We start from the raw sequence: 115,343 nt of genomic DNA, 5'->3' as shown, positions 1-115,343 counted from the left end.
GAGCTAAGCTTCTCAAAAACTTATCTTACAGACTAATAGTAGAATGAAATATAATTTAAATTATGAGGTTAGAACATCTTTATTCTTTACGCAGTAATTTTATGGTAATTGGTTTAACTGGACGCACTGGATCTGGTTGTTCAACAATCGCAAAGCTTCTGTCTGGACCATATTCTGATCTGAAAGAAGAAGGTTTAAGAGAATTTAGTTCAGAAGAGGATTTAAATTCAACTTTTTCAAGGAAGTATAACATTATTAATAAATTTATGGAAGCTGGTGAAAATTGGATTCCATTTGATGTTATTAGCTATAAAGACGTCCTTCTTCTTTATTTGATAAAAAGGTATGGAACAGAAAATTTTGAACCACTGAAAATTCTTAATGATTATTATAGAGAATCTAAAGAAGAAGATAATAAAGAGATTGTTCAAAAAATATTTAATGAATTAAAGCAAATAGTATCTCGACATAAAGTTATTGTAGATAGTATATTATCATTAAAAGAATTCAATGAGATTAAGTCTCCAGATGAACTAGTAAAATTGAATAAGATTTTTTTTGATAAACCATTTAGAGAGTTAAGTGATGAGGTGTTTAAAGTTCTTAAACTTAATGGATATTACAGAAGAGCATATTTACTTCATAATATATCTCGTAATATAAGACAATCGGGAAACCCTAAAGGCGGAGAAACAAAAAATATTTCAAACCTCTTTGAAATTGCCAGTATAATAAATCGAATTATAAAAGCTAAAAAGCATGTTAATAATAGTGTTCCAACAAGAATAGTAATCGATTCGTTGCGTAACTCATTAGAGATAATGTTTTTTAAGGAACGTTATTCGGGGTTTTATATGTTGTCGACTAAAGATGTACTTGGGAATTCAAGAGATAGGATTGAAAAAAGATTACCAGAGTCTATAGGTGATAAATCTGAGCGTGCAACGATAGCACAAAAAATATTAAATTTAGATAATACTGAGTATAAGACAAAAGATTTCTCAAAAGGGATTTTTTCATCACCAGACGTTGAAAATTGTATTCAGAAAAGTGACTATCATATTTTAAACCTCAATAAAGAAAATGTTGATAAGTATCTTGATATTTACAACCCACCTTACGGTAAATTAAATTTTTTAACTCGTGAAGAACAATTACTCAAATTAATTGCTCTAATATCTCAACCTGGAATTATTACTCCAAGTTCTGTAGAAAGGTCAATGCAGGTAGCTAATTCTGCAAAACTCAACTCAGGATGTATTTCAAGAAATGTTGGAGCTACAATTACAGATTCTTCATTCCATGTTAAGTCAATTGGATGGAATGATGTTGCAAAAGGTCATACACCTTGTAATCTCAGAAACGCTGAGGATATAATTTCTCCTGTATCCAAAGTTTGGTTAGAAAAATCTCAACACTATAGTCCTTTTGAAAAAGGAGAGGTTTCTGATAATTCTTCCTATAAATATAAGAATGAAAAACCGGGTAATTTTAAAGAAGCACTTACTGATTATTTTAAAGATTCTTTAGATTCCAAAAAAAATGATTTAAATGGGAAACCGTGTGCTTTTTGCTTTAAAACAGTACATAATCATTATGAAGGAGAGGCGAATCAAGTACACACTAGATCATTACATGCGGAAGAAAATGCAATGCTTCAAATTACTAAATTAGGAGGGCAAGGTGTCGAGAATGGAATCCTTTTTACCACGGCAAGTCCTTGTGAGTTATGTTCTAAAAAAGCATATCAACTAGGTATAAACACAATATATTTCATAGATCCTTATCCAGGTATTTCGAATGATCAAATTCTTAGAGGGGGAAGAAATGAAACACAACCAAAAATGATACCTTTCTCAGGTGCTATCGGATTGGCATATCATAAATGTTATGATGCTTTTATGTCATATAAAGATGAAGTTACAATGACTCTAGAAATGGAGGTAGATAATAAAATTGGAATTCAATTTAAGGAGTTATTGAAGTCTATAAAAAAGAAGGATAATCAAATAAGTGATTTATTAGGCAAAACACTTGATTTTACAGATGATGATGTAGTTGCCTTGCTCTCTAAAGCTTTAAAGGGAAAGAAATAATATATTGAAAATTTTTAATTTGAACTAAAAAAATAATTTGGCTAAAGAAATTACAAAAATATTCCCAGCAAAAATATCTTCAGAAATATCAGGATATAATAAATTAATAAGCTTTTACCGTCAGCTTGAATATCTAGAAAATAGTAAGGTTATATTGGATATGCGAAATACTTATTGGTTTGAAGCAAACTTATGCGCGGCTCTGGGAGCTATGATTGAGTTTTTAGATAAACGTAATAATTCAGTCAAAATTGTAAACGTGAAGGCTCCTCAAGATATTTTAACGAGAAACGGTTTTCTTAAGCCTTACGGTTATGAGTATCCGAAATTCACATATAATACAGAAATTGAATATAGAACATTCAAAGAACATCAGGGGAAAGGCTTTTCTAGTTATGTAGACAGTGAAGTTTTGAATAATGAAGATTTCCCTAAAGTTTCTCCACTTTTAAATAAAAAAATAAATCAAAGTATTTGCGAACTATTTGAGAATGCAAGAACACACGGACAATGTGAAAATATGCATACCTGTGGTCAATATTTCCCAAATAAATCAACAATGGATTTTACAATTGTCGACTTGGGACAGACTATAAAAAACAACGTTAATAATTTTCTAGGAGAATCTTTAAACGGAGCTGATTGTATAGAATGGGCTATGAAAGAAAACAATACAACTAAAACTGGTAATGTAAGCGGTGGTTTAGGGTTAGCTCTTATTTTTGATTTTATTGAAAAAAATAAAGGTAAAATACAAATAGTTTCTTCTGACGGTTATTGGGAGTTTAGAAAAGGAAAAATTAAAAAGGAGACTTTAGATTCTTCATTTCCTGGTACTATTGCTAATCTTGAGTTTAATTTTTCTGATACAAAATCTTATATGTTAAAAGAAGAGGTAGATATCAACAATATTTTTTAATTTTGCGTAACTTAACAGAATGGATTCAATAATAGTTTTTGATATTATACACGGAAATTTTGCTGTTACCACAGATGATGGTAATAGTATTTTTGCTATTGTAGATAATTATCTTGAAAAAAAGGAAAAAGTTACATTAGATTTCAAAGGGATATCTATAGTGACCACTGCTTTTCTTAACGCTGCTATTGGACAATTATACCATAAATTTAGTTCTGAAGATATTAGCCCATATCTTATACTTAGCAATGTTGATGATGAGGATTTAATTCTTTTCAAAAAGGTTACTAATAGAGCTAAACAGTATTTTGCTCATAAAGAAAGTTAAAGTCTATTTTTAGAAATTAACAGTTATTACCTTGTTTCTATTTTATAAGTATAAAATCTTCAATAATTTGGGTGTTTCTGGGATTCGAACCCTGTTATCTAGATTCACAGTCTAGCAGGTTACCACATAAGCTAAAAACACCATTGTACGCTTGGAAAAGCGTTTTTTTGATAACCTAATAGGATTCGAACCTATACTACCAGAGTCAAAGTCTAGTATGCTACCGTTACATCACAGGTTAATGAATACCTAAGAAATGGTATTTGTACTCCACCTTGGATTCGAACCAAGAAATCACACGGTTTAAACATGCTGCCTTTTCCAGTTTGGCTAGCGGAGCATTTGTCTAGTACAGGAAGAGAGATTCGAACTCTCAGGAGCTTGATTCTAAATCAAGAGCGCCTGCCTGCTGGCAGGCAGGTATACCGTTCCGCCATTCCTGCAGTTTGTTGTATTCCGTAGGGGAATCGAACCCCTAATTCCACATAGAAATGAGTTTACGAATTCAACGAATCCGATGTGTCAAATCCATGGTCAATAAGTTAAAGTGTGGCGTCTTCACCATTTAACCAACGGAACAGTACGTTGAAGTATTAGAATCAATGATTGGGGCTTAGTGTGCTTTCGCGAAAGCATACTTTAAACGGTAACCACTATGATAGTAGTTATTCTCTGATGAATGAATAGATCATACTTATTAGATGGCATTTTTTACAACAAAAACACGCGCCTGAACCTTCTACCATATAGGGGTAGGGCTCAGACTTGAGCGTGTTTTTGTTATACTGTTTTAGATATCTAGAGCTTGTGTATTGCGATCACAAACTCTAGATGAAAGTCCCTTCTAGACTTTATTAGTGAAATTCTGTTTTGTTAAGTCTGAAAGACGCATACAAAATAGATAGTTGAACTAATCCCGCTAAAAAGCGGGATATGGCTGATATCATATATGAATAATATTGCAGTACCGATGGGATTCGAACCCACAACCTTCCGAGAGACAGTCGGGTGCACTAGCCGTTGTGCTACGATACTATAAGTAATTTGTGGAAGTAGTAGGACTCGAATACCGAAACAAGTTCGGCACAAGCGCTAGATGCTCCGAAGAGATCAGATTTTAACTCTTGGTTTATATTATATTTTTTGGATTCGTTGAATTCGCAAGCTCATTTCAGTCTGACAAGTCAACCAATTGCTCAATACTTCCAAGTAATAGAGACAAGAATGAGATTCGAACTCATACATAACGGATTTGCAATCCGTAGCCTTAACCATTCAGCCACCTTGTCTTTTGCGATACGGATAGGGTTTGAATATTTCGACAGGCTCAACACGGTGCCTATTTTATATGAAACAGCTCTCAGCACTGCCAATTAAGCTACCCTATCAAAAGCGGAGAACAAAGGAATCGAACCTTCCCTGCTGTAACACAGACTCGCTTAGCAGGCGAGCGCAACAAACCAGTATTTGCCTATTCTCCATAGCGGAAGGAGCAGGAGTTAGATTCCAAAATAAATTTGGAACAGGCTCCACAAGAGTCATTAGCTCCTAACAATTTTACAACTGATGGTTTAAGTACATAAGACAGTTGTGAATTCGTAGATTCAAAAAAATAAAATTATATTTTTTTTAAAAAACTCATTTCAAGATTGCGGCCACCATCCATTGGCTTGTCCTTCCTTAAGTTGACACGATGAGGATTGAACCTGCCTATGCCGGCAGGCAGGTTCATAACCTCCCGATTAAAAGTCGGGTGCTCTGCCAGTTGAGCTACGTATCTGTATACTCGTTCTTTCATAAAGAATCCTAAATACACGATAAAAATAAGAAGTGATGTTGCATGAATTATATGCTTTCGCGAAAGCGTGAAAAACCGTAATCAAAACTTATAATCATGTACTAGTACTTTACTGAGTAACTTATACACATTAGTTTTTCAATATGTCAATGATCGTTGTGCATAAAAAAAGACGCCTTGTCTGGGCGTCTTTTTTATAGTGTGAGAAATCGTATATATGCCTATATGCGTTTCTGTTTTTGTTCTATAAAAAAGACATGTCTATCCGAGTCAATACATACCCTGAGCTCTCTTTGCGCTAAGCGACTTCCTAGAGGAAGTTGAAAACTTGGGAGTATAGTATATGCTTTCATGTATTACGTTTTTGTTGTTATGTAGAAACCATGTTTGATGGTTTCTGATTGCGGTGCAAAGATCAAACTATTTTTGAATTCTCCAAATAAAATTCAATTTATTTTACTGATAATCAATTATTTATATTTTATTTTAAGCATAGGTATCCTTGTCCGTCTTATGACAGATATTGGATTTTTTTGCAGTAGACTGTCTCTCTGTTGCTTATCTTCCAAATGGTTTTTCTATTATGTAATTATACTTTTTTCAATAGATGAACTATTTTTTTTAAAAAATTGCTGTTTTTGTCTTATTCATATAGGTATTGAACATTTTAGGTATAAAAAAAGCGCCCAATTTCTCGGACGCTTGCTTTATATGTTTGATTTTTCTTAGTTACATGATCATTGTGTAAAATCATTAGTATACATACAAGCGTCCTTATTCATGAGGATAAATTCATTTATCCCACGGTAGTCACACCACTGGCTTAACAGTGATTTTGGTGCTGTATGTTGTACTCTTTGTATCATTTACAGTGCAAATATGTTATAAATTATTGGGTTATGAAAAAGATACTACTAATTTTTACCTGTAATGATTGATTATCAAATTACACATTTAATGTTTTTCCTTCTTTGATGTATTCTTTTTTGACGCCTTCAAGGATGATTTTATGAGTAATAGTGGTCGTTCCTTTTGCGATTGTTTTTAGACAGGCATATTGAATAATGTTTACAATATTTGATCCAGTGATTGCAAATTTTCTAGCAATATCTTCTAATGAAATAGCCTCTTCAAGCGTAATTTTGTGGGGTAAATTATTTTTCCATAGTTGTAAGCGTTCTTTATGTGTGGGAGTTTCAAATTCTATGATAGATTGAAATCTACGGGTAAAAGCGGTATCAATATTATTTTTAAAATTAGAGGCTAGAATGACAAGTCCTGGGTGTGCTTCAATACGCTGTAATAAATAGGATACCTCTTGATTTGCATATTTATCATGCGCGTCTCTTACATTGGTTCGTTTTCCAAAAATGGCGTCGGCTTCATCAAAAAATAAAATCCAATCTTTATTGATGGCACGATCAAATAGGCTTGATAAGTTTTTTTCTGTTTCTCCAATATATTTAGATACGACCATAGATAAGTCTATCCTGTAGACATCTTTCTCTGTATATTTTCCAAGAAGTCCAGCCGTTAATGTTTTTCCTGTACCTGGAGGTCCATAAAACATGACTCGGTAGCCAGGCTTAATTTTACTTTTCATATTCCAATCATTCAATAAAATATCATTGAACTGTAACCAGGTTTCTATTTCTTTAATTTCGTGAAGCGTTTTATCATTCAGAACGAGATCATCCCAAGATAATTCTGTTGTAATCAGGCTTGCAGGAAATTCTTGACTTAGGGTGGGTTTGATCTCTAGTCCTGTTGTTAATTTAATAAGAACCTCATCATCGATTAATAATTTTCCACTCAAAGTAGGTTCTCCTTTTGGAACTGATTCTATGTATAGTGTCTTGTTTTGAAGTAGTTTATTTGAGGTTTGTAATAAAGTAATTGCTTGTAATCGATGGTCAATATGATTACCCGCTAAGATATATATGGCGGTTTCTGCCGTAGGTAGTATGCCTCTGTGATTTTTCCCTTTTATACCTCCAAACTCTGGAAATTCTCCTCCATTAGGTAAGAAATCTGATATAATAGTATTTAAAAATTCTGGAGAAATATGCGGTATTAAGGCAAGACACAAACATATAATTTCCTCAAAAGAGAGATTTTCATCTTTAATATATTGTCCTAGGATTGAATTATTGTCGTCTAGGTGTAGTGTTGGAACAGGTGGCTCTTCTTGTGTTAATTCTAAAGAAAGTCTATACGTAATGTGCTTTTTTAAAAAGCTAAATATTGGTCCAACAGACGCAGTAGTGCTTGTGTGTGTTATTTCGAGGTCTGCCATTTTTCTTGTGTTGATTGTTCGTATTTGTATTCTTCAAAGTGTTCTATACCTCTCTCTATTTGGGTGGAGTGGATTTAGAGTTATTTACTTCGTTAATTACATTTTCTATATACTCATTGTTATCTAACATGCTCTGTAAATAACAATAGCTACTTTTTCCCATATGTCTCGATAGTGTGGGTTCATAATAGGTCCAATTTTCAAAAAAACCTACCTTATCAGTATCTGTTTCAGAGAGGATTTTGTTGTTATATGGAATTAATAGTTTATAAAGCAGCTCTTTTTCGGTATCAGAATACGTACCCGCCATAAAATCTTCAATATCATCTACCATAATTTTATGTGGTAAAAAGATAGGGTAGTATGTTATATTTCCTTCGATGGTTTCAACTTTTGAATCAGATTGCCGTCCCCAACTTGTAAATAGGTCACTCAAGTATTTAGGTATTTTATTATAGTTAAGGGCTGTCGATAAATTGACAACCACATTATCTTTTTCAGATTCATCAATCGTTCGGATATCAAAATTATCTTCAATAAATTTTTGCAGGAGGTGATCAAGGTATAAATCTTTGCTATTAATAATATCAATAAATACTACTTTTTTATTGGTAAACAAAGAATCTTTTGTTCTAGCTTTAAGGTAATTATACACATCAAGATTGCCTAATAAACCACTATTATCTATAACCCCTGCATCCATATAGTGTCCGTATCCCTTAATTTTTGCTGCAGGGCTTAACCCGGGAAACCTATTGGTCATAGAGACCGCTTGATAATAGGGGAGGGTTTTATCTTTATTTTTATATAAATCGGCTAAGTTATCTGAATTTGGAAATATAGCATCAAAAGTATTATTGTCTTTTATAGACCATAAAATCCCTCTATTGGCTCGTACACCAGCCGTATTCATAATAAGTGAAGGAAAATATCCTTTACCACTTTCTTTGTTTTTAAAAGCCTTGGCCCAATACGCTCTATATGCTAGATCGTTTAGGATATTTTTATGGGGAGTACTCTCTATATAGTTTTGATATTTAATCATGGAGTAATATGATCTGTCTTGTAATCCTATCCCATTTGTTAGAGGCCAAACCTTTCTATACAAATCTAATCCTAACGTAAATGTAAGGTCTGCAGAGGCATAATCTTCTCTTGAGATCGCATCTATTGTTTCTCTTAGTTCTTTGTCATTGGTACCATATTCTGCATATAATCCAGTATATATTGCAAGTCCAAGAGATCCTCCAGAAGCACCAGATAGCGATATAGTCTGATTTAGAAAGTTATGATTGGTTTCTTCTTGAATTTTTTGAAGTACATTAATGGTCCACGCATTTGCTTTGAGTCCACCTCCATAAGAGGATACAAAGAAAACACGGTCTTTTTCTATTTGCTGAATTGCTTTAATAAAATCTGTTTCAGTGACGATGATATTGGGGTCTGTAACATTAGCTACGGTTTCTATTTCATGTGTTTTTTGTTCTGCAAAAAAGAAAGAGTAGATAGCAAGAATAGAGAGGGTTAGAATTCCTAAATAGGCTAATTTATAGGTCTTTGTTTGATAATATTTTTTTTCAGGCTGGGTTTCTGTTTGGTTAGCTGTATCTAGGTTTTGTAGTACTGTTAAAGAGCTATTTGCTACAAAAAAGTATTTTCCAATATTGGCGATGATCCAATAATAGGCATATAAATACACCAATAAAATAGGAATTACATTTCCTCCAAGAGAAATTCCCAATAGCGCTGCAATATTCCAGTAAACAATCCATATGATGGAGATGATGAAAATAAAAACAAATACCTTTAAATAATGTAGTGGGTCTTGAAAATAGATGAGGACTTTAATAAATAATCGAAGTTTGTTTTTTTTGTCTAAATTATCATACACATCTTTTGTATTTGATCTAACTAGTCTAAAAAACACATAGCAAAACATCATACAATACGTGCATAACATCACGAGAATAAACCCGTACCTGCTAAAGATAGTATCACTTAGTAGAATATAGGTAAGAAGTAACGCAGAGAGCAATGCTGCTAGAAAATAGTAGCGTGTTATTTTAGTGTATAAAGCTGTTTTATCTGTAATGACATTTTTTACGATTCTGTATTTTAGAATCGCATAAATAATAATAGGGAACGAGAAGAAAACACCAATAATCCAGGCAATTGCTTGTAAAGAAACCCCAAGATGCTCATTAAATAATAGATTAGGGCGTACGCTTTTGTATATAAAAATTACCCAAACCGCATATATAAAAATCCCCAAAGTATATCTTAAAATATTGGCTGCGAGGCTCATTTTATAATCCTTCTTTGTAATACTATAAATAAAGTAAGGGTAGGAGAGGGTATAGCGCCTAAAGAACGAAAAACGAACCTTTTTAACCTCCCAAGATACAGCGCCTTTACTTTTATTAAACCCTTTAGAATAATAGGTGTATATAGGATAATGTGATAAAGTAAGTGCTAAAGCATTAACATATATAAAACAAAGAAATAGCGAAAATTTATCTTCCTCAAGCATATAGACCATCATCGTATAGGCTTGATCCATCTTAAAGAGAATCAATAAGATAATACCTATGACTAGCAAACTCAAAAAGGAAGAGTAGGTAAAGTCTTTGATAGATCTTCTTAATCCTCTAATAAAAGTAACTACGATTTCTGTCATGGTAATGCTTGTTATGGGTACTACGTTTGTAAGTAGCTTATAATAAATATATTAATTTTTCTTTGTACGCTTTCGCGAAAGCGTGTAAATTTATTTTTTAATTTATTTAATGATATTTTAAACTAGTTTTATTGGACGTTAAATTCTTTTAAGTCCAAATCTACATGCGGGAATATTTTGGGTAAGAAACGCTTCATCAATTCGTGGTAAAACGTTTCCTCTTTAAGAACATAAATTAACTGCCAATAATGAAATCCTTTAGCTTTATATGCTAAACGGAGATACTCTTCAATAGTAAGTTTCATGTCATGTAAAGTCTCTCCATCTGTATGTACAAGCCATATATTATCTATGATTATATCTTTTTCTTTTTTTAAACAAGCTGTTAAACTCCAATGAATATCAAATGGAAAAAAATCTTTAGGATTCTTATTTAAATTTTTTAAGGTATAATGATAGGCCTGTTCTTTACAAAAATCAGGATTAAGAATATCTTCTACTTTTGTAATATTAATATACCCACTTAAATATTCTTGAATGACTCCCCAATCATAATTATTAGAAAGGTATTTTTCTTTAATAAATGTATTTTCAACAAACTGTTTAATGTTTTCTTGTGAATTATAGATTTCCCAAGAAATTTCTAGTTTGGAAGATTGCGTATAAAATTCTAAAAAACTATCAGGTAAACTAGGTACACTTTGTTCTATTATTTTAGGAGGTAGTGACATAGTTACGGGAGTTTTTAAACTCACTCCATGTTGAAAAGCATATCCAATTTCTTCCAACATTTTTGATAAAAAAAGATCGTTTACATTAATCATATTCTAAAATATTTGTATTAACTAGATTATTAAATTTTGGGAAGGCAGCCATAAATGCATTTTGATCATCATATAATGAAGAAACAATTGTTCTTACCTGGATTATATTTTGATATCCACCAGAAGGCCTTCCTTGAACAAGTCGTCTAAAGAACCCAGAAAGCCCTGTTCCGTTAGTTCCTCCTTCGGCTATAGCCTTTGAATTTAAAGCCCCATGAGATGAACTGTTAATTGTCACACGAACCGATGTGCTTGGAGGTTCTTGTGTAAATCTTTTTGTTTTTGTCGGACTACCTGGAGTGCTCGTTTCTACATCATAAGGACCAAAACTCATAACCACGACTGTTGGTATATCTTCAAATGCACCAGTGTTCCCATAAGAAACATCTACATTGTAAAAAATAACTTGATTATTATCCCAAACAGCTTCTTTAGCAAAGTGCTCTACCTGATTTTCCATATCCCTTAGATTCATATCTCTTGTGCCTGGGAAAAGATTATCAGTAATTCCTGGACCATGTAATCTATGGTTTAATAAGTGAGCTCTTACCCATGCGCCACTACTTCTTAATGATACAGGAATAGTATCCCATCCTTGTGGATTTTGAGTAGGCGTAGAGCCTCTTGTATTTCCAGGAATTTTTGATAGAGGGGCTGCTCTTAATATATAAGACCTTCCTTTACTGTCTGTTTCAAAAGACACCTCAGAAACTGGTAACTCAGTATCATGATCTAAAACACCAATAATAACCAAGTCTGCTGCAATATTAGTCAAATTAGTACGTATAAGGTCATAGGCTTCAGTTATAGGAGAATTACCATGCCCAGAGGTATATGCATTATCTACCGCTCTTTTGTATGCACCTATGTTGGTTCCTAATAAAGTTTTTTCACTAAATAATCTTGTAATCGCACTTGATTTTGCTTCGTACTCACTATCTGTATCCTGACTGTCATGAATATCTTGTCGTTTATCATTTAAAAGCTCATTTAGTGTTTGTTTATCACTATAAACATTGACTTCTATGTTTTCTATAGTCCCTTCAATTTTTAATGTATGACCACCATCTACATTTACAGGATTAGAAAGACCTATAATATTTTCACTTCCTTCTTCTTGAGTTTCATTTCCCTCTTCCTCAGCTTCTGCCTCATCACTTCCACCCAATCCAAGTGCGCTTAAAAAAGCGGTTCCAGCGGCTAGTGCTTGCTCTATTAACCAATCAATCCCTTCATTAATCATGGCCCGGGTATTCTCGATCATTTCAGCAATTTTCTCACTGATATCTCCTAACCCTAGTTGTTTTGCTAAGAAAGATATCGCTACAGGAATCCCATCGGCAAGAGCCGTCTCTAAGAAGTTGGCAGCAGATTGTATATTCCCTCTTGCTATGTCTGCAATACCCGCTACAAATGAATTGACAATCTCTAATATTTCTCTAATCTTTTCAATAAAAGAAGTAATAGCATTAAAAGCAGTTTGAACCCCCCTTATTACAGGCATAATTCCTGTTACATCTAGGAAAGATAGTAACCACCCAATCGCTTGTTGAATGACTCTTTCCTGAATGAAACCCATAATACCATCTCTTATGACATTCCATAAATTACTTATTTGGTCTTGAATGTATTCCCAAATAGCAATAGGACCACGTTCTATCACATCCCGTACAAATGCCCAAACGCCCGTGAGTGTGTCTAGCACAGACCGTATTTGTTCTACACGCTCTGGTCCAATTCGTATCGCTAGGCGCTCTAAAATATTATCTAATGTAATTCCTAATACCTCCATTGCCATGCCTAGTAGGGATCGGATACTTAAATCAGAAGGAATTTCAACACCTGCATCAGCTAGGGTTCCAAATAACCAATTCTGTAATCCGCTTAATAAGTGAGCCCCTATGTTATTCAGAAATTGGAGGAATCCAGTTTTAAGAGCATCCAGTAAATTCATCAAGAATGCTACAGGATCATTTTTGATATCTTCAAAAGCAGACATGGCGTTTGCTATGATATTAGCAATCATATCTGGTGGAATACCCATGATTTCTAAGATCAATTCAATAAGCACTTTAACGACCTTGACTACAAAGGTGAATAATTTAGTAATGGGTTCTCCAAATTGTGCGGTGATTCGTTCAAATGCAGGTAGTGGGTCTACTAAATCGTCTATAGTAAATGAATTCCATAAGTCTGTGAAGAGTTGGATAATAGTCGCAGCAGACATTCCCAACTGCGCTATTAAGGCTTCTATCTGTCCAGCAGCTCTTGGGATTACTCCAGATTCTCTTAATTCTTGATATTTGGCTTCACCGCCAGGTACTAACCCCATAAAGCCTCTAATGATATTTTGAATCGACCTTTCAACAACTTCCCCTGTAAGCGGATTTGTTCTAATAATAACGGTAAGAAGTGTAAATCCAGGAATATCTGCCGCAACGGTACTTAACCAACCTAATAGCGCATCTTTTATGAGTTTAAGTACTTCTATAGCGATGGTGCTCGCAAAATCCCATAACCCTTCTAAGAATGTTCCTGCTTGTGTAGCGAGTGCTGTAAGACTCTCTAGAATATTGGGTAAATTCTCTGGTTGTATCGCATCCCATGCAGCATCAATTAAACTAGTGAGCTGTCCTAATAAAGAAGAAAAAGCCCCCATTTGAGTGTCTAGCCAATCTGCAGTCTCTTGCAAAGTACCTCTTTCTCTCATCTGTTCTAACTCGGTTTCTTTTCCAATGAGCATGAGGAAATCTTCAAGAATTTCTACCGTTTCAGCTTGCACCTCTTCATCACGTAAAGGGTCATAATGAAGTACTTTTTTAAGAAGTGACCACGCTTGGTTTTCTTCCAAATACGGTTCGGCAACATCAATAAGCGCTTCTTTGATCCAAGTGAGTAATTGATCCGTAAGGGACGAAATAAATCGCGTAACTCGGTTTAATAATGTATTGAATTTACGAGTTAAAATCTCTAGCGCATTGGTGTATGGAAATTCTAATTCGTCCCATGCTTCCCCTATTAAATCTAATATGGCTGTAGAGCTTAACCCTAACTCATTAAGTTGTCCACGTACCCAATCAAAGGCTCTTTCCAGAATACCATATTCTTGAAGCTTATCAAAAATGGCAGGCCCAGCTACTGGAATGAGTTCTAATAATCCTTGAACAAGATTAATAGCTGTTCTTTCTACTCTTTCATTTGTAATGGGATTGTATTCTATAACAACAGTAAATAGGGTATATCCAGGAATTCTTCTGGCAATATCTCTAATTTCATTAACGGCAAGACTCGGTAAATCACTAATAGCAAACCCTTGAACCATTACTGGTGCTGATGATATTTGTAGGGGTTTACGTTGAATACTAGCCCCGCCTTGTTGTACGGTATGCGTTAACTCATGGGCTAATAAATGCTTTCCAGAATCACTTCCAGGATTGTAATTCCCTTCATTAAAATAAATATCAGAACCATTGGTGAATGCCTGTGCACCTAACTGTTGGTTCATTTGTACAGCAGTACTATCATTATGTACACGAACACTACTAAAATCCGCTCCAAAACCAGACTCCATTTCTCCTCTCGTATTGGTGTCAAGAGGGCTTCCTCCACCTTTTGTACTTTGCAATGTGTTTTCTACAGAAGGGCTTACAGTGTTATCATCTCCAACATCTCCAACGGCTTGTTTTTGTAATGTCTGAACTTCTTCTTCCTCTTTTTCCTGAATTTCCTCTTCTTCTTTTTTCTGAAGATCTTCACTAGACATTTGTTGTACACTAGGAAGGGTAGAAGTAGTTTCTTGTGATGTTTCCTTAGACTGAATCGTATTTTCTATCGATGATTCTTGGACTTGCTCCAGATCTGTCATCATTTGAAGATCTGCTTCTTCAGATGTATTCTCTTCAGATTTTTGAACTTCTTCCTCTTCTACTTTTTGTAAGAAAGAGGTTTCTTTACGCTGTATTCCAGGGATAATAGGATCTACAACAGGTTGTTGTTGGATATCTTCTTCTGATTGTTTTTGAATGATAGGTGTTGCGGGGAAGAATGGTGTTGAGGTATCATTACTTCTCGCTACAATCTGGTCTGCTGCCTTATCTGCTTCTACTTCGTATTTGTCTCCAGGTTTTCCTACTTCTAGCTTCGGCTGAATAAAAGGAGTACTCGCTCCATGACTAAATAAGCTTGGATTTCGAGAGGGAGTACTACTTTTAGTTGCAGCTGCAAACATAGATCTATTACTTTATGTTGTGATACAGGGGGCGTTGTCAATGGTTTAAATACTTTGTTTTGTTATTGTTAGTTTTTTTTATGCTTTCGCGAAAGCGTATATGTGATGATTACTATTTTTAAAAATATCTTACTTATGGTTTCTTGCGTAATATGCTCAATAATTCTTTTGAGAAAACTACTTTATAAGGAAATGTCCCTAAGAAAGTTAATGATTGGTTTTCCCCTTTTTCCCTTTGAACTTCTTGATGTTCAAAATCAAATACAATGATAATGGTGTTACATTTTTGAATTTTTTTCTTGTTGGCTACTTCTATAGCTTTATTTGCATAGCTTTCATAGTAAGAACAATCTTTTATAAATTTTGAAAACAAAATGGGTTCTTCTGTAAATCGTATATCTTGAAAATCGTGGTCATACCATCCTGTATTATAAGTCAGCATAAACTTTGAAAATCCTTCTTCATCAAGATTTCCTGTGTTGTATTTTTCTTCCATCCACTCTTTATGAAACTGTTCATAAGTAGTATTAGGAATTGTTCCTACCCACATAGATAAGACTCCTTCTTTTTCTTCTCCCATCGTTTGTTATTTTAATAGGGATTCCCATTTTTGAACCATTTTTTCGCTGTAATCAAAATCATCAGGATCAAATTTATAGAGTATCTCATCAAAAAGGTTGAGCCCTTTTTTCTGAATCCAATGCTGTAAAAAGCTTTTAAATACATCAAAAGCATCTTCTACTGGGATTTCATCAGGAGTCAATTTTTCCCAATCCATCCAAATCTCTACATCTGCAGAAACACCTTCAATAAGTAGTTTCATTCCGTCTGTAAATTCTTTAAGGCTTGGATGCTTTAAAGATGGGTCTTCTTGTATCCAGAGAAGGAATTCTAGTATTTTTTTATATAAGTCTGCTTTTTTTATCATAATGGTTTTTTTAATTGTTCTATACGTAATTATTTATCTTCTTAATCCTGGTGGCAGATCTGATACTCCTCCCACAAGTGCGGTTTTTGCCCACGCACTAAGTCTAGTTGCAAAGTCATCTAGACCACCAGAATCATTTATGATCTTTGCTAGTTCCTTATGCATAAGTCCAGAACCGTGATCTCTAGGTGGCGGAAATCTTTTTGTAAGCCTAATATCTTTTGTAGGCGTTCTATGTAACCAGATTTCTGCTATGGTTGTTCCCCATTTTTTAACATGAGGGGTTTTAGATACCATAAGCCATTCATGTTGACCTCCTGGATGTCGTATTCTATTACCTATTGTCAATTTATTTGCTTTATTGGTCATTAACAAAGCTAGTTCTTTACTGCTCAATGCGTCAAACCAAGCTGCAAATTTACCACCTGCTACACCAGGAATATGTATTGCAGCATCAATAGCGCTTAATAGTTCTCTTAATTTTCCAGGCTTTTTTAAAACATCATTTAATTCATTTGCCGTTTTTAATACTTCTTTATCAAGTAGTTTTTGGAATTGTTTGAGATTGCTCAATTCATCGGTAGCGATTAATGTTTTTAATATTCCTACGTCAGAAATTGTTTCACTTTTTAATACCTTCACTAAATCTGCCATAGAATCTATTTTATCACTGGCTAAAAGGATATTAAGATCTTTTATATCGTCTATTTTACCAGTGGCTAGTGCATCTTCTATTTGTTTAGTACCTCCTTTAATTTTACTAAATTTAAATAGATTCTTTAAATCTTCTAGTTTTTTGACAGAAGGATGGTGTAATAATTCTGCAATACCTTTCCCTGAAAAATTCCCCTTACTTTTTACAATTCTTCCTAAGGCAGTAAGATCATCTATAGAGGTTATTAGTTTAGAATTAAGACCTCTTAATAATGTGTCTCCTGTAAATTTTGTTTGATTAAATGCTTTTATAATATTACTTGAACTAGGTACTTTTGCGCTAGCCAAAATGGTATTGAGTTGCTCTATTGATTTTATTTTTTGAGCATCTACAAGTTTCATAAGATCATCACCATTTGCAATTTTAGCCGATTTAAATAGGTCATCTATTTGATCAAGAGATGCCTTTTTAAATTTGTAGTTATTCATAAGTTTATTGAAGTTATCTCCACCTACTTTGGCGATCATCATTTCTATACGAGAAGCGTCCTTAAATTTGTCAAGAGCAGCTATCGCATCATCAACATTTTTAAACGCTAACACAAATTTTTCAATTTTAGAAATATCTCCTATTTGTTTAAAGAGTTTTTCTGCAAGAGCTACGTCTTTGGTTAGTTTTAATAATTTTTCAGCATCATCAGCACTACCCATGGCTTTAATTAATTTACTTATCCTAATTGGATCTGCATTTTTAAGCCCTTTTATACTTCGTGTTATTTTGAGAACTTTAGTGATTTTTAGATACCTAGCGGGAATTAATGTGAGTACAATTTCAAAAACAGCCCTTCCTACAAATTTACCTCGCTCATAGTCGCTAAGATCATCACGCGTTATAGCTTGGTGCACATAATAGATTACAAAAATTACTGCGACTATAATACCTATAACTAATAATACTACAGCAACAATGGCAAATTTAATAGCTAGCACGACAACCACTATAATAATAACTATAGCCAGGACTGCCATCCAAAAGCTTGAGAATATAAATGCTAGGAAGTCATAAATAGCTAAGAAAAATCCAACAAATATTCCTCCAATAAAATTTAAAGCACGTTCCCACCAGCTTTCATTTTCTATTCTCTCTGCTTCTTTGGCTATTTCTGCTTCAAGCCCTATAGACTTATCTTTAATCTTTTTAACAGCTGGTTTGACGTTTTGATCTACTTTCGCTTTAGTATCAATAATCGCTTTATCCCATCCATCACTTTGTTTTTTTATGGATTCAGCAGATTTTTCTTTAAAGGAGGTTGTGACTTTTGCGATGCTTAGTTTGCCATCTTCAGCAATCTTGTTTATCTGGTCTACAGTATTTATTCTGGTTTGGATTATATTTCCTAAAATAGTTTGTACACTACCGTCTATACCAGAATCAGCTTTGGTATTATTATTTTTAGTACTATCTAGTGTGTTGTTTTTTGTCCCCCCCATGGACTTGACTGTATCATTTCCTATGATGTTTATTTCATTGTTAAATGACTCAATCATTGTTACTAATTCGGTCTCTGCATCAGTAAACGCTTTTTTGGCTTTTTCCCCTTTAGAAGCGCTATTTTCTGTAGTCACGGTAGTAAGAAGATTGTCTACGATCTGTAAGGCTTCTAGGGTTTGATTGTCTATATGTTTTGTTGCCTCTTGAGCTTGTTTATCTAGTTCAATACTAAGTAAAGCAAGCAATTTTTTCATTTTATCTTCTTCTCCATCTGTTTTTGCTTTTAGAGCCTCTATAAAAAGTTGTCCGTTCTCTTCCAATTGTTTTACCGCATTATCCGCATGCTCTTTAATAGCTTTTGTAATGGCATCATGTTGTCTCCAGATTTCTTTTACACCTTCATCATGACCCTCATCAAATTTTTTGGCATTTTCATCGGCATCTTTTAGAATTTGGTCAGCTAAGTCGTCTAAGGGTTTTCGTACATCTTTAAGTTGTTTTACGATATCATCTATTTCCTCTATTCGAGCGCCAGCTTTTTCTTTAGCCATTGCTTTAATACGATTTGCACGGTTATAATTTTTATATTCATCTCCTTTCTTTATGGCTATAAAAATCATTTCTAAAGATTCTTTTTCGGCAGCATCTTTAATCTCTTTTATCGCAGCGTCCCCTGCTGTACGAGCAATTCCTGATTGTAACTTCCCTTTCGCCTTTAAGTCAGCTTTTTGCTGATCTCGTTCTTTTGATATTGTAATGACTTCTGCTAAAGAAACATTATATACTTCATTTACTTTTGTCCTTTCTGCCTTTCTAATTAAAAGCTTTTCTCTTGTAAGTGCAGTTTTGATCTTTTTTACTCTAGTTGCATGTCCAATTTTTAAATTGCTTTGCTGTGAAGAGAATCCAGCAATAATTGCTTGCTTTTCTTCCTTATTCCTAGCATCAATTTTTTCTTTTATAGCGTTACTATTCTCTATAATACCCTTACGATGGGTTAGTACCTTATTTTTAAAAGTAGTATACTCCTCTGACGCTTCGGTAACTTCTGGAAGTTGAGGCTCTTTATATATATCTTCAGATTGAGGGTCTTTTTTGTCTTTATCTTCGTCTCCTTCTGATTTTTTACCACCATCGTTTTCAGGATTTAAGTTGTAAATCTCATTTAGCTTTTCAGGATAACTTTGCTCTTTTTCTTTTCCGTCTTCAGTTTTGTCTTTTTCTGTTCCATCTTTTTTCTCTATCTCAGGAAGATTCTCTTTCTTTCCCTTTTCTTTCCCTTTTTCGGAGTTATACTCTTCTTGTGAACCTGTTTCTGTTTTTTTGCTTTTAATTTTTACATTAGGATCTTTTTTATCTTCGGTAGGAGGATCTTCATCTTGTTTTTGAATAACTTTTGCTTGTACTGAATTTGTAGCTCCTTGTTGTACAGTATGTGTTAACTCATGCGCAAGCAGATGCTTTCCAGAATCACTTCTAGGGTTGTATTTTCCGTCATTAAAATAAATATCATTTCCATTGGCAAATGCCTGTGATCCTAATTGCTGATTCATTTGAACAGCAGTGCTGTCATTATGAACGCGAACACCACTAAAATCAGTACCAAACCCAGATTCCATTTCACTTTTGGTGTTGCTATCTAACGGGCTTCCTCCTCCTTTAGAAGCATTTAAATCATTTTCTAAAGATGCGGTATTCCCTTCATCACCTGATGCTTGTTTTTGTAACGTTTGAACCTCTTCCTCCTCTTTTTCTTGGATTTCCTCCTCCTCCTTAGGTTGCACATCTTCGTTAGCCGTTTGTTGTGCATTAGGAAGGGCAGGAGTTATATCAGAAGTCTCTTTTGTTTGTAATGTAGGTTCAGGTATTTGCTCAACAGATGCTTCTTCTGTCATCATTTGAAGCTCTTCCTGATCTGATTCCTCTTGTTGTTGTACTTCTTTTTCCTCTGTTTTTTGAATAGCACTATCTTTTTTAAGTTGGATACCAGTAGTGATACCATCTACAACAGGTTGTTGCTGGATTTCTGCTTCTTGAGTCTCTTGTTTTTGGAGGTCTTCTTCAGATTGTTTTTGAATGCTGGGTGTTGCTGGGAAGAATGACGTAGACGTGTCTTTACTTTTTGCTACGATTTGGTCTGCGGCTTTATCTGCTTCTACTTCATACTTATCTCCTGCTTTTCCTACATTGAGTTTGGGCTGGATAAACGTATTAGCCCCTTTGTTCGTCGTAGCTGAAGGAGCGTTAGAAGTTGTTGTGTTTTTTGCGGCAAACATGTATTACGTTATCTCTTTTAAAACTTTTAAATTGTTGTGTACGCTTTCGTACTTCGGCAAGCTCAGCATAAACTTCACTTGCGTGAAAGCGTATAATAGCATGATATAAACTGTATATTATTAGTTAGCTAGTTCCAAAATCTTTGTAAAAACACTATCGATTACTTTATTTTTAAAATGCCCTATGCTAATCTTGCTCACACCTGTATTTTGAAGGGTTTTGAGTATAAGTAGGTCTTTTTGACTTTGTAAGAGCCATGCCAACTCGTCTTTGTCTATGTTCCCTTCGGCAAAAAGGAGCGTCCATTTTTTGAGCTTTTCTTTAGAGTGTGCTAGGTATTCTTCCATATCTACGATAATATCTTTGCCTTGCTCTCCAAATTTTTCTTTGGCTTCTGTAATGATCTCTTCTTTGAGATCGTTAAATAGTTCTTCAAAATTCATGATGTTCTCTTTTATAGGTTGCTTATAAAGTTTGTGACTGCATTTTCATTGGTGGTGTCTTTTTTCTCCTCATACTGAATCAGAATATTAAAGGCTTCTTCAATTTGTGGTTTTGCTTCTTGAATAAATGCAGTATTGAGACTTCCTTTTTGTTCCCATAATGAGAGATAGCTTTTGACAAGTTTGTTGTCATTATTAAGTACTTCCCACATTTTTTGGGTAATCTCATTTTTACCTTTACCTTTTTCATAAATAAGCATTTTTTCTAACTCATTTTTTAAAGCAATCACTTCGTTTTCGTGTGATGAAAAAGCATCGTCAGATTTGTCCATAAGGCTTAATGTCTTAAGCTTGATCTCTATAGTTTCAGTATACGTATAGTGATCATATAAAGAGCTTGTACTCGTGCAACTTGTTATGGTGGTAACTGTGCACAGGAGGATGAAGTAAATTTTAAGTGTTTTCATAAGTGGTATGGTTTATATGTTTTATTTCTGAATCCAATAAAATGTAACGGGTTCTGATTGAAAAAGACCTTGAACAACATTTTCAGGCCTTTTATCAAAGTAATCTTCATCAGCTTGATAAAAGGCTACTATTTCTAGTTGATGCTTCCCTTTTGGGAGGTGAATTTCTTGCCACTCGCTTAAGTCAAATGTTGTAGAGATTGATTCTTTTGGTTTTAAAACACCATATTCATTAAAATAAGTAGGTGGGCGGTCATAACTTTCTGTAGGAATTCCTATCACTTCTTTGGTATTGGCATCTATTATATTAAAATAGAGTTCTCTTGAAATCGAATTTTCATAACCAACACTCAATCGCTTGTTCACCATAAGCGTATCTTTTGAAGTATTTTCTAAGGTTACTTTTACTTGAAAAGGTTTATTAAAGTAAACCATTGAATCTTGAAGATGAATTTTTAATGTAAGTGTAGATGCATTCATAATATTAATAGTGTTTTTATTCGGGATGGTTGTTTTATTATTGTTACAAGCGATTAAGCAAAAACAGAAAAAATGAAATAAATATTTTTGTTTAAACATTTTTATCAATATTTAAGGTCTTACTTGTGCATTAAAACTGGCTAAAAGAGCAGTCCAAGTAGCTCTATTTGCTACACTAGCGGCTGCCCAATCTGCTTTGTCTTGGGTAGAAGTTCGCCAGTAAGTACCAGCAACTCGTTGTCTTATTCTATTACGAACTTGAACAAATCGAGCCCAATTAGTTCTTCGCTCTACTACTGTCATACCTGTCCAATTTACCAAAAGACGTCTAGCATCATTTTGCATACCATCAGTAGTTCTAAAATTGGTACCTGCATTATTGGTAATATTATGAGTTTGATTGAATAAGCGTTCATGCGGCATACCCACACTCATGATTTCAGTGGCTTCTCCTAAGAACTCTTTAAGATTTGAGTTTAATGCAGCGATTCCTGCTTCATTCTGTCTTACGTGTTCTAGTTCATGTCTAATCGTATGTACAGCGCCTTCAAAAGATTGATATAACCCTTTACGAACTCTCACTCTCGTTGGGCCATTAGGGTTTCTACTTGTAGAAGCGTTACTCGTAAATGTAGCACTATCTTCAAAATAAAGTGCTGTAACCATGTCTGTATGAGGCATATTATAAAAATCAACAAGCATATTAATAACAGCATTGTGATTTCCTGCATTTCTTAAAACTACAAATAAATGGCGTAGCGTTAGTGGTCCAATTTTCCCATCAACATCTGCTAATGAAGCTGTTGTGTTTTGTAATCCTGCAACTCTTTGTACAAAATCTGCGTCTACAACCCCTGTTGGTATCATACCTAAATGATGTTGAAAAGAGGATATTGATCGTGAGTCACTAAATTTCCTATTATTGTAAGCAATGGCACTTCTTATTTGTACTGGGGTAAGTACGGCAGGTGCCAAAGGAATTGGACCCATAATAGGATTTGGATCTGCAACTGCTAGTTGTGTATTCATCTCGTTTCTTAGAATAGTGGATGATCCAAAGAAATTTGTGCCTATTTCTATAACCCTTAAACCAGTTTCAAATCGCGTATTACTTACAGCATTTCTACTCGCATATACCGTAAGGGTATTTGCAGTTAAGTCTATATTATGAAAATCTGCAACCAATCGAATGGCTTCATGTCTTCGAGTTTGATTATTATTTCTTGCGGCTACAAACGAGTCCAATGTGGCAACATTTACAATTCCGTTATCTGCTACTCCCTGAGCTGTTTGCCAGTTTGATATGGCAGCTACAGTTAAGGGGCCTAAAGCTCCATCTACTCCAGTTCCCGTTATACTTTGAATAATACGTATGCTTCTTTCATCAAAAGTAGCCCTTCCATTGGTTATTGCAGCCCTTTCTTCATCAGGAGTAAGTGCTCTTCGTTGTACGTTTTTAGCGCTTTGACTAGAAACTGAAGGAGCCTGATTTTGTGCTTTTGTTGGAGTGTTATCTTTTTTTGGCGCTACAGCTCCTTGTTGTATGGTATGCGTAAGCTCATGAGCCAGTAAATGTTTTCCTTCCTTAGAATCAGTATTGTACTTCCCTTTGTTAAAATATACATCATTTCCATGAGTAAATGCCTGAGCACCTATCCCTTGACTCATTTCTGCTGCTTCACTATCATTATGAATATTTACGTTACTAAAATCGGCGCCAAAACCAGCTTCCATTTCAGATCGTGTATTGGAGTCCATTTTAGATCCGCCACTTCCGTTACGTAGCTTCTTTTCTATATTAGAATTTGCTGGAGCGTTAGTTGCTTTTTTTGTTTGCACTTCCTCTTCTTCCATGGCCTGCACAGCTTCTTCCTCTTCCTCCATCGCCTGTACGGCCTCTTCTTCTTCCATAGCTTGGACGGGTTCTTCTTCCTCCATGGCTTGAACAGGTTCTTCCTCTTCCTCCATGGCTTGGACAGGTTCTTCCTCTTCCTCCATCGCTTGTACAGCCTCTTCCTCTTCCTTCATGGCTTGGACAGGTTCTTCTTCTTCCATTTTTTGAACAGGTGCCTCTTCTTCGGCAGATCCCATTTTCTGTATTAAAGGAGTCACACTAGCGGCTAATGGTTTTTGTTGTACTTCTTCTTCGCCTTCCATCTTTTGAACAGCATCTCCATTGCCCGTTTTGGCAACGACCTGATCTGCCATACGATCTGCTTCTACTTCATATGTATCTCCAGGTTTCCCCATAGCCAGTTTTGTCTGGACTTTTGGTTTAAAAAATGAATCGCCGCCTACGACTTGATTGGGCGGAAGTTTTGATTGTCTCCTTCTCATAATCCGTATCTATTTATATTTTTAGCGTAGATATTACCAATTGGTATATACCAAATGATCCAACCATGGGAGCCTACATATACCTATTCCCCATGGAAGTTTATCTACCAAAATATCTTGTGTTTTTCGTTCGATGACAATTTTAGGATTGTCTTCTTTAAAACTTAATTTGCCTGCTCTTTGTAAAAATTCGTGACGTACTAAATCTGGAGATGCATTATTGAGTACTCCCCAGTTTTCAATCACAGATTCTAGTAATTCTTCTGCTTGTTTTTTGATAGTATCTGATAATTGAATGTGTCTCTGTATCGGTTTTTTTAAAGGGATGCCACAAAGAAATTTTTCAAATAATAGCTGACTTTCTAATTGTTGTTCTTTTTTTGTTGCCAAATAATGTAGCGTGTGTACAGCGACTTCTGGATCTATAATTGTATGGGTATCATCTATAATTCCACAGTTATAGAAAAAAGGTTTTAAATACGGATGTAAAATGATCAGTCCCGCATTTGGCACATGATAGGAACCTGTATTGGTGATAAACACTTCTTCTTGTTGTGAGGTGATTTCCTTTATATAGGTGTCTATGGTCGTATTTTCCAGAGGCTTTTCTTCGCCGAATTGATTAGTAAACGTTTCATAACGAGCTGCGATCTCTTCTTGAGAAGCTTCTTTTTGAGTCGCTTCATGTATTTCTTTGTGAGCAGGAGTTGTTTGATTGGTGTTCTCCCTTCTTTCTTGAGATCTGGTTATTTGGGTGTCTGTGCTTTTCACAACCTCTTTAGTAGGTGTTGTTTTAGCTATACTATCTCCCTTTTCTTGTGCTGTAATTTCTTGATCTTTTAATATCTTATTTTTGATATTAGATAAATTATTATGTTCTTCTTCGGTGGATTTAGAGGCTATCTCTTCAGTGGTAGCTATTTCATCTAGAATTTGATCTTGTGCTCCCTCTTTCTTTTGCTGTTCTTTTTTAAAAGTGGATGTAGTGTCGTGTAAAATTGCTGGTAAAATCGTGCTTGCTTCTTTAGAAAGTCCTACAGCATCAAATACGACAATCAGTTGTGATCCTAGTGTTTCTTCACTTTGAGGGCTATGTGTGGCTTGTTTTTGTAGGACAGCTGTGATCTCTGTTTTTGTGATGTTGAAGCCCTGTTGTATGATGAATAAGACCGCTTTCGCGAAAGCGTACTCACCCACATCCCCAATAGAGGTGCCCTTCACAAGAACCGAAGCGAGTTTTTCTATAAGAACTGTTACATTTTTTGATTGTAAATAGCTGATGACTTCACTCCAAATAAAATCTCGAGAAACCGAACTGAGAGGGCTAAGGGATTTTATGAATTCATCGTGAATAAACGCGACTTCTTTTGTATGCTTGAAAGCTGCTGTAAGAAGTATTTGTAACTCCTGATTTGTAAATTGCTGAATGCATCTTTTTTTACAAATAGGCTTTAGGAGCACATTTGCTAAATGGTTTGAAAAAGAACCTTCAGCGGTAATTTGTCTGATTTCTTGTTGTGTAAATTGATTAGCATCACTGGCTGTTTTCCACCAAGGCGTATAGCCATTTTCAATAAAAAACAATAAGGATCGCGCCTGATGCTCTTGCGTATTTATAAGCACTACCTCTTCTGTTGCTTGCGACGGTGCTTTTAAAATAGCCGCTATTTTTTGAACTAGTTTTTCTTTGGTCTCTGTTTTTAAAGCGTTAAAATGGTCTTGACTATTGACAGTAATATCCAATGTGAGCTGCGGAATCTGAACAATCTCTGCAGGCAATTGTTGTTCTATACTTTTGAAATAATTTTCTAAATAAGGAAGAATATCTTCTTTTAAGAACATGCCAAGCTGATCCTTGAGATCATGAGCCACTTTTGAGCTATGGGTCTCTACCTCAAGGAACACCTTGTTTATGATATGTTCTTGTTCTAGGATCATCCTATAGGTGCGATTAGATTTAAATACTCTTGTATACGCAGTTTGGTGTATTCTGATAGTGATTCATTTTCTAAACATTGCATTAAGAATTCTCTAAGAGTGCCTTCAAGCTTATCAGGTTCTGGATCTCCCACATCAAATTGCGTATTTTGAAGTCTTTCAAGAGCTGTTTTAATAGTATTCATAATTGGATTTAACATTTCAATGTCTTGATCATTCAGCTCTTTTTGACAATGTAGAATATGAATAATGAGTCTAATTTGAACCCTTAAGTATTTTGTGAATAACTGAATGGCATCAGGTTTACTTTCTTGAAGTAATCTATTGGCTGTCTCTTCAATAGTAGCTGATAACAAGCTGTTTAACTGCCCATTATTGTCACCTGCAATGTATTTACTTAATTCTGTACTAACAGTTTCGTAGGCTTGTTTGGTAGGACGAATTACAAAATCACCTACCTCCCCATCTGGTATTGGATCAGTTTTTATAGTATCTGCATCTGCATTGATTGCCGATCCTACTATTTCATTACAATCGCTAGGCTCAACAACTTCTTCATTTATGAGTATCACGACAGGTTTTGGTCTTGGCGCAGGATCACATAAGGTACCTGAAATAGTTAACCTTGCTGTGATAGCATAACTTCCTTGTGCCTGTGGTGGAACTGAAAAGGTTGCTGAGGTAGAACTCCCTTGTCCTTCTTGTAATGTTTGCCCTGTATTTGAATCTATGAACCTCCAGTTGAAAACAGCACTAGGAAACCTCTGTACAATAGCATTAGCACCTACTGCTGTAAATGAGATAGTTCTTGAGTTATTAGGTCTCGTAATACTTGGGTTGGCTGGCGAAAATGTAAAATCTGCTATAGGAGCTTCAAGTACATTTGCAGTTAATAATGTTTCTCCATTAATAGATAGGTTTCTAAGTCCTGCACCTGCAGCACTTGGTCTAAAGACAAATCCTCCATTGCCATTAGGTTGCACTCCTGTCCCTTCTACTTCTGTGTTAGGGATATTAGGTGTAATTGTAATAGGATATTGGAAGCCATCATTATCACAGAAATCATGATTTCCACCATTTAATTCTAATGTGAAATCTGGCGAATTTACCGTGATGACTACTTCTCCGCTAACAGGTTGGAGGGTACAAATGGTTCCTGAGACATTTAAATCTACTGAGATTGGAAATTGTCCTTCAAACCCAACAGGTACGGTGAACGTCTTGGTAATTGAAACTCCTGTAGCTATTGTCCCATCTCCAAACGTCCAATTATAAGTAGCACCTGGGATATTTGGACTTGCTGTAAGCGTGATGTCTTGTGAATTTTGTGGTCGCGTAATAGGTGGATTAGGCACCTGTACAATGACTATGTTTTGAGGTTCTTGTATCTGAACTGTAAGTAATATGTCTCCATTAATAGAAAGTGCTACATTTCCAGATGATGTTACCCCTGAATTAGCAGGCGTAAACACAAAATTTCCATCAACGGTTTGACTAACTCCGTCACCTTCTACAATAGTTCCTGGTATGCTAGGAGTAATTGTAATGGGGTAAGGAGTTTCATCGTTATTACAGTAATCAAGGACACCATCAGGTAATTCTAGACTAAAATTAATATCTCCTCTAATGGTGATATCTTCTCTAACCAAGGTGTTAGGACCACATTCTCCATTTACCGTGAGTGAGATCGTAATGACAGATTCTTCAAAGCTGAATACATCAATATCAAACCCTGTTCTATTTTGTCTAATAATCTCTTCTCCAGCTATATTCCATACATATGGTGCGGTACCTACATCGGATATATTTTCTATAATAAGCCTTCCATCTGTAATTTCTACAGTGAAGTTCGGAACAGGGCCGCTATTTAAGTTAATTGTGGTTGTTTCTGTCGTTCCTACAATCCGTAAATCAATACTCTGTGAGGTTAAGACACCCGTATTAACAGGTGTGAATGTAAATGTACCATCTGTATTTTTGGTTACACCTAATCCATCTATTTCCGTTCCTGAAAAGTTTGGAGATACAGTGATCTCGTAAGATTCTGGATCATCTGTACAATATGAATTCATTTCTAATGCAATTGAAAACAAAGGATAAGGGATATTGACTAGTGTTGTTGCCGTTGCTATACATCCATTCGTATCTGTTACAAATAGTGTTACGTTAAATTGATTATCAGTGTCTTGTTCAATAAGCGTAAATGCATGTTCGAAGAACCTATCTGTACCAACAGGAATTTCATTTATATGCCATTCGTAAGAAAGTGAATCAGCATCTACCTCATCAGGAAGCTGTGCGTTGAAAAAGTAATTTCTTTTTAGAACACCATCATCCCAAAAGAAACTCCCTGAATCTTCCGAAATGTTTATTTGTAGTATTTGAGAAATTATTATTTGTGCTGTTGTAGGAAGTGAACTTATGGTAAAAGCTATAGGTTCATCAAACCGGTTAAAAACACCTGGCGTAATGACTAAGCTTGGTGTGTCTTGATTTATAAACATGCCGTCATCATCACCCCCTACAATTTCTATTAGACCCCCTTCAGGGCTTATATTTGAGAAAGGAATTTCTACAGTGGCCTCTCCTTGGGCATCTAAACAATAGGTATTTTGTATCTCTAATGATACTTCTACTGGGTTTTGAAATACAATTCCTTCTAAAATAACTTCATTAGCGCAAAGTTCATTAGTGACCGTAAGTCTCGGGAATACGGTATTATTTGGATCAATGGGTAAGGTGTAGATATGACTTACAATACTATCTGAATTAGGTCTTTCTTGAACAATTGGGGTGCCATCTCCAAAATCCCAAGCAAATACACTATTTTCATTTAGCCCAGTTCCCGTTACTTCAAAGAAAACTTCTACTTGTGTTCTAGCCTCATTATAGTTAAAATTTTCTTCTGAAACAGTGACAACAGGTTGTGGGTTTTGATATACAGTAATGACCGCAATGGTTTCCTCGTCATTGACAGTAAATCTAATCGCTGTGCCGTATAAGCTCGGGTCAAGAAGTGTTGCGTCAAAAACATAAGCGCCTTCTTCATTTTGAGTGACACCTCCAGAGATCTCTCCTTCTACAATTGCTTTAACTTCACCGTCTATGGGAGATACTGTAAACGGAATAGGCGTCGTACTATCATCCAAACAAATAAATGGCGTAGGAAGACTTAACGAGACAGGCTCTTTAGGGACAATAAAGTTGACAGGCGCACAGTCAGAACAGCACATGTAGGGCAAAGCAAAATCAGCAATAACTGTATTTTTTGCGGTTACATTTCTTATAATAATTTCATTTTCATCAAAAAAGATCTTGTTATTGGTATTGACAATTGCTGGATTGTAGAACTGAATAAAGTTTTCCCTTTTTCTAATATTTTGATCTAGTAACTCTATCGTTAATGTAGTTTGATTTGTGGTTGCTTTACATTTATGGGATAGACCCGCAACACGCCAAATATTATTGAGAAAATCTGCTAAATTTGAAACTGTTTTTTGGAGAGAATCACCAATCATGACAATTTCATTCCTAGGATTTTGAGTTCCGTCTGTGACCTTATGAAGAAATGCAAATCGTGTGCTTATTCTTCTATCCCAAAGCTTGATAATACCTTCATCACCATCTGTACCATCATCGTCTATATTGGGCTGTTCTAGAAAATTTAATTCTAAACGAACAGGTTGATAGGCAACTTTGTCTTCAGCATTTTCTGTTAAGTATGCCATTACAAAAGTCCCACCTATGGGAACACCCGCATAATGTCTAAGCCCTGGATGTTTTTTGACATATTCAGAAAGCTGTAATTGGGTTAAGATTTCTTCTTTTCTTTTTTCAATCTCTTCAAGAAGAATTGTCAATTTTTCTCCAGAGCAGCAAACAAATGAAAGTTGATTGATTAAGAGCCCTAAAATATCCTTCAAGGTGTCTTCTAAGTCAATAGTTTGATAGGTAACTTTTAGACGCTTTACAAGTTGGCAAACTTCCTCTAGTGTTAATTCGTAGGTATCAATATTTCCTGTATCTATTTCTGAAATAGATCTTGGTATTCTTTCAGAAAGGATATAGGTAACAGATAAAAGATCAACAACATCATTGTATACAAAATCACGAATATCAGGTTGTGCAACCCATTCATCGGTAGAAAGAAATTCTTCTAATTTTGATCTTGTTGCATTTTTAATATCATTTACAGAGCCTTTTTTATTTTCTTCAATAGCCTCTTTCATGTAACGACCTATTGTTTTGTCTTCTACGGTCAGACTTTCATCTATTACGTTTTTACTATATGGAAGCTGTATTTTCTTGTTAACACTTATTTGCTTGTTCTTAACTAAAATACGCTGTGCATCAATTCTTGAGGTATCTCTAGTGACGACTTCTTCTATAGGAGTATCTACTTCAATATCAGGGTTGATTTCTTTTGTGATTTTTTTTCTACCCTGAGTATATTCGATTTCTTTTATGTTTTCGCCTACTTTGTCAGTAGTAAAGCCTGAGAAAAAATTAGCCATAGAGGCTAGAATACATTCCTGCTCTGTAGTCCACGCTTTGAGCAATACACTGAGATCTTCAAACTCACAACGATATTCTCCTAAATCAATGTCTTTTGTCGTTGGATTTAAAGACAAGACTTTTACATCAAAGCTTAATCCGTAGTCTTTTTTTAACTGTAGTACTTGGTCTAACGCATCTCTATATGATTTCCCCTGTATCCCTTCTATTCTTAAAAAATCATAGTCGTCTATGTCATAAAGAAGAGGTTCTTGTATAGATAGAGAAGGAGAAAGAAGCGTTCTATGATAACTTAAATTTGAAGTTTGGATTAAATTCTGAAACTTATCATAACTCCAATGATTTAAAAAAGCTTGGTTAAGTTCATAATAAAACGGAATAGCCTTAGTTCCCAACATCCCTTGAAGTAGGGAAGGAGTTATTTTTATGTCCTCTCCTTTTTCTAGTTTTATGTAACTCTCTACGATCTCTTCTACCCTGTTTAATAAACTATGAACTCTTTTTAAGTTCGCATCTTCATGACCTATGATAGGAGACTTGTAAAAACGATGTCTTAAGGATTTATAGTGTGGTTGACTCTCTTTTAACCTTCCCAATAATAAATGTTTAGGGAACGATCCAATAGAAGGGCAACAATGCACATTAAGGTGTAACAACAATCCTTTTATTTCTGTATAAGTATCTACTAAGTCTTTTAATACGTCATAGTGGTATTGAAAATCATCAGGAACCGCAGAAGGGCTAATATCAAACAGAGATGTAATGTTAGATGAGATTGCGACTCTCCCAAATTTTTGAAAGATCACATCTAATCCAAGACTTAGATCGGCAAGCGTTTCATTATCCTTAATGAGGTTGTAATAATTTTGTTTAAGACGTATGTAATCTTTTGTATTTTCTTCTGTAAGAATATCTCTTCGTACAGCTATCTCTGGTAATGCCAAGTAATATTCATGCCAGTCATGTTCATTATAAATAGGATCATATCCCGTAATAGTCTTTGCATCATCACTAGAAACTAACAATACGCGTAATCTAGCCACTTGCTCTATGCCTTGATTGTCGCAATCTAAAGCAGTACAGAGATCTCCTTGTTTGGGATAATTCTCTAGATATAATAAAGCTACCTTATCGTCTAGTACAGCTTGTGACAAGGTGTTTAGTTGTGTATACGTAGTATTTGTAAGATCTATGTCCTCTCTTGGAAAGATTTCTAAAAGCTCTATTTGCTCTTCACCACTAAAAAAAGGAGCATACATAGCATTACTATCATCAAAATTTCTATAGTGTGTATAGGTTTTAATAGCATCCTGTACAAGTTGGAGACCTTGACTAGTTGCTTGCCCCTCAATCGCTTTTTTTGGCTCTATAAGGGCTACTAAATCACCGTCTGTAGTTACACCATATCCTTGGGAAATATAAATTTCTTTTTTAGAACCATCATAAGTAAGATCAAAGCCACAAACAATTCCCACGCCACTTAAACCTATTCTAGATAAGTGATCTTGATCTTCAAAATATTCTAAAAATTGATTTAGCTGCCCCTTCGTCAGGACTTGATTGTCACTAAATTTACTATACTGTGTCGTTATGGTAGTTAGCTTTGTGTTCATCCTAATATTTTTTTACAGTGTTCCTATATTCGTTTGTCCTAATATTATTTTGCCTTCTAATTCATCACTTTCATCATCGCAATCTAAAAGGCGCCCTACAGGGTAAATGGTATTTAAATCTCCTATCGCTTCTATTAATTCTACAAGTTCCTCAGGTTGTTTATCCTTTAGTGATGTTTTTGCAAATAGGTAGGCTTTGTATGCTTTTTCAAATGTTACAAGATCATTAGTTTGATCTTTAATACTATTCAGGTAGGCCACTCTTCTCTCTTCAATTAGAATAGGTACCTGTATTTTTTGCGCTTCTAACGCTACTATTTGTGCTTCCATATCTGCTGCAGAAGGCGTCTCGTTTTGTAGTAATTCGATTTCATCGTCTATTTGTTGTAACGCAGCAGCTTCCTCATTTTCTAATTGCTGCAAATACTGTTCTTTGACATTCTCCAAATCATTTTCGCGATGCCCTACCCAACAGATTTTTGGTAATACATGCGCAGGTAATTCTTCTTTGATGATGTTTTCCATATAGTTTCTAAAGTCAGGATTAGAAAAACGATAGGTATACCCTGGAATCACAATACTCACACGATATGAATACGGATCAATCCCGCAATCATCTTCACAGTTATCAGTGCAAATAGGAAGAAAAGGCGCTTTAAATTCTTCTTCACTTTCTTCCGAAACTTCTTCTTCTTCTTCTTCTTCTGAAACCTCAACTTCCCCATCAATATCTTCTTCGTCATTCTCTATATCCTCTTCTGGAAAATCAGGCCGCAATAAAATATGTTCTACAAGAAAAATTCCCTCTTCTGTGAATTTGAATTTCATAAAAGAAATAATACTCAGAATAGCCTTCTTAACTTCAGTAGCAGTCGCATAATATTTAAACTGTTTTGCTACAATATGATCTTTACTACTTTTAGGCTCGTCAGGGTTGATCACATCAAAAGAATATTTACCACTCTCAGACGCGTGAATTCTAATATTTCCTACAGTAACCTCATCTAGATCATCACCTTGACAGGCAGCCTCTACTTCTTTTTCAGACGTTTGAATGATTTGTAAAACAGCAAAATACAATTCCTTATTCGCTGCCGAAATGGTAGTGTATTCTTCTGTTGCAGATAGAATAATGTTCTTATTTTCGTCTTTTATTCGCCATCTAAAAACAGTTTCTGAATCCGAATTTTTTAGCGAATACACATCCACAAATGAAGTGCTTAGTGTTCTCCTGTCGTAATTTTTGATCCCAACCAAACGAGCAATCCTTTTTTGAACTCCCGAGATATTATCGGTACCCCATAAGTTATTTTTGGGCTGTTTATAGTAATTAAAAGCACTACCTCTCTCTGAACTGATCGCGATATAATCATCTAAAAACTCTTTTTTATTGGTCAGCACAATCTCATCGGTAGCCGAGCCAAATAATGCTTTCATCAAGAATGCATAGTCTCCAAATTTTTCTGCAAAACGAGCCAAAAGATGGTCTACAATCTTATTCCTACGCGTTATGGTATCATCTTGTTGTCCAAATAAGGCGTCTGTTAATACGTCATTATTTGCATCTGTTGCTAGGGTAGGATATTCTTTTACCAGCTCGTCAAAATCTTTAATATCTTCTACCACTTGCGTGAAATATGTCTTATCCAGCTTCCCGTTTATAGAGAGCAACTGTCTTACATTGCCTAAATGCTTAAAATAACTAGCCAGCACTTTGTCAAAGAAAAGAAGGTATCCTTTTAATTGTTTTACCTGTGATTTTCTCTCCGTGGTTGCCCTCGCCGAAAGACCCGACTGACCAATACCATACGTTTCTGGAAAATCATTTTGTATCGTTGTATAACTATCTGGTGCGAGATACGTACTCTCTGGAAAAGCAAGGGTTTTTTCATCTTCAGAGACTTCATTTTCAAGCGCTGCATCTTCCTTTAATTGTGCTAAATATATCGCAACTTGTGTTTTATTAATATTTAATGGAAGCACTCCTTTATTGTAACTAAAAACACTTTTATCGCATAAAACAGGCTTTGTATCTTCAGGAATACAGATCAACCATTCATTTTCTAGTTCTTCACCCGATCCACAATTTCCTATAGAAATGTCATTAATATGCTTGACACCCTCTATATTCATGATCAATTTCATAAGATCAGACAAGCGGACTTCACTTCGTAAGTCAGCTTCTTTTAATTCTTGAATATCTATAAATCCATGATCTAATGTAAAAGGACCATCAAAAATCTCATCAGGTGTATACCCTTTATCTAGCATTTGTTTGATAGAATAAAAGCGAACCGTTGTAGAAAAATAGTCGTTGATAGCAGTTAAAATTTTTGCGTCTATCAACTCCTCATCAGCTTCTGGAAGTACCTCTACACTCGCACATACCGAAATAGGCTTTGTAGGAACTGGTTTTATATCGATAAGATCCTCACATAGGTTTCTGTTTTTATGATACTTTTCAAGAATACTATCTTTTATTTTCTGAATCTCAATCTCTTTTTCTTCATCAGTGAATGTGTTGTCAATCTCTTCAAAATCAACCAAGAGTGTGTATAACCCTTTTAAATCATAGTGTCTCTTAAACTCTTCAGCCAACTCAGAAAAGTCAGTTTCTTCATACGATAGGATATCATTTTTACAGTCGGCATACACAGTTCTTTTTGCAATGCGTAACCAACAGTTTCTCACCCCGTCTATATCTATAAATAACTTTCTATAATCATCGGTCGTTACTGCCTTGGTAGGAAAGATTTCTGAAGCGTTATAAAATTGGCTAGATAAGGACGCTGACTGATTCTCTGATGCCAATACATCCTGAATAGGAAGGTCTATGCGCATCCCTAAATCAGTGATGGCATAACATAACATTTCTAGCATGGTGATCCCAGGATCATGGGAGTTATAATCAGTCCATAGACTGCCTCCTAACTCTTCTATATACTGAATCCCTAATTTCCGCAAATAATGGAAATCTAAATCGTCATTGGTCGTGACGTTTTTTGGAATGGCGATATGTGTATTTTTTACTGGCATAGTAGTTTTTCTTGTGCTTTTTTGTCTTTACAAGGCGTTAAGACCGTGCGTATAATATGTGACTTTGCAGACACTAGAATAGATCTTGGAGTAGAGGGAGTGACCACATTTCCTGTGACCACACCATCCTTTTGGATGACTACGTTTTGTAAATAATCTACATAGGATAGTTTTTCGATGTAATCAATCAAAATACTTCTGTGTAAATCAATCCCAAAAGCAACTGTTTGTTGATTGTCAAATGCCCAAGGCGAAAGAAATTTTATAATATCTTCTTCCAATTGTTTCGTATAGAAACGCTCATCGTATCCTTTTAAAAACTCAACCTCTAAAGTGACGCTCACCTCTTCATATCTGGGATTCATTACATCAGCAGTGACATGTAAGGTGTTTTGCTGGTTGATAAAGGATTTGATTCTAGTAATCAATCCTTTACTCACACGTGGCTGATAAATATCAAAAACATTCTTATTCACACTATCTGGAATGACGACTAAGGTGACATGCCCAGCGGCTACATAGTTGTCTTTGGTGGTATCATTTTCATCTTTAATATAGGTGTGATTTAAACATTTTACTTTAAATACTTCAGGAAACTCTTGAAGGATTAAATGCTCATAATCCCATAAAGTAATCGCCCGATTTTTATGACGTAAGCGCTCACTTATTCTTCTGTAAAATCGCATGTCAGACTCTTCTGGAATACCACTAAAAGAAGAATACGGTTGACTCACTCCTTTAACCTGAGGAATCCTAGTAATTAATTTTTTAATACTTCCCGCTTCGAGTCCCTTATCAAGATGGGATAACTCATTGTCATTATCTTCAAAAGTGGCACGTACCGCTTGCGTATGAATATCAATAGCTTTACAAACTGCATCATAAGCTTTATGCATTTTGGCACGCACCCAGATGTACCCTTCTGGTAATCGGGTGTTTTGTTGTGTTGCCTGTCTAGGAATCGCAAACTTCACAATCCCAGAATTCAAGAAATTATCAGTGTTATTAGAAAGAATATCATCGGTAAGGCTCTTCCAAGCATTATCACATAAAATTGCCCACTGTATTTCTTCCCGCTCTCCAAAAGAAGGCACCTGTGGATTTTCGCTTCCCTCCAAAACTTGAATAAGAAGTGCTATATTTTGCTGTACTTGTGCGTCTTTTAAGCCAATAAACAACTCGCCGCCATCACAATATCTAGGCACGAGATACGAATGGATATTAGTCGTGTCATATACATCTTTTATTCCCTTTTGATGCTTTTTAATTTTCAGATAATTATGCTCCTCACATTGCCCAAAAGGATGTACATGAAAGAGTTTAATTCTTTCTTTTGCATAGGTATCTTTTTGATTCAATATCGTAATCGGAGTCACGGTATCTATGGGTAGTATTTGTGACTGTATCTGTCTTGTTTCTTCGGCGGTATAGCTTATCGTAATATTTTCAGCTATGGGTGTATAGGGTGGGTTAGGGATGTTCCCTTCTGTGGTTGTGGTATTAACCACAGGCACGCCATCTACTATAGTAGCTGTACTCACTGTATTTCCAATCAAAGAAGATGCATATAATCTAGGGAATAGATCGTGTAAAAATGAAGTGTCTAAACGTAAACGGATAGGTCCCGTTTTATCAATATCAAAGTTCTCATTATTGATCTCAACAGTACAATGATAGCTCGTTGAGGTCTCTGGAGTTTCCTCTGGGGTCTCTGTGGTAGGTTTAAATAGGATTTGAGTTCCGTCACCTACGGGAATCCAGTTTTCTTTGTGTAATACTTCCTTTGTCGCTGTAAAATAGGCTTCGTTTGCTACAATTGCATCATTTGAGGTTTGCCCCGGAATTGCATTTTTTTTGTAGGCATCGTACCACACAGCAAAATCGTCTGGCGTATTCTTCCATGAAAAATTTACGGTGATTTCTTTCCACGCTTTCGCGAAAGCTTCCTCATAATGAATGTAAAAATTAGACGCTTTAATCGGTTGCGGTGTAAATGGGAAGAATGGCTTGTTCTGCTTTAAGAGGCCGTTGTCATTTTCTATATGAACAGAAGATGCTTCTTGCACATCGACCTTTATCTGGATAGAGGTGAGTATTCTATTGATCGTCGCACGATGAAAAGAGACACCTTCTGGTTTTGAAGTGTCAATCGAAAAACGTGTTACAGGGAATGTGGTATTGTATTTTTCAAGTAAAAATTCATCGTTATACCCTACAAAAGCAGGAATGTCTTTAGAGAGTTGAAAGGCGAGTATGAGTTGATTATTAGAGATCACTCGCGTACTCATATTGGTCGTGGTATCAGTAACAGTTTTAAGACCTATAGGGCCTACCCATTCTTCTTCACCACTGCCAGATACGGTCAGAATATTTTTTAAGATTGTTGCATTAAAATCAGTAAGTTGATGCCCTGTATCAATCGTTTCGGCAGCAAAATTGAGTGTAACCTGCACCGTTCTGACACCTTCTTTTAATAGCAAAAGGGGAGAGGCAATAGCAAATCCGATAGCTGCGTCAGGCAGCTCTGTATACTTTTTTTCTTCAGAGGTATACCCAAAAGGCAGCCAGTAAGGTGCGTCTTCAGGAAGTGGCTCTTCAGAACCATCTAGGGTATTGGCAACAGGACTTGCTTTGATTTCTTGAAGGGATACATTTTGATAGACCGTTTTTAAGGAAGCGACTTTTGCTTGATTTGCGATAAGCTCCTCGTCCGTTTTATATATCCGCTGATTCCCATTTGCGTCTACTTTCCCGTTTAACTCGGTGTCTTCAACAATTCGTTCTTCTACACTCTTTTTAGCAAGTTCAAAAATAACATGTACTTGATCAGGTGTTGCAGCACGTTTATCTACCTGCAAGATATCTTTATAATAGAAGTCTAGATGGCGCTTTGTGATTCCGTTAAATCTAGTTTTTGAGTGTTCTAATAACTGTAAAAAACTAACAAAAAGCGTAAGATGAGACGTTAGTGTGCCTTCTTTTTTAAAACCAGCTAAGACTTCTGTGATATGCTCCTTTTTCTTTTTATAGGCTCTGCTTGCGCGAAAAGGAATCACAGCATCATCAAAATTAAAATAGTTGAAAAATTCTTGCCAATCTCCTTTTGTTGTATCACTGTTTTTGGTGTCAAAATAATTGACATGCTTGGCAAAATTATAGGTAAACAGTATCCAATCTTCAACATCAAAATCGTTCAGTTCAAAAAGAGAAGGATGTAGTTGCGCTACAAATCGTTCTCCCTGACCTGTGCCGTTTCTTTTTAATACGTTATCTATGTCGTTACACTTGCCCATTGTCTTTTATGATATATCGGTTCCCTCTTCTTTATAGAATGGGAATACTACATTGGTTCTTGAATTGGTAGCTCTTACCATATAATCTATAGAAATGACGAGTTTTCCTTCTAAAGGATCTGTTTCTGAAATGTCTATTTTTAGCACGTCTATTCTAGGTTCATGGTACAAAATAGCAGTCTTGATAAGGTCTACGGTATAGGTAATGAGGGTTCTATTTAAGGATTCGAATAGTAACTCTTCCAGATTACAACCGTATTCTGGAAACATCACACGCTCTCCCAATCGGGTGGTGAGTAAAATATGCAAGCTACTCTTGATGTCTTCCTCATTAGAAATCATCTCCGTCTTCTTTTGCTCTTTTACAAACGTTGGTGGGAATGCCCATCCAGTTCCTAAAAATGAATTTTTACTATCCATGGGTTTATCCTATTAATACGGTGGGTTCTCCTAATACAATACTTCCACCATGTGCGGTGGAGTCTCCTAGTCTAGCCGCAGGCATTCCACCTATAAGCACAGTAGCAGATCCTGCTACAATACTATCTGGCGGTCCTACACAGGTTGCCATGTCACCTACTCTAGCAGCAGGAAGATTTCCTATCAGTACGGTGGGTTCTCCAGCAGGAAGGATCGGTCCGCCTACGTGAGGTACCGTTCCTGTGACCATTGGACACACATGCATATCTGTTATTCTTGCGGCGGGTGCTCCCATATTTTTTAATTTTTTATGTTTTTGAACTCCGACTAGTTCTATATACGCTTTCGTACTTCGATCAATTCAGTATAAACTTCACTTACGTGAAAGCGAACAATGGCTTAGTTCTTTACTTAATTTATTTGCACCAATGACCCTTTTAAAACAGCAATCGCACTGGTGGATACTTCGGCACCAGCAGATCCTTCTGCCTTAAATTCTGCATTGGCAGTAATTCCAACATTGGTTCCTTCGATGGTGACATCTCCAGAGGCTTTTATAGCAATATCTCCAGCACTCTCCATAGAAATTCCATTACTGTCTATGGTAATGACATTCGAATTATCATCTTCGATCACAATGGTTCCTGCATCTTCATCGAGGGAGATGATTTTCCCGGCAGGGGTAGAGATATTAATGGATTTTTTATCGTCATCAAACACGACTTTCATTTCACTTCTCGTCACAAACCCTTTTTCGTGATTGTCATCACTCGCAGTAAAAGGCGCAGGTTTTGCACTACTGTGCAACATGCCCAACACTATGGCATCGTTAGGGTCTTCATTGATAAAACCAATAATGACCTCATCACCAATTTCTGGTCTGAAAAAGGCACCTCTATTGTCTCCTGCATCTAAAGAAGCTACGCGACACCAAATTCCCTGTTCTTCATGATTGATAATAGGAATTTGTACCAAAATGCGCTCTTCTCCATCTGGGTCTTCTTCTAGTTGCGAAACCAATCCTACTTGTAATCCTGCGATGGCAGGTAAGAGTCCAGATGCAGATGGCGCACTGATGTCAAAGGTTTCTGAAAACCACTCAGGATTTAGTCCAAATTGTGCGTTTACTGTCCAGTTTCCTTCTGAAATCGTATGACTCACTCCTGTGATATAGGCGTTTCCATTAAACCGATCACCAACACCTTCTAGTTTTAAAATGGTATTCGGTTTTACAGTAGCAATGCCCTGAAATTTAACACGTCCCCTAATTTTTGCAAGTTGTTGAAATAGCCAGGTACCATCTGCCCAATCTTGTAATTCGGTGTCAGTAATGGCGCCTCCATGTCGCAATTCCATGGTTTCTAATCCAATGATGGCATTCAAATCACTCGTTGATAGATTTCCATTTAATGAAACCGACGGGTCTGAGCCGTCAATTTCTAATAGCTCTTGATCTGCATGATTCCACCCATACGAGGAGACTTTTTTGACTTGATGCCTTGCATCAATTTCTGCATCAAAATCGAGCATAGATCCGCCATAGGTGACCGTTTCTATTTCTGATTGTCCTAGGTCTGGTTTTGCAATCGTCACTTTCCCGTCATCTACAAAGCATAATTTCCCATTGGCTTGTGCTCTTGCGACCATGAAGTCCCAATCGGAAGCATTGTATTGTACGAGTTCTGGATGTGAATAATTAGTGGCTTCTACGTCTTTATCTAAGGAGTATTTTCCTAATAACTCTTCAAAGATTTCGCTGTCTTTACTTTCATAGAAATAGCTACTTTTCTTACCAATGGTCATTTTTACGGCTTCGTCTTTACACTCAATAATGAGGTGTGATACAAGCGATCTAATTTTGAGATTATGCTTGATGACAATCCCTTTAAAAATAGTTTCCTCATCCGAGTGATACCCTGCGGTAATCTCAATGCTTTTCCCTGGAATTAATAATTCTTCATTACTCAGTGCAAAATCCCGCTCTGATGCTTCGCCATCAATCAACACAATTTTTGCCATAGGAATTCTGTTCACTTCTTTGTTTACCATAATACTTTTGACTTGGTAAATGTTAGAAAGCTCCTGTCCTTCCGTTAAGACCTTGAAAGTAACAAGATCCGGACTTTGTGAAGTTTGTATGACGCCGCTATTATTCATTTATGAGGTTTTTGTCAATGGTGGAAAAAACAACTCTTGACCAGGGGTTAATTTTCTGAAATTATGAAGGCTATTCACTTTAGCTACTTCTAGATAATACTTTGGATCACCATAAATTCTATGCGTCATTAACGACAAGGTATCTCCTGCTTTTACAGTGCGATAGTGCGTTAAATCTGGCGACTGATTATTTTCTTTTGAGGTTCGTTTTTCGTGATCTTCAAAAGAGATAAATTTCGCTTTAGCGATCGCTCGTACAGGTGTGCCATCAGGTTTAAACAGTTTGTACTCTATAGACAATTCTGTAAGTACTCCTTTGTATAATAGTGCTCCCCAACTTACCGTTAGGTAATTAGGCTTATGCTTTTCACCATTGTAATCATAGACTGTTTTTTTAAAATTGGCAATGTCTTCTATGATTCCATTTCCTTGATCTTTATACACCGTATCATCAGAGCTTGCTTCTGGATCATCTCCGTAATGGATGATCACACCCGTTCTGTCAAAAAGAAATTCTAGATCTAACTCAGAAGGTAAAGACTTGGTATACTTAGGCGCGTTATTACTTGTACCCTGTGCTTGGTCTTTTTTATATTCTGCTTTAAAGGATTCTGAGTATTTCTCAGGATTTAATAAAGCGGTATACTTAGAAATCTCTTCATTAAATTTTTCATCTTTAAAGCATCGTATGACAAGCTTCTGTAACTTTCCTTCGTTCATGAGTTCTTAGCGTTCTTAACGTTCTTTTTGTTCTTTCAATTTTTCCATTACTTCTTCAACACAAGCAGCAATGATGGCTGCTGAGTCTTCACTGGCGGCTCCCGTATTAGATCCCCCACTAGCACTTGCTCCTTCGTCTACATTTATTTTTATGTAGAGTTCTTTGATTTCTATAGGCATTTGATTACAGGATATTGAAATAGTTATAGGATAGTTCTAGGGTTTCGATGACAATCTTGTTTTCTTCTGCATTAAAATCACCTACGTTCCATTTTACAGGATAGGCATGTACGATTTTCCAAGTTTGTAAAGGCTCATGTTTTTCATCTAGAAGGCTCACAGTGAGATCTACAGGTGTGATGATATACTTTTCTAATGCATCTCTGCACCAGGTGATAACTCCTGAGTCTATGAGTAATCCTCTTTTGAGCACGAGGTTTGGATACTTGGTACGTACGGGTATTTTATGCTTGAATCTATTTTCTCCTCCTTCTGCAATCTCTTCGGTTTCTAGATCTACAGAGAGCCCAGAAACCGATTGAAATTGGTGATCATTTTCTTTGTTCGAGATTCCAGAGAATTCGACTTTGAAATGAAATCCTATAGGTGGATAATAGGTGGCCATACTATACGAGTGCTAGTTTCTCATGAACAAACTCTGCCGTCTCTATAGCAATCTCGTTTCCATCGGCTTTAAAGTCTGTAGACTGTATTTTAGTGATGTATGCATTTTCTGCTTTCCAAGTAATCACAGGTTCATGCTTTTCATCTAGCATACTGATAGTAAGATCACCACGGTATTCTTCTTCGCCTTCTTGGAAGTAAACCGTCTTCACCCATTGGCTATAAAACTCTTTGCTCTTATCTGCAAAAGTTCCTCTTTTTACTGTGATATTACTGTACTTCTCTAAGCCTGGTTGTTTTGTTTTATAATATACATTGTCAGCGCCTGCTCTATATTCGATCATTTCTCTCTCAAAATCTAACCCAGAGACTTCTGTGCAATTGAATTCTGTGTCTCCAAAGGTTACTTTAAAGTGAAACTTTGGTAATGGATATGTTGCCATGATATGTTTTTTTTAAATTAATTATGAATGTTTTTGATTTCGCTTTAAGCGAAAAGGATATACCTACTTATGCCTCTTGCATTTTATGAGAGAATTTCAGGATAATGAATTCTGCTGGTCGTACGACGGCCATTCCAATTTCAATAATCATATTCCCTTCTAGAATATCTTGTGCGGTCATTGTTTCTCCTAATCCAACACTTACATAAAAAGCTTTGTCTGTGGTTGGCCCTGCAAGGGCTCCTGCTCTCCATTGTTGTGTCAAGAAGTTGTCTATCATTGCTTTAACACGTACCCATGTATTTTTATCATTAGGTTCAAAAACAAATTGTTCGGTGGCTTTTTTAATAGACTCTTCAGCCATATTAAAGAAACGTCTCACAGAGATATAACGCCATTCGTTATCATTTCCCGCAAGGGTTCTAGCACCCCATACCAAGTTTCCTTTTCCTACAAATGATCTAATGGCATTAATAGATTTACCAGCTACGGCATCTACATTTAAGTCTCTTTGATCATCATGAGAAACTTGAACAGTAGGGGCTATCACATAGTTTAAACTTACATTTGCGGGTGCTTTCCATACGCCTCTATCTGCGTCTACTCTTGCATAAATTCCGGCCATAGCACTACTTGGTGGTAATTCTAAGGGAAGATTTCCAATCTCCGTCAAAATCTGGTTGTATGCTTCGTTATCTGAAGATTCTATAGAATGTAAACTTCTACCGTGTAACTCACCATTATTGGTGTCTAAAAGGATGTTTTGATCACCTGCTAACGCTTCATCAAGAATAGCATCTTTTAAGGAAGTCCATGCTGCTGAGATTCCATCCAGAATAGTTGCATCTGTACTCTGAATAGGAGTGATTTCTGCGGGTGCGGCAGCTGACATATCTACTGTGATTAACTTTGTAATTTCTGCAACAATATTTGATGTATTGTTTTCTACAACATTGGTTACTTTTGTTGCATTTCCTTCGTCTATAAACTTTTTTAGGTTGGTAGTTAATTTTGTCAACTCACTAGTAACCGATTCTATTTTGTCAGTATCTTCAAAAAGTAAATTAAACGCATCTAATTGCGCCTGAATATCGGCTACATCAGCAGCAGCGCCTAATTCGTCTGAAAGTGCAGAAATAGCAGCATTGGCTTCAACATTAGCATCTTCTTTAACACTGATTAAGGCTTCTAAGTCTTTCAGTAAAGAAGTTAATCGCGTGTGTAGCGTTAAGGGTCTAGCACCAGAGTAATCTTTTGCTTCGCCGCCTCTTTCATCTAAATTAAGACCTTCTTTTGCTGTATTTATATTGTATAAATAATTGGCAACATCTGCTAAAGACCCATCTAAATCAGGAAGTGCTTTATCGCTAACACTCGCAATGGCACCTGGAATAGCTACATCAATACTATTTACATTGTCTGTAATTACTATTTTAGCCTGAGGATCTCCTTTGTCGATATGATTGATAACAATATCTCTATTATTAAACACATAGTTTAGACTCGTACTTAAGAAAGGGTAATAGGCAGCGCCGTATTTTAGAAAATCTTTTTCTGAGCTAATTTTGTTTCTTAAAGTTCCAATATTAGTGTCTGTAGGACTATCTGCATCATAACCTCTAGTGTCAATAATCGTAAACCTGTCTTGTAGTTCTTTACATTGTTTTAAGGCATCGTTGTAGAGTGTATAAAACTCATCATCTGTACTTAACGCCGTTGCATCTGGAAACAGAATCAATGTAGGTTCATCTACTTTTCTAATAGCGGCTAATCCAGTATTAAAATCATTTGCATTATTAATTGAACTCACAGCAGTATCTGCTGTATCTAGATCACTTCCATAACGTCCAACAGAAACGATATAACAAGGACCTCCTCCATTTGCAAAATACATTTGCAATGAATAATACATCAAGAAGGGTTCACGATCTGAAGGTTGATCTACTACAATAGAACGTTGCCTAGCATCGTCTATAAGTACATCGGTTACAGTTACATTAATTGTTTTTTCTGGTCTAGCTCCTCCAAAAAATGTTTCATACTCGAGCATAGAAGTAATACGAGTAGGCACGCCTTTTAAATCTCCCTTTATTTTGTTGGTTGCCTTTTCAGTATAACCAATGAAGGCTGGGATTGCCGTTTCAACTTGGGCTACCGATGGAGGAAACTTCACAATCTCCTCTATGTAGACTCCTGGTGTTTTGTACGTTGTCATAATTTTAATTGTTTAATTTTTGATTTAAATAAATATTTCTGAGTAGTAATCGTCGTCTTCTTTTTTTACAGCCTTCACTGTAGGATTAGGAAAGACGTAGTCTTCTGGATTGGTATCTGCTGGATCAAGACCATCAGGGTCAAAATCTTCTGTTTTAATTTCTATAAAACCATTTTTTGTAGACCATTTGGTGCTATTGGTAGTGAGTGTCGCATTGTCTGATACACTGATATATCTCCAAAAGGTTTTTTTATTTATAAAACTTAGCGTAAACTCAGGCGTGGTTTCTAGTGTATATTGTATAATGTTGTCTGGATCGGTATCATCAAACTCTAGAAGATTATTGTCATCGTCTCCTTTAATGTGCATACGTATATGACCGACGACTCCTTTTTTCTTTTTTTCTTGAATCAGTTTGTTGAGTGCTTTTTCGATTTCACCCTCTTTTTGAAGTTCCGTGAGTGTCTCATCTGCTTCGATGAGTTCAATCACGTTTGTGATAGAAAATTGCTCTATGATGGTCGTGTTTATAGCGGCATCTTCGGCAGCGATATTTTTTAGAAGTTCTCTTGTCGTGGGTGCTTTCAATAAAAAGCGTTCGTCTATAAGACCTCCACTATTTTCAAAAATACTTTCGAAGGTTTCTATCTGATCCTCTGGGACTATATTAGAAAATAAGTAACATCTGTTTTCAGAAATATCGATGAGATCTGTGTAATTATGGAAATAAGCGTCTTTAGCATGTACTTCAAAAGTCAACACGGCGTCATCATCAAAAGGGATGATAGGCATAAATTTTTCTCCGCTTTCTTGTGTTTCAACTAATACTCTGAAGCCTTGTTTATGAGGACGAATCAGCATGCGATGATTCCTGCAAGTACGTTGTGTCTTTTGAGTGGGGATTACCTTTAAATAGTCGTGTACATTATAAGGAATTAAGGCTTTTTCTTTTTCTATATCAGGTAACTCAGTATCATCTACTTCTATAGGGAGAAATTTGTCTTCCCCGCTATCTAAGAAATAACCGTGGTGTATATTGATATTAAAAAGTGCTTTATAAAACATGTTTATTTATTTTTTAAGCCATTATTTAATCCTGTGATAACTTCTCCTTTTTCAAAGACAAAATCTCTGTAGATTTCTAGTAAAGTGATTTTATAGATAGCAGATGGATATTGTTTACCACCTAAGGTTCCCCATATAAAGTTGAGTTCTTCAAAGGTGGGCGTGTAGAGGTCTACGATAAATTTAAAATCACCCACATTGACCATGTCATCTACACGTTCAAAACTGGTGTTGTCCTGTGTAAAGACTTTTTTCCCTTGAAAAAACTCCACTACTTTTGTGAGGTTTTTTAGGGACTCATCATACAGCGTATTTACACTACTAAAAAGGATGTATAGGTTTAGATTTACTTTAGGATTTCTATAATTTACCTCTGTATTATTTATATAATGATTAGGTCTATTTTTTAAAGTAAACTCTTCTTGTAAGTTGATTAATGATAGTATAACATCACTGTTATCACCACCGCCACCACCTCCGCCACCTCCACCACCTCCGTGCTCAGTTTCGATGGTAGCGATGTTTTCTAAAGAAACCGTGTTTGCGCCAAAATAGCCGTTCACTTCTTCTTTAATGACTTGTAGAGTTTCAAAAATCATGATATCAGGGATCTAAATTTTTAAAAGAAGAGAGGTTCTCTACTTTCAGGAGTTTAAAATTACCATATAAAAAAAGGAGGAATGCAAGCATAATTACTTGACTTACAGGGGGTAAATGCCCTTTTAAAAAACAGTCTTTTGACTGTTTTTGTAAGAAAAGAGGTTGTGTGATTGTTTTTATGCCGATGAATCGAGCAAATCACAAGGCAACTGACAGAGCGCCAGAAGCATGTGCTTTCCTCTTATTTTCAGATACTTGAATTTATGAAAGAATTTGCCATAGTGTTTGTATAAAGTGCCCTATTTGGATAGATGCTGTATTTTATTTCGCGAAACTGCCTAGCCGGTAGGCAGGAGCGTATTGTAAAGGCAATGTTAAACATATAGTGAGATTTATATGAGATTCTATTTTTTAGTAACTTACAGTGAGGTATTTAGATATTTAAAACGTCAAAAAGTACTTCACTATTTTCTTTAAATTGGGGTTATAGTTGTTGTATTTGGCGTATATCCTTAATAACTATGAAAGTCTAATTTTAAACCAATTTTATTATGTTAAAGAAAATTTCAAACATCAACGGAGCTCAGGAACTAAGTAACAAAGATCAAAAATCTGTAAAAGGAGGATTTGGCTTTCCAGGCTTTGACCCAACCTGCTGCGCTTGCACCTTTTTCCCAGCGGGCAGTCCTTATATGGTATTCATTACTCAATCATGTGACGAGCCTTGTCCGCAAAATGGAGCAACAGAGTATCAAGATACAGGATGCTAATACAACACAAAGTAAAAGTGCCGCAAATTTTGCGGCACTTTAAAATAAGTATTGAAAAAATAACAACTATTTTATAGTACTGTTGTTGTGATTTTTGAGAGTATGGTATTCAATATTTTATTTTTGAAATGACCTGCTTTAATGCTACTAACACCAATAGTCTGCAACGACTTTAACAGAAACAATTCTTTCTGACTCTTGAGTAACCAGACCAATTCTTCCTTATCTATCTGCCCTTGTTTAAAGAGCTGTCCCCATTTTTTTAATTTCTCTTTTGAGTGCGCTAGATAGGCTTCTGCGTCTTCAATAATAGCGGTGCTGTGCTGCTCAAATTTTTCTTTAGCGAGATCAGAGATTTCTTCTTTTAATTCTTTTAGTATGATATCAAAATCCATAGCGTTATTTTTTTATGCTGTTTATAAAACCAATGACTGCTGCTTCGGTTTTTTTATCTTTTTTTTCCTCGTAAGCGATGAGAATATCAAAAGCCTCCTCAATTTGTGGTGTTGCTTCGTTGATAAATATCCTACTGAGTGTGCCTTTTTCTTCCCAAAGAGACAGATAGCTTCCTATGAGTTTTTCTTCATTATTTAAGATCTTCCACATTTGAATAGTGATATCATTTTTTGATTTCCCTTCTTCATACATAAGCATTTTTTGAAGCTGATTTTGTAAAGCAATCACTGATGCTTCATGCGTTGCGTAGGCCTCATCACTTTGATTCATAAGACTGAGTGCTTGAACCTTTGTGCTGATTGTTTCTGTATAGGTATAGTGGTCGTATAAACTAGCACAACTGCTCATTACAAGTGCCACTATTCCTAGCATAAAAGATATTTTACGTATTCTCATAACTGACTATTTTATCATGTTTATAGGTCAAATCTAGGCTATTTTAGACCTAAAACACATCATAAATAGCTTGGCAATCAGTAGTTTCAGTAGATATTGAAATGCAGTTATTCAGGAAAAAGGATAGTATTCGGTTTTTCTGCTTGATGCGCTTCTATGATAGCACCAGAAAGATTAAACCATTGCTTTGCTCTGTCAAGAATCCAAGCATCAGAAGTGGTGATAATATGGTTGCTTTGAGCCAATATCTTATCGGGATTATACTCCAATAGTATTTGCCAAGGATAGGTACGCTTTCGCGAAAGCGTATACAAAAAGGTCTTCATTCGCCCACTATTGCTTACGGGTTTGTCAAAGATCCAAATAACCTCTTTGACCTGTGCTTTTTGTAGAAAATCACCGACAGCAACAAGCACTTCTTCTGTTTGCTGAACACGTTTGTAGGTGCCGTGTACACTAGAGACATCGCGGTAGCAATCATCCAATCCTTTGAAGACATACGCGCCAGAGAAGAAGCTTTCTAGAATTATCAGGATATTAAAACCATCAATAATCACCGTTTGATTTTTAAGCTCATCTAATAGCAGTTGTTTGCTTTTGCGTTGTGTCACTTGCGATGTCGAAGCACTCATGCCTTGCACCGCTTTTTGTTGGCGTGCATTGAGTTAATACCGATTCCCTACGAGTTGTACGGACGATTTTTCAGCAAAACCTCTGGATAGGAGGTAGGAGACATCGGTCACAGCTTCTTTGATTTTAAGTCGCATTTTTGGATCTCCAAATAAGAGATCATCACGTCCTTCTTTTCCTCGGTTTCTTGTGGTCATTTTAAGGGTATATGATATGATCTAAATTAAAAGTAAAAAAACGCCATGACATGCATGGCGTTTTTAGTATTAGACTACGATTTGGTTTAGAATTGTCTTTGTTACTTTTTGATTCGAAAGGTTTATTTTATCTATAACAGTTGTTTTAAATTTTGCTTAGATTTGGCCTGAAACTTCTAATAAATGGAAAAATATCAACCAAAAAATTTAAGAGAGGCTGTAGAAATATTAGAAAAAATAATTCCGCAATCGATAAAAAATGAAGTTTTAAATTCCGAAAGCTACGGGGAGTTTAATGGGATCAGTCATTTCGGTTTTGGATTGGATTTAAGAAATAATTTTTCCATGTGGGATGAAAATTCTCCTTTAGTAATTAATACAGGAACAAGTGGTGATCAACTTTCAGCGACTGTTTTAAAATGCTTTTATTATCATTTGAAAAGGACATCTAGAGAAGTTATTTACGATCCTGAAGAAGAAATGGAAGCTTTTAGAAATCAAAAAAGTTCGATTGATATAATGGAGCTTTTTTATAATATGTTACTTATCTCATAGCTTACTATTCCTAAAAACAGCAAAGAATACATGAGACTTGAACTCATACCTCTCAGGTCGCAACCGAGCGCTCTTCCAGTTGAGCTAGTATCCTTTGCCTTTTTTTATTGTTATAAAATCACAAAGAACGGGTGAGACTCGAACCCACAACCCCCTGCGTGACGGGCAGGTATTCTTCCATTGAACTACCGTTCTTTGCTTTTTTATATCACATTACCAATTTACTATTTTATAATTCTTTAATAATGCTCCTACAGGATTATGTATGTTTTGAATACTTTCAATAATAGGCACCATAATTCGTGCAGCTCCATCTACGGGATCTAAAGGCGGAATATATCCTTTTTTAAATTGTTTTTTACGCAAATCTTCTCTAGCACCGGTAGAAACCCACCCTACATCAACCGCATTCATAAAGATACCATAGGTTTCATATTCGATTCCAGAGGTTCTCGTTAGCATATTTAAAGAGGCCTTCGTCATATTGGTATGCGGATGAAATAGCGTCTTATTGGTATAACTAAACGAACCTTCTGATGAGGTTACATTGATAATAAATTTCTTGTCAAATCTAGACGCTTTTAAAAGAGGCGTTAGTTCTTTAATTAAAAAATACGGAGAAATCTGATTGATCAAATTCACTTCCAAAAGCTCCACCATTCCCACTTCTTCCAGTGTAGCATTCCAACTTGTCTTTGTACGGTTATCTATAGGTTGTCCAAATCGATTTAAAGAAACAAATTTTTGATGCGCATCATTTTCTAATAGGGTATGACCTATAATTGGAGTTGCATTTGGCGTTGGCTGTTTAGTATCTTCTAAAGAGGCTAATTGTTTTCTCTCCTCAACGATTAACGGACTATAATATGCATCTGTATATTTGATGGTTTGCGCCGCATTATTAATGAGAATATCTAAGGATTCATGTTGTTTTTTATAGTCCTCAACAAAAGCTTCAACGGCTTTTAAATTCCGTAAATCCAAACCATATACTGTCAAGTTATCTTTCCATGTATTATAATCTTCTTCTTCTTTAAATTGTGTCAATGCCAGACCAGGAAAACGAGTTGTAACAGTCAAGATAGCATGGCTTCGTAATAATTTTAATGCGGTAGCATATCCTATTTTCACACGACCTCCTGTGAGAATCACTTTTCGCCCAGATAGATCAATCGTTTTAAATCGATTTTCATAATTGATAGTAGCACACTTCGGGCAAAGACGATTGTAAAATGAATGTGATAAAACAAAAGACGCATTACAGCAATAACAGTTTTTCGGAATTTTTAAACGCGTAAGGGCAGGATCTTTTTTAGGTTTTTTTTCGTCGTACACCGTATGATTAGAAAGTGCATTTTTTGAAATCTCGCTATCATTTATAATCTCTAAATCATGTGTTTTCTTTGTAGCATAACTCTTCTTGCGGTTACCTCTTTTCGCATTTTTATAAATCTTTGTAATCAAGGTGCCAAAACGCTGATTATCCGGATTGTCAAAGGGATTTTCCTTTAAAGCATGCAATACTTTAAGACAATGTTCCCATTCTTCTTGGGTATAGGTGTATCTTGTTTCTACTGTATTCATGATTCTTTCGGCATTATAAGTTAATCACTATAATTATATACTTACTAGGCGTTTTTTATTTTTTCTATTTTAACTATCAATTCTTGATAGTTAATTTCTTGTTTTCCAATTAATGTCAACTCCGTAAGCTTTTCACTAATTATTTCTTTATTTTTTATTTTAAGAATGCAAGGTTTGTGAATTGCAGCATCTTTATTCCATACCATTAGCTCTTTAGTAACAGATTGTTTTATGTCTCCAACTAATTTTGGCCCATCGTAATATACTTCCATTACTGGAAATGGGATTTTAGGAATAAATTCGGTTTTTATTAACTCCTGTATTGGTTTTTTTGCAGGATAAAATAAAATCAATCTATTCTGATGTGTTTTCATCCACGTGTCCAATTCTAAAGCATATTTAAAGTCAGTAATTATTGATCTGACAATAGTAAATAAAATAAAGCCTCCAATAATCATTCTTATATATCCATCATTTAAAAACCCCCAATAAAAAAATGCAACGCTAATGAGGATACCTAATCGATATGAATTAATGACTAAAAACAATTTTTTCATTTCAGGATTATATTAATTTTTACAAAAAAGGCTCTAAAAACCCGATGAGTTGTGTGCCTTCTTTATTCCATCGGATGCCGTGACCGCTGGGGACTCGGATCTCGTATACCAACTCGTGTTTGTAATGATAAAATACATTCCACCACGTTTTGGTGTCGATCATCTGTATAACGAGTTCTTTAATGTCTTGTTCTTTTTGAGAGGGTGTTCCTTTGGCAATGCCCCAAAAAGTATCGGTGGAGCGTCCCATGTGTTTTTCCCATGCTCTCGTCACTTGACTGATGTGCTCATTATAGGGTGCAAAGCAACTGTCTAATAATGTCTGTTGCAAGGGCGGAATCGCACGCGCATCCTTCACACTCGCCGAGGTCCAGCGTTGACCTATGATGACTAATAGGTGTTCAAAAGGCGTCGCTTCAATGGCTTTTGCCCATTGCGCAGGTGTTGTTTCTAAGTTTTGCAATAAAGGTTTAAAATGTGTCAAAACCACTTCGGGAGCGGGTGTTACTTCTTCCTTGAAATACGGCAAGCCGTAATCGGGAGGAATTCCTTGTTGGGAATAGGTGTATACCGCTTTCGCGAAAGCATATACATGTTCACTTTCCAAAAAAGAAGCATACTGCTCCTTCCATGTTTCAGGAAGGAGTCGTGTGCTTGCTTGTATTGTTTTTAATATATTCATTGATATATTGCTATGTGCCTTTTTTGTTTTTATCAATCTGAACACTTCGACAAGCTCAGTGTGACATCTGTCGAAGAATTTTTAACTATTACAAGCACTTCGACAGGCTCAGTGTGACATCAATCTAGGCATTTTGTATATTCTTTTTAGCCTCCTGTTTTAGTCTTCTTTTAACCTTCCAAGGGGCATTTTTATCAACATCCCCAGCCATGATACATCCGTACGGCATGACTTCATCAATGACAGTCCCTAGCCCAAATTCATCCATCTGTGCTCTCACAGCTTGGGCGTTTTTGTAGGCACTTGGCAGTTCGGAAACGTCAATCTCATTCGAGAAAAAACGGACATCCAATCCTGCAGTTTCTTGGGCAAAAACAGTTTCATTGGTCATACTCGCTTTTGTCTTTTTATGAAACGTACGACTCACATTTCTTCCCGCACCGTGTGGTGCAAAACCAAGATTATTGGCAGTCGTCTCTCCCGAAACAATAAGGACCGGTTCTGCCATGTTCAACGGGATCAACCGAGGGCCTGTGATATCGGGCATAAATTTCGCGTCAAGCGGTGTCGCACCTTTGGCATGGTAAAATAAATCGCCGTCTTTAAATACAAAATTATGTTCGTTCCAGAATCGGTTTTCTGCTTCGAGTCCTAGCTTTTCCAGTGTAGCATCATGGATACATTCATGGTTTTGTTTGGTCCATGCACGTATGATTTGCAAGGCATGCCAATAGGTTTGGCCTTCTTCGGTATCAAATGGAATCCATGCATTTTGACGCAGTGTTTCTGGCGATAAGATTTTTCTAAAACGCTCGGCGATTTGCATTCCTTTTTTATACAATTTAGCCCCGGGTGCTCTCGATCCGTGATGCGTGATCATCATGGTATTTCCTGTTTGTTCAGAAATTCCTACAAATAAGAAATGGTTTCCATCTCCTTGCGTTCCTAGATGTCCTCTCGCTGCTTGAATAATATGTCGATCCTTTAAAATATGATTTCCTTCAAAGGCTTCTAGTAACTCCTTAGGAAATCTGTATTGCGTATTGCGATCTCTTCCTCCAGGGCCAAAATGCGTACTTGCATGGGCTGCATCGAGGACTGTTTTTGGATCTGCTTTTCCGAAATCGGTTAGCATTACTGAACAACAAATATCAGCACTATGCATCCCTGGATGGATGGCATTTTTTGTCACCACAACACCTCCCACTGGAATGGTCCCTGTAGGTCCTGACGGACAGGCATCGGGCATGATTGAACCGTCTACCACCGTAGGGGTTTTCATAAGTTCGTTCATGGAGTTGATCACAGACGCTACATTATCTTCTTCTAACTCATTTTCGGCTTTGATGTTGATTTTAAAATCAATAGCTTTCTCATGTAATTCTTGAATAGGAGGGAGTTGGTATTGCTCTAAATATGCATGCATGGCTTCTCCTTCTAGGTTATTTTCATTGATATGTGTAATCGCTTCTGGAAACCATTTTCCAGCTCTAAATCCTAAGTCGATTAATGTTTTTCCTGTAATCATTTTTCTATGCTTTGTGTTTACTGGAGCAAATATGGGATGGTATTGCGCAATGAATTTGCGTAGTGGCGTTAATTCAATTCTTTTTTATAAAACTCTTCTCTAATACTCACTAATAATCCATCTGTCTGCTCTACATCTGGCGCTTCTATCAATGTAGAATTTTTATATAAAACATCTAATTCCTCTTTTAACACTTCCGCTTTAGCCACCAAATCGTCATATTCAAAATCACCTTGTTTGATGCCTAATAAAAAGTCACGGTCGGGTCTTCGCACATGAATGATTCCTTCTTGAGCAATTTCTTTGGCCATCTGTAACAATCTAAAGGTATGCATCATGTTTTTCGTGTCATAGTTTTTTCCATGGGCTACGTTATTTTCATAACGTGCTTCATTTCTTTTGGACACCCAATCCCAGTATTCTTTGTATTTCTTACAATACGCAGAATATCCGTCTAAATTAAAGTATAATAGGGCGATAGGAGTTGCTTCTTTTTCCACCGAACTTAGACATACTTCGTTGGCATTTGCTCTAGCAATTCCTTGATATCCTTCATCTTCTCCATAAAAGAGATTGTAACAGTCTTTCATATGAGGGATGTTAACCAACCCACAATGTGTGTCTTTTAGATTATTTTTTGCTAGATATTCTTTTAGTGGGATAGAGGTTTTGGCATCTCTCACATAACAGAAATCAAGTACAGTTTTACGCTCTTTGGCTACAGGATTGACAATTTTTTTATTGAGTCCGCGTGCTTTTTTGATCTGCGTATATGCATAGTTGGCAAAAGAGTTTTTACACAATTTTGATAGGAAATAGTCCATTTTGATACGCTCAAACAACGGATCTTTGATCAAAACACAATCTGCAGGAACGTTGAGTAATTCAAGGATGTTTGGATTATTTTTTGAGAGTAAAGAAATGAATTTTCGCAACTCATAATACATCACATCATTGGTAGCGTCATTAATTTGCTCCACATAGTCCATTCCATAAAAGGATGCTTTAGGAAGGATAAACACTCCTCGGATGTCTGTATCTGACGTCGCAGTATCCAATCCATAGGCTTTACTACCACTGATGCATTCAAATAGTATGCAATTGGATGCTTTAAGATCTGCTATTGTTTTCATGTGGTTTATATCCTAGTGTATTTTCTAAAGAAAGATACTGTTTTAGCATCAAATAGTTCTCGACTGCGCTCGAACGGACACTGTTGTTTGTTAGTATGATACGATGGCTGTATGCAGAAAATGATTGATCCGTTCTGTATCAGGTTTTCCATTAGCAAGTGTTTTTGCATATCGATCATTAGTTGCAATCACTTCTGAGATAAAATCACATACGGTATCAGGTCTTGCATGCATATATCGTTCGGCATTTTTAGACTTGATATCCATCAGGAATTCAATCTCATCTGCGATGTCTTTTGTGATTAAGGGAAGCATTTCGCGAAAGCGTACAGGTGGCATTGATCCACATTCTAAAATCCACTTTCCCGCCATGGCGGTACGTAAAGCATAAAAAAGACTCTTGAGTTTTACAGTATCCTCTACGATCTTTTCTTCATATTTCTTACTCATACTAAGATAATGAAACATGGAAGCGATCGGAGAGAAGCAATCTGTTGCAATAGCGCGGAGTTCACTGAGTGAATTTTCTTCACTTCTATAGATGATAGGCGAAAATAGATGTTCCATCGCAGGGACGTTTGATTTTTTGAGTAGGAGTAAACTCTTGCGAAGTTCCCAACCGACGGCATCAAAATCGCCATCCATGATGTCTATCGTATCCCGTTTATCTGAGATAGAAAGATACCAAGGGAGTGGTTTTGTATATAAGAATCGTACATCATAGTCGCTATCTGGAGAGGCAAATCCCCAGGCTCTACTGCCTGATTCGCATGCGAATATGATGTTTACATCGCGTTCTTTTTCTATGTTTAAAAGTCTTGTTTTCATCTTAAATATTTATTTTGTCCCTCTTCCCAGATTCGAACTGGGACTTTCGCGATAAGCGAACAGATTGGCTCTAAATGCGCTTCCCTACTTTGAATCCTGTTCATTTCGGTGCTTCTGCAAAATCTATTCATTAGCGAGCGTATCACTAACAACATCATCCAATCACTACGTGGCTACGAATCAAAATCTTTTTCCACAGCACTTCCCTTTATGCTAAAGAGGGTTTGTTAATTACATTACAAATATGAAATAATAGTACGCAACATTTTTGCGTAGTAAAAATAAAGACATAAAAAAAGCGCTTTATCGCGCTACAATTATGACACAGGTAGTATTTCTATTACTTTGCCATATACATGTTTGGTCCATCCGTTAATGTGACCTCGGTTGTTACCGATCTGTAATCCTCGTTTTACATTCTTTCCTTTTACAAGGTGCGTAAAACAGTTGCCTCTTACTTTACAAAAAACAATATCTCCTGCTTCACAATCTTCCCAATGTACGGGTTCAAGGATCACAGCTTGTTTTGATTGTAAAATAGGCAACATAGAATTACCGGGTTCTTTGGAGACAATGGTCTCCCCATTCAATAGCTTTTGAATTTTCCAATTCATTTTTTATAGTATTTAAATTAAACATTAATTCAAAGACTATGGAGTATGGTTTTCAAAGAACAGTGTTTTTAAATATCACAAATATGTTGTTTTAGTACGCACTCTTTTTGCGTAGTGAGAATTATTTCATATTTTTTCAAAAAAATCAAAAATTAGGAGTCCTTGGCTTATTATTTGTCAGGCATGTTGTATGATAAAAAAAATACTTCTTCTTTTCTTCTTTATGAGTTCTATGGTCATGATGGCACAATTGAGCGCATCCCATAAGGAGAAACTTGCGATTCTTATTACAGAAAAAGTCAATACACTTAGAAAAAGTAAAGGCAAGCAACCCATAGATAGGAATATAGATCTTAAGAAAGCAGCACAGTTACATTCTGATTATATGGTGAAAGCCCAGCGCTTATCTCATAGTGAGTTTGGAGAAGGAACCTATGCAAGTCCTAGAAATAGGGTAGAGGTCTATACGACTATTTTTTTAGCGGTAGGGGAGAACATATTGTACACAAAACCGATACGTACTGCTATAAACGAACAATCACTTAAAAAGATCGCTGCAGATATATTTCGATCTTGGGAAAATTCTGCAGGGCATTATAAAAATATGATCTCTTCAGAGTATGACCACGGGGATCTCGCTTTCACCTATGATTCAAAGTCCAAACGAGTGTATGCAACGCATGTCTTTGGCCGTAAAGGCTATCTTATACCTGGTCAAGGCTCTGAAAATGCCTTTGGGATTCAAAACTTTGATGGAGATTGTAGCGTCCTGTTTGATGGCTTTCAGAATATCATTACCAATATGGGAAATGCTGTTGAAATTGAAGGGAATAAAATAGTACTTCGTTATCATAGTATTTCTAGAGTAAGACAACTTATTACAGACGCTAAAGATGGTATTGCTGTAGATTTACTAAATAAAGAGCAATTTTCATGTGATAGCGCTACCCAATTAGATGCCTCTCCTATTTATGATGGGGTATTACTTAAGCCTATCTATAGAGATGCACTATTTGCAAATAATATAGCAGAAAGCGATTTTCGATTTGTTGTAGTATTAGGAACACTGCCAGAGCACTTACAAAATGAAAATATACGACCTAGCTTAGTATTTATTAAAAACGGGTATAAATGTGCGTATGTGTCTCCTAGAATTACTCCTAGTGGTAGCTATCCTCTAGCAAAAATACCTCCTTTACTATATGATCCCGATATTCCGCTAGTGACAAAAGGAATCAAAGAGGTACAAGAACTTATATATCCGTTTGATGTAGATGAGGTGGTATCCGAAAAACTACCTGAAATCAAAGCCATTTCTAATCAATTATACGCAGCAGAAGTTCAGAGTTATTCTTCTGTAGAAGGAAATGAAAAACGAAATATAGCATTGCATCGCGCTAGGACATCATTTATGCAGTCACATATTGAGCAGCAATTAAAAGGGGTAAAAATTCCTTGGAAAACCAATGCTGAAGAAAACTGGGCGTTGTGCGAATTTCAAATGGAGTTACTTGGTCAGGATGCTATTTGGTCAAAGGGTAAAGAAAAAGTAAGAGCTTATATTAATTCACAAGTAGGCACCGAAGTTTGGGATCGTTTTCTTTCGCAACAGCGGGTATCAAAAACGGTATTGTATTGGTCTGGAGAATGGGATGTAGACGACCCATTGCATGCAAAATACAACCTCATAGATGCTTTACTAAAAGAAGATATATTACGTGCAAATAAAGCGTTGGCAATATTATTTTCTTCCGAAACAGCACACCCTTTACCTTTATCTTTTCTTAAAGAAAGACTCTTTTCAGAGGAAGCTTTGGTGCAAAATGTATCAGCATTATTACTTAAAGATATTTCTAGCTTTGAACTAGAAGACGTGGTGTTCTATGTAAGGATGTGGCTTTTACAGGCAGATAAACTGACAGAAGGCGCACAACAAAACTTATTAAATCTCTATGCGATTACAAGTAGAGAAATGCTCAGTCAATGGGATGTAAGTTCGGAACGTCTTTCTAAAGTAATGCATCCTAACAAACTAGAAAACCTTATTGAAAATTATAAATCTGATGATGTTGTTAATCCGTTGTTTTTAAATTTTCATATGGCAATTTTACATTATTACGGACAAGTAAATGAGAGTTCTAAAATTGATGTTTCTTTTGATTTTATTACTAATTACTTTCGTGAAAAGTCATTATCTATAAAAGACGATTGGAGGCTGGCACTATTTTTTAATCGCTGGAGTCGATATGATCTTACCTTAGAATTATTGATGAAAGAATATAAAGAAGAGACATTAGATGAAAATACCTTATTCTTATTTATTCAAACAAAATTAGGATACCCCAATGGAGAAGAACTACCCTTACAAGAATTACACCAAAAAGCAGTGAAAAAAAATAAGGGACGATGGTGTAGTTGGATATTATTAGATTTTGAGAATTTACGAGACAACGCTACAAAAGAATTGTATTGTAAAATGTGTAAGGATTTTGAAGATAATTTTTTAAACTTTGATTAAATATGGCCGCCAATAAAAATGCCCTGATCCGATACAAAACCATTGATCAATGTTTACGCAACAATTACCGTCAGTGGACATTAGACGACTTGATCGATGCGTGTTCTGATGCCTTGTATGAATATGAAGGAAAAGATGTCTATGTCAGTAAACGCACGGTGCAATTGGACATTCAGACGATGCGAAGTGATAAGTTGGGCTATAATGCCCCTATTGAAGTATACGAACGTAAGTATTATCGCTATACCGAAGACGACTACAGCATCATGAATATCCCTGTAACGGACAAGGATGTGAAAATCATGAATGAGGCGATTCAGATATTACGAGAGTTTAAGGATTTTTCACTATTCAAGGAAATGGATGGGGTATTACAACGCCTAGAAGACTCTGTCTACTCCTCTCAAAAAGACCGACGATCTATTATTCATTTAGATAAAAATGAGCAACTCAAAGGATTGGAATATATCGATGTGTTGTATGAGGCGATTCAGCATAAAAAAGTGATTGAAGTTATGTATAAATCCTTCAAAGCACATAAAGCAAGCAAGATGGTTGTGCATCCTCAACTATTAAAAGAATTTAATAATCGCTGGTTTGTACTAGCAGTATCTAAAGAGAAATTTACCACCCTTGCGCTGGATCGTATGATAGGGATAACCACCAGAGAAGATCTTGTTTATAAAGACAAAGAACTCCAAGGTGATCTCTATTACAAAGATGTGGTGGGCGTGACCGTATCTGAAAATGTGAGGGCGCAAAAAGTTGTCTTTAAAGTCGATCTTAAAAATGCGCCCTATGTTTCTACCAAACCTTTTCACGCTTCCCAAAAGGAGATCAAAAAAACCGAAGATGGGATTATTTTTGAAATCCAAGTACAACATAACTTCGAACTCGAACGCCTGATTCTTGGTTTTGGCGATAGCATCGAAGTCTTAAAACCTGCCCACCTTCGTAAGCGTATTTATCATAAATTGAGAACAGCGTTATCTCAATATGATGATAAGGAGTAGTGCGCTTTCGCGAAAGCGTAAACAGAATTTTACTACAAGGAATTACGTATTTGGTATAAAAAAAGCCTCCGTCTATAACATATAGACGGAGGTTTTCTATCCTAGAAAAATGCAATTAGTCCTCTAAAATAACATCTAGAATTTTGGCAATATTCTTGGCATCATCCACCCCTCGGTGGTGCGTACCTTCCAAAGGAATATTAAGGATGTTTAAAGCACCTTTCATGCCTACTTTTTTCCGTAGGTCTTGGGTCTCATAAAAGAGTTGCTTCACATTAATGTGATCCTGAGACAATGGGTAGTCCATATTTCGGATCTTACACTGTCGTTGCATCATATTGCGGTCATAATCCCCATAACTTGCCCAGGTATGATAATGGCCTTCATATTCTTCACGTACGATAGCACAGGCATCCTCAAAAGAAATACCTTCTTGATCTAGCAATTCCTGTGTGATCGTCGTAAGCTCCGTACAAAACGGACTCACTTCTGAGCGTTCAGGTTTGATGAGAATCCCTTTGGGTTTTGTGATTTCACCCGTGTGGGTGTTTAATATGCAAATGCCAATCTCTATGATTTCATTGACCTGTCCTTGCGGGATCGGACCATTCCAGCAGGTTGCTTCTAGGTCTATAATTACTATGTTTTCTGTTGTATTCATTGTTTTGTTTTTTGTTTGACAAACTCTCTGTGTGAGTTGTCTTAGGTTTAATAATTTTTTATATAGACAATGTAAGTTTGAGTTATGTAACTTATTTAAAATGAGGTTATTTGTTCATTTTTTTTGCTTGTCCAAAGAAAACGGAACCAAAAGAAAAGACACTTTCTTTTAGGTATTTTTTCGCTTAAAGCGAAAAACCGAAAGGAGTTCTCTAAATTTTTTCCAAGGCTTCAAAAATTTTTAACGAGAACTTCTTTCTATACTGAATAGAAAGAAGAAATCTCGAGATAAGCTATATTAAACTCAAATTAGCGAGGCATCGTCACCAATTCCTCTCGATCTAATGGATCGATATCGTATTTGAGTAAATGTACCGCGGCTTGTACGGCCCAGCATTTGTCACTGGAGTGGATATTGCTATACAGACTTAATAAGAATGAAGGCTCTACAATCGTCCACCCTTTGACGGTGCGTTGCGGTACGTCTTTATTGACAAAAAAGTCAATCGTAATCCGAAAGAGTTTTCCTGCGTGTTCTTCTGTTTTTTCATACCGTCTAAACTGCTCATCACTTGGTAAATGATCATAACGAGTCCATACTTTTTGAAAGCCGCGTTCTTGTACGATGTACATGACTTCGGCAATGTTTTCTGGTGCTATAAAGACGTCTATATCCTTATGATCGTGCGCATGTTTAAATTCCTGATGCCCTTCTGGCGATAAAAAATGCCACGCCCATCCGCCTGATAAAATGACCAATTCTCGTAAGAAATGAAGTTCTGTTAATGCATACGTAATTTTATAGTCTGGCCAGAGCTCGCCGTATCGTTTTTTGTTATGTGGTGCTCCCATGATTCTTTATTTTAGAGTACCTCTTGTGAGGTTTGTTATTTCTTTTTTTTCTTTTTTGAAGAAGACTTCTTTTTCTTCTTCTTTTTCTTCTTTTTGGGCATTTTATCTTTGATTCGACTTTTTTCGGTATCTAGATCACTCATGAAGTGTGCGTTGTACGTATGAATCTTTGCTGTTTTAAGACAAGACAACGCGGCTTTATATGCTTTCTTTTTTTCAAATAGTATGGCTTTTTTAAAGTATAATACGGCCTTATCTGTTCCTTTTACAGTCAAAGCGAAGTCGATTACCTTTTCTGCAACGGCATAATCTTCGTTCCAAAGCAATACATTGATGTATTTTGGATAGATATTTACAGCATGCATATCTTCGGCTAACGCGCGTTCATAATATGTTTTTGCCATTTCATAATTACCTAACTGTTCTGCATATAATCTGCCCATTAAACATAAAGCGACTGCATTTTTCTCATCGTACGACAAGGCGTAGTTTAGAGATTCTATTGTTTCTTCAAGGTTGTATGGGTAGGCATCGAGTGCTTGAAATATGTATTTATCTGTTGTTACTCCCATGATTCGTTTTTTAAATCGTTTTTAAGCGTTTGCCTTTTGGAGGCGTAGCTCTTATTCTTTTTTTGGTGTTTAAAATCACTTCCTTCAAAGACACGAACTGGATTTCCTCGGTCTACACGGAGGTGTTGCTCCCAGCTCGCATTGGCTTGTGCTTTGAGTTGTTCCAAGTGATGTACTTGAAACTGTTCTTTAAGACGTTGTAACGCCAATTTTTTATTCTGGTGTTGCGATCTACTATCCATAGCGACACATTGTATTCCTGTCGGAATGTGTGTAGCCCGAACGGCGGAATTGACTTTATTTACGTTCTGTCCTCCTGGTCCGGTACTTCGCATCGCTTGATACTTGACATCCTTCTCGTGAAAGGGTAGCGTTTTGATTTGCGGTATTTCTTGCACTTTTATAAACCAGTTTTTACGCTTATGGAATTTCCGATATGGAGATTTTCCAATCCATTGTATGGTGCCAATCCAACCAATTAAAAAGGCATCTAGTTCCTTTCCTGAAAGTTTTAAAATAACAGATTGCACGGCTGTGATTCCGTTTTGTTCTTTCTGTAGAATGGTATGCGAAATCTTATGCTCTTTAAGATTTGTAATAAATGCTTTTAAGACTTTGGCAACCACCCAATGACATTCGGTGGGGCCTCTGCCTGCTGTAATTTGTATGAGTGTGTCCATTGTTTCTATTTTTTCTGTTGATTCTTAGAAATGCGTCAGGGATTGCCGTGAAAATCCCACAGGCACGCGGCAAGCGTGCCGAGGAATTGTAACAGAAAGCCCGACACGATGTTGCTTTTTGGGCAACATCGTGTGACGCCCTACTAAGATTTCTACTTGTCCATGCGAACAATTTTTGGTGTAAATGTGCCGAGCACTTCTACGAGTTCTTGTTGATTTGCCATCACTTTTTGGATGTCTTTATATGCCATCGGTGCTTCATCGACACCGCCGCCTATAAGGGTCACCTCATGTGTGGCGAGTTCTTTTTTAATAGCACTTTGGGTAAATTTCTCTTTACACTTACGTCTTGAGTGCAAACGCCCTGCTCCGTGAGAAGCCGATTGTAAACTGTCTGGATTCCCGAGACCTTTTACAATATAGCCGGGCGCTGTCATCGATCCTGGAATAATCCCAAGCTCGCCTTTGGCAGCGGGTGTGGCTCCTTTACGATGCACAATACACGTCTTGCCATTGATCTCCTCTTTCCACGCAAAATTGTGGTGATTGGCAATATTCACAAGCGGTTTGGCGCCTAACAATTTGCTGATTCTCGCATGGATATTCTCATGACAGGCTTGCGCATAATCTCCAGCTAGGTTCATCGCCATCCAATATTCTTGCCCGTCGTGTGTATTGAGATCTAGCCAGGCCAGATGTTGTACATGCTTAGGCAGCGGACACTGTTTGTTAGCGAGGTAGGTGTAATGTTTGGCAATATTGGCACCTAGACCTCGTGAACCGCTATGTGATAATAACCCTAGGTATTCCCCTGGTTTTAAATTCCACTCATTTTCATCATTGGTAATAGAGACACTTCCAAATTCTATAAAGTGATTCCCACCGCCTGAGGTTCCTAGTTGTTTATACGCTTTGTCTTTAAGCCTTTTAACCAAAGGAATATCTGTAAATGCAGTGTGACTAAAAATCTCATGGTCGTGTTTTTTGTTGTGTGTTTCATACATCCCAAATTTGGTATGTTCTGAAAGGATATTGACCAGTTGATGTTTTTTCCCTTTGAGGTAGGATATTTTAATAGGATAGAGTGTTAAACTCATTCGGCATCCTATGTCAACACCTACGCCATATGGAATCACAGCATTGTCTGTGGCAAGCACACCGCCTATCGGTAATCCATAACCGCTATGTGCATCGGGCATTAATGCGCCCGCAACAGCGACAGGTAATTTTAAGGCGTCGTATAGTTGGTATTTTGCTTTATCGTCTATTTCGTTTTCCCCATAAATCCTATGGGGAACTCTCGTAGATCGCAATTCTTGCTTTTTTACAATGACTGGATCTGTCAGACTCTCTGCTATTTTACCCCATATTCCATCGCCTATATATTCCTCTGGATTTGCTAAAACTAATGCGGCTTGTTGTAATACTTGTTCTTTTTTAAGCCGTTTGTGGTATCTGTTTATTTGTCCTAAAGTGATATTAATGCTATTATTTTTTGGAAAGCCTAATTTGATCAGGTCTTTTCCGCTTAGTTTTTTTCCCATGATAGTTCTTCATTAATAATGTCTTGGATTTCAGAATCTCTCAACCCTTTTAATTTGGCGTTGATATAATTTCTCCCTCTTCTGTTATAGGAAGGCCATCTTGAATTCCAAGGATGTAATTTTCTTTTTGCTTCATAGTACCCAGGTCGTAAGTACAGGCTTTCTAAAAAATCGTTTTCCTGCTCTAATAACGGATCTATGTTACGTCTATGTGTGATGTACGCACGTGTAAATTTGATACGATACGTTCCTTTTGGAAGTTTTACGTAAAAGCGTGTTTTTGTTTTATGCTTGTGGTAGTAAAACCTAAAAGGAATACAAAGTGTTTTTGCCTTGTCACTCAATTTATTGAACTGACGCCTACTTAGCGTTGGAATATCCCTTACAATAAGATGCTGAGAGGTTCTAGTATCCCATCTTCTAGCCGCTTCTTCTTTGGTTCTTCCCCAGTCGTATTTTTCAAGAATAGCTATGATTTCTAACATCGCATCTTGATGCTTGTAGCGTTCCATTCTTTTGGTAACAACAAATTCTTTGTACCACCCGTGGCGGATAGGAGTGTCTAATTTTGTGTGTCCTAATGCGCGTTGTTCGGCACGAATGGCTCGTTGTCTTTTGTAAATACGGCGTACTTCTTTTAATCGCTGGCATTTGATATGTGCCGGTTTCATAAATCAGTATGTTTTGTACCACGCAATACGGTGATAATTGTACTTTTTTGATATTTGATTCCGGAATATGCCTGGCTATTCTAGAATCTTATGGAATAAAGTTTTTAGGTTTCATAAGAATAGTTTTAAAATGAATAAATGGTTTTTGGGAAATGGTACGCTATGATGCTTTTTAATGGTATGAACTCAAAGGCTCAACGTATACTTTTGAGTGCGTCTTTCAGACTTCTCACTATTGAGTTTGATCCCGCTATTCAGCGGGATTAGTTCAGCTAGCAATATTGAGTGCGTCTTTTCAGACTTCTCACTATTGAGTTTCACTAAAAAAAAGCCCGAAACATTTTGTACTTCGGACTTCAGCGTATGGCTTTGTGGTAAAGCTATATAGTGTAGAAGTCTCGAAGGAGATATCCCGTAGCGTTTCCGTTTTTTAGGATATCATATGTGTTTTTGTTTGTAAACATATATACTTCGATTATGATACTATTTGTAAATTGTAAATAGTAACTGATTAAACAATTCGTTTTCGTTACAATTGCGATGCAAAGATGTAATGGTTTTTTGAATTGTGCAACTAAAATTTAAATTTATTTAATTGAAAATCAGTTAATTACGCTAAATATAAGGCAAAGAGCCCCCTGTTCGCTCCTGCCTGCCGGCATAGGCAGGTTCGCGAAAAACCCTACAGGACTACAACTTTCTAATTTTCTTCGTTTTATCTTTTTTCATATAGAAAAAGCCGAAACAAAAACTTTTTTGAGATAGGCTATTATTTTTTTGGAATCTCGCCTAAAAAAATAGTGTAAAACAAAAAAAGCGTCCATGTGATGGACGCTTTTTGTAATATCTCTTAAAGTTTTTCTACCTAAAAATTGGTTTCCTAACCCCAAAAATGGCGTCCGTGATATGTAGGTGAAATAAACTCATAGGTTCTTTGTATTTTTTAATTTCAGGTGCAAATATGAGGAATATTTTTTAAATGCCTTTTTTAGATATCTATATAGCACATCCTTTTTCATTGTTTTTGAGTATTTTTATAGAGAAACACTTCTTTTCTAAGAGGATGTAAACTACTGGGATCATGAATATAAAATATCTATTTTTAGTTGTATTATTTGCTACTTTCCAACCAAAAAGTAATGCGCAACAACAAGTCTCATTAGAAGACTTTGGACTTTCATTTACGCTCCCAGCAGGTTGGACAGGAGATATTCAAGGAGAATACATTGTCCTAGGTCACACTAGTATTCCTGGCATGATGATATTATCAGATAATCCTAATCGAACGATTGAAGCTGTAGTCTCAACGGCACAACAAGGCATTCAGGAAGATGGGTTTAACCTCACTGCTGATGGGGCTTTTAAAACGGTTAGTTCAAAAAGAGCTGAAGGATTTTACAAAGGCACCTATGACTATAGTACGGCTGTGAAAGCCTACGCCATTGGATTGATAGATGGATACGGAAAAGGAATGAGTATTGTGATCCTTACCGAAACTAGCGCTTTTTCAAACGATCATATCAATGCGGCCAATCAATTAGCAAAATCAGTTCGGTTTTTTAAACCCAAAGCGTCTCCTGTGACCCTGCAATGGCAAAACCGAATTGTAGGAAAAAAATTAACCCATAGATATACGAGTGGTGGCGTAGGCGGTAGTAGCGATACCAGAATCATTACCTTATGTACTAATGGTACTTTTACCTATTACGGGAATACGAGCGCAAATCTTGATGGCCCTAGCGGATTTGGTTATGCAAATAGTAATGAAGATAGCCGTGGAAATTATACCATTTTTTCCGTACAAAACAATGCGTATCTCACCTTAAACTTTGAAAATGGAAACGAGTCTGAATATACCCTCACTCGCAATGAAAGTGGACATACCTTTTTAGAAAATTCTCGATATACGGTTATGGATGCTGAGGGGTGTGATTGATACATTCATTTACTAATCACTTTCAGTTAGTTCTTTTATTTCTCTAAATAACGCCTTCTCCTTTTTTTCAATGGTCTTAAGAAATATATGGGCAATTTTATACACTTCCTGAGAGAACGTTCCAAAATCATCCACATTGGTATTGATTGACGCATCAATCACTAGATCATAATTTGGAAATAAAACGAGGAAGTTTTGTGACCCTTTACTTACTCCGCCATGATGGACCATCCATACAGGTGTTTGCCCGTTTAAAATATTCGGATTTTTATAGTCTAAATACGAGCGCCATCCTAAGGCATATTGTTGCTCATTGACTTCGCCGTTGTCTAATTTCATAGGTGTCCAAAATTTTCTTTTGGTGTCATGACTTATAAAAGCGTCATTGGTAAGGTAGGCATTTCCCATCTTGACAAGGTCGGTAGGGGTGGAGATAAAACCACCGCCGGCCCATTTATAACTTAGATTAATATCATATAGCTGCTCAAAAATTCGGTATTCCCGATAATAGCCGTTTTTAGTTTCATAAAACGTAGCAAAATGGTCTGTTTTAGGTCTTGCATGGTCACCATACGTATCTTTCATTCCTAGCGGTTGAAAAACCTGAGCTTCCATATAGTCTAGAAAAGGAGTACCTACAGCTTGCTCTAAGACGACACTCGCAAGATTAATATCAAAGGTTGAATAGGCAAAGGAGGTTCCGGGTTCAAAGATGAGGTCATATTGATCAAACACTTTTAATCCTTCAGCGGCCGTTGCAAATTCGTGACAGTTACACAGGGTATATTTCGCGGAAGCAAACCCAAAATCTTCATAATTCCCCACACCCGCTGTATGACTCAGGAGCTGTTGCATGCTAAAATCCCATTTCTTTTTTGTCCAATTGACAATCGTATCTCCGATGACAGCCTCTAATTGAATTTTATGATCATCGACGGCACGAGCGACACCTGTGGTGGTGACCGCTTTTGAAGTACTCCCGATGCGGTATTGTGTTTTGGGAGTAGCAATAATTCCTGCATCCATGTCCTGATAGCCTACCGCAGCTGACCAAATCACCTTTCCACGATGTCCAATGGCCACAGAGAATGACGGTAATTTCTTGTCTTCCCCTATCAAGGTAAGTAGGGTAGTGGCTTTGTCAATTTGGAGCTTGTAGGCAGGATCACTAATGGTGGTGGTCATGGGGGCGCTCCTGTCTGCCGACGAGGCAGGTTCGCGCCCGCCTGTCTGGCCAGCAGGAAAGCGTGTAAGCGTTGAAAAATAGTAAATATTCCAAATGCCTAATAAGGCAAATAAAACACACACGGTTCTCCAAAAACGCCGACCGATTTTATTGAGTTTGAATTTTTTCATGACTATCGATTTTCGAATTGATATTTCAAAGATGTTGTAAAGCGTATTACGGATCTTAAAAAGTAGACCAATCAGGGATAGAAAGAAATAGAAAGAGGGTATGCGTCGCTCAATAGCTTTGTCTTCGGCAAGCGCTTTTTAGTCGACGATGGATCTGATTTGGTCGAATAGCTGTAATTTTATACCGAATAACACTTAATTTTGACTACGATGATTGTACAACTGGCCGAAGGAACCATAAAAACCAAGTATGGGACGTATAGAGAAATTCTCTTTTATGATGGCATCAAGGAGTCGCATGCGTTGGTGATGGGGGATGTAAAAGAGGGTGAAAACGTGTTATGTCGGGTGCACTCATCTTGTATTTTTGCACATCATTTTAATAGTGTAGAGTGCGATTGTCGGGAACAAATGGAAATCTCACAACAGTTGATCGAACGGGCTGGTAAAGGGATTGTGATTTGGCTAGAACAAGAAGGAAAAGGCAACGGACATTATGCGTTGCTCAATACGTTACCACTGAAAAAAGAAGGTATGCCACAAGCTGAAGCATACGAAGCGGTTGGTTTCCATAAAGACAATCGTAATTTTTCGGCAGCGGCAAAGATTTTAAAGCACTTGGAAGTGAAATCCATTACGATGATTACTGGCAATCAAAAGAAAACAGAAACCCTCACTCGTCACGGGATTACTGTTTCAGGGATACAACCAACGATTCTTGATTGATGTTGATATAAAATCTTGATTTATATATGTTTTTGGATCTCGAAAAGTTGTCGTAAAATGTGAAGCGAGTATTCCGTAGAATTTCAGACTGTCTGAGCGTAGCGAGTTTCGGAAATTCAGGAATTGAGCAATACATTTAGACAAGGTTTCGCAAGCCTAGACTTTTTAATTCCCTCGAAGGAGGGAATCTCATGTTGTTTTTGGCAACTCAACAAAGCAAAAGAATTAAAAATAATAGTATACTAAAGTTGGATAAAAAGAAATCACTTAAAAACCACATCCTATTCTGGGGAGTTTTACTCTTCAGTTTTGCATTGATTCAGTTTTTTAAAGAAGAAAATACGGAGTCTTTTGGGGCAATATTTGCTCAAAACTTAAAACATCTTCCAGCGTATTTGATTGCAACGTATGGTTTTAATAACGTATTATTGCAATATTACTATAAAAATAGACAATATATCCTATTTGGATTATTTACAATAGTATTGTTTTACGTGGCAAGTGCCTTTGATCGCATATTTACGGTGTATGTGTACGAGCCTATTTTTAGAGAACGCCCGTTTGAGCAGGAATCGTTATTACAGATTTTTAGTGATTGGGAGTTTTTGATAAATGGATATTTGATTCCGTTACTGATGGCTACGTTTGCGATGACTATTAATCGTGTGATTGCACAGAAAAACAAGCATGAAAAAGCATTGCTTCAACTGGAACGGGATAAAAACAGAGCAGAATTAGGCGCCTTGAAAGCACAGATTCATCCGCATTTTTTGTTTAATACCCTCAATAATTTATATGCGCTCACGCTTCAAAAATCAGATAAAGCGCCAGAGACTGTAGCGACCCTTTCGGCGATGTTGGATTATATGTTGTATCAGTGTAATGATAAATTAGTGCCTTTAGAAAAGGAAGTGACCTTATTGGAAAATTATATTGCTTTAGAGCGTTTGCGCTATGGGGATGATATTGAGATTGCTTTCGCGAAAGCAAACCCTTTACCTCCTGAAACTCAAATAGGCCCTCTTATTTTATTATCTATTATAGAAAACGCCTTTAAGCACGGAGCGAGTGGGAGTACAGGAATTCCAGAAATTCACATCGACTTAACATGGGAAGGGTCCCAGCTTTATTTTACCGTAAAAAACACTAAGAATAGGGAAACACAAGTAGATACAACTGCTTATACCAAAGGCATTGGTGTTTCCAATATAAAGAAACAGTTGGCATTACTATACACCGATTATTCCTATGAAGTGACGGATGAAAATGGATGGTATTGTGTAGCTTTACGAATCCATACAGAACGCACCCGATGATGACTTGTATTGTAATAGACGACGAACCTTTAGCGCGCTCTTTACTAGCGCAGCATATTGCTGATGTTCCTTTTTTAGAACATCGAGGATCGTTTAAGAATGCGTTGTTGGCGGCAGATTTTTTATCCAAAAATCAAGTGGATGTGTTATTTCTAGATATCCAAATGCCAAAACTCACAGGGATTGATTTTTTGAAGTCGTTGCAGCATCCACCTAAAGTAATCTTTACCACGGCTTATCGTGAGTATGCAGTAGAAAGTTACGAGTTGCAAGCCCACGATTATCTCTTAAAACCGATTACGTTTGAGCGTTTTTTTACCGCTGTCAGTCGGTTGCAAGTGGCTACGCCAAAAGTGATAGAAACTCCAATTCCAGAGACCGCGACCACACCTGAGCATATTTTTGTTCACGTGAATAAAAAGCATATCAAAGTCATTTTAGAAGATGTCACCTACATAGAAAGTATCAAAGATTATTTAAAAATTCACACAACCAAGGAAACGCTTGTGATAAAAGAACGGATTAGTCATTTTATAGAACAACTTCCCAACCCTCCTTTTATTCGTGTACACCGATCTTACATCGTTAACCGCGATCATATCACCGCTTTTACACAACAAGATATTGAGATTGGGGATATTGAAATTCCGATAGGGGGGACGTATAAGGAAGAGGTGCTCAATATACTCAAAGCCCCCTAGCCTCCGAAGGGGGAACTCTTACTGTTGTCTTCATCTACTCTTGTCTCTATGGTATATATCCTTAAAAATAGAGTACTACTCTAACGATAGAGCAATACTCTATTTTTGTAGTTTTGACTTAGAGTATAGATATCTTCTGATCCAAAAAAGCAAAGCCTTTCTACCCTTGGGAGAAACGGGAATGAGGGAAAACTAAGAATAACAATCTTGTCAATTTTACAAGAAATGTTAAAAAAATTGGCAGTTGTACGCAACCAAAACACCAAAAAGGCATCTTACTACTAAAGCCATCTTATGAAGTATATTATCTACATTCCTGTATATTTAGTTCTCTGTTTGTGTTTTCTTGTCCTGTACAAATTGTCATTAGTTTCTAGATAACGTACTGCATTAAAAAACTAGATGTTACGCAACCTTATTGGATGATAGTGTCTACTAAGAAATCATCTCTATGAAAAAAATATACACGTTTATTCTACTTTCCTTCATGCTGTTTTCTTGTAACAGTGATGATGATGTAAATTGTACATCAGAGCCTGCATTCAGTCCTACTGTTTTTATTGAATTGGTCAATGCCACAGGTGAAAACCTTATTGATAACGGAACCTATATCGCTGATGATATCACCATAGGTTTTAATGAAAGTACCTTTACAAATGTCGTTTTTACAGAGTCTCCACAGATTGCAAACTTTATTGGATTGAATGTTTTTGGAGAAGATGGGGATAATACGTTTACCATTAATCTTTTAGCTACCGAAATAGATATTCTGGTGCTTAATATCAATAGAGAACAAACCGGTGGCCCGTGCTCTCAATCTTTTTTCACTTTAAATTCAGTGACGTATAATGGTGAGCCCAAAGAATTACAGGATTTTGGTGGTGATTTTTTAATTACCGTGGTGAAGGAGTAATACTAATGATCACTTGTCACACAGACCTTTTATAAGCTTCACCTTTTCTAAGGTTTTCCAGACATCCTGAGTAAAATCCTTGGGGGAAAAGCGAAATAGAAGTACCGATCTTCCTTCTTTTTCACAGTAGTGGCTTTCTACTAGAACATACAATGTAATGGCTTTTTTAGTTCTAAATCCATCATAGGTTTTCACCTTTCCTTTAAAAAGGGATTGCGTATTGGTATTTTCTATTTCAATAAAGAGTGCTGAAGCTTTGTATTTTTCAAGTTCTTTATTAACCGCTACACCTGCCAATCCATCAAAGTATTTTTCTATATCTGAGGCGAGTTCAGTTTCGGTTATTTTTTTATTGAGGTTGATGTCCCAAGCAAAGGCATAGGACCAGAAATTCTGATGGTTTTCATCAGACCATCCCTCTGGAGGAAACCTTGCTTCCTCGACACCTTTATAGTCAATATTCTGTGCAAAACGAATTGGAAACGGGAAAATTTCTTTTGCCCACGTGCTATCAAGGTCTATTAAATTGACTTCATCATGGTTTTGTCCAAACGTATACATAGAACATAGGATGAGTACTGCTATAAGTGCTATTTTCTTCATGATGGGTATTTTTTATAAAACTACGAGTACTTCTACTTACAGATGTCAAAAAAATGTAAAAGAAGTGTCAATCAGTCGTAAAAAAAGAATAAAATTCTTTAGAATTAGATGCCTTTACACGCTTTCGCGAAAGCGTATACCTCTTATCTATACAATGATTATATTTATAGCATGATTCATTCTTTACAAGCTGTGAGAAATTTGAAGATTCTTTTCTGTTTTTTATGTGTATTCACCTCTGTGGTTTCTGAAGCACAGGTTTTTTTTAATGAGAAAAGTCAGGAGCTAGGATTGTCTACTAGTTCATGGGGCCAAGATGCAAACGAAACGTATGGTGGTGGCATTTCCTTTTTTGATTTTGATGATGACGGTTGGGATGACCTGACGGTATCTTCTGCCGAAGGATTGCCTGTACGCTTTTATAAAAATAACAATGGTACTTTTGAACTGATCAACTTACCAGGAATCAACGACGAACTCTTTCAAACCAAGTCCGTACAATGGGTGGATTTTGATAATGATGGTGATTATGACTTTTTTTCGACTAGTAATCAACCTACAGGTGATACTAGGCTTTATGAGAATCAGGGAGATCTTACTTTTATAGATATTACGGTAACAGCGGGATTATCCAATTCTGGACATCAGTCATTTGGTGCTTCTTGGGGGGATTATAACAACGATAGTTTTTTGGATGTATTTGTGGTCTCTCGATTTTTTGATAGCGATACACAATTTAATATACTATATAAAAATAATGGGGATGGCACGTTTACAGATGTGTCTGTAGAAGCGCAACTGCTTCAAGAAAACACACTTTCCTTTTGTAGTGCTTGGATCGATTATGATAAGGACGGATGGCAAGATATTTATGTGTCTAATGATAAAATTCAAAACAAAAACATTCTCTATCACAACAATCAAGACGGGACGTTTACAAACGTAGCTGAAGCTGCTGGCGCCGATCTTGCTATTGATGCCATGTCCACCACCATAGGAGATTATAACCGTGATGGTTGGTTAGACATTTATGTGGCGAACAGCCAACAAGGAAATGCCTTTCTACGAAATAACGGTGATGGTACTTTTACAGATGTAGCGCCTAATAATGGAACATTACTTCAGTCTTTTGCATGGAGTTCGGTGTTTTTGGATGCAGATCTTGATACAGATTTAGATTTATATGTAAGTACGAGTATTAGTAATCCAGACTCAGGATTGTTGAGCGCTGCTTATTACAATAACATAGGGAATGGATTGTATACCATTCCTGATGATATTGGTTTTGAAGACGATATTTCGATTAGTTATAGTAATGCTATTGGCGATGTAAACAACGATGGTAAGTATGATATCGCGGTATTAAATTGCCTTCCTGACCCTGTTTTCTTATGGGAAAATGAAACAGAAAATAATAACAATTGGATTAAAATTAAACTAGAAGGTACAGAAAGTAATCGGCAGGGAATAGGATCGCTTATAGAACTATCTATCAACGACGAAAAGCAGTATAATTACACACTTTGTGGAGAAGGTTATTTAGGGCAAAATTCGTCGTATGAATTTTTTGGAATCGGGGATGCTACAGTCATAGATCTTATCACCGTGTATTGGCCAAGTGGACAGATAGATGTGGTAACATTACCGCAAATAAATACAACACTTACCGTCATAGAAGGAGAGCCGCAACTTGGACTTGAAGAGATAGATCAAGAAAAAATAGGACTATACCCTAATCCAAGTCATTCAGAAATACAAATTTCGGGGCTTCAAAATTACATTAATGGAAGTTTGGAAATCGTTGATCTTTCGGGAAAGGTTGTTCAAACTGTACCGATAGAAAATTCGGATATGACGCTAGATATTTCTGATCTCTCTACAGGAGTATACATCGCACGATTGGGGGCGCAGACCGTGTCTACACATCTGAAATTTGTTAAGATGTAGTTTGTTTTTTATATCGCTAAATTTTTGTTTTCTCGTCCCTGAAGTGAGCAAAAATTTCAAATAGATGAGCCATTTTTAGAATATGTTCCCTCTTTAAAGTTGTGGAAAAGAGATATTCGATTGACTTATAACCATTTAATCATAAAATGTCGCGATGTCAGCTTGTTCTTTTTCATTCTAAATTCCTTACTCATATATTCCGTAGCTAAGGCTATGCAATACAATCGTAGCGTCTTTATAATAAAAACCAACTTCGCTTTGAACACGACATTTTAAAATTAAATTGGTATTATACGAAGATGCCTAAGATGTAGTTTGCTTGTATATGCTTTCGCGAAAGCGTATAAAGATTAAAACAACAACGGCACAATCCAATACGCAACGGCAAATAATAATCCTACAGAGATCAGATTTAAGACAATGCCCACACGTGCCATTTGGTCAACACGTACGTGACCACTGGCAAAAACAATCGCATTGGGAGGAGTGGCCATAGGAAGCATAAAAGCACAACTAGCCGCAAGGGTTACAGGAACCACCATTTGTAAAATAGGAACCTTCATCCCAATGGCGATACCTACGACTAAGGGAACTAGTATCGTGACTAGTGCTACATTACTCATTAATTCTGTCATAAAGAGCATTAAGAAAATAAGGACAGCGGTTACAATCCACATACTCCAATCGGTTTGTCCAGAAATATAATCACCGATCATCGCAATAAAACCAGCATCTTTAAGACCCGATGCAAGTGCGAGTCCGCCACCAAAAAGAATGAGAATACCCCATGGCAAACGAGCCGTGTCTTTCCAATCTAACGGGAATGTACCTTTTTTTAGATCGAGCGGTATCGTAAACATGGCTAGTGCTGCAATCACACTAATGGTCGTGTCTGTAAGTTTGATATTCGGTAAAAGAGAATCGAGGTAACTACGCGCCATCCAAGCGATAGCCGTACATAGAAAAATCACTAATACAGTTTTCTCGCCACGGCTCATTTTACCAAGTTTATCAAGCTCTGTTTGAATAATCGCACCAGAACCTCCTATTTGCCCTAGTCTGTTAGGAAAAAAGATGCGTGTGATACAGAAATAGGCAATAGCAAGCATCACAATCGCAAAAGGAACCCCCATTTTCATCCACTGGAAAAAACCGATGTCAATATTATAGTTCTCATTTAAAAAGGCAAGCATGACTGAATTAGGGGGCGTTCCTATTAAAGTAGCCATACCTCCAATATTGGCTGCAAAGGCGATTCCTAACATAATAGAAAGGGCAAAATTCTTATCATTCTTTGTAAACCCATCGGCATCATTCATCAGTAATTGAATCACCGATACAGCAATGGGAAGCATCACAACGGTACTTGCGGTATTAGAGATCCACATGCTCATCAGGGCTGTGGCAATCATAAAACCTAGGACAATACCATTAGCTTTGGTGCCTGTAATTTTAAGAATAGATAAGGCAATGCGTTTATGGAGTTGCACTTTTTCTAAGGCAAGTGCAATCACAAACCCTCCAAAAAATAAGAATACAATCTTATCAGCATAATTACTGGCAACACTATCAATATCCCCGATTCCTAATAGCGGAAATACTGCTAGCGGGATTAATGCCGTCACCGAGATAGAAACCGCCTCTGTAATCCACCAAATAATCATCCAAGATGCAATGGCGATCACACGATCTATTTCTGGTGTAATGAGCGTAAAAGGGATCGTTAGGAGTATGATACAAAGTATAGGTCCTGCAAAAAAGCCTATTTTCCTAGAAAGTGTAAATGTATTCATGGGGATTAAAGCTACGGAAAAAGAATGAACCGCAATTTATTTTAAAAAAACGAAGTTGCATTTTAGTTTTATAATTTGAATCGAACTCCTGTTTTTAAATAAAAAAGATTGTCTTCTGGTAATTCTGCAATGGTATTTCTGCTGCGGTCTCTAAACTCTAAAGAATTGTCAATGATATAACTTGCGTTTAGATAATACTCTAAGTTCTTTGTAAATTTATACTCATACCGTATACCTCCTAATAATAAACGTTGTCTCAAGAAATCTACTTTTTGAGGTCCATTTTCTCCTTCTACAAAAACATCCCTTTGTAAATTAGTTCTAAAACCATCAAGTCTCACGACAAATTTTAACCTATTTTTTTCAGAGAGATGATATTGAATGTTCATTTTAGGAACCCCTAATTTATACGACCAATTAGGGTGAAATTTATGGTAGTAGCTTATAAAGGGTAAGATAGGGAACCCTGCATTAGGCGAAATCGAAATTCCTAAAATCAGCTGCCGAGGTGTTTTTTCTTTTTTCTTGTCTTTTAAAAAAAATAATCCTCCAGAGATCAATCCGTTATCTCTTAATGATAGCTCTTTCACCGTTGCATTCGTGCTAAAGCCAGGTTGTATTTGAACGGCTATGCGCCAATCTTCATTTATCTTAGTGGTATATCCAAAATTAATATCTAATAATTGAAAGCGATCTAGTCTGTTGGCGTCAAAACCAACAAGGTCTTGATCTATATTAAAATCGATATAACTAAAATCTGCTCCTATAACAAAATAGGTGTCTTCTTTTAGTTTTATCGGATAATTAGCACTCCCCCTAAATCTATTAAAAGAGGTTCCTGTCTCTTCAGCTCTTTCGGGTAATCCTACATATTCTACACGTGCTAATTCTGAAATTTGCGCATGTACAAAACCACTTACAAATACAATGATAAAAAGAATTTTTTTGGGCATAAATAATGGTTGTCAGATTTTTTTAATTCGTTATCTAATTTGTGTGAAAGTAAATAACTGTTGTCAAAAGTAGAAGAAAAACAGTGTGTTATTATTATATAGTATGCACTTTTTGTTACATAATTTCATTTAATACTACTGTAGGTTTGTATGCTCATGTCTGTCGGAAGACAGGTTTGCGAAAGCGCATACCGTATACACTCAATAAAGAATAGGATCGTTTATGTACTATTAATTTTACGCTATTCTGTACTGATGTATCGCTTCTTTGAAAAACTGTATTGCTTCTGATTCTAAAAGGCCAGTTGCTGGTAGGACTGCGCCTTTAAAATCTTGATCCAACCATTTGCCCATACTCAATTCCTCTGAAGAGGGTGGCACGAAGCTTCCTTGATCGTTATACCCACTGATGTAAAAATAGTGTGTCTCTGATATCGAGTCAGGAATTGCAAGACCTATTCCAATAGAAATCCCTGAATCATCATCTAAAGAAGCATACGCTCCCGTATCAAAATGATGCGGCCAGATACGAATTGGAGAATCTAGATGGTAAGACGCTACAACATGTGCTATGGTGTTTTGTGCAAGGGCTCTAAGGTGAGCTAGATGATCTAGTTCACTAGGATCTGTCAATGTAAACATATGGATATCCTCAATCGAATAAGGAAGGTCATAATGAAATTCGTACATGTATTCTTTAGAGAGGTGTGCTTTTGAAAGCTCCTGTAACCATTCTAAAATAGCATGGTGTTTCTTTCCGTCAAGAGATAGTTTAGTATTTCCTTTTTGAGAACTCCATTCTAAAGAAAAGTCGTTGTAGTGTAAAGAAAGTTTATCTTCATTTGGAGATAGCTCATAGGTCTCTAGGGACAGAGTGCTTATGTCAAAACCTAAATTGGTATGACTATCGTCTTCTTTCTTTTTTAGAAAACTCATATTGGCAGCGGCTAGATATTGAGCTGCTATGTGCATTTGCTCTTTCATGGGTTTAGATTCCTGCATAGTTAATTCCTGTTAATTTGTGCATGTCTCTGTTATAGGTAGAGAGGTCATTGTGATTAAACTTTGTAATATCATCATATCCACAAGCTCTTGCAACAACTTTAATCAAGCTGTTTGTGGCGTCAAAATAGGTATGCAATTGCTTTGCTGAGCTGTCAATAATCAAACGGCTACGAAGCGATTCTTTCTGAGTAGCGATTCCTACAGGGCAGTTGTTACTCCCACACGCACGCATGCCCAAGCATCCTATAGCCTGTAATGCCGAGTTGGCAACAGCGATAGCATCGGCGCCTAACATTAGCGCTTTCGCGAAATCTTCGGCAACACGCAATCCGCCTGTAATGATAAGCGTAACGTCTGTCGCGCCTACTGTATCCAGATACTTTCTAGCTCTCGCCAAAGCAGGTATCGTTGGGACATTGATGTGATCTCTTAAGATGGTAGGCGCAGAGCCTGTACCTCCACCGCGGCCATCTAGAATGATGTAATCTACGCCTACATCGAGTGCAAACTGAATGTCTTTTTCGATATGACTTGCGGCGAGTTTAAACCCAATAGGGATTCCGCCCGTGCGTTCTCTTACTTCGTTAGCAAATGACTTAAAATCTTCGACGCCATGAAAGTCGGGAAAAGTGGCTGGAGAAATGGCGGTTTCGCCTTCTTCGAGTTCGCGCACTTCTGCAATTTCTTTACTTACTTTATTGCCAGGGAGATGTCCGCCTGTGCCTGTTTTGGCTCCTTGACCTGCTTTAAAGTGAAATGCTTGCACGTTATCGAGTTTATCCCATGAGAAACCAAATTTCGCGGAAGCGAGCTCATAAAAATATTTCGAATTATTGGATTGCTCTTCAGGGAGCATACCACCTTCACCAGAACAAATGCCTGTGCCCGCAAGCTCAGCTCCTTTTGATAAGGCGATTTTAGCTTCTTTAGATAAAGCGCCAAAACTCATATCACTTACAAATAATGGGATGTCTAAATGAAGGGGTTTTTTTGCTTTTTTTCCGATCACAACCTTGGTCGCAACCGCATCTTCATCTAGTAAAGGTCTAGAGGCTAATTGTGCGGGCAAAAACTGAATATCATTCCATTTGGGAAGTGTATTTCTATCTACCCCCATCGAAGCAGAAAACCCATGATGTCCTATATTTTTGAGTCCGTTTTGAGCTAATTCTTTGATATAACTAGTGTAAGGCTCTGTATCTTCAGGATTAGTATCTGCATAAGCTCCTAGATAGGCATCACGATTAAAAGGTTGCGGATGATCTGAAAGGTAGGAATCTACTTCATCGCCATCTACAAAAAGATTTCCTTCTTCAATCTTCGTAGAAAATTTATGGAGAGCTTCATCATTATTGTATTCAGATACGCCTGTGTCTACTCGGTAATCCCAGTCATGTACGCCACAAATAAGATTGTGACCTTTTACATATCCGTCTGACATCAAAGCCCCTCTGTGATGACAACGACCGTATAGTACAGAGATGTCATCATCAAATTTTACAATGACTAAATCAAGTCCGTTGACGAGTGCATGCGCTGGTTTTTTATTTTCTAAATGAGAAACTTTTGCAATTAAAATTGGGTTCTTCATATGTGATGTGTTGTTATGCGTTTTATTTTAACCCATGATTAAAGAGTTCTCATCAAGTCATGTGATATGCTTGTAAAAGACTCAAAAGGATGTTTGACGAAAAAACGGGGTAGTGCTAATTATTTTTAGACAGGTATAGTCCCATTTTAATTTTCCAGTAGGGTATTTGCTCTTCAAAATAAGTAAAAAATGCTTTTAAACTGTTGGGATCTTCTACATTTTCTTTTGCATAAGCGATTTGTTCCACCTCTTGAGGTGTGATAAATTGGTAAAAATCGAAATTCATGCCTTCTTCATGAAGCTTGATGACATGATTGTATATAGAGCCAAGGGTAAGATTTCGCGCTTCTGCAATCTCTTCTATAGAGAGTCCTTCTTCTATATATTTGCGAGTCTCCTCGTAGGTTTTACCTCCTTTTTGTTTTTTGGGTTTAGCGATATGAGCTTTGATCACTTTAAGAAAATCAGTAGCATATTTTTCAAGTTTTGCTTGTCCTACTCCGCTTATGGCTAGAAACTCTGCTTCGGTGGTGGGTTCCTGATCTTCCATATCTTTGAGACTTGCGTCACTAAAGATGATATAGGCAGGTACATTTTCGTCTCTTGCTAATTCGTTACGTAATTCGCGCAGTTTTTCAAATAAGGTGCCTTTTGGTTTTTTAGTTTTTTGTTCTTTAGGAATCTCAATAATGGGTTGAATGAGGTTGGCTAGTTGCACTTTTTGTCCGTTAAATAAGACCTCTTTGGCTAGTGGGGTGAGGAGAAGGCGTCCGCTTTCGCGAAAGCGTATTTCCAATAACCCCTGATTGATCATTTGGATGATGTATTGTTGCAGATCTTTCCAAGCCACATTTTTTGCCACCCCGTAGGTCTTAATGTGTTGGTATCCTTTGTCATACACCGCTGCATTTTGAGAGCCACGTAAGACATCGATAAGTGTTCCAAGGGCTTCTTGCTCCTGAAGCCGAGCTACACCTGAAAGTACTTTTTGAGCTAGAATGGTGCCGTCAAAGTACTCAGGATTGTTTTTACAGATATCGCAATATCCGCAGTCTTCTGTGAGAAATTCGCCAAAGTAATTCAGTAATACCTTCCGCCGACAGCTCAGGGCTTCGGCATATTGTTGCATGCGTTCTAGCTTAGCTGTTTGGTATGCTTCATTGGTGCTGTTTTCTATAAATTTACGAAGCTGTATGGTGTCTGCATAACTATAAAAAAGTAAGGTGTGTGCGGGAAGTCCATCTCGACCTGCACGTCCTATTTCTTGGTAATAGCCTTCCAAATTTTTAGGCATGTTGTAATGGATGACCCAGCGTACATTGCTTTTGTCAATTCCCATCCCAAAGGCAATGGTGGCGACAATAATAGGAACCTTATCATTGATAAAATCTTCTTGTATTTGTGCGCGTTCTTGTGCATTAATACCTGCATGATAGGCTTTGGCATCGTGATTGGCATTTTGTAATTTTTGAGCAAGTTGCTCAGTGCTTTTTCTACTCAGGCAATAGACGATCCCACTTTCAAAAGGGTGACTATCTAAAAATGAGAGAATTTGTTTTATTCTGTTTTGACCAGGCCGAACATCCAGATACAAGTTAGGTCTATCAAAAGAGGCAACATAGCGTTTTGCGTTAGGGATCGAGAGTTGTTCTGCGATATCATCTTGCGTTGAGGTATCTGCTGTTGCGGTAAGCGCTACTAAAGGCGTGGAAGGATACCGTTTTTTAAGATAACCTAACTGGGTGTAAGCAGGTCTAAAATCATGCCCCCATGAGGAAATACAGTGTGCCTCGTCAATGGCAATTAGACTTATGGGTGATTGTTGTAACACAGGATCCAATAATGACAAGCTTTCGGGGGCTACATACACAAGATCCAGTTGCCCTTTCTGTAGGTTTTGGAGTACGTTGTCTATTTCTTCGGGAGTTTGCGTGCTGTTATAATAGGCAGCTTTGATACCGTTTGCTTTGAGAGCATCTACCTGGTCTTTCATCAGGGCAATAAGCGGAGATATTACTAAAGCTGTACCCGGTAATGCCAGAGCAGGAAGTTGAAAACACATGGATTTTCCACCTCCAGTGGGCATAATGACCAATGCATCTTTTCCTGAAATAATATCTTGAATGATGTTGAGTTGGTTTTCACGAAAGTGATCATACCCAAAATGGGTTTTAAGGAGCGTATGGAGGGTTTCTTTTTCTGCAATCATATATATTGCAAGCTACTAAATATGTCTTTTAATTTATAGCATTCTCCTTTTAAATATATAATTTATTGAACTATTATCTTTTTGATAATGCTATGATTGCGATCATCTATCGATAAGAAATAAATGCCTCCCGCAAGAGTGGAAATATCTATGCGATGTTCTTGGTTGGTAGGATTGATAGCTTGCGTTTGAATAATCTTACCCTGTATGTCAAAAATAGTAGCATTTGCTATCTGCTGATTTCCTGTATAGGTAAAGAAGACGGTGTTTTTTGTTGGATTTGGATAAACTGTTATCTCATTTTCAGTAAATTCTTCTGTGCTCAAAGGATTAGATCCCTCTACGATGGTAATAGACTGGTTGGGGGCTATATCTTCTATACGATCTGTTATACCGCTCAACCAGGCAACCTCAATATAATCAACGATAGTGGCTTGTCCTACCCCAAATAATTCTGTAGCGCTATTTTGATTCATATAGCCTTCTCCGCAAAGGGTATAGCCATAATATACATTATCGCCTACGCCTACTTTTATTCTGGAGCCTATGCCCATTCTATTGCTGGTGGTTCCTTGTAGTTTTATTTTAAGCCAGTTATTGTCTGTGGTGCTTGTGTTATTCCATAAAGAGATCGGTTGGCTATTGGCGTTAATTACCACAATATCTTGTAATCCATCATTTTGAATATCTCCAATAGCATTTGAGTAACTTATAAACGTATCTTCTTCAATACCGGTATTTGTGGTTACGGTGTAGTTTTGCATCCCATCATTGATGTAAAGTGCAGAAGAAAACCGGTCGTCACTTCCATTGACGCTGGCACTTACATACAGATCTTTATGGGTGTTGTTTAGTACGTCCAAAGATACAGCCCCCCATCCGATGCTGTCAAAACGGGTGCCGTTTTCTAGGGCGATATTTGTAAATGTGCCATCGCCGTTATTGATCAAATACGCATTTCCTACGGTAACATCTTCTTCAAAAGGAGGGTAAAAATTAGTGACATATATGTCTAACCATCCATCATTATTAAAATCATCGATGGTTGTGGACATGGCACTCATATAAAGATCGGTGTTGCTTTCAATACTTACATCGGTAAAGGTGCCATCTCCGTTATTTCGATACAATGTATTTGGAGTAGTGCACTTATCATTTGCGGTGTATATATCTTGATCGCCATCATTATCATAATCAAAAAAGGAAGAACAAAAAGTAATATATCCATCGGGATCTATACCTGCGCTTACCGTTGTATTTACAAACGTACCATCTCCGTTTCCTTGATAAAGTAAATTTCCTTCTACCTGATCGGCATCGCGGATGCTGATAAAAACATCCAATAACCCATCATTATTGTAATCACCCCAAGAAGACCCCCAATACGGTAGATCAACCGTAGGAAGCCCGGAAGTATTGGTAATATCTGTAAAGGTGTTTCCGCCTTCGTTTCTGTAAAGCCAAAGATGCCCTAAATCACTGGTGGCAAAAAAGTCATTGTCACCGTCGTTGTCAACATCGACCCAAATGGCGTGCCTTGCTTGAATGTTATTACTTGAAATACCTAAATTGAGTTCTTGAAAAGTGCCTGCTACATTTTTGAAAAATCGAAAATCACGCGTTGCTGATGCGGGTATTGTAATATCATCCCATCCATCATTATCAAAATCAAAAAAAGAAATGCTAGGACCTAGTACACTCGTGCCATAGACTGTTTGCTGATCAAAAAGTGACGGCTCATCATTTCTAAATTCTATTTGGCTAAAGCCTTGCTGAGCAATTAGAATAATTAGGATAAAGATGAAACATACTCTTTTCATATAAAATGTGATTTTAATACGTCAAAGTACTAAAACTTTTTTAAACCAAAAACTACGTTTGACCTATTGTACATTTAGGTTATCCCCCTACATTATTGGGATTGTATCCTAAATAGGGAACCTCATATTCTTTAAAAGTAATACCAAATGTTTCAAGCTCTTTAAGAATAGGCGTGTACACTTCTTTTTTTATGGGTAACTGTACGCCTGGGGTTGTGATTTCTCCATTGAGAATACGTAAGGTCGCCATGGCCACAGGGAGACCTACCGTTCTAGCCATAGCTGTTTCTATTTGGTCATTTCCTATGTTAACCATAGTGGCATCTATTTGTTTGTGCTCTCCATTGAGTTCGTATCCAAATTTATGATACATCACAATCATATCTTTATCATCAGGCTCTAGAGTCCACTTATCCTCCAAAATACGTTGCAAACATTTTGCTGGCGTTGCATTTTTAATTCCTATTTTTTTGTTGGGATTAAAAATATCGAGTTCTACCAATTTATCCCAAAGAAGATCATCTTGATCAATTTTGAGATAGTGGCGTAGTTTTAACTCTACAGAATCTGTGGGCGAGTAGGGTAGAAACAGATTTAAAAAGCTTCTGTAACTCATATTTTCTGTATCCTGAAGTGTATAGCTGTCATCGGTCATACCCATCATCACAAAGATGTGCCATGCCTTAGAAAACCCTACACGGCGTATGGTTCCACGGTATAATGTTTTGATATCATCTAGTCCATAGATAGATCTGTATTTCAGAGAATTTCTATTGGCATATGCTTCAAAACGGCCATGACCTTCTATTTCCAAAAACTCTGTACGTCTAAAAAGACGTTGATATGGGATGTATTTATAGGTGCCTTCTTGGATAAACTCAGCCGCACCTCCTTGTCCAGCAAGAACTACGTTACGTGGGTTCCAAGTAAATTTATAATTCCATAAGTTTGTGTCACTCTCTGGTGCTACAAGCCCTCCTGTAAAGCTCTCAAAGAGAACAAGCTTCCCTCCATTGTCTCGTATGCGGTCTATGACTTGCATGGCGCTCATATGATCAATACCTGGATCGAGTCCTATTTCATTCATAAAAACAAGCCCTTTCTCTTTGACAGCTTCATCAAGTGCTTCCATTTCTTTAGAAATATAGGAGGCAGTTACCATCGATTTGCTGTAGGTAATACAATCACGAGCAACTTCTATATGAAAACGCGCAGGAAGCATAGAAATCACAATCGTTGCATTTTGAATAGCTTTGGTACGTTGATCTTTGTTAAAAACGTCCAGCTTCATCGCTTTCCCTTTAGGGTGATTACCCACTAATTTTTGGGCATTTTCCAAAGAAATATCACCTACAATCACTTCTAAGTTTTCCGTAGATGCTTTATCGAGTAAATAATTTACTAGTTGAGAAGCAGATTTTCCAGCTCCGATGATTAAGATGGTTCTTATAGACATATTTGGTCGTAAATTTGTAGAGTACGAATGTAGGTATTTGCTTAATTATATAACAAGTATTTTTATGAATAAACGACTTTTAGTAACAGGAAGTTTTTTAGGCTTTTTAGGAGTAGTGATTGGCGCTTTTGGAGCGCACGGTCTTGAAAAATTGTTAGATGCCGATGCGATTGCTACGTTTGAAACGGGCGTAAAATATCAAATATATCACGCATTATTGCTTCTGCTGGTAGCTTCTTTCGCTTTAAGCGAAAAAACAAAGAAAACGCTTCACATCCTACTCTTAGCGGGGGTTATCTTATTTTCAGGATCTATCTACGGACTTGCTACAAATGCCCTTACTTCCTTTGATTTTAAAACTATTGGGTTGATTACACCCTTGGGAGGTACTCTTTTAATTACCGCTTGGCTTGTTCTTATTGTTAAATTCTTCCAAATGAAGAAATAGAAATATTAGAAAAATAGGGCTAACTCTCAGGTATTTTTTACCTTTGCGCTTTAAAAACAACACAACAAATACCATTTTTATGGCTTCTAACACTTCAGTTACGAAAACGATTGCGTTAAATTCTTATGGAATTCATAATGCAACGGCTCATTACCAACTAGAACCGCAAGAATTACATGACATTACTGTAAAGAATGGCATGGGAAAAACAGCTTCTAGTGGAGCACTTGCAGTTAATACAGGAAAATTTACGGGACGTTCTCCGCTAGATCGATTTATTGTAAAAGATGCAAAAACCGAAGATTTAGTGTGGTGGGGACCTATAAATATCCCTTTTGAGGCAGACGCTTTCGCGAAATTAAAAATAAAAATCACTAATTATCTTTCTGAAAAAGAATTATACGTAAGAGATTGTTATGCCTGTGCAGATGATAACTACAGACTAAATATTCGTGTAATAAACGAATATCCTTGGTCTAATATGTTTGCCTATAATATGTTCTTAAGACCTACTGAAGCAGCGCTTGAAAGTTTTGATCCTGAGTGGACCATTCTGAATGCTCCTGGGTTTCTTGCAGATCCCGAAGTGGACGGAACGCGTCAATCTAATTTTGCTATTTTAAGTTTTACAGAAAAAACCATCATTATTGGTGGTACAGGATATACAGGTGAAATTAAAAAAGGCATTTTTTCTGCTTTAAATTTTATCCTTCCCGTAGAAAAAAATACACTACCTATGCATTGCTCTGCCAATGTAGGTGACAATGGAGAGACTGCTATCTTTTTTGGTCTTTCTGGAACTGGAAAAACAACCCTTTCTGCAGATCCGAATCGTAAATTAATTGGAGATGATGAGCATGGATGGACCGCAGAAAATACCATCTTCAATTTTGAAGGAGGGTGTTATGCAAAAGTGATCAATCTCTCTGCCGAAAATGAGCCTGATATTTATAATGCGATTAAGCCAGGTGCTATTTTGGAAAATGTGATCATGGATGAGGAAGGGAATGTAGACTTTGCAGATACATCCATTACCCAAAACACACGTGTGAGTTATCCGATTGACCATATCAATAATATCAAAATACCTTCATTAGCAAAGAATCCTAAGAATATATTTTTCTTAACAGCAGATGCTTTTGGGGTATTGCCTCCTATTTCACAATTAACACCAGGACAAGCTGCCTACCACTTTATAAGTGGATACACAGCAAAAGTTGCTGGAACCGAAGCGGGTGTTACAGAACCTGTGCCTTCTTTTTCTGCTTGTTTTGGAGCTCCTTTTATGCCTTTACATCCTACAAAATACGCAGAGATGCTAAGTAAAAAAATGAGAGAAGCTGGTGTAAATGTATGGCTAGTCAATACTGGATGGACAGGAGGTCCTTATGGGGTTGGGTCACGTATGAAACTAAAATACACAAGAGCCATGATCTCTGCAGCAATGAATGGAGAATTGCCGTCTGAAATTACTAGAGAGGATTACCATATACACTCTGTTTTTGGCGTAGCACAACCACGTACGTGTCCAGGAGTTCCTACAGAAGTGTTATCTCCTCGCGCAACTTGGAAAAATGACGAAGGGTATTATGCAACAGCACATAAACTAGCAAAATCATTTAAGGAAAACTTTAAAAAGTTTGAATCGTATGCTAGTGAAGAAATCATGAATGGACAACCACCACTAGGCTAGGCGGTATTGTTTTAAAATAGTATAGAGACATGTACAAAGTCTCTTTTCCAAAAACTACTAAGATCAGTCTTACTAGTTTGTTTAGGGGTGAAAGCGGTTGTGTATACAATCGCTTTTAACTTTTGCGCTCCTTTCTCCAGCGAGGTAGGTTCGCGCCTGCCTGTCCGGCCGGCAGGAAAGCATATAATAGACACATAGAAGTCTCTGAGTAGTTTCTAAAATCTTTAGAGTGCCCGTTTTGTCACCCAAGTGCGATACCCAATAATGGCAAGCTGCCATTTTTTTGCTTTGGCTAAATCGAGTCCTTTTTTAGAGAAGGATGGAAGTATAGCCCTGTTTAGTTTTGCTAGGATTTTATAAAAAGTCATATGGTAAAAATAAACAAAAGCGTTTAAGCATCATATTCCTGTTTTTAAATTGATTATTTTTAGGGAAAGTCATATGAATCTATGCGTAAAAAAGCAAAAATACTTTTAGTTTTAATAGCTGCCATCTTTGTGTTTATAGTCGTTTCTAATTATGCTATAGAATCCCATGCGCAAGATAAAACCTATGATGAGGTTTCTGCGATCCCAAAAAATAAGGTAGGATTGGTATTAGGAACTTCAAAAACATTGCAAAATGGCCGTGTCAATTTATACTTCAAATACAGAATCGAAGCAACCGTAGCCTTGTATAAAGCAGGTAAAATTGAGTTTGTACTGGTCAGTGGTGATAATAGTACAACTTCTTATGATGAGCCCACAGATTTTAAGTCGGCACTCATTAAAAAAGGAATTCCAGAGCATAAAATATTTCTGGATTACGCAGGGTTTCGGACCTTAGATTCGGTGATACGCGCCAAAGAAATATTTGGTCAAGAAAAAATTACCATCATCTCTCAAGAATTTCACAACGAACGTGCTATTTATCTTGCTGAGAAAAATGACATAGAGGCGATTGGTTTTAATGCGAGGGATGTCTCTAGACGCTATGGGATCAAAGTGCAAATACGGGAATATCTCGCGAGAACAAAAGTGTTTCTGGATATGCTGCTTGGCGTAGAGCCTAAGTTTTTGGGAGAGAAAGTTGAGATTAAATAATAGTCGTGTCTGACTAAGACATAAGACGTAAGACCTGATTGTTAGTTACTTGACAGCTAGTCAAATAAATATATTTCCTTTGTTTCCGCCTAAGACACTACTGATTCAATAGCTTCTTAGTTAAAATATTTAAAAAAATAAGCAACTGTATAGTAAAGTATTGCGTAACAAAACTGTCACCTAGAGCGCAGTCGAGAGATCCTGTAATCCTAACTGCTCTTAAAGAAGAAGGTCTCGACTGCGCTCGGCCAGACAATAGAAATATAATTTATTAATAATCGAACTCAATTAGTAAGAAAAATAACCAACGTTTAATTTTATCAGATGAATGTTACGGAAGGTCTATTTTTAAGTTAGGCAGTTTTTGTTCTTTTATTAGTGAAATACTATTTTGAAAAGTCAAAAGGACGAATTCAAAATAGGTAGTTGAACTAATCCTGCTGTTTACTGAACTCGTTTCAGTATCAAGCGGGATCTATTATTTAATATTTTTTATTGCCTAAGTAGACTCTACCAATGATCACTAATGAAGCAGCTAATTGCCAAAGCGTAAATTTCTCACTAGTTGGTTTTACGGAAAGTGTCTTCTTATTTTGAATTTTTAAAAATATCCAAAATAAAATACACAACCACCCCGTATTTAACTAGGTAGTTTTTGTTCTTTTGTTGACTAAGTATACGCCACCAATGATCACTAATGAAGCAGCTAATTGCCAAAGCGTAAGTTTCTCGCTAGTTGGTTTTTACGGAAAGTGTATTCTTATTTTGAATTTTTAAAAATATCCAAAATAAAATACACAACCACCCCGTATTTAACTAGGTAGTTTTCGTTCTTTTGTTGACTAAGTATACGCCACCAATGATTACTAATGAAGCAGCTAATTGCCAAAGCGTAAATTTCTCACCATCTAGTACACCCCATGTGACGGAGATGATGGGCATGAGATAGGTGACAGATGAAGCAAATACGGGGCTACTTATTTGAACCAATTTGTTAAACATGACTTTGGCCATGGCGGTTCCAAACAGCGCCAATATGACAATATATCCTACAGAAATCTGTACTTCTTGTGTCTCTAATAACTCTGCGTTAAAAAAGTCAGAATAGATCAATAAAATAATGGCAGGAGGGATTAAAAAGATAAAGTTTCCAGTGGCAATCGCAATAGCAGGGATGTCCTGCATATACCGTTTTATAATATTGACGTTAAGCGCATACATAACACTCGCGCAAATAACGAGCAATGCATACCAGTAATTTTGGCTTGGATTGATGCTAGCGCCAATGAGAATAAGCGCTGTGGCACCTCCCAAACCTATCAAAACACCTATGAGTTGGCGTTTTAGAAAAGAAACTCCAAAGATGAGTAGTCCTAATAAAAGCGTGAGTAAAGGAACGCTAGAGTTGAGTATAGCGGCAATGGCACTATCTATTTCTGTTTCGGCATAGGCAAATAGAAAAACAGGAAGCCCCGTGCCTAAAACACCGGAAATAATAATCCACTTCCATTCGGCTTTTTTGATGGTGCGTAAGCTTTTCCAGCCGATAAGTAGTAAGAAAAATGCAGTAAATAAAATCCGTAAAGTACCAAGTTGAATAGGCGTAAGGCCTACAAGTCCCTTTTTAATTAGAATAAAAGAACTCCCCCAAATAATGGATAAAACAATAAGGTAAATCCACTTTAATGTGCTGTTTTGCATTCCAAGATGTTAGGTGTGCAAAGTTCGGCAATTCCTTGATAAATTTAAGGATTTATGCTTTATAATTGATTGTTCCATATCAGAGGATACAAAGATTTGCATTCGTAAAGAAAGAAATGGGAAAATAATCTTATGTTTTAAGTTGTTTATGCTTGTGGGTACGCTTTCACGTAAGTGTACTAATCCTTAGGCTCCCATGTAATTGTCTCCATAAGATGGCGTATATCATTTTTTAGGTATACGGCCGCTGGATAAATGCTATCGTAATTGGGTTTTGCATTAAAGTAAATCGACCCTGTGATGAAGTGCTGAACGCTATCGGTGACATAAAACTGAGATTGAGAAGCCGCATTACCGCGTACATCGTAAAACATACCGTATACGTTTTGTGATTGGTTTATATACTTCTCTTCAATAATGTCATCTGCTTTTATAACATGCTCATAGGTGAGTTTTTGAGCGTCTCTTAACAGCGTGTTTATATTGTTATCTACTTTTCTGTACGTTAAAAATAAAGTCCCATCAAGATCGGGGTAATGGACAGTCGCAGCACAATTTTCTTTAAAAGAGACCTTGCTTATGTAATTATTTTCAAAACGATAATCGCACTCTGAAGGTGTCGTGACATAGCTTGGTTGTGGATAGGTAAGACTTAAAAAAGCTTCAGGTTTGGGAAGCACATCATCACCGCATGAGCTATAGAGTGCACAACATAGTATGAGATAGAAGAAAGAGCGAAGAGTCAAGGTTGTATGGTGAATTTAATTTGTTTAATGCGTTTTTTATCTATGGCTTCTACAGTAAACGTATATCGATTATGTTTTATTACTTCGTTTTTACGCGGAAAACCTCCAGATATTTCTAATAAGAAACCAGCAATTGTTTCAGCTTCCCCTTTTGAGGTTTCAAATACGTTGTCATCTTCTAGTTGAATAATACGATAAAAATCCTTTAAGGACGTCTTCCCATCAAACACATAATTAGAGTCATCGATTTTAGTATAAATAACATCTTCATCGTCAAACTCATCACTAATATCCCCTACAATTTCTTCAATAATATCTTCTAAGGTAATGATTCCACTAGTCCCTCCATACTCATCTACCACAATGGCAAGGTGGTTTTTCTTTTCTTTAAATTCCGCTAGTAAGTCATCTAATTTTTTGTTTTCAGGTACAAAATTGGGTGTTCTTAATAAGGAAGTCCAGTCAAAATTAGTTTCTGAAAGATGTGGTAATAAATCTTTTACATATAAAATACCAATAATCGTATCTACACTATCGTCATATACAGGAATACGAGAATATCCTTTAATTCTTATTTGTTCTAATACAGAAGAATAGGAGTCTTCTTTGTTGAGGGCAAAAACATCCATACGAGGGCGCATTACTTGTTTTGTGTCTGTGTTTCCAAATGCGACAATACCTTGTAGTATTTTTTGTTCTTCTTTGGTGGTATCTCCTTCGCTGGTCAATTCAAGCGCTTGTGAAAGCTGATCTACATTAAAATTTGATTTCTGATCTCCTAGTTTGGCGTGTATGAGTAATGTGATATATCGCATCGGACCTGTTAAGGGAGTAAAAACCACATCCAGAAAACGAAGTGGAAACGCCATAAGACTCGCAAATTTCATATTATTTCTACTGGCATAAATCTTAGGTAATATTTCGCCAAAGAGTAAAATCAAAAAGGTAATAATGATTATTTCTACGACAAATTTTACAGAAATTCCCCAGATAGTAGCCTGTATATCGGCAAATAAAATTTCGCCTAGACTTGCAAAAAGGAGTACAATGGCAATATTTATGGTATTGTTAGCGACTAGTATGGTTGCGAGTAGTTTTTTTGGCTTTTTTAATAGCCTTATGACCATTTTTAATCTCGTATTTTCTTGATCTGATATTTCAATACCTTCTAGGTCTGTAGGTGTCAGTGAAAAAAAAGCTACTTCGGCGCCACTTATAAGTGCAGAACACGTGAGTAGTACTATGAGTACAACACTGCTTATGAGCATGGTGCTATCAAAAGCTAGAAGTAGTATAAATAAGGGTTCAGGGTCAGGGTCCAATCGTTTCTAAGTTCGTTATACGTAGTTTTAAAATGGAAGATCATCTACATCCTCAGCAGGATTTTTTTGTGGAGGTGATGATTGAGGTTGTTGAGGCTGTTGGGATTGTTGTTGCGTACCTTGTGTAGGTGTATTGCTTTGTTGTGATTGTCCTTCTCCTTTTGGAGTAAGAAACGTGAAATCTACACATTGTATTTCTGTACTATATCGCTCAAGACCTTTATCATCCGTCCACTTACGTGTTTTTAAACGACCTTCTATATATACTTTATCTCCTTTTTTGAGGTATTTTTCGCAAATTTCAGCAGCTTTGTTACGTACAACAATATTATGCCATTCGGTATTGCTTACACGCTCTCCAGTAGTTCGGTTTGTGTATTCCTCATTAGTAGCTAGTGGGAAGCGACCTATGCTATTGCCGCCTTCAAAGTAATGCATTTTTACTTCGTCTCCTGTGTGCCCTATTAGAATCACTTTATTAACTGTTCCTGCCATAGTATCAAATATAAGAAAATATTAGGCTGTAATCTATAAACTTAAAGATAAGAATAGATGTAAAATTCACATAATTCAGATAAAAGTAAGGCCCCTGATAGAATTACCTAAAAGAGACCTTACAAAACTAAGCGCGTTGCATGCGGTAAAGGAAGAGATGTTTTTAAATAATTTCTATCTCTTTGGTGTACGTAGTCGATCCATCTTTTACTTTGATACTATAATTTCCCTTGAATGCCTTTGTAAAACTGAATGATTTCTGAATGGTTTCATCATTAGTGATTGTCTCAGAAAAAACAATGCGACCTCGTCCATCTCTGATAATAATATGTACAGGATTTAAGTCAAGGTTTAAAAGATTGATGGAAACTTTTTCACCCTTCTCGCGGATAACTCTATCAGTATCGATAGTAGCTATTGTTGGTTTTTTCTCATCTGTAAATAATTCAGATCCTGTTGCGTTTACATGTACACTTGTTACTAAAAGCGTAAAAAGCAATGCTAATTTTAATGTGTTTTTCATACCATTTCGATTTTAAAGATTGATAACTAAATAAGTATGGTACAAACATACATTCAGAATGTTGTTGGTGCTATTGCCATATATTCAGATTAATGTTCTAAATTAACCTTGGAATCACACCTGAATCACATATATGTTAATTTAGCATAGATTTATGGTAAATTTCTAGCATTTTGATACGAGAAGCATCTTTAACTTTAACCGTAAAAACCGAATATGCTTTTACAAAAACCTACATTAGAAACAATCATACCCAATTTTGGAAATTCGTTTACCTATCAAAAGTTTGATAAAGAAAATAGAAATGATAATACAGTTTGGCATTACCATCCTGAGTTAGAACTTGTTTATGTAAATGGAGGTACAGGAAGACGCTTAGTAGGGAGTAATCTTTCTTATTACACTTGGGGAACTTTAATACTTGTTGGGAGTAACCTCCCACATTGTGGTTTTACAGACCATCAAACAGCTAATAAGTTTGAAACCGTGATACAAATGAAAGGGAATTTTCTTGGAGACGACTTTTTTGATATTCCCGAAATGGCGCCCATCAAAAAGCTTTTACAAGTCTCAAAACGGGGGATTGTGTTTTCTGGCGCTACCAAAACAGAAGTAGGTGCACTTATGGAAGAAATGGAGCAAAAAACCGATTTTGAGCGTTTGGTTTCTTTTCTCAGTATCCTTAATAGGCTTGCTATCACAAAAGAATTTAGAATTTTAAATGCAGATGGATTTGCTCTATTATCCAATGTACAAGATAATGACCGGATTAATTTGATTTTTAATCATGTGAAAACTCATTTTAAAGAAGATATCACCCTAGAAGAGATAGCAGCATTAACGCATATGACTGTTCCTTCTTTTTGTCGTTATTTTAAAAAGATCACCAACAAAACATTCACACAGTTTGTAAATGAGTATCGCTTGGTGCATGCATCTAAGTTACTCTCAGAACAAGCTATGAGTATCACAGAAGTCTGTTTTGAAAGTGGGTTTAATAATTTCTCACATTTTAATAAAAGATTTAAAGCCTTTACAGGTGAAACTCCTTCGGCTTACAGAAAACAGATCAAAACGATTCTAGATTAAATCCGTATTTTTCTATAAAGTTAGAAATAAGTACAGGAACTGGATAGGATTTCAGTGTTTCAATAGCGATGGCATCTTCTGGAAGTTGCGCCACATCAATAATCCAAAAAGTAGTATGTAAATGCTGGTGAGACAGTTTGTGTATAACTGGCGTCTCGTTATACTGAGATACATTCTCCAGTGTGTAATTGGCTGTTTTTTCAAGAAAGGGTTCGCTTTCGCGAAAGCGTACACCGTCAAACGCCCCTTCAATCATTGGAAATTGATAAAGTCCTTGCCAAATTCCTTTGCCTGTACGGCGCTCTATAACTGTTTTGTTGTCTGAAGACCTGAACACTAAGTAATGTAAATAGCGATTTTTAACTTTTGTCTTTTTGAGCTTTACTGGAAGGGTATGTACCTTGTTTTTTTGTAAAGCCACACAGGAATCATTAAAAATACAATGTAAACAATAGGGGTTTTGAGGTTTACATTGTATCGCTCCAAACTCCATAATTGCCTGATTGAAGTTGGCAGGTTGTTCTTTGTCTATGAGTTCTTGAGCGAGTTGTTTAAACTCTTTAATGCCTTGTGTACTATTAATGGGGGTGTCAATCCCAAAAAGGCGTGACAATACTCTGTATACATTGCCATCGACCACGGCTGTGGGTTCATTAAAGCTAATGCTAGCTATCGCACTAGCGGTATAATCACCAACACCTTTCAATTTTAACAATTCTTTATAAGTGTTCGGAAAAATCCCTTCAAGATCTTCTACAATATATTTTGCGGCGGCGTGTAAATTTCTTCCCCGAGAATAATATCCTAATCCTTGCCATAGTTTTAGGACTTCTTCCTCGGAGGCATTTGCGAGGTCATGCACGGTTGGAAATGCCTCTGTAAAGCTTAGATAATAAGGCAAACCCTGCGCAACTCGAGTTTGTTGAAGGATAATTTCTGAGAGCCAAATGCGATATGGATCGGTGGTTTGTCTCCAAGGCATTTCGCGCTTGTTTTCTATGTACCACGATATAAGTTTTTTAGGTAAATTCAATGGGAAAAATATGTTTTTTGCTAATTTATATACTTATATACTTATTTTTTAAAAGATTATGCTTGAAAGTTTGAAATTATAATGCTTATATTTGCTCACTTGAAATTTTAACCCCTAAACAATTATTAAAATGACAAAAGCTGATATTGTAGCAAAGGTATCTGAAAAATTAGGTATCGAAAAGAATGATGTACAAGCAACTATTGAATCATTCATGAGTGAAGTTAAAACCTCTTTAGAAGGAGGAGATAACGTTTATTTAAGAGGATTTGGTAGCTTTATTATCAAAACAAGAGCGGAAAAAACTGGTAGAAATATTTCTAAAAATACAACTATCAAAATTCCAGCGCATAACATACCTGCGTTCAAACCTGCAAAAGTATTTGTAGAAGGAGTAAAGACGAACGTTGCAGTATAATTTAAGTAACTTATTAAAAGAATCATTTTATGCCAAGTGGTAAAAAAAGAAAAAGACACAAGGTAGCAACGCACAAACGTAAAAAAAGACGTAGAGCAAACCGTCACAAAAAGAAAAAGTAGTCGTAGACTACTTTTTCTTTTGAATTATACATATACCATTCATTATCTATTCATTTAGGTTTGTAAATACAGGTGCATAAAATGGCTTCACTTATTTTGCATAGCACAGCTATGATATAAAATCTATAAAGTGATTGTCTTTCTGAAGTTCATCTTTTTTGGATGGTTTTATCTTATGCATAATTCATTAGTTCTTTGACATCGTAACATAAAAGCCTTACACCTTGAGGACTTTGAGTTACACCGTATTTATTACATTTTGTATACAAAAGTATACGTAATTACACCTGTGATAAATTATTGTATAATCCATTTGTTACGCCTATAGCGTGATGGATAAAAATTACTAAAGAGTGAATAAAGAATTAGTTATTAGATCTAGTTCCTCGGCAGTTGATTTTGCCTTATTAAAAGATGGAAGACTTATAGAACTTCACAAAGAAGAAGACGGAAATAAATTTAATGTTGGTGATATTTATATTGCAAATATTAGAAAAACAGTTTCTGGATTGAATGCTGCATTTGTTAATGTAGGTTATGAAAAAGATGCTTTTTTGCATTATCATGACTTAGGTCCAAAACTTCCTACACTTCTAAGTTACATAAAACGTGTAAGCACAGGTAAATTAAAAGATTATTCTTTAAACAACTTTCCTTTTGAAAAAGACATAGACAAAAACGGTAAAATTACCGATGTCTTAAAACAAAAGCAAAGTGTACTCGTACAAATCGCCAAAGAACCTATCTCTACAAAAGGCCCTAGAATAAGCAGTGAGCTTTCTATAGCTGGTAGATATATTGTTCTCGTGCCTTTTTCTGACAGAATTTCTATCTCACAAAAGATAGAAAGCAATGAAGAAAAAGCACGTCTTAAACGATTAGTACAAAGCATCCGTCCTAAGGGATTTGGTGTGATAGTACGCACAGTTGCACAAGGAGTAATGGTCGCCGAACTAGACAAAGACCTACAGAATTTGGTAGACAAATGGGCTACCATGAGTAAAAAAATTCAAGGAGCGCATCATCCTAGTAAAGTGCTTGGTGAAATGAACCGAGCATCTTCGATACTAAGAGATATATTTAATGATAGCTTTACGGGTATCACCGTAGATGATGAAACGCTTTATTATCAAATCAAAGACTACGTAAGCGAGATCGCTCCCAAAAAAGAGAGTATCGTAAAACTATACAAGAGTCCCACTCCAATTTTTGAAAAATTTGGAATAGAACGACAGATTAAAACATCTTTCGGGAAAACCGTATCAATGAGTAAAGGAGCATATCTTGTCATAGAACACACAGAAGCACTGCATGTAGTTGATGTAAATAGTGGTAATAGATCAAACAAAGCAAAGAATCAAGAAGATACTGCGCTAGAAGTAAATATGATCGCCGCTTCAGAAATGGCACGACAATTAAGTCTCCGAGATATGGGAGGAATTATTGTGGTTGATTTTATAGACATGAACAATGCAGACAACCGTAGAAAACTCTTTAATCATCTCAAAGAAGAGATGAAAGATGATCGAGCCAAACACAAAATATTGCCGCCTAGTAAATTTGGATTGATTCAAATTACAAGGCAACGAGTACGACCAGAAATGAATATCAAAACACGCGAAGAAAATCCAAACGGAGCTGGCGGTGAGATAGAAGCACCTATTGTCATGGTGCAAAAACTAGAAGGTAAACTTGACAAAATTCTTAAGAGTGGCAAGACAAAAGTGACGCTTCATGCACACCCATTTGTCGCTGCCTTTCTAACCAAAGGATTTCCATCTATCCGTTCTAAATGGTTTTTAGAACATAAAAAATGGGTAAAAATTATACCCAGAGACGCTTACACGTATCTTGAATACCGCTTTGTAGATAAAAGTGGTGAGGAAATTAACATATAGAATTTAAAACCCCGTTCTTTTTAAGGACGGGGTTTTTTTGTGTCCAAAAATCAAAGTCTAATACTAAAGGAAATAGTAACTTTAGCGCATGTTACAACCGTCTGTAAAAACATACACTCTGGAAGAGGCTAAGAGGGCTTTAGAGCGTTATTGTGCCTACCAAGACCGTTGTCATCAAGAAGTCCGTAAAAAGCTCTTAGAAATGCGTATGATCCCTGATGCGATAGATGTTGTCATAGGGCATTTGATCGAGCATAATTTTTTAAATGAAGAACGCTTCGCAAAAGCCTTTGCACGCGGAAAATTCAATCATAAATCGTGGGGGAGACAACGGATTGTAAGAGAGTTAAAACAGCGACAGATTTCTGCTCCCAATATTAAAACAGCACTTTTAGAGATTTCTGAGGAAGATTACTTAACTGTGTTTGATACGCTTTCGCGAAAGCGTATACAGCAACTTTCCAAAGAAAAAGACAAATACAAAAAAAGAAAAAAACTAGCCGACTATCTACTCTACAGAGGCTGGGAAGGAGATTGGGTATATGAAAAAGTACGAGAATTAGTACCGTAATAGCACTATTTTTAGTCTAATCTAAAATAAGTTTTTTATAACCCAACATAATTAATTTACTTTTGCCGTATGTATACCAAAGCAGAAGAAAATTATTTGAAGTGTATCTTTCATTTAGAGCAGGAACAAAAAGGGCCTATCGCGACCAATGCGATTGCTCAAAAGATGCATACCAAAGCATCATCTGCTACAGATATGATACAGCGCCTTGCAGATAAAGAGCTCGTTGATTATCGCAGATATAAAGGCACTACGCTAACAAAAGAAGGCGCAGCAGTCGCTGTGGCAGTCGTTCGTAAACACAGGCTTTGGGAAGTTTTTTTAGTAGAGAAACTTAACTTTCAATGGGATGAGGTGCATGAAATTGCAGAGCAGTTAGAGCATATTCAGTCTGAAGAATTAATTACGCGCCTGGATACATTTCTTGAGCATCCAGATTATGATCCCCACGGAGACCCTATCCCTGATAAAGACGGAAACATCAAGAAAACAGAAAAGAAAGTCCTCTCAGAAATGAGTAAAAATCAGCAAGGAATTCTAGTAGGAGTTCGAGAGACTAGCGGAGAGTTTTTACAGTATCTTGACAAGCGTAATATTGCCATTGGCTCCAAAATAAAAGTGCTTGGAATAGAATTTTTTGATGGCTCTATGATTATTCAAGTAAAAAAAGAACAATTTTTTATATCCAAAAAAATTGCCGAAAATTTATATATCCAAGTGCTTAATAAAAAATAATAGTTTGAAAAAACACCTAATTATCCTATGCCTTTTGTTTCTGAGTTTTGAAATAACAGCTCAAGAAACACAAACTACTTCTGTGCCTGATCTTGTGACCGACCGTCCAGATGCAACTGAATCACCTACAGTAGTTCCTATTGGGAGTTTACAAGTAGAGACAGGAGCGTTTACAACCTCTTTTGAAAAAAATGGAATTAAAGAAGAAGTCTTTGGATACAATACCGCTCTGTTACGTTATGGTATCCTGCATAACCTAGAGTTGAGAGTGGGGTGGAATTTTGAAGAAATACAACGTACAGTTAATGGAAACAAGTTAGATAATGTCCAGAGTGGCCTATCTCCATTGCTATTTGGAGCAAAAATTGCCATCGCACAAGAAAAAGGATGGTTCCCAGAAGTAGGGTTAGTAGGGCATATCTTTCTTCCTTTTACAGCGAGCTCCGACTTTAAGCCTGATTTTACCGCTGCCAATTTTAGATTTGCGTTTAACCATACGTTAAGTGATCGTTCTGGCATTGCATATAACTTAGGAGGAAGACTAGGAGGTGAGTCGGCTGAATTTGCCTATATCTATTCGCTATCCTACGGGTATTCTCTTACAGAAAAGTTAAGTGCGTATGTAGAGGTATATGGAGATTTGCCAGAAGATAGTAGTGCCAATCATTTTTGGGATGCAGGACTTACCTATGCTATTGCACCATTGATCCAGCTAGATGCCACTATAGGTCAAAGTATCACAGAAGGGCAAGATTTGTTGCTAGCTGTTGGTGTAAGTTTTAGAATTGATAAAAAATAAACAATGAACACAAAACAGATTTTCATATTTCTTTTCGCTTTAAGCGTGCTTAGTTGTAAAAATGAAACAGCTTCCAAGAATGAAAGAGTACAGGTGGTTACCACCACATCTATGATTACTGATCTTGTAAAAAATGTAGGTGGTGACCTAATAGATGTTCAAGGATTGATGGGAGCAGGGGTAGATCCTCATTTGTATAAAGCAAGTGCTGGAGATGTTACAAAACTAGCGAATGCTGATATTATTTTTTACAACGGATTACACTTAGAAGGAAAACTTGTCGAAGTATTTGAAAAGATGGAGTCTGCCACAAAAACCCAAGTAGCTTTAGGAGAACAATTGGATGCAACAACACTGATTGGCTCTGATTATTTTGCATCAAATTATGATCCGCATGTGTGGTTTAATATCCAGTATTTTAAAGAATTTGTTGAGGTGGTTGTGAGTACGCTTTCGCGAAAGCTACCTCAGCATGCAGACCAATTTAAAGCAAATGGGGACGCCTATATTGCCCAACTTACAACACTTGAAAAAGAGGTAGAAGAAATTATTGAAACCCTACCTGAAGAAAAACGAATTTTAGTGACAGCCCATGATGCATTTAATTATTTTGGTAAGAGTTATGGTTTTAATGTAGTTGGTTTACAAGGACTATCCACTGCAACCGAAGCAGGGGTAAAAGATGTACAGCGATTGTCTCAATTTATCATAGACAATGATGTAAAAGCTATTTTTGTAGAAAGCTCCGTGCCAAGACGCACGATAGAAGCATTACAAGCAGCAGTAAAAGCAAAAGACCGTGATGTGATCATAGGAGGTTCACTGTACAGTGATGCTTTAGGAGATGCAGGAACGATTGAAGGAACGTATATAGGGATGTTCAGGTATAACGTAAATACCATTGTAAACTCCCTTAAATAGAGGTGTATGGAGGATAAGAGAATAGCAGTTCGCGTAGATGATTTAACAGTTGCTTATAATTATAAGCCTGTTTTGTGGGATATTGATTTAACCATTCCAGAGGGTGTGTTAATGGCCATTGTGGGTCCTAACGGTGCTGGGAAATCTACATTAATTAAAGCCATATTAGGCATCATAGAACCTATTGCAGGAAGTATTACAATTTATGATAAGCCGTATGACAAGCAGCGCAAATTGGTTGCTTATGTGCCTCAAAAAGGGAGTGTAGACTGGGATTTCCCTACTACCGCAGTAGATGTTGTAATGATGGGAACCTATGGAAAACTAGGGTGGATAAAACGCCCTGGACAGAAAGAGAAAAAAGCAGCACTTGAAGCCCTAGAAAAAGTAGGTATGTTGCCTTTCAAAAATCGGCAAATTAGTCAGTTGAGTGGTGGACAGCAACAACGTGTTTTCTTAGCAAGAGCCTTAGTGCAAGATGCTTCCATTTATTTTATGGACGAGCCTTTTCAAGGCGTGGATGCCACCACAGAAATTGCCATTATTAATATTCTAAAAGAACTCCGAAAAGCAGGTAAAACAGTGATTGTAGTGCATCACGATTTACAAACCGTACCAGAATATTTTGATTGGGTTACCTTTTTAAATGTAAAAAAAATAGCAACAGGCCCTGTGAAAGATATTTTTAATGATGATAACCTGACAAAGACCTATGGGATTAATTACAAGGTGGCGGTGAATAAGTAAGCTTTTAGCTTTTAGTTCTTAGCTATTAGAAAAAATGAGGATAAAATATGGCGTCTGAAGTAATTTTTAATTTTGAAAAGCTCAATGTCTATCAAAAATCATTAGATTTTGTAGATGAAGTTTATCTTTTAGTGAAAAATTTTCCAAAAGAAGAATTATATGGTCTTAGCTCTCAATATAAAAGAGCAGCCCTATCTATATCACTAAATACAGGAGAAGGTCAGGGAAGTTCAGACGCACAATTTAATCGCTATTTAAATATTGCACTAGATTCTTTAAAGGAGTGTGTTGTTTGTTCAACTGTAGCTCACAGACAATCTTACTATAACCAAAGCACAAGATCATGAATCACGAGCAAAACTTCAAGAATTGGCAAAAATGATTCAAGGAATTAAAAAATTCATAAAAAAGAATAGCTAAAAGCTACCGGCTAAAAGCTGATAACCATGGATATCAAAGAATATTTTAGTTTAGTATTTTCAGATTATACCCTACGCACCATTACGTTAGGGACGGCTGTTCTTGGAGCTATTTGTGGGATGTTAGGAAGCTTTGCAGTACTTCGTAAACAAAGTTTATTGGGAGATGCGATCTCACATGCAGCCTTACCAGGAATTGCATTGGCATTTATCATTACGGGAACAAAAGACACCAACATACTTCTTTTAGGAGCTCTTGTAAGTGGCTTGATAGGAACCTTCTGGATTCGAGGCATCGTTACAAAAACTCATCTTAAAAGCGATACCGCTTTGGGCTTGGTCCTATCCTTATTTTTTGGATTTGGAATGCTATTACTCACTTTTATTCAAAAACAACCCAATGCAAATCAAGCGGGATTGGATAAATATTTGTTTGGACAAGCGGCTACTTTAGTAGAAAAAGACGTTACTCTGATGGCTACTGTCACAGGGATTTGTCTAGTGGTTTTATTACTTTTTTGGAAAGAATTTAAAATCCTGCTTTTTGATGCAGACTATACAAAAACCTTAGGATTTAATACACGATTTATAGACATACTCATTACCTTTTTTATTGTATTAGCGATTGTGTTAGGACTTCAAACCGTGGGTGTTGTTTTAATGAGTGCTATGCTTCTGGCTCCAGCAGCAGCGGCAAGACAATGGACAAATAAGTTGAGTATGATGATTTTTCTTGCAGCCATTTTTGGTGCGTTCTCAGGCGTTTTTGGAACGGCTATAAGCGCAAGTCAAAATAATCTCTCTACAGGGCCTGTTATCGTTCTAGTAGCTTCGGTCTTTGTATTGTTTTCATTTATCTTTTCTCCAAGAAGAGGTGTGCTTTTTAAGCAAGTTCGGTTTTGGCAAAATAGAAGGGATTTAAAGCTTCAGAAAACATTGCAGTTTATGTTTGATATTGCAAAAAACCATGAAGACATTTCACACCCACACGCCATAAAAATATTAAACAACTTCCAAGGATTTACAAAAGGTTCCTTAAAGAAGATGGAAGAAAAAAATTGGGTAGCTGTAAATGGGCAGCAATGGTCGCTTACTAAGGATGGCTATCATGCTGCAGAAAACCTATACAAACAATAAATCATGTCATCAGCTCAAATAGAAATACAATTAATAGCTGCTATCGTAGCCATCGCGTGCGCGATCCCGGGGGTGTTTTTGGTATTACGTAAAATGGCATTGATTAGTGATGCCATAAGCCACTCTATATTGCCAGGGATTGTAGTCGGTTTTTTCTTAACCGAAGATTTAAATTCGCCTTGGCTTATTTTATTAGCTGCTGTTACTGGGGTGATTACTGTAATTCTGGTAGAGGCGATCCAAAAAACAGGATTGGTTAAAGAAGATACCGCTATTGGATTGGTGTTTCCTGCCTTATTTAGTATTGGAGTCATCTTAATTGCTAAAAATGCCAATGATGTACATCTTGATGTAGATGCTGTATTATTAGGAGATCTTGCGTTTGCTCCTTTTGATCGTCTCTCCGTTTCAGGAACAGATATCGGTCCAAAATCTTTATGGGTAATGGGAGGGATTCTTAGCATTACTATAGGATTATTAATCGCTTTTTTCAAAGAATTAAAAGTAAGCACTTTCGATTCAGGACTTTCAGCAGCATTAGGATTTTCACCTGTTGTTTTACACTATGGATTGATGTCTGTATCTTCAGTAACAGTTGTCGGCGCTTTTGATGCAGTAGGAGCTGTTCTTGTTGTTGCACTCATGATTGCACCAGCAGCAACGGCCTATTTGCTAACATCAGATTTAAAGAAAATGTTAGTATTATCAGTTGTGTTTGGGGTGAGTTCTGCCGTAGCAGGATATTGGCTCGCTCACGTGCTAGACGCTTCTATTTCTGGATCTATGACCACAGTTTTGGGGGTCGTATTTTTATTCGTTTATCTCTTGGCTCCTAGGAAAGGATTAATCGCTGTAATGTATAGGCAGCGTCAACAACGTACAGAAGTATCTTTACTCACATTTTTATTACACCTTAATAACCACACAGAAAAAAGCGAGCGTCATATTAATCACCTTAACGAACATATTAACTGGCAAAAGGTACGATCACAAACCGTTGTAGATCTTGCTCAGAAAAATAATATGATTACCATTACAAATAGTATTGTTACATTGACACCCAAAGGAAAAGAATTCACAGAGCTTGCTTTAGAATATATCGTGACGAATAAAGACGATAAAATAGAGCATATGAAAGATGATTTCTTCCTCTTTAGAGGTTGATGCTTACTATCATCTGTAATATGGCATCTTTCTTGTCATATATAATAGAAACACACCTATGAAATCGCTACGTATATTTTTAGTTTTTATTTATTTTTATGCTTTCCTGCTGGTCGGACAGGCGGGCGCGAAAGCACAAAACACCTCCTCCATAACAGTAACAGAAAACGCCGAGTTCGCTATAGAACTAGGAAAATGCCAGAAAATGGACGGTGTCAAAATCACCTTTCTTGAAGTCCTTGAAGATTCTAGATGCCCCAAAGATGTTGATTGTGTATGGGCAGGTCAGGCGAGAATTAAAATAAGCATCGAAGAAAAAGGCAAAGCATCTTTTGAAAAAGAAATCCTTTTTGATGCTTTAGGAAAAGAGATCGTGATCCACACCACAGAAACGGCAATTATAAAAGCAATAGCTTTATCTCCTTACCCTATGACGAGCATACCCAAAAAAGATCGAACGTATTATCTGGAAGTAATACCAATTTAATTTTAAAATGTCGTGTCCAAGGCGTAGTTGTTTTTTATTCTAAAGACGCTACGATTTTATTGCATAGCCTTAGCTACGGAATATATGAGTAAGGAATTTAGAATGAAAAAGAACAAGCTGACATTGCGACATTTTATGATTAAATTGGTATAAGAATGTAGTGTTAAATGTCTTTATTTTGTAGGTAAGCTTTTAAAGAAAACAGCAGTAATATCTCTATAGCAAATCCAAAGATACAGTAGAGAAAGTGAACCCTAAAAAGGTAGTAAGCACAATGGCAAGAATTAAATTTCCAATAAAATAGGCAGCTCCAATGGCAAATTCTCTAAAGAAATTCTCTTTGTCATTTTTGTAACCAAATACATATCCTATAATTGCAAAAATAAGTCCCATCTAGTGACAACCACAATGACCATCGCCACACCCATCTTTGGATTTTCTTTTTAAGAATGGAGGAGTCCATACAAATTTTGAGATCAAGTATCCCATAGCAATCAAGAAGATGGCAAAGACCAGTATATTTTGTAATTGATCCATATGATTAATATTTAATAAACGCTCTAGTCGTTATACATCAGGTTTCTTACTTAAGAACTTGATAGGCTATTAAAGCAACAAGGTACGCAAAACCACTCATAACTCCCAATTGGAGCATAGGCCATTTCCAGGTGTTGGTCTCCCGTTTTACAATCGCAAGAGTACTCATACACTGCATGGCAAAAGCATAAAATAGTAAAAGCGAAATGCCGCTTGCAAAATTAAATAAAGGCTTTCCTGTGACCGCATTGGTTTCGTTTGCCATTCTATTTTTAATCGTTTCTTCTTCATCAGCACCAACGCTATATATCGTAGCGAGTGTTCCTACAAATACTTCGCGAGCAGCAAAAGAGGTGATTAATGCAATCCCTATTTTCCAGTCATACCCTAGCGGTTCTACAGCGGGTTCTATAAACTTTCCAAGATAGCCTATATAGCTTTTCTCTAATCGGTACGAAGCAATTTGTTTTTCTAAGTCCGCTTTCGCGAAAGCGCCCTCATCCATACGCGCCGTTACAATAGCCTCTGCATTTGAAAACTCTTCGGTTGGCCCATACGAAGCAAGCACCCATAATACAATGGAAATAGCAAGTATGATTTTACCAGCATCGACAACAAATGATTTTGTTTTTTCTAAAACATTAATAGCAACATTTTTTAATAACGGAAGCTTGTAATTGGGCATTTCTATAACAAAAAATGACTTACTTTTTATTTTTAATATCTTATTTAGTATCCAAGCAGAACCTATAGCAGTGCCAAATCCTATAAGGTAAAGTAGCATAAGAGTAAGCCCTTGTAAATTAAAAAACAAGAACTTTTCATTAGGTATAACTAGCGAAATAATAATAAGATAGACAGGTAATCTTGCAGAGCAGGTGGTAAATGGGGTAACGAGTATGGTGATAAGTCGTTCCTTCCAACTCTCTATATTACGGGTTGCCATAATAGCTGGTATGGCACAGGCAGTTCCAGAAACTAAAGGAACAACACTTTTTCCGCTAAGTCCAAAACGACGCATAATCCGGTCCATTAAAAACACTACACGACTCATATAGCCGCTTTCTTCCAGAATAGAGATAAATAAAAATAAGAAGGCTATCTGTGGGATAAAAATAATAATACCCCCTAGTCCTGCAATAATTCCTTCGGCAAGTAGATTGGTAAGCGCTCCCGGCGGAAGTGTGTTTTTGACCCATTCACTTAAAGAAGCAAAACTAGCATCTATAAAATCCATAGGGTATTGAGACCAATTGTAGATCACTTGAAAAATAAGCATAAGGATGGCAAAGAAAATCACATATCCCCAAACCTTATGCGTAAGTATTCGGTCTAAGCGAGCCCGTAAATCTTTCGCATTTGCCGTATCTATAGTAAGCGTTTTTTTAAGAACCTCATTGATGAATTTATAGCGTATGATGGTTTCCTTTTGCTGTAATCGTTTAAGATTGCTTATAGATTCTGTCTTAAACGAAGCGATCGTATTCATTTCTTTACGCTCTACTTTTCCAAAATTTACGTCTTGGGTAATGACTAACCATAATTTATATAAATCCTGATTAGGGAATGCTTTGCGTAATCTATCAAAATATTCAGGTGCAATTACAGAAGCATTTACACACGGTTTTGTTGAAATGTTTTTATGATCTGTGATCAATTGTTTGAGATAATCAATCCCTTGGTTTTTTCGGCTACTTATTAAAGCGATTTTTGTTTGTAAACGTGCTTCCATTTCTGGAATATCAAGACTTATAGCCTTCCGTTTCATACGATCCGCCATATTGATGGCTAGAATCGTAGGGATGCCAAGATCTTTTATTTGTGTAAAAAGAAGTAAGTTTCGTTTTAAGTTTTCTACATCAGAGATAACAACGGCTACGTCAGGAAAATCTTTATCATTCTTATTCAGTAATAATTCAATGACAACATTCTCATCTAGTGAAGAAGCATTAAGGCTGTAAGTGCCTGGAAGATCTAGGATATGTGCTTTTACACCTCGATCTAGCTTACAAATTCCTTCTTTTTTTTCGACGGTAATACCGGGATAGTTTCCTACTTGCTGATTAAGCCCTGTGAGGTGGTTAAACACCGATGTTTTTCCAGTGTTAGGGTTGCCAATAAGCGCTACATTGAGTTGTTTTGCCATGAGATTAAGTTGGCGTTTCTATTAAAATATGCAAGGCAGTCTCTTTGCGTATAGCAAGATAACTTCCATTTACATTGATGTACATAGGATCAGAAAAAGGAGCAAGTTGCAAAAGCTGAACTTCATTACCAGGAAGACAACCCATTTCCAAGAGCTTAAGAGGTACTTTATCTATAGCGATATCTTTAATAATCGCTTTTTCGCCTCTTTGTAAATGAGCAACTGTTTTCTTCAATGTTTATTTAGATTAAATTTAAACAAGGCAAAAATACACCATTTTCAGTAAAGTGAAAAATGATTTTTCAATAAGTAAACTACCTCGGAGGAAGCCCGCGAAGTATTTAAGGAGAAATCATTTGATTTCGAGGCAAGCCTCGGAGTATTTAAGTCTCGATTATTGAGTAAATAGCGTTAAATTAATTCAACAGTTTTTCTAGCCATCCTCTTTTAGGTTGGTATTCCATTTTAAGAATCGCAATATCTTCAAGAAGCTCTTCTATTGCCTCTGGATCGGTGCCATCATAATAGCCTCGTATTTGACTTTTTTTGTCTACGAGCATAAAATTTTCTGTGTGCACCATGGCATCCTCTTCTCCAGGAACATCCTTTACGGCCAAATAGCTTTTTCGCGCAAGCGTATAAATATCTTTTTTGAGACCTGTGACAAGATTCCAACGAGCGTCATCTACCCCTTTTTTTTGAGCGTATTCCTTCAAGATGGCAGGGGTGTCGTATTCTGGAATTACTGAGTGGGAGAGAAGTAGCACCTCTTGGTCTTCTTGAAGTTCATTTTGAATCTGTACCATATGATCTGTCATAATAGGGCAAATGGTTTGACACGTAGTGAAGAAGAAGTCGGCTACATAGATTTTATCTTTGTAGTCTTCCTGTGTAATCGTATCTCCATTTTGATTAATGAGTGTGAAAGGAGCAATTTTATGGTATTTTTTCACATACTGAATCGTACTATCTACAAGTTGATTATCTACCATATCAGGTTGATAAATAGGCAATTTTTCGGGAACCTTTAGCAGAGAGTATATAACGGTGATGATGATGGTGGATAAAATAAGCATCACAACAGCAAATACTTTATAACGTTCAAAAAAGCGGATCATAGAAGCAATTTTTGCAAAATTACAACGGGAAACTGAGTTGATCTTCTTTTTTCCCTTAAAAAAAAGTGAAAAGATACTTACAAAAGTATAATCGCTTTCTTAAACCGTGCGAAAAGGTTACTTTTGTGCGTTTTAAATTTTGAACACATCTTGACTTTTTGTTTGGAACCGAGATATATGGCCTTTTTGCCTTAATGAAGTGATTTATGAATTGCATAGCCATCGCTATGGAAGCAATAAATTACAAAATTAAGGGGTAAAATGTATGTGTCGTAGGTAAAAGAAAAAGTGAAGAAGCGTTCATAGACACACCACAACAGCCATGGAGCTATTTATACAGATATCACAATTTGTTCTTGCCATTTCTATTCTAGTGATCTTACACGAATTTGGCCATTTCTTACCAGCACGCTGGTTTGGAATTAAAGTAGAAAAGTTTTTCTTGTTTTTTGACGTAAAGTTCGCACTATTTAAAAAGAAAATTGGAGATACTGTGTATGGTGTGGGTTGGTTACCCTTAGGAGGTTATGTGAAGATAGCGGGAATGATTGATGAGAGTATGGATAAAGAGCAAATGGCACAACCCCCACAACCATGGGAGTTTAGATCAAAACCAGCTTGGAAACGCCTTATTGTAATGGTAGGAGGGGTAACCGTAAATGTACTACTTGCTTGGTTTATTTATACGTCTATGCTTGTGTATTATGGAGATGTATATATTCCTGCAAATAAACTACACAACGGAATAGAGGTAAATGCAGAAGGAGAAGCGCTAGGATTTAAAAATGGTGATCAGATTCTTGAGATTGATGGTAAAGCTGTAAAACGCTTTGATAAGTGGTTGCGTATGAACATTATCTTGGGAGATGATGCGAAGGTGCTTAGAGATGGAAAAGAGATAAGTTTTGTTTTAGATGACTTAGGAAAAAAGGAAGTGCTTAAAAACGAAAGTGGCACCCCTTTCATATCTGCCGCAAATAGTAGTTATATAGGTACAGTTGCACCAGGTTCAGCTGCAGAAAAGATGGGAATAGAAGCCGGGAGTGAAATTCTTTCTATAAATGGAGTCCCTACAGAATCATGGTCAGATATACTAGCCAATACCCGAGAAGCAAGGGGTGATTCAATACAAGTTACGTACATTAAAGATGGTGCTACACGCCATGTAAGCGGTTTTCTAGGAAAAGAAGAAATGTTAGGTCTAGGGTCTGAACTAGTTAAGGATGAGTATACAGTACTAGAAGCAATCCCAGCTGGCTGGACAACGATGACATCTACATTAGTAAATCAAATACGTCAATTCAAGCTTATTTTTAATAGAAAAACCGAAGGGTATAAGCAAGTAAAAGGCCCTATTGGAATTGTAGAGATGATGTCACCTACATGGGATTGGGAGCGTTTTTGGGACTTTACGGCTATGTTTTCTGTTTGGTTAGCCTTTGTAAATATACTCCCTATTCCTGCATTGGATGGAGGTCATGTGATGTTTTTACTATATGAAATGATCTCTGGAAGAAAACCTTCTGAAAAGACATTAGAGCGTGGTCAGATTATAGGGTTCATTATTGTAATGGGACTCATGCTTGTTATTTTTGGAAACGATATTTGGAATTTATTTAAGTAAAACGGAGTACGCTTTCGCGAAAGCGTGTAATAACTATAATTTATTTTATTGACTAGAATAATAAGATTTAATTATAGATCGTCTAATACAGGCCTTTTTAAAAGTGTTTTGAGGGCTTATTATTTTTTTTGCTTATGCATGTATGTTTTTGATCTTGAATGTTGCTAAAAAAGTCTTATTTCTATTTTTTTAAATATTTACGTTTTTCTGTCAAAAATGTGAGAATTCTTACAAATTATTTTCTCAAAATAGATTTCCTTAATTTATTACAAGTATTTTTTTGATTCCTTTAGCTAAACACTTGAAATTTAGCAACAAATTATTTTTTTTTACGGAAATCCCGTAAAAAAAAAGTAATTGTTGATAATTTTTTGAACAAAACAGTGTATTTTACCGATGATTTAATGCTTTTCATCGGAAATTTTATGAAAATTATTTTCTTAAAGTTACGTTAATGCGTTATGTTTTATTTTTAAAGCTGCTATGAAGTGTGTTTGAATCTGTATTTATTTATTAAATGTGGGTTTACTAGTTTCATGCTAATCAAACCAAAACTATAAACGCTATGAATAATAAGGTTGCCCTCGCCTTGTTGTTGGAGATTTTTACAATTACTAAACGTGCACTATTTCTGGTGTTTACGTTTTTCTTCGTGAATTCTTTTTTTTTACGCGCACGCAATAATTTTTTTATTGTGATTCAGCAGTATGTCTTAGCTTTTTTAAAAAATAGGTTCAAAATTAATGCCCTATATGAAAAACCAACAGGTCTTTCTTATCGTACATATTCATATATACCCACTCACCCTCAAAATAATATGTACCTGATATCTTCAGGTATTTAACGAAGAAGCGTATGACAATCAATACTCGATTCTCAAGTAAAATAAGAAATCTTCATCCTATAGTAACGTATAGGTTACTTTGTATTGCTCTTATATGTATATCGCATGGAAATTTATTTTCTCAAACGATAACTACTGCTGGTAATACAGATAATTTTAATGGGTTAGACAAGAGCCTTGACTTAAAAATCTCTCCTTTACAGCATAATGATCAAGATACTGGAAAAGAGTCTTTTAGAAACTATGTGAGCTTAAAATCAAAAAAGAAAGCTACTCGTAATACAAGAACGGTTACCACCTTAGATTTAAATGGTCCTGATGCAGGAGTTGACAATAGTGTTGACGCTGTAATTGGGTTTGTCGCTCGACCTATCGATATTGATAATGTTGTTTCTTCATCTAGTGGTACAGTCACCAGTGCAACTATAACTTTTTCTAGTGATCCCTCTGGTGTTCCTTCTGGTGCTCCAGATGCAAATGATCTTATTGCGTTGTTCAATAGTGCAGGAGCTTTTTTAGGTACCGTTCCTATCAACAATGCTTTTGGTCCTTTTAATCAAACGTATGGTGCAAATACTTTTACCATACAAACGACTGGTAATGGAGTGTATAATATTACAGAAAATGCAGGAGCTCCTATACAAACAGCAAACCTTGAAGCTTTTCTTTATAATTTTGCGTATGCGCATTCAGGAGGTACAGTGACTGAAGGGATACGATACATGATTGTTAGCGTTACCGATCCCAATAATACATTAACCGCTACCTCTGAGATAAATCTTACTAGACCCCCAGTTGCTGTTGATGATACAAACACTATTATAGCAAATGCAACGGTGCCTGTTTCTGGAAACTTACTTTCAAATGATACAGATCCTACCCCTGGGGATGTTCTTTCTGTAACAGAAGTGTATGGGTTTTCAACCGCTGTTAATGCTACCTATGCTACGACATACGGATTTATTACAGCACAATCAGATGGAAGTTATGATTATATAGTTGATATCAATAATATAGCTGTAAGAGGGTTAGGTAACGGGGCTTCTATAACAGATGTTCTTTCCTATACAATCACCGATTTAAATGGAAATCTTGATTTTGGGTATTTGACAATCACCATCAATGGAGTTGATGAATTACCAGTTGCAACAGATAATACGAATATAGTGACACTTAGCGCATCTAATACCACAGATGGGAATGTCATTTTTGATGATGATGGTTTTGGTGTAGATGTAGGAGACAGGCCTTTAGCTCAATTAATTTGGGAAAATGAATATGCAGATAATGATCCTATAAACGGGACATCACGATTAATTAATGGCGTCAATGTTTCATTTACAACTGTCGATCTAGGTGGAGTTGGTACGGCTGCCAACCAAACTGTTGATTTTGGGACGAATGGAGGGCATACGGGTTATTTGTTATTTAATTCCAATCCAGCGGTTAACCCTTCGCAAAACAACACATTAATCATAGATTTTGATACACCAGTAGCAAATCTCTTTTTTACGATTTCTGATATCGATTATTCGCAAGGAACATCCTGGCAGGATCAAATACAGGTTGCAGGTTCTTTAGACGGTGCAAATGTTGTTTATAATGCGCAACCTAATGGATCTGTGGTTACAGTTGGAAGTGATACATTTTATGGTACTGGTTCAGTGCCAGCCAACGATGCTCATGGAAACGTTAGTTTTTATTTTGATACTCCTGTTGATCAAATTATTTTAAATTACAATTATGGACCAGATGTAACAGATGCTGATCCAGCTAACCAAATTGCAGGTCTTACAGATTTAAACTGGCAGGATACTGGAGTTCCTAGAGTGGAACAAGTTTTTGGTAACACAGCCAATGTTGGAGTTAGCATTCCTACAACCTACGGGTTTATTGTATTAAATGGTGATGGTACTTATACATATACTGTAGATACCTCAAATCCAGCGGTTATTAACTTATTAGTTGGGGAGACATTAACAGATGTTATTCCGTATACATTAATAGATTCTGTAGATGCTTCAGGTAATAGAGATACTGCTAATCTGACAATTACAGTGAATGGTGCTGCTACAGATGTAGATTTAGATGGTGTTGTTGATGGTGTAGACTTAGATAATGATAATGATGGGATATTAGATACAGATGAATTTAATTGCTCTCCAGGTTTTGTTAACCTAGCTCAAACATTTACAAATGCTGATACAGGAACAAACGGAGGAAGTGCTACAGCAACGTTAACAAATTTATATCCTTTTAATGGTGTTGATGTAGACGCAACTTTTGAGTTGTTAGGAACAGTAGTTTGGCAATCAGGTGTTAGCAGTCAAGGACCAACTCCTGGTGTTTCTGGAACCTATATCGAAACACAACCTAATACCACAAATTTCCCCAATGGAGACGTAGCGGTGTATACATATACATTTTCAGAACCTGTATATAATGTAGCATTTAAATTTGGAGGTCTTGACAATTCTGACAGAGCAGATTTTAATGCAATGAATGGAGGTGCTAATACTCCAGTGTTTTTAACAGACATAGACTTAGGAGCTAACGGTATATTTTCAGGGCAGAGTGTTGTAAGTAATGCGACCGCAAATAATGCTCCAAATAATGCGATACAGGTATCTATACCCGGGCCCGTCACAGAAATAATAATTACAGCAGGGAAACAAAATGGTAACAGTGGAGCTGTCACCATGCAATTTTTTGAATTAGAATATTGTATAGGACAAGATACAGATGGCGATACTATTTTAGATCATTTGGATACCGATAGTGACAACGATGGCTGTCCAGATGCCGTTGAAGGCGCAGGAACATTTGTACAATCAGACCTTACAACCTCAAATAACCTTGCAGATGATGATGAAGGGCAAGTAGACGCAAACGGTGTTCCTGAAACTTCAGGAGGAGCTACTCAACAACAAGGAACAACAGCAGCTGTAACGCAAGCTACCCAAGTAGTCGTTACAACTGATGTTTCTGATCAAGCAGTAGTTACTGGCGGAACTACATTTACTGTAGTTGCTAGGGGTGATGACGCAACAGGATACACCACAGGAACACCCGATTATGGGACACCCGGAAATGCAAATGCAGGTCTTAACTATCAATGGTACATAGGAGATCCAAATGCAGGAGGAACACTTATAGATGGATCTGATACAAATTTTGAAGATTTCACAACCGCAACATTAACAATCCTAGATGTAACAGGTTTAGGAGGAACAGAATTTTTCGTAGTTGTTACACATGATACTAATGAGTGTATAGCTTTAGAATCTAGTGGATTCTTAATAGTTCCAATTATTCAGGACGATATAGCAACCACGCAAGAAGATACCCCAGTGGATATTGATGTCATAGACAATGATGATGTTACAGGGGCAACTTTTGAAGTAACCGATGTAACAGATCCAGCTAATGGAACGGTCACCATCAACCCTGATGGAACGGTCACCTACACACCAGATCCTGATTTTAATGGTACGGATACCTTTGAGTATACCGTCACCGTCACAAACCCTGATGGATCAACGACCACAGAAACGGCAACAGTCACAGTCACCGTGACTCCAGCGGATGATGTGATGGATGATACGGCGACCACACCAGAGGATACGCCAGTAGACATTGCGGTATTAGATAATGATACCTTCGATCCAACGGCAACTATAGAAGTAACCGATGTCACGGATCCAAACAACGGAACAGTGACCATCAACCCTGATGGCACGGTCACCTACACGCCAGATCCTGATTTTAACGGCACGGATACCTTTGAGTATACCGTCACAGTCACCAATCCAGATGGATCAACCACCACTGAAACTGCTACCGTAGTAGTCACCGTGACTCCAGCGGATGATGTGA

Annotated in this window: 93 protein-coding genes and 9 tRNA genes; 30 read left to right on the top strand and 72 right to left on the bottom strand. The window is 36.6% G+C overall.

From position 1 onward, the window contains the following. The first annotated feature begins 62 nt into the window (after positions 1-62). From ACFO3O_RS14555 to ACFO3O_RS14545, 3 genes are read left to right on the top strand one after another with little or no spacing between them, the layout of a single operon-like run. Complete coding sequence (locus ACFO3O_RS14555; protein ID WP_379980061.1) at positions 63-2,096, top strand: hypothetical protein; 2,034 nt, start codon at positions 63-65, stop codon at positions 2,094-2,096. Positions 2,097-2,133: 37 nt separating this feature from the next. Next, positions 2,134-3,015, top strand: a complete 882-nt coding sequence (locus ACFO3O_RS14550; protein ID WP_379980059.1) for a hypothetical protein — start codon at positions 2,134-2,136, stop codon at positions 3,013-3,015. A 19-nt stretch (positions 3,016-3,034) separates the two neighbouring features. Continuing rightward, the gene (locus ACFO3O_RS14545; protein WP_379980057.1) at positions 3,035-3,343 is read left to right on the top strand and encodes an STAS-like domain-containing protein; all 309 of its coding nucleotides are present in this window, start codon (positions 3,035-3,037) and stop codon (positions 3,341-3,343) included. 69 nt (positions 3,344-3,412) lie between these two features. Here the strand turns inward: ACFO3O_RS14545 and ACFO3O_RS14540 are convergent. The 32 genes from ACFO3O_RS14540 to ACFO3O_RS14385 all read right to left on the bottom strand — a co-directional run bounded on the left by ACFO3O_RS14540 (position 3,413) and on the right by ACFO3O_RS14385 (position 46,882). Continuing rightward, positions 3,413-3,485: transfer RNA gene (locus ACFO3O_RS14540), tRNA-His, on the bottom strand. Between the two features lie 28 nt (positions 3,486-3,513). Beyond that, positions 3,514-3,584 (bottom strand) — tRNA-Gln (locus tag ACFO3O_RS14535). Positions 3,585-3,693: 109 nt separating this feature from the next. Then, positions 3,694-3,786 (bottom strand) — tRNA-Leu (locus ACFO3O_RS14530). A gap of 9 nt (positions 3,787-3,795) precedes the next feature. Continuing rightward, a tRNA-OTHER gene (locus ACFO3O_RS14525) sits at positions 3,796-3,922 on the bottom strand. Between the two features lie 383 nt (positions 3,923-4,305). Further along, positions 4,306-4,378: transfer RNA gene (locus tag ACFO3O_RS14520), tRNA-Asp, on the bottom strand. Between the two features lie 181 nt (positions 4,379-4,559). Continuing rightward, a tRNA-Cys gene (locus tag ACFO3O_RS14515) sits at positions 4,560-4,632 on the bottom strand. A 104-nt stretch (positions 4,633-4,736) separates the two neighbouring features. Next, a tRNA-Ser gene (locus ACFO3O_RS14510) sits at positions 4,737-4,823 on the bottom strand. 1,264 nt (positions 4,824-6,087) lie between these two features. Then, entirely contained in the window at positions 6,088-7,437 is a 1,350-nt protein-coding gene (locus tag ACFO3O_RS14505; protein WP_379980055.1) for an ATP-binding protein, read from the bottom strand. 55 nt (positions 7,438-7,492) lie between these two features. Further along, complete coding sequence (locus tag ACFO3O_RS14500; protein WP_379980053.1) at positions 7,493-10,114, bottom strand: hypothetical protein; 2,622 nt, start codon at positions 10,112-10,114, stop codon at positions 7,493-7,495. A 128-nt stretch (positions 10,115-10,242) separates the two neighbouring features. Beyond that, on the bottom strand, positions 10,243-10,938 hold the full coding sequence (locus tag ACFO3O_RS14495; RefSeq protein WP_379980051.1) for a hypothetical protein: 696 nt from the start codon (positions 10,936-10,938) through the stop codon (positions 10,243-10,245). Continuing rightward, positions 10,931-15,166 (bottom strand): eCIS core domain-containing protein, encoded by a 4,236-nt coding sequence (locus tag ACFO3O_RS14490; RefSeq protein ID WP_379980049.1) that lies wholly within the window; start codon positions 15,164-15,166, stop codon positions 10,931-10,933. Before ACFO3O_RS14490 ends, ACFO3O_RS14495 begins: the two co-directional genes overlap by 8 nt. A 133-nt stretch (positions 15,167-15,299) precedes the next feature. Then, entirely contained in the window at positions 15,300-15,746 is a 447-nt protein-coding gene (locus tag ACFO3O_RS14485; protein ID WP_379980047.1) for an immunity 22 family protein, read from the bottom strand. A gap of 6 nt (positions 15,747-15,752) precedes the next feature. Further along, a complete protein-coding gene (locus tag ACFO3O_RS14480) occupies positions 15,753-16,094 on the bottom strand; it encodes a hypothetical protein (protein ID WP_379980045.1) in 342 nt (113 codons plus the stop codon). A gap of 33 nt (positions 16,095-16,127) precedes the next feature. Then, the gene (locus tag ACFO3O_RS14475; protein WP_379980043.1) at positions 16,128-20,516 is read right to left on the bottom strand and encodes an eCIS core domain-containing protein; all 4,389 of its coding nucleotides are present in this window, start codon (positions 20,514-20,516) and stop codon (positions 16,128-16,130) included. 120 nt (positions 20,517-20,636) lie between these two features. Then, positions 20,637-20,960, bottom strand: a complete 324-nt coding sequence (locus ACFO3O_RS14470; protein ID WP_379980041.1) for a hypothetical protein — start codon at positions 20,958-20,960, stop codon at positions 20,637-20,639. Between the two features lie 11 nt (positions 20,961-20,971). Beyond that, on the bottom strand, positions 20,972-21,427 hold the full coding sequence (locus ACFO3O_RS14465; RefSeq protein WP_379980039.1) for a hypothetical protein: 456 nt from the start codon (positions 21,425-21,427) through the stop codon (positions 20,972-20,974). 21 nt (positions 21,428-21,448) lie between these two features. Continuing rightward, the gene (locus ACFO3O_RS14460; RefSeq protein ID WP_379980037.1) at positions 21,449-21,907 is read right to left on the bottom strand and encodes a hypothetical protein; all 459 of its coding nucleotides are present in this window, start codon (positions 21,905-21,907) and stop codon (positions 21,449-21,451) included. A 111-nt stretch (positions 21,908-22,018) separates the two neighbouring features. Then, a complete protein-coding gene (locus ACFO3O_RS14455; RefSeq protein WP_379980035.1) occupies positions 22,019-24,244 on the bottom strand; it encodes an eCIS core domain-containing protein in 2,226 nt (741 codons plus the stop codon). A 33-nt stretch (positions 24,245-24,277) separates the two neighbouring features. Next, positions 24,278-26,182 carry a contractile injection system tape measure protein gene (locus ACFO3O_RS14450; protein ID WP_379980034.1) on the bottom strand — a complete coding sequence of 635 codons (1,905 nt, stop codon included), beginning with the start codon at positions 26,180-26,182 and terminating at the stop codon, positions 24,278-24,280. Continuing rightward, the gene (locus tag ACFO3O_RS14445) at positions 26,179-32,310 is read right to left on the bottom strand and encodes a hypothetical protein (protein ID WP_379980033.1); all 6,132 of its coding nucleotides are present in this window, start codon (positions 32,308-32,310) and stop codon (positions 26,179-26,181) included. The genes ACFO3O_RS14450 and ACFO3O_RS14445 overlap by 4 nt, the downstream gene beginning before the upstream one ends. 12 nt (positions 32,311-32,322) lie before the next feature. After that, on the bottom strand, positions 32,323-35,346 hold the full coding sequence (locus ACFO3O_RS14440; protein ID WP_379980032.1) for a hypothetical protein: 3,024 nt from the start codon (positions 35,344-35,346) through the stop codon (positions 32,323-32,325). Further along, positions 35,337-38,639, bottom strand: coding sequence for a baseplate J/gp47 family protein (locus tag ACFO3O_RS14435; protein ID WP_379980030.1), 3,303 nt, complete (start codon positions 38,637-38,639; stop codon positions 35,337-35,339). The genes ACFO3O_RS14440 and ACFO3O_RS14435 overlap by 10 nt, the downstream gene beginning before the upstream one ends. Before the next feature lie 6 nt (positions 38,640-38,645). Continuing rightward, complete coding sequence (locus tag ACFO3O_RS14430; RefSeq protein WP_379980028.1) at positions 38,646-39,059, bottom strand: GPW/gp25 family protein; 414 nt, start codon at positions 39,057-39,059, stop codon at positions 38,646-38,648. Between the two features lie 4 nt (positions 39,060-39,063). Then, complete coding sequence (locus tag ACFO3O_RS14425) at positions 39,064-39,354, bottom strand: PAAR domain-containing protein (protein WP_379980026.1); 291 nt, start codon at positions 39,352-39,354, stop codon at positions 39,064-39,066. Between the two features lie 116 nt (positions 39,355-39,470). Further along, on the bottom strand, positions 39,471-41,216 hold the full coding sequence (gene vgrG / locus ACFO3O_RS14420; RefSeq protein ID WP_379980024.1) for a type VI secretion system tip protein VgrG: 1,746 nt from the start codon (positions 41,214-41,216) through the stop codon (positions 39,471-39,473). Further along, entirely contained in the window at positions 41,217-41,936 is a 720-nt protein-coding gene (locus ACFO3O_RS14415) for a CIS tube protein (protein ID WP_379980022.1), read from the bottom strand. A 15-nt stretch (positions 41,937-41,951) separates the two neighbouring features. Continuing rightward, a complete protein-coding gene (locus ACFO3O_RS14410) occupies positions 41,952-42,116 on the bottom strand; it encodes a DUF5908 family protein (RefSeq protein ID WP_379980020.1) in 165 nt (54 codons plus the stop codon). A gap of 4 nt (positions 42,117-42,120) precedes the next feature. Further along, a complete protein-coding gene (locus tag ACFO3O_RS14405; protein WP_379980018.1) occupies positions 42,121-42,561 on the bottom strand; it encodes a phage tail protein in 441 nt (146 codons plus the stop codon). 1 nt (position 42,562) lies between these two features. After that, on the bottom strand, positions 42,563-43,003 hold the full coding sequence (locus tag ACFO3O_RS14400; RefSeq protein WP_299211901.1) for a phage tail protein: 441 nt from the start codon (positions 43,001-43,003) through the stop codon (positions 42,563-42,565). A gap of 67 nt (positions 43,004-43,070) precedes the next feature. Continuing rightward, entirely contained in the window at positions 43,071-45,218 is a 2,148-nt protein-coding gene (locus tag ACFO3O_RS14395; protein WP_379980015.1) for a phage tail sheath family protein, read from the bottom strand. A gap of 24 nt (positions 45,219-45,242) precedes the next feature. Next, positions 45,243-46,283 carry a hypothetical protein gene (locus ACFO3O_RS14390; protein WP_379980013.1) on the bottom strand — a complete coding sequence of 347 codons (1,041 nt, stop codon included), beginning with the start codon at positions 46,281-46,283 and terminating at the stop codon, positions 45,243-45,245. Positions 46,284-46,285: 2 nt separating this feature from the next. Then, positions 46,286-46,882 carry a Pvc16 family protein gene (locus tag ACFO3O_RS14385; protein ID WP_379980011.1) on the bottom strand — a complete coding sequence of 199 codons (597 nt, stop codon included), beginning with the start codon at positions 46,880-46,882 and terminating at the stop codon, positions 46,286-46,288. 552 nt (positions 46,883-47,434) lie between these two features. Between ACFO3O_RS14385 and ACFO3O_RS14380 the strand changes: the two genes are divergently transcribed. Further along, a complete protein-coding gene (locus tag ACFO3O_RS14380; RefSeq protein ID WP_379980009.1) occupies positions 47,435-47,653 on the top strand; it encodes a hypothetical protein in 219 nt (72 codons plus the stop codon). A 71-nt stretch (positions 47,654-47,724) separates the two neighbouring features. Here the strand turns inward: ACFO3O_RS14380 and ACFO3O_RS14375 are convergent, their stop codons facing one another. From ACFO3O_RS14375 to ACFO3O_RS14360, 4 genes are all read right to left on the bottom strand, one after another. Continuing rightward, on the bottom strand, positions 47,725-48,048 hold the full coding sequence (locus tag ACFO3O_RS14375) for a hypothetical protein (RefSeq protein WP_379980007.1): 324 nt from the start codon (positions 48,046-48,048) through the stop codon (positions 47,725-47,727). A gap of 4 nt (positions 48,049-48,052) precedes the next feature. Beyond that, positions 48,053-48,505, bottom strand: a complete 453-nt coding sequence (locus ACFO3O_RS14370; protein WP_379980005.1) for a hypothetical protein — start codon at positions 48,503-48,505, stop codon at positions 48,053-48,055. Positions 48,506-48,612: 107 nt separating this feature from the next. Continuing rightward, positions 48,613-49,137 (bottom strand): DUF434 domain-containing protein, encoded by a 525-nt coding sequence (locus ACFO3O_RS14365; protein WP_379980003.1) that lies wholly within the window; start codon positions 49,135-49,137, stop codon positions 48,613-48,615. Positions 49,138-49,170: 33 nt separating this feature from the next. Beyond that, entirely contained in the window at positions 49,171-49,332 is a 162-nt protein-coding gene (locus ACFO3O_RS14360; protein WP_379980001.1) for a DUF434 domain-containing protein, read from the bottom strand. Positions 49,333-49,515: 183 nt separating this feature from the next. On the opposite strand from ACFO3O_RS14360, the gene ACFO3O_RS14355 reads away from it, so the two are divergent. Then, positions 49,516-49,887 (top strand): DUF6794 domain-containing protein, encoded by a 372-nt coding sequence (locus tag ACFO3O_RS14355; RefSeq protein WP_379979999.1) that lies wholly within the window; start codon positions 49,516-49,518, stop codon positions 49,885-49,887. A 22-nt stretch (positions 49,888-49,909) separates the two neighbouring features. On the opposite strand, the gene ACFO3O_RS14350 is transcribed toward ACFO3O_RS14355, so the two are convergent. The 9 genes from ACFO3O_RS14350 to ACFO3O_RS14310 form a co-directional block, all read right to left on the bottom strand. Beyond that, positions 49,910-49,981 (bottom strand) — tRNA-Arg (locus ACFO3O_RS14350). Positions 49,982-50,010: 29 nt separating this feature from the next. After that, positions 50,011-50,082 (bottom strand) — tRNA-Asp (locus ACFO3O_RS14345). An 18-nt stretch (positions 50,083-50,100) separates the two neighbouring features. Beyond that, the gene (locus tag ACFO3O_RS14340) at positions 50,101-51,471 is read right to left on the bottom strand and encodes an SDR family oxidoreductase (protein ID WP_379979997.1); all 1,371 of its coding nucleotides are present in this window, start codon (positions 51,469-51,471) and stop codon (positions 50,101-50,103) included. A gap of 44 nt (positions 51,472-51,515) precedes the next feature. After that, positions 51,516-52,028, bottom strand: a complete 513-nt coding sequence (locus ACFO3O_RS14335) for a hypothetical protein (RefSeq protein ID WP_379979995.1) — start codon at positions 52,026-52,028, stop codon at positions 51,516-51,518. A 19-nt stretch (positions 52,029-52,047) separates the two neighbouring features. After that, positions 52,048-52,710 (bottom strand): hypothetical protein, encoded by a 663-nt coding sequence (locus tag ACFO3O_RS14330; RefSeq protein WP_379979993.1) that lies wholly within the window; start codon positions 52,708-52,710, stop codon positions 52,048-52,050. A gap of 124 nt (positions 52,711-52,834) precedes the next feature. Beyond that, positions 52,835-54,238 (bottom strand): RtcB family protein, encoded by a 1,404-nt coding sequence (locus ACFO3O_RS14325; RefSeq protein ID WP_379979991.1) that lies wholly within the window; start codon positions 54,236-54,238, stop codon positions 52,835-52,837. 68 nt (positions 54,239-54,306) lie between these two features. Then, positions 54,307-55,371 carry a nucleotidyltransferase domain-containing protein gene (locus tag ACFO3O_RS14320; RefSeq protein ID WP_379979989.1) on the bottom strand — a complete coding sequence of 355 codons (1,065 nt, stop codon included), beginning with the start codon at positions 55,369-55,371 and terminating at the stop codon, positions 54,307-54,309. Positions 55,372-55,461: 90 nt separating this feature from the next. Then, positions 55,462-56,199, bottom strand: a complete 738-nt coding sequence (locus ACFO3O_RS14315; protein ID WP_379979987.1) for a nucleotidyltransferase domain-containing protein — start codon at positions 56,197-56,199, stop codon at positions 55,462-55,464. Between the two features lie 317 nt (positions 56,200-56,516). Next, positions 56,517-56,813 carry a hypothetical protein gene (locus ACFO3O_RS14310; protein WP_379979985.1) on the bottom strand — a complete coding sequence of 99 codons (297 nt, stop codon included), beginning with the start codon at positions 56,811-56,813 and terminating at the stop codon, positions 56,517-56,519. Positions 56,814-57,003: 190 nt separating this feature from the next. On the opposite strand from ACFO3O_RS14310, the gene ACFO3O_RS14305 reads away from it, so the two are divergent. Further along, positions 57,004-59,331, top strand: coding sequence for a CAP domain-containing protein (locus tag ACFO3O_RS14305; RefSeq protein WP_379979983.1), 2,328 nt, complete (start codon positions 57,004-57,006; stop codon positions 59,329-59,331). Between the two features lie 2 nt (positions 59,332-59,333). Then, complete coding sequence (locus tag ACFO3O_RS14300; RefSeq protein ID WP_379979981.1) at positions 59,334-60,344, top strand: helix-turn-helix transcriptional regulator; 1,011 nt, start codon at positions 59,334-59,336, stop codon at positions 60,342-60,344. Between the two features lie 115 nt (positions 60,345-60,459). On the opposite strand, the gene ACFO3O_RS14295 is transcribed toward ACFO3O_RS14300, so the two are convergent. The 6 genes from ACFO3O_RS14295 to ACFO3O_RS14270 all read right to left on the bottom strand — a co-directional run bounded on the left by ACFO3O_RS14295 (position 60,460) and on the right by ACFO3O_RS14270 (position 65,323). Beyond that, positions 60,460-61,005, bottom strand: coding sequence for a 3'-5' exonuclease (locus ACFO3O_RS14295; protein WP_379979979.1), 546 nt, complete (start codon positions 61,003-61,005; stop codon positions 60,460-60,462). A gap of 308 nt (positions 61,006-61,313) precedes the next feature. Next, positions 61,314-61,856 carry a hypothetical protein gene (locus tag ACFO3O_RS14290; protein WP_379979977.1) on the bottom strand — a complete coding sequence of 181 codons (543 nt, stop codon included), beginning with the start codon at positions 61,854-61,856 and terminating at the stop codon, positions 61,314-61,316. Positions 61,857-61,891: 35 nt separating this feature from the next. Beyond that, a complete protein-coding gene (locus ACFO3O_RS14285; protein ID WP_379979975.1) occupies positions 61,892-62,428 on the bottom strand; it encodes a tetratricopeptide repeat protein in 537 nt (178 codons plus the stop codon). Beyond that, positions 62,419-63,108, bottom strand: a complete 690-nt coding sequence (gene prfH / locus ACFO3O_RS14280; RefSeq protein WP_379979973.1) for a peptide chain release factor H — start codon at positions 63,106-63,108, stop codon at positions 62,419-62,421. The genes ACFO3O_RS14285 and prfH overlap by 10 nt, the downstream gene beginning before the upstream one ends. Before the next feature lie 152 nt (positions 63,109-63,260). After that, complete coding sequence (locus tag ACFO3O_RS14275; RefSeq protein WP_379979971.1) at positions 63,261-64,652, bottom strand: RtcB family protein; 1,392 nt, start codon at positions 64,650-64,652, stop codon at positions 63,261-63,263. Further along, the gene (locus tag ACFO3O_RS14270) at positions 64,637-65,323 is read right to left on the bottom strand and encodes a hypothetical protein (protein ID WP_379979969.1); all 687 of its coding nucleotides are present in this window, start codon (positions 65,321-65,323) and stop codon (positions 64,637-64,639) included. The genes ACFO3O_RS14275 and ACFO3O_RS14270 overlap by 16 nt, the downstream gene beginning before the upstream one ends. Positions 65,324-66,404: 1,081 nt before the next feature. Here ACFO3O_RS14270 and ACFO3O_RS14265 point away from each other — a divergent pair. Next, on the top strand, positions 66,405-67,259 hold the full coding sequence (locus ACFO3O_RS14265; protein WP_379979967.1) for a hypothetical protein: 855 nt from the start codon (positions 66,405-66,407) through the stop codon (positions 67,257-67,259). A gap of 12 nt (positions 67,260-67,271) precedes the next feature. Here ACFO3O_RS14265 and ACFO3O_RS14260 read toward each other — a convergent pair whose 3' ends face one another. Beyond that, on the bottom strand, positions 67,272-68,615 hold the full coding sequence (locus tag ACFO3O_RS14260) for a serine hydrolase domain-containing protein (RefSeq protein WP_379979965.1): 1,344 nt from the start codon (positions 68,613-68,615) through the stop codon (positions 67,272-67,274). A 210-nt stretch (positions 68,616-68,825) separates the two neighbouring features. Between ACFO3O_RS14260 and ACFO3O_RS14255 the strand changes: the two genes are divergently transcribed. The 4 genes from ACFO3O_RS14255 to ACFO3O_RS14240 all read left to right on the top strand — a co-directional run bounded on the left by ACFO3O_RS14255 (position 68,826) and on the right by ACFO3O_RS14240 (position 72,271). Further along, positions 68,826-69,341, top strand: coding sequence for a GTP cyclohydrolase (locus ACFO3O_RS14255; protein ID WP_379979963.1), 516 nt, complete (start codon positions 68,826-68,828; stop codon positions 69,339-69,341). Between the two features lie 248 nt (positions 69,342-69,589). After that, complete coding sequence (locus tag ACFO3O_RS14250) at positions 69,590-70,657, top strand: sensor histidine kinase (protein WP_379979961.1); 1,068 nt, start codon at positions 69,590-69,592, stop codon at positions 70,655-70,657. Beyond that, positions 70,654-71,358, top strand: coding sequence for a LytR/AlgR family response regulator transcription factor (locus ACFO3O_RS14245; protein ID WP_379979959.1), 705 nt, complete (start codon positions 70,654-70,656; stop codon positions 71,356-71,358). The genes ACFO3O_RS14250 and ACFO3O_RS14245 overlap by 4 nt, the downstream gene beginning before the upstream one ends. Before the next feature lie 451 nt (positions 71,359-71,809). After that, positions 71,810-72,271, top strand: a complete 462-nt coding sequence (locus tag ACFO3O_RS14240; protein WP_379979958.1) for a hypothetical protein — start codon at positions 71,810-71,812, stop codon at positions 72,269-72,271. Between the two features lie 9 nt (positions 72,272-72,280). Here the strand turns inward: ACFO3O_RS14240 and ACFO3O_RS14235 are convergent, their stop codons facing one another. Further along, positions 72,281-72,874: a hypothetical protein gene (locus ACFO3O_RS14235; RefSeq protein WP_379979956.1), complete on the bottom strand. Its 594-nt coding sequence runs from the start codon at positions 72,872-72,874 to the stop codon at positions 72,281-72,283. A gap of 108 nt (positions 72,875-72,982) precedes the next feature. Here ACFO3O_RS14235 and ACFO3O_RS14230 point away from each other — a divergent pair, with 108 nt between their 5' ends. After that, positions 72,983-74,821: an FG-GAP-like repeat-containing protein gene (locus ACFO3O_RS14230; RefSeq protein WP_379979954.1), complete on the top strand. Its 1,839-nt coding sequence runs from the start codon at positions 72,983-72,985 to the stop codon at positions 74,819-74,821. A 350-nt stretch (positions 74,822-75,171) separates the two neighbouring features. On the opposite strand, the gene ACFO3O_RS14225 is transcribed toward ACFO3O_RS14230, so the two are convergent. The 7 genes from ACFO3O_RS14225 to ACFO3O_RS14195 all read right to left on the bottom strand — a co-directional run bounded on the left by ACFO3O_RS14225 (position 75,172) and on the right by ACFO3O_RS14195 (position 85,642). Further along, positions 75,172-76,614 carry an SLC13 family permease gene (locus ACFO3O_RS14225; RefSeq protein WP_379979952.1) on the bottom strand — a complete coding sequence of 481 codons (1,443 nt, stop codon included), beginning with the start codon at positions 76,612-76,614 and terminating at the stop codon, positions 75,172-75,174. A gap of 68 nt (positions 76,615-76,682) precedes the next feature. Further along, entirely contained in the window at positions 76,683-77,567 is an 885-nt protein-coding gene (locus ACFO3O_RS14220) for a DUF6268 family outer membrane beta-barrel protein (RefSeq protein WP_379979950.1), read from the bottom strand. 237 nt (positions 77,568-77,804) lie between these two features. Further along, on the bottom strand, positions 77,805-78,569 hold the full coding sequence (locus tag ACFO3O_RS14215) for a hypothetical protein (protein ID WP_379979948.1): 765 nt from the start codon (positions 78,567-78,569) through the stop codon (positions 77,805-77,807). Continuing rightward, on the bottom strand, positions 78,556-80,163 hold the full coding sequence (locus ACFO3O_RS14210; protein ID WP_379979946.1) for a glutamate synthase-related protein: 1,608 nt from the start codon (positions 80,161-80,163) through the stop codon (positions 78,556-78,558). The genes ACFO3O_RS14215 and ACFO3O_RS14210 overlap by 14 nt, the downstream gene beginning before the upstream one ends. A gap of 115 nt (positions 80,164-80,278) precedes the next feature. Further along, positions 80,279-82,372 carry a DNA helicase RecQ gene (gene recQ / locus ACFO3O_RS14205; protein WP_379979944.1) on the bottom strand — a complete coding sequence of 698 codons (2,094 nt, stop codon included), beginning with the start codon at positions 82,370-82,372 and terminating at the stop codon, positions 80,279-80,281. Positions 82,373-82,434: 62 nt separating this feature from the next. Next, positions 82,435-84,192 (bottom strand): T9SS type A sorting domain-containing protein, encoded by a 1,758-nt coding sequence (locus ACFO3O_RS14200; protein WP_379979942.1) that lies wholly within the window; start codon positions 84,190-84,192, stop codon positions 82,435-82,437. 79 nt (positions 84,193-84,271) lie between these two features. Further along, positions 84,272-85,642, bottom strand: coding sequence for a saccharopine dehydrogenase family protein (locus ACFO3O_RS14195; protein ID WP_379980295.1), 1,371 nt, complete (start codon positions 85,640-85,642; stop codon positions 84,272-84,274). 70 nt (positions 85,643-85,712) lie between these two features. On the opposite strand from ACFO3O_RS14195, the gene ACFO3O_RS14190 reads away from it, so the two are divergent. Further along, the gene (locus ACFO3O_RS14190; RefSeq protein ID WP_379979940.1) at positions 85,713-86,096 is read left to right on the top strand and encodes a DUF423 domain-containing protein; all 384 of its coding nucleotides are present in this window, start codon (positions 85,713-85,715) and stop codon (positions 86,094-86,096) included. A gap of 79 nt (positions 86,097-86,175) precedes the next feature. Next, positions 86,176-87,789, top strand: a complete 1,614-nt coding sequence (pckA, locus tag ACFO3O_RS14185) for a phosphoenolpyruvate carboxykinase (ATP) (RefSeq protein ID WP_379979938.1) — start codon at positions 86,176-86,178, stop codon at positions 87,787-87,789. A gap of 224 nt (positions 87,790-88,013) precedes the next feature. Here pckA and ACFO3O_RS14180 read toward each other — a convergent pair whose 3' ends face one another. Continuing rightward, complete coding sequence (locus ACFO3O_RS14180; protein WP_379979936.1) at positions 88,014-88,157, bottom strand: SsrA-binding protein; 144 nt, start codon at positions 88,155-88,157, stop codon at positions 88,014-88,016. Between the two features lie 81 nt (positions 88,158-88,238). Between ACFO3O_RS14180 and ACFO3O_RS14175 the strand changes: the two genes are divergently transcribed. After that, on the top strand, positions 88,239-88,871 hold the full coding sequence (locus tag ACFO3O_RS14175) for a SanA/YdcF family protein (protein WP_379979934.1): 633 nt from the start codon (positions 88,239-88,241) through the stop codon (positions 88,869-88,871). A gap of 816 nt (positions 88,872-89,687) precedes the next feature. Here ACFO3O_RS14175 and ACFO3O_RS14170 read toward each other — a convergent pair. The 5 genes from ACFO3O_RS14170 to ACFO3O_RS14150 form a co-directional block, all read right to left on the bottom strand. After that, the gene (locus ACFO3O_RS14170) at positions 89,688-90,572 is read right to left on the bottom strand and encodes a DMT family transporter (protein WP_379979932.1); all 885 of its coding nucleotides are present in this window, start codon (positions 90,570-90,572) and stop codon (positions 89,688-89,690) included. A gap of 179 nt (positions 90,573-90,751) precedes the next feature. Then, entirely contained in the window at positions 90,752-91,318 is a 567-nt protein-coding gene (gene gldD / locus ACFO3O_RS14165) for a gliding motility lipoprotein GldD (protein WP_379979930.1), read from the bottom strand. Continuing rightward, positions 91,315-92,640 carry a gliding motility-associated protein GldE gene (gene gldE, locus ACFO3O_RS14160; protein WP_379979928.1) on the bottom strand — a complete coding sequence of 442 codons (1,326 nt, stop codon included), beginning with the start codon at positions 92,638-92,640 and terminating at the stop codon, positions 91,315-91,317. The genes gldD and gldE overlap by 4 nt, the downstream gene beginning before the upstream one ends. 27 nt (positions 92,641-92,667) lie before the next feature. Continuing rightward, complete coding sequence (locus ACFO3O_RS14155) at positions 92,668-93,135, bottom strand: single-stranded DNA-binding protein (RefSeq protein ID WP_379979926.1); 468 nt, start codon at positions 93,133-93,135, stop codon at positions 92,668-92,670. Positions 93,136-93,298: 163 nt separating this feature from the next. Then, a complete protein-coding gene (locus tag ACFO3O_RS14150; protein ID WP_379979924.1) occupies positions 93,299-93,658 on the bottom strand; it encodes a hypothetical protein in 360 nt (119 codons plus the stop codon). 216 nt (positions 93,659-93,874) lie between these two features. Between ACFO3O_RS14150 and ACFO3O_RS14145 the strand changes: the two genes are divergently transcribed. Continuing rightward, positions 93,875-94,747 (top strand): AraC family transcriptional regulator, encoded by an 873-nt coding sequence (locus tag ACFO3O_RS14145; RefSeq protein WP_379979922.1) that lies wholly within the window; start codon positions 93,875-93,877, stop codon positions 94,745-94,747. Here the strand turns inward: ACFO3O_RS14145 and mutY are convergent. Next, positions 94,728-95,780, bottom strand: a complete 1,053-nt coding sequence (gene mutY, locus ACFO3O_RS14140) for an A/G-specific adenine glycosylase (RefSeq protein ID WP_379979920.1) — start codon at positions 95,778-95,780, stop codon at positions 94,728-94,730. The genes ACFO3O_RS14145 and mutY overlap by 20 nt on opposite strands. Before the next feature lie 130 nt (positions 95,781-95,910). Here mutY and ACFO3O_RS14135 point away from each other — a divergent pair, with 130 nt between their 5' ends. From ACFO3O_RS14135 to ACFO3O_RS14085, 11 genes are all read left to right on the top strand, one after another. Further along, positions 95,911-96,198, top strand: coding sequence for an HU family DNA-binding protein (locus tag ACFO3O_RS14135; RefSeq protein ID WP_089370712.1), 288 nt, complete (start codon positions 95,911-95,913; stop codon positions 96,196-96,198). Between the two features lie 475 nt (positions 96,199-96,673). After that, entirely contained in the window at positions 96,674-98,218 is a 1,545-nt protein-coding gene (locus ACFO3O_RS14130) for an Rne/Rng family ribonuclease (protein WP_379979917.1), read from the top strand. Positions 98,219-98,306: 88 nt separating this feature from the next. Beyond that, a complete protein-coding gene (locus tag ACFO3O_RS14125; protein WP_379979915.1) occupies positions 98,307-98,789 on the top strand; it encodes a regulatory protein RecX in 483 nt (160 codons plus the stop codon). A gap of 69 nt (positions 98,790-98,858) precedes the next feature. Further along, positions 98,859-99,524, top strand: coding sequence for a metal-dependent transcriptional regulator (locus ACFO3O_RS14120; protein ID WP_379979913.1), 666 nt, complete (start codon positions 98,859-98,861; stop codon positions 99,522-99,524). Positions 99,525-99,528: 4 nt separating this feature from the next. After that, positions 99,529-100,323, top strand: coding sequence for a transporter (locus tag ACFO3O_RS14115; protein WP_379979911.1), 795 nt, complete (start codon positions 99,529-99,531; stop codon positions 100,321-100,323). A gap of 3 nt (positions 100,324-100,326) precedes the next feature. Further along, on the top strand, positions 100,327-101,244 hold the full coding sequence (locus tag ACFO3O_RS14110; protein ID WP_379979909.1) for a metal ABC transporter solute-binding protein, Zn/Mn family: 918 nt from the start codon (positions 100,327-100,329) through the stop codon (positions 101,242-101,244). A gap of 6 nt (positions 101,245-101,250) precedes the next feature. Continuing rightward, positions 101,251-101,991, top strand: a complete 741-nt coding sequence (locus ACFO3O_RS14105) for a metal ABC transporter ATP-binding protein (RefSeq protein ID WP_379979907.1) — start codon at positions 101,251-101,253, stop codon at positions 101,989-101,991. A 47-nt stretch (positions 101,992-102,038) separates the two neighbouring features. Next, the gene (locus tag ACFO3O_RS14100; RefSeq protein WP_379979905.1) at positions 102,039-102,338 is read left to right on the top strand and encodes a four helix bundle protein; all 300 of its coding nucleotides are present in this window, start codon (positions 102,039-102,041) and stop codon (positions 102,336-102,338) included. Between the two features lie 99 nt (positions 102,339-102,437). Continuing rightward, positions 102,438-103,547, top strand: a complete 1,110-nt coding sequence (locus ACFO3O_RS14095) for a metal ABC transporter permease (protein ID WP_379979903.1) — start codon at positions 102,438-102,440, stop codon at positions 103,545-103,547. A 3-nt stretch (positions 103,548-103,550) separates the two neighbouring features. Further along, a complete protein-coding gene (locus ACFO3O_RS14090; protein WP_379979901.1) occupies positions 103,551-104,711 on the top strand; it encodes a metal ABC transporter permease in 1,161 nt (386 codons plus the stop codon). 58 nt (positions 104,712-104,769) lie between these two features. After that, positions 104,770-105,198 carry a hypothetical protein gene (locus ACFO3O_RS14085; RefSeq protein WP_379979899.1) on the top strand — a complete coding sequence of 143 codons (429 nt, stop codon included), beginning with the start codon at positions 104,770-104,772 and terminating at the stop codon, positions 105,196-105,198. A 216-nt stretch (positions 105,199-105,414) separates the two neighbouring features. On the opposite strand, the gene ACFO3O_RS14080 is transcribed toward ACFO3O_RS14085, so the two are convergent. From ACFO3O_RS14080 to ACFO3O_RS14060, 5 genes are all read right to left on the bottom strand, one after another. Next, positions 105,415-105,591 (bottom strand): hypothetical protein, encoded by a 177-nt coding sequence (locus ACFO3O_RS14080; RefSeq protein ID WP_379979897.1) that lies wholly within the window; start codon positions 105,589-105,591, stop codon positions 105,415-105,417. Then, positions 105,592-105,735 (bottom strand): FeoB-associated Cys-rich membrane protein, encoded by a 144-nt coding sequence (locus ACFO3O_RS14075; protein WP_379979895.1) that lies wholly within the window; start codon positions 105,733-105,735, stop codon positions 105,592-105,594. Between the two features lie 46 nt (positions 105,736-105,781). Continuing rightward, entirely contained in the window at positions 105,782-107,881 is a 2,100-nt protein-coding gene (gene feoB / locus ACFO3O_RS14070) for a ferrous iron transport protein B (protein WP_379979893.1), read from the bottom strand. 4 nt (positions 107,882-107,885) lie between these two features. Further along, positions 107,886-108,116 (bottom strand): FeoA family protein, encoded by a 231-nt coding sequence (locus ACFO3O_RS14065; protein ID WP_379979891.1) that lies wholly within the window; start codon positions 108,114-108,116, stop codon positions 107,886-107,888. Positions 108,117-108,297: 181 nt separating this feature from the next. Further along, a complete protein-coding gene (locus tag ACFO3O_RS14060) occupies positions 108,298-108,999 on the bottom strand; it encodes an SCO family protein (protein ID WP_379979889.1) in 702 nt (233 codons plus the stop codon). 322 nt (positions 109,000-109,321) lie between these two features. On the opposite strand from ACFO3O_RS14060, the gene rseP reads away from it, so the two are divergent. Next, positions 109,322-110,623 carry an RIP metalloprotease RseP gene (rseP, locus tag ACFO3O_RS14055; protein ID WP_379979887.1) on the top strand — a complete coding sequence of 434 codons (1,302 nt, stop codon included), beginning with the start codon at positions 109,322-109,324 and terminating at the stop codon, positions 110,621-110,623. 855 nt (positions 110,624-111,478) lie between these two features. Then, positions 111,479-115,343: beta strand repeat-containing protein (locus tag ACFO3O_RS14050; protein WP_379979885.1), on the top strand; the 3,865-nt coding region annotated here is incomplete at its 3' end.

The organism is Dokdonia ponticola (assembly GCF_042653865.1).
Taxonomy (GTDB): domain Bacteria; phylum Bacteroidota; class Bacteroidia; order Flavobacteriales; family Flavobacteriaceae; genus Dokdonia; species Dokdonia ponticola.
The sequence above is the reverse complement of the archived record's forward strand: the minus strand, read 5'-3'. Positions and strand labels throughout refer to the sequence as shown.

What these genes read in the sequence shown, in the direction of transcription:
- ACFO3O_RS14555 (WP_379980061.1), top strand. Translation starts at nt 63, where the DNA reads ATGAGGTTAGAACATCTTTATTCTTTACGCAGTAATTTTATGGTAATT.
- ACFO3O_RS14545 (WP_379980057.1), top strand. Translation starts at nt 3,035, where the DNA reads ATGGATTCAATAATAGTTTTTGATATTATACACGGAAATTTTGCTGTT.
- ACFO3O_RS14505 (WP_379980055.1), bottom strand. Translation starts at nt 7,437, where the DNA reads ATGGCAGACCTCGAAATAACACACACAAGCACTACTGCGTCTGTTGGA.
- ACFO3O_RS14500 (WP_379980053.1), bottom strand. Translation starts at nt 10,114, where the DNA reads ATGACAGAAATCGTAGTTACTTTTATTAGAGGATTAAGAAGATCTATC.
- ACFO3O_RS14495 (WP_379980051.1), bottom strand. Translation starts at nt 10,938, where the DNA reads ATGATTAATGTAAACGATCTTTTTTTATCAAAAATGTTGGAAGAAATT.
- ACFO3O_RS14490 (WP_379980049.1), bottom strand. Translation starts at nt 15,166, where the DNA reads ATGTTTGCAGCTGCAACTAAAAGTAGTACTCCCTCTCGAAATCCAAGC.
- ACFO3O_RS14485 (WP_379980047.1), bottom strand. Translation starts at nt 15,746, where the DNA reads ATGGGAGAAGAAAAAGAAGGAGTCTTATCTATGTGGGTAGGAACAATT.
- ACFO3O_RS14480 (WP_379980045.1), bottom strand. Translation starts at nt 16,094, where the DNA reads ATGATAAAAAAAGCAGACTTATATAAAAAAATACTAGAATTCCTTCTC.
- ACFO3O_RS14475 (WP_379980043.1), bottom strand. Translation starts at nt 20,516, where the DNA reads ATGTTTGCCGCAAAAAACACAACAACTTCTAACGCTCCTTCAGCTACG.
- ACFO3O_RS14470 (WP_379980041.1), bottom strand. Translation starts at nt 20,960, where the DNA reads ATGAATTTTGAAGAACTATTTAACGATCTCAAAGAAGAGATCATTACA.
- ACFO3O_RS14465 (WP_379980039.1), bottom strand. Translation starts at nt 21,427, where the DNA reads ATGAAAACACTTAAAATTTACTTCATCCTCCTGTGCACAGTTACCACC.
- ACFO3O_RS14460 (WP_379980037.1), bottom strand. Translation starts at nt 21,907, where the DNA reads ATGAATGCATCTACACTTACATTAAAAATTCATCTTCAAGATTCAATG.
- ACFO3O_RS14455 (WP_379980035.1), bottom strand. Translation starts at nt 24,244, where the DNA reads ATGAGAAGGAGACAATCAAAACTTCCGCCCAATCAAGTCGTAGGCGGC.
- ACFO3O_RS14450 (WP_379980034.1), bottom strand. Translation starts at nt 26,182, where the DNA reads ATGATCCTAGAACAAGAACATATCATAAACAAGGTGTTCCTTGAGGTA.
- ACFO3O_RS14445 (WP_379980033.1), bottom strand. Translation starts at nt 32,310, where the DNA reads ATGAACACAAAGCTAACTACCATAACGACACAGTATAGTAAATTTAGT.
- ACFO3O_RS14440 (WP_379980032.1), bottom strand. Translation starts at nt 35,346, where the DNA reads ATGCCAGTAAAAAATACACATATCGCCATTCCAAAAAACGTCACGACC.
- ACFO3O_RS14435 (WP_379980030.1), bottom strand. Translation starts at nt 38,639, where the DNA reads ATGGGCAAGTGTAACGACATAGATAACGTATTAAAAAGAAACGGCACA.
- ACFO3O_RS14430 (WP_379980028.1), bottom strand. Translation starts at nt 39,059, where the DNA reads ATGGATAGTAAAAATTCATTTTTAGGAACTGGATGGGCATTCCCACCA.
- ACFO3O_RS14425 (WP_379980026.1), bottom strand. Translation starts at nt 39,354, where the DNA reads ATGGGAGCACCCGCCGCAAGAATAACAGATATGCATGTGTGTCCAATG.
- vgrG (WP_379980024.1), bottom strand. Translation starts at nt 41,216, where the DNA reads ATGAATAATAGCGGCGTCATACAAACTTCACAAAGTCCGGATCTTGTT.
- ACFO3O_RS14415 (WP_379980022.1), bottom strand. Translation starts at nt 41,936, where the DNA reads ATGAACGAAGGAAAGTTACAGAAGCTTGTCATACGATGCTTTAAAGAT.
- ACFO3O_RS14410 (WP_379980020.1), bottom strand. Translation starts at nt 42,116, where the DNA reads ATGCCTATAGAAATCAAAGAACTCTACATAAAAATAAATGTAGACGAA.
- ACFO3O_RS14405 (WP_379980018.1), bottom strand. Translation starts at nt 42,561, where the DNA reads ATGGCCACCTATTATCCACCTATAGGATTTCATTTCAAAGTCGAATTC.
- ACFO3O_RS14400 (WP_299211901.1), bottom strand. Translation starts at nt 43,003, where the DNA reads ATGGCAACATATCCATTACCAAAGTTTCACTTTAAAGTAACCTTTGGA.
- ACFO3O_RS14395 (WP_379980015.1), bottom strand. Translation starts at nt 45,218, where the DNA reads ATGACAACGTACAAAACACCAGGAGTCTACATAGAGGAGATTGTGAAG.
- ACFO3O_RS14390 (WP_379980013.1), bottom strand. Translation starts at nt 46,283, where the DNA reads ATGTTTTATAAAGCACTTTTTAATATCAATATACACCACGGTTATTTC.
- ACFO3O_RS14385 (WP_379980011.1), bottom strand. Translation starts at nt 46,882, where the DNA reads ATGATTTTTGAAACTCTACAAGTCATTAAAGAAGAAGTGAACGGCTAT.
- ACFO3O_RS14380 (WP_379980009.1), top strand. Translation starts at nt 47,435, where the DNA reads ATGTTAAAGAAAATTTCAAACATCAACGGAGCTCAGGAACTAAGTAAC.
- ACFO3O_RS14375 (WP_379980007.1), bottom strand. Translation starts at nt 48,048, where the DNA reads ATGGATTTTGATATCATACTAAAAGAATTAAAAGAAGAAATCTCTGAT.
- ACFO3O_RS14370 (WP_379980005.1), bottom strand. Translation starts at nt 48,505, where the DNA reads ATGAGAATACGTAAAATATCTTTTATGCTAGGAATAGTGGCACTTGTA.
- ACFO3O_RS14365 (WP_379980003.1), bottom strand. Translation starts at nt 49,137, where the DNA reads ATGAGTGCTTCGACATCGCAAGTGACACAACGCAAAAGCAAACAACTG.
- ACFO3O_RS14360 (WP_379980001.1), bottom strand. Translation starts at nt 49,332, where the DNA reads ATGACCACAAGAAACCGAGGAAAAGAAGGACGTGATGATCTCTTATTT.
- ACFO3O_RS14355 (WP_379979999.1), top strand. Translation starts at nt 49,516, where the DNA reads ATGGAAAAATATCAACCAAAAAATTTAAGAGAGGCTGTAGAAATATTA.
- ACFO3O_RS14340 (WP_379979997.1), bottom strand. Translation starts at nt 51,471, where the DNA reads ATGAATACAGTAGAAACAAGATACACCTATACCCAAGAAGAATGGGAA.
- ACFO3O_RS14335 (WP_379979995.1), bottom strand. Translation starts at nt 52,028, where the DNA reads ATGAAAAAATTGTTTTTAGTCATTAATTCATATCGATTAGGTATCCTC.
- ACFO3O_RS14330 (WP_379979993.1), bottom strand. Translation starts at nt 52,710, where the DNA reads ATGAATATATTAAAAACAATACAAGCAAGCACACGACTCCTTCCTGAA.
- ACFO3O_RS14325 (WP_379979991.1), bottom strand. Translation starts at nt 54,238, where the DNA reads ATGATTACAGGAAAAACATTAATCGACTTAGGATTTAGAGCTGGAAAA.
- ACFO3O_RS14320 (WP_379979989.1), bottom strand. Translation starts at nt 55,371, where the DNA reads ATGAAAACAATAGCAGATCTTAAAGCATCCAATTGCATACTATTTGAA.
- ACFO3O_RS14315 (WP_379979987.1), bottom strand. Translation starts at nt 56,199, where the DNA reads ATGAAAACAAGACTTTTAAACATAGAAAAAGAACGCGATGTAAACATC.
- ACFO3O_RS14310 (WP_379979985.1), bottom strand. Translation starts at nt 56,813, where the DNA reads ATGAATTGGAAAATTCAAAAGCTATTGAATGGGGAGACCATTGTCTCC.
- ACFO3O_RS14305 (WP_379979983.1), top strand. Translation starts at nt 57,004, where the DNA reads ATGATAAAAAAAATACTTCTTCTTTTCTTCTTTATGAGTTCTATGGTC.
- ACFO3O_RS14300 (WP_379979981.1), top strand. Translation starts at nt 59,334, where the DNA reads ATGGCCGCCAATAAAAATGCCCTGATCCGATACAAAACCATTGATCAA.
- ACFO3O_RS14295 (WP_379979979.1), bottom strand. Translation starts at nt 61,005, where the DNA reads ATGAATACAACAGAAAACATAGTAATTATAGACCTAGAAGCAACCTGC.
- ACFO3O_RS14290 (WP_379979977.1), bottom strand. Translation starts at nt 61,856, where the DNA reads ATGGGAGCACCACATAACAAAAAACGATACGGCGAGCTCTGGCCAGAC.
- ACFO3O_RS14285 (WP_379979975.1), bottom strand. Translation starts at nt 62,428, where the DNA reads ATGGGAGTAACAACAGATAAATACATATTTCAAGCACTCGATGCCTAC.
- prfH (WP_379979973.1), bottom strand. Translation starts at nt 63,108, where the DNA reads ATGGACACACTCATACAAATTACAGCAGGCAGAGGCCCCACCGAATGT.
- ACFO3O_RS14275 (WP_379979971.1), bottom strand. Translation starts at nt 64,652, where the DNA reads ATGGGAAAAAAACTAAGCGGAAAAGACCTGATCAAATTAGGCTTTCCA.
- ACFO3O_RS14270 (WP_379979969.1), bottom strand. Translation starts at nt 65,323, where the DNA reads ATGAAACCGGCACATATCAAATGCCAGCGATTAAAAGAAGTACGCCGT.
- ACFO3O_RS14265 (WP_379979967.1), top strand. Translation starts at nt 66,405, where the DNA reads ATGAATATAAAATATCTATTTTTAGTTGTATTATTTGCTACTTTCCAA.
- ACFO3O_RS14260 (WP_379979965.1), bottom strand. Translation starts at nt 68,615, where the DNA reads ATGAAAAAATTCAAACTCAATAAAATCGGTCGGCGTTTTTGGAGAACC.
- ACFO3O_RS14255 (WP_379979963.1), top strand. Translation starts at nt 68,826, where the DNA reads ATGATTGTACAACTGGCCGAAGGAACCATAAAAACCAAGTATGGGACG.
- ACFO3O_RS14245 (WP_379979959.1), top strand. Translation starts at nt 70,654, where the DNA reads ATGATGACTTGTATTGTAATAGACGACGAACCTTTAGCGCGCTCTTTA.
- ACFO3O_RS14240 (WP_379979958.1), top strand. Translation starts at nt 71,810, where the DNA reads ATGAAAAAAATATACACGTTTATTCTACTTTCCTTCATGCTGTTTTCT.
- ACFO3O_RS14235 (WP_379979956.1), bottom strand. Translation starts at nt 72,874, where the DNA reads ATGAAGAAAATAGCACTTATAGCAGTACTCATCCTATGTTCTATGTAT.
- ACFO3O_RS14230 (WP_379979954.1), top strand. Translation starts at nt 72,983, where the DNA reads ATGCCTTTACACGCTTTCGCGAAAGCGTATACCTCTTATCTATACAAT.
- ACFO3O_RS14225 (WP_379979952.1), bottom strand. Translation starts at nt 76,614, where the DNA reads ATGAATACATTTACACTTTCTAGGAAAATAGGCTTTTTTGCAGGACCT.
- ACFO3O_RS14220 (WP_379979950.1), bottom strand. Translation starts at nt 77,567, where the DNA reads ATGCCCAAAAAAATTCTTTTTATCATTGTATTTGTAAGTGGTTTTGTA.
- ACFO3O_RS14215 (WP_379979948.1), bottom strand. Translation starts at nt 78,569, where the DNA reads ATGCAGGAATCTAAACCCATGAAAGAGCAAATGCACATAGCAGCTCAA.
- ACFO3O_RS14210 (WP_379979946.1), bottom strand. Translation starts at nt 80,163, where the DNA reads ATGAAGAACCCAATTTTAATTGCAAAAGTTTCTCATTTAGAAAATAAA.
- recQ (WP_379979944.1), bottom strand. Translation starts at nt 82,372, where the DNA reads ATGATTGCAGAAAAAGAAACCCTCCATACGCTCCTTAAAACCCATTTT.
- ACFO3O_RS14200 (WP_379979942.1), bottom strand. Translation starts at nt 84,192, where the DNA reads ATGAAAAGAGTATGTTTCATCTTTATCCTAATTATTCTAATTGCTCAG.
- ACFO3O_RS14190 (WP_379979940.1), top strand. Translation starts at nt 85,713, where the DNA reads ATGAATAAACGACTTTTAGTAACAGGAAGTTTTTTAGGCTTTTTAGGA.
- pckA (WP_379979938.1), top strand. Translation starts at nt 86,176, where the DNA reads ATGGCTTCTAACACTTCAGTTACGAAAACGATTGCGTTAAATTCTTAT.
- ACFO3O_RS14180 (WP_379979936.1), bottom strand. Translation starts at nt 88,157, where the DNA reads ATGACTTTTTATAAAATCCTAGCAAAACTAAACAGGGCTATACTTCCA.
- ACFO3O_RS14175 (WP_379979934.1), top strand. Translation starts at nt 88,239, where the DNA reads ATGCGTAAAAAAGCAAAAATACTTTTAGTTTTAATAGCTGCCATCTTT.
- ACFO3O_RS14170 (WP_379979932.1), bottom strand. Translation starts at nt 90,572, where the DNA reads ATGCAAAACAGCACATTAAAGTGGATTTACCTTATTGTTTTATCCATT.
- ACFO3O_RS14155 (WP_379979926.1), bottom strand. Translation starts at nt 93,135, where the DNA reads ATGGCAGGAACAGTTAATAAAGTGATTCTAATAGGGCACACAGGAGAC.
- ACFO3O_RS14150 (WP_379979924.1), bottom strand. Translation starts at nt 93,658, where the DNA reads ATGAAAAACACATTAAAATTAGCATTGCTTTTTACGCTTTTAGTAACA.
- ACFO3O_RS14145 (WP_379979922.1), top strand. Translation starts at nt 93,875, where the DNA reads ATGCTTTTACAAAAACCTACATTAGAAACAATCATACCCAATTTTGGA.
- ACFO3O_RS14135 (WP_089370712.1), top strand. Translation starts at nt 95,911, where the DNA reads ATGACAAAAGCTGATATTGTAGCAAAGGTATCTGAAAAATTAGGTATC.
- ACFO3O_RS14125 (WP_379979915.1), top strand. Translation starts at nt 98,307, where the DNA reads ATGTTACAACCGTCTGTAAAAACATACACTCTGGAAGAGGCTAAGAGG.
- ACFO3O_RS14120 (WP_379979913.1), top strand. Translation starts at nt 98,859, where the DNA reads ATGTATACCAAAGCAGAAGAAAATTATTTGAAGTGTATCTTTCATTTA.
- ACFO3O_RS14110 (WP_379979909.1), top strand. Translation starts at nt 100,327, where the DNA reads ATGAACACAAAACAGATTTTCATATTTCTTTTCGCTTTAAGCGTGCTT.
- ACFO3O_RS14105 (WP_379979907.1), top strand. Translation starts at nt 101,251, where the DNA reads ATGGAGGATAAGAGAATAGCAGTTCGCGTAGATGATTTAACAGTTGCT.
- ACFO3O_RS14100 (WP_379979905.1), top strand. Translation starts at nt 102,039, where the DNA reads ATGGCGTCTGAAGTAATTTTTAATTTTGAAAAGCTCAATGTCTATCAA.
- ACFO3O_RS14095 (WP_379979903.1), top strand. Translation starts at nt 102,438, where the DNA reads ATGGATATCAAAGAATATTTTAGTTTAGTATTTTCAGATTATACCCTA.
- ACFO3O_RS14090 (WP_379979901.1), top strand. Translation starts at nt 103,551, where the DNA reads ATGTCATCAGCTCAAATAGAAATACAATTAATAGCTGCTATCGTAGCC.
- ACFO3O_RS14085 (WP_379979899.1), top strand. Translation starts at nt 104,770, where the DNA reads ATGAAATCGCTACGTATATTTTTAGTTTTTATTTATTTTTATGCTTTC.
- ACFO3O_RS14080 (WP_379979897.1), bottom strand. Translation starts at nt 105,591, where the DNA reads ATGGGACTTATTTTTGCAATTATAGGATATGTATTTGGTTACAAAAAT.
- ACFO3O_RS14075 (WP_379979895.1), bottom strand. Translation starts at nt 105,735, where the DNA reads ATGGATCAATTACAAAATATACTGGTCTTTGCCATCTTCTTGATTGCT.
- feoB (WP_379979893.1), bottom strand. Translation starts at nt 107,881, where the DNA reads ATGGCAAAACAACTCAATGTAGCGCTTATTGGCAACCCTAACACTGGA.
- ACFO3O_RS14060 (WP_379979889.1), bottom strand. Translation starts at nt 108,999, where the DNA reads ATGATCCGCTTTTTTGAACGTTATAAAGTATTTGCTGTTGTGATGCTT.
- rseP (WP_379979887.1), top strand. Translation starts at nt 109,322, where the DNA reads ATGGAGCTATTTATACAGATATCACAATTTGTTCTTGCCATTTCTATT.